The organism is Pseudarthrobacter sp. NPDC092202 (genome assembly GCF_044755505.1).
GTDB lineage: Bacteria > Actinomycetota > Actinomycetes > Actinomycetales > Micrococcaceae > Arthrobacter.
The window spans coordinates 1-112952 of the sequence record NZ_JBIVRG010000007.1 but is presented as its reverse complement, the minus strand read 5'-3'; the positions used below and the strand labels follow the sequence as shown (position 1 = coordinate 112952).

Genomic DNA, 112952 nt, shown 5'->3' with positions numbered 1-112952 from the left:
AGCTGGGCCGGGAAGGTGGCAGCGGCGCTGAGCCGGTAGTCGGCGGACGCCACCACGAAGCCGGCTTCCACCAGCTGCTCGATGGGGCTCAGGCCGAAGCCATCCACGGTGGGTCCGAGCGATGACCGCTCCCCCGTCCGCCATCCGCCGCCGTGGAAGTGGATGACAGCGGGGAATCGTGGGCCGCCTGCCTCCGAGTCCTGGTCAGCGCCAGCATATGAACCGGCGGGCAGGTACAGGTCCAGCAGCAACGGGGTTGCACCCCCCGGATGGGAAAACTCGATCCCCTTCAGGATCTGCCCTGCCGTCATCGTTGACTCCATTGTGTGCCGCGCCGTTTCTATCCCCGCCGGCCGCTGCTGCAGACCGCGTCTTCTCTCAACTGTGGGGCATGGCTGGCGGTGTCCGCGTGGGCGGTTTCACTGAATGAAACAGCATCACGCTGCCGTGGCGGCAGCCAGTTCCCTGGCCAGGAAGTCCAGGGCCGCCTGCCCTTCCGGCAGGCCGGCGGTGTGGTTGAGGTGGCCATGGACCGCGCCTTCGGCAAGGAAGAGGGACACCGGAACCGCGGCGCGCTCCAAAGCCGAGGCAAACAGCTCGGTGGAGCCGCGGGCGTCGTCGTACTCGCAGGCAAGCAGCGCGGTGGGTGGAAGCCCGGCGGGATCGGCGTAGCCGGGCATCGCGTAGGACGGTGCCATGCTGACCGGGCCGCCAACATAATTTTCCGCCGTCCGGATGCAGTCCTCCAGGGTGAACCGCAGGTGGCGCGGAAGCCCCGCCATGACCGCCTCGTCCAGTCCGCCGGCCGGCGGCGGGAGCTCGGCATCCAGGAAGGGGTAGGCCAGCAGCAGCTTGGCAGGTAGCGGCTTGCCGGCGTCGATCAGGTAGAGCGCTGCGCCCACGGCCAGGTTGCCGCCGGCACCGGCACCGCCCAGGCACAACAAACCAGGATTCAGCCCCAGGGATTCGGCGTTCTTCCGGGCCCAAAACCACCCGGCCAACGCGTCGTCGTGCGGGATCGGGAAGGACACCCCGTCGCGGGCCAGCCGGTAGTCCACCGACAGCACCGGCGTGCCCCGGTCCGCCAGTACCCGTGCCAGGTAATCGGATTCGGGAATGTCCACGCTGCCGCTGACAAATCCGCCGCCGTGCAACCACACGAGGGCGGGGCTGTCCGTGCCGGCCGGTTCGCCATAGATCCGGACGGCCACCGGACCGTGCCGCCCGTCGGCCGCTACGGTGCGGATGGGGACATCAGGCCCCGGGGTCCGGACGGCGTCCGGGTTGAGGAACTGCGGCCCCTCGGGGCTGGCAAGGTATTCGGCGAAACCGGCGGCGATCTGTCCGTGCGTCCCGGCCGGGGCAGAATCGGGGGAAGCAGGTGCTGGTTCTGTTCGTGGTGTCATGGTGTTCCCAGCTTCCGGGAGAAGTAGTCGACGGCGGCGGCCAGGATGGTGTCCATCTGGTCTTCGGCCCCGAAGAAGCAGTGGTCCCCGCCTTCGATGGTGACCACCTGGTGTTCCACGCCGGCGTCCGCGAGCGCGGCTGAGAGCAGGTCTGTTTGCGAGTGCGGGACCAGGCCGTCCCTGTCCCCGTGGATCAGCAGGAACGGCGGCGCACCGGGCGCCACGTAGCTGACCGGGCTGGCGGCCGCGAGCAGGTCCCGGTTGGCGGAGCCGCCCACCAGCATCTGTTCAGGCTGCAGGGACATCCCTGCCGGAACCGCTGCCGTCAAAGCTGGCGGAAAGAGTCCGTCCGGAGTGTCCATGGGCGGGATATCCACCAGTGAGGAGACGCCATAAAAATCGACGACGGCGCTGACGCCGCTTGGGTGCCCCTGCGCACCCAGGCCGCCGTCAAGGTCCTCCCGGTTCCCCGTCAGCCCAAGCATGGCCACGAGGTGCCCGCCGGCAGACTCACCCCAGGCTCCGAAGCGGGCAGGGTCCACGCCGAGGTCCGCCGAGAATTCCCGCAGGTAGCGGACGGCCGCCTTCAGATCGTGCAGCTGCGCCGGAAATGCAGCTTCCAGGGAATGCCGGTAGTCGACTGTGGCGCAGGCGATGCCGGCCTCATTGAGCAGCCGGAACACGGAGTCGGGGGCAAAGGTGGGCGGCAGCTCGCGACGGTCCCCCAGCTGGAAGGCGCCGCCGTGCACCCACACCACCAACGGAACGGGGCCGGTTGCCTGCCGGGGCAGCCAGATGTCCATCTTCAACGGCCGGAAACCCATGGCACGTGCGTAGGTGACTTCCCTGTGCACCGCGGAAACGTCCGAGGCGTTTTCGGGAACACCCGGTGCGTCGAAGACGGGGAACGGCGGAACGTCCACGCCGCCCGGGCGGGTGGTGTCAAGCGTCTCGGTGGCTGGATCCGCGGTCATACTGTGCTCCTCGCTGGGTGGAAGTGTGGACTCTTGCTGCCGACGGCGGCAACGAAGGAATAGGTCCCCGGGCCGACGACGGCTACAGGTTCACCGGGAAGCCGGACTTCGGCGGTGGTGCCGGAAGGTACCGTGGCGCCAAGTGCCAGCACGCCGTCGTCGATTTCCCATGTCACGTCAATGCGTCCCTGCGGACCCGTATGGGACGTCGCAGCGGAGGACAGGCCCGCACCGGGCCGCGGCTCGATGATGATCCGTTGGTACCCCGCGCTGCCGGGCGCCTGCCGGAGGCCGGCCGTGTAGCGGTGCAGGAAGGACACCACAGCGCCCTTGCTGTAGTGGTTCAGGGACTGGTGCGGGGCGCCGCCGGCGTCGAGGCCGTTCCACAGCTCCCACATGGTGGTGGCACCGCGGTCCACGATGACCAGCCATGAGGGCTCGGAATCCTGCATGAGGAGGTCGTAGGCGAGGTCCAGTTCACCGTTGTCCGCCAGGACGGGCAGCAGGTAGGGCGTGGCCAGGAAGCCTGTGCCCACGTGGGTGCCGGCGTCCCGGATGAGTGAAACCAGCTGGGCGGTAACGCTGGAACGGTGCTGCGGGCTGACCAGGTCAAAGGCGAGCGCCCGGACACAGTTCGCCTGGCTTGGCTGGGTTACCTGGCCGGCCGGGTCCAGGTATTCCTTTTCCCACGCCTGCCGGATGTTTTCCGAAAGGTCCGCCAGCGCCCGCGCTTCCTCCGGCCTGCCCAGGACCGCAGCCGCCTGGGCCATGACCGCAGTGGTGTTCCGGTAATAGGCGGTTGCCACGATGCTGTGGTCTGCGGAGCGGGCGGCGAACAGGTCCGGTTCCGGACCGTCCGGCTCCATCCATTCGCCGAAGTGGAAACCGGTGTCCCACAGGAACTTCTCGTGAGGTGCAGGAACCGGGCTGGCAGCTGCCCGGGACGGGTGCCGCTGCGACACGGCGGTCCTGCCGACGAAGCCGAGCCAGCGGTTCATCGCCTCCCAGTTTTCGGCCAGGATCCCCGCGTCCCCGGTAGCCAGGTACAGCTCCCACGGCACCATCGCGACCGCGTCGCCCCAGCCGCAGGACCCGTTGGTGAACGCCATGAACTCAGCCGAAGTGACCCCGGGCCCAGCCGACGGCGAGATGTTCGCGATGACGCCGCTTTCCCACTGGTCGGCGCGGACATCCCGGAGCCATTTCCGCGAGAAACCGGTGACGTCGTAGAGGTACGAGGCGGTGGGCACAAACAGCTGCCAGTCCCCGGTCCAGCCGGCCTTTTCGCGTTGCGGGCAGTCGGTGGGAACCTCGCAGGCGTTGTCCCGGAAGCTCCATTGGACGATGTCATGAAGCTTGTTGAGCCGCGGGTCGCTGCAGGTGAAGCTGCCTACGGGTTCCAGGTCCGTGTGGACCAAACAGGCGGTGATGTCTTCCGCCGCCAGGTCCGTGGTGAGGCCCTGGACGGACACGTACTGGAATCCGTGGGTGGTGTGCCGGGGTTCGAACACTTCCCCCGGAGCGCCCGAGGCGGTCACCACGTCAACCTGGCCGGCAGGCAGGAACTGGTCGGGGCGCCGGAAGTCGTGCGGGCGCAGGTGGTCCTGGGTAACGTCGCCTGTGGCATCAAGAGCTTCGCCGTACACGAGGGTTACCGCCTCGCTCAGCCCGCCCAGCCTGGAGAGCCGCACCCAGCCGTGGATGTTTTGGCCGAAGTCCGCCACCTGGCGGCCGCTGGCCAGCCTGGTGACGGAGACCGGCGGGAATTCTTCCACGATCCGCGTGGGCGGGGCCACCGGGCCGGTCAGTGTTCCGTAACTGCAGTTACGGGCGACGACGGCACCGGCCTCCGCCGCGGCACTTGCGCAAGGTGCGCCGTCGTCGGCCGTGCCCTCCAGCGCGCGGAAGTCCGTCCGCTGCCCTGCCATCAGGTCCGCGCCCAGGATCTCCGTCCGGGACACCCGCCATGACCCGTCGGTGCCGATGACGGTCCTGCTGTCCCCGGACTGTATCTCCAGCTGCGCAAGGAGGGCCGTGCTGCTGCCGTACATGTCGGCGTCGCGCGTATATCCGAAGGTTCCGCGGTACCAGCCGTCGGTGAGGACGGCCCGGATGGTGTTGGCGCCGGGGCGGAGCAGTCCCGTGATGTCGTAGGCCTGGAACTGGAGGGTGGTGTTGTAGCTGGTGGAGCCGGGGGTGAGCTGCTGGTCACCGACGCGCACGCCGTTCAGGAACAGCTCATAGATCCCGTGGGCGGTGGCGTACGCGCGGCCAGTTTCCGGAACCGTGTCCAGGGTGAAGGCCTTGTGGAGGGCGTACCCGGGGCGTTCACCGGGGGCCGGAACGTCCGGTTCTTCCGGGCCGATCCATTGCGCCGTCCAGTCAGAGGCGTGCAGGAGTCCCAGCTCCACCGGCATGGGATCGGACCATGCGCTCGCAGTTTCGGTGCCGTCGGCGTCGGTGTTCCAGGTGCGCACCCGCCATTCGAACCGGCTGCGGGACTGCAGCGCCGGGCCGGTGTAGGGGACCAGCAGGTGCCGGGCGGAGGTGACCTTTCCCGTGTCCCAGCCGTTGTCCGCTGTGATCCGGTAGGCGGTCTGCTGCACCGTGCCGGCCGGCGGGGCCCAGCTCATCCGCGGTGCACTTGCCGTGATTCCAAAGGCCTCTTTCAGGTGTTCAACGCGGAGCCGGGTGGGTGCCGGCCGTTCCCTGGGCTGGGTTCCGACGTCGGCGTCGAGGCTGGAGGAGGTCATTGCGGGCGGGCTCCTGAACGTGTGGCAGTAACTGTTCCAGCTTCCTGCGCGGGCACCTGCACCCCACAGCCGACTTTCATTGGTTGGAATAGTATTGTGGGGTAGCTCACGTATCAACGCAGCTCACGTACAAACACTGCAAGGAAGCAAGCCATGACCGTCCAGCCGGACACCGAAACCACCCCCGCCCGCGGAAAGCGGCCCAAGCAGGGCGAACCGGTGGTGGACCGCGCCCTCAGCCTGCTCGCAGTCTTCTCCGACCGCCGTCGCGCCCTGACGCTGTCCGAGATGGCCCGCTATGCGGGGATGCCCGCACCCACCGCGCTGCGGCTGATTGCCCGGCTGGTTGCGTGGGGCGCGCTGGAAAGGCTCGACGACGGCCGGTACGTTGTGGGGGTCCGGCTGTGGGAGGTCGCGTCGCTGTCGCCGCGCGGGCATGGCGTGCGGGAAATCGCGCTCCCTTACCTGGAGGACCTTTTCGAGGTGACCAGGCACCACGTCCTGCTGGCCGTCCGTGACAACGAACAGGCGGTGCTGATCGAACGGCTGTCCTCCAAGGACGCAACCGAGGTGGCGTACCGGGTGGGCGGCCGGGCTCCGCTGCGGTCCACCGCCGTCGGCCTGGTCCTGCTGGCAGGCGCTGATCAACAATTCCAGGAGGCCATCCTGCGGAAGCCTCCCGAAAACGAGCCTGGAGTTCCGGACATGCCCGAGGGCCAGGTGCGCCGCACGCTCTCCGATGTTCGGCGCACGGGGATCGCGATGATCCGCCGCAGCCTGCCTTCCCGGACCGTTTCAGTTGCCTCGCCCGTATTCGATGCCCAGGGCTCGGTGGTGGCGGCGCTGTCCATCGTGGTCCCGGACGGTTCCACTCCCCCGAACGTCCTCGCGCCGGCTGTCCGCGCCGCGGCGCGCGCAGTCTCAAGGAACCTCGGCCACCACGCTGAGGTCAGCGCTGACGTGCGGACGCACTCCCAGGGGTAGGACGCGGCGCCCCGGGTGGTCCCGGGCTGGTCAGTCTGCGCCGCGGTAGTCCAGTCGCCGTACCAGGACTTCGCCTTCGATGGCGAAAACACCGAAGGTCCTGCCCGTGAACGCCTTGGCGGTTTCAAAGGACCAGTGCCGGCCGTCGAGTTCGGCGAGCAGCACCTCCCCTGCGCCGGAGTGGGGCGCTGAGGAACGGACGAGGAGGCGGATTCGGTCGCCGCCTACGGCGCCCGCGCTGAAGTCCCGCGGTGGCGGGGCTGTCAGAATTGCCAACTCAAGGTCCCCATCAGGCACCTCGGCTTCCCAGGAGCGTTCGAAACTTGCCACGACCGCGCGGGCCGTGACCCTGATGGCTTTGCCTTCCCTTACAGCTTCGATGCCGAACCAGTTGTCCTCGGCGTTGCGCACGGCGAGGCCGCCAGTGCCGGAACTGACATCGAGCAGCACCCTGCATTCGATGCCGAGGTGGCGCTGCCGCTGGGCGAGGAAGCTGGGCCGGGGTGCGTCCAGCGTGTTCCCTTCGCCCCGGACAACCAGGCCGTGGGGTGTGGGGTGCGCGAATTCCGAGGGCATCCTGCGGACAGCAATCCAGGCAGGATCCTCCAGGCCTGCGCCGTTGGCGAAGTCGTACTCGATCTGTTCCGGGCCTGCGCCGGCCACGTGCGGGAGGCGGGCATGGGGCCAGCCGTCGATCCACTCCACCGTGGTCAGGAAGGTCTCCCGGCCCAGGGGTGAGAATGCCTGCGTGAGCCCTACCGGACGGACGCCCAGCAGGGTCATGCCTGTTCCGCCGTCGGGAAGTTCGAAAAGGTCCGCGTGTCCTGTGTTCTGCACCGGCGATCCTGTCCCCGCCGCGGTGAGGATCGGGTTGTTCGGTGCCGGTTCAAAGGGGCCGTCCGGCCGGCGGGAGCGGGCGACTGTGACGGCATGGCCGCGGTCGGTCCCGCCTTCAGCCGCGAGCAGGTACCACCACTCGCCCCGCCGGTGGAGGTGCGGGCCTTCGGGCGCATAGAGCCCGCTGCCGGGCCACAAGGGGCGTGGCGTTTCCAGCGCTTCACCGGTGGCGAGGTCCACCCGGACCTGCTGGATCGCATCAGGGTGCCGGGCGAACGTCACATACGCGGTTCCCTCATCGTCCCAGGCCAGATCGGGGTCGATGCCGTCGACGGACGCGATGACCGTGCCGTCGCTCCAGGGCCCGGCGGGGTCGGTGGACGTGAACAGGACGCACCCGCGGCCGCCGAGGAACACAGAGACGATCAGGTAGAACACACCATCGCGGTACCGCAGGGTTGGTGCCCAAACCCCTCCCGGCGTGGGCACGTTCGCGAGCTGGACCTGGTGCTCGCGCGTGGCCACGTGGCCGACAAGCCGCCAGCTTTCCAGGTCCATGCTGTGATAAATGGGCAGAGCCGGCAGGTACTCGAACGACGATGTGACAACGTAGTAGCCGTCCGGCGTTCTGACGATGCTCGGATCCGGGTTAAAGCCGGGAAGGATGGGGTTGGAGTACATAGGGTGGGCGTCTCCTGATCGGGAAAGCGGTGTGGCATGGGGCCTGCCTGCCGGGATCCGGACAAGCCTGGCTTCAGTACGGGGCCTTGATCACAGGATCTTTATGGTGGCCCCGTTGATGTGGACCTCGGTGAGCTGGACGCGTTCGTCAGGGGTGTTGTTCGGCCAGTGGAAGGCCAGGTAGTCTCGCCCGGTGGACGCGCGGAGAACCATGCCGTGACCTCCGTTGCTGGACCACAGGGGGTCCTCGTGCTGAATCCAGGGCCCCGTGATGGTTCCGCTCTGCGACTCGGCGATGCCCATCGCGTACCCTGCCTCACCATGGCTCGACCAAAGCATCAGCAGAGTCCCTTCGTTTGAGCGGAGCAGGAAGGGCCCGTCGGTGAACAGGGGATCTTTGGCAAGGTGCAGGCCCTTCGGAGGTTCCACCCCTTCTGGAAACCGCAGCGGCCGGGTCCAGCCCGCCGAGGAGGCGGCGAACAACAGGATCGGCTCACCAACGCCGGCGCGCAGGTCCTGTGACAGCCGGAGGGCGTACATTTCACCGTCGGCGATCCCCAGGCTGTCGGATGTCCCTTCCGTCCCGCGACTGTAGACAAGCCAGCGCGTGGAGTCATCATCGACGTAAAGGGTTCCGTCCAGGCACGATTCGTTTGCCGGTGTCACCGGCCCGTCACTCCATGGCTGGTAGGGGCCAGTGGCATGATCCGAGACAAGGACTGCGACTCCACGGGGGCGCGCACCGGTGGAGGTAGCGAAGGTGGCGAACATAAAGAACCGTCCTTCCAGAGCATGAACCTCCGGCGCCCAGAACTGGGTGTCCGCCCAAAAGCCCGGTGGTGGGCGGAACGCGGCGATGGGTTCATCCCAATGATCGAGGTCCTTACTGGTGTAGCAGTCGAAGCCAGTCGCTGGTCCGCCCCAGACGTTCTCGTCGCTGGTCCCGAACAGGACAAACTCACCTGGAACCGTCTCGAGTATGAACGGGTCGCGCATCCGGATCTCTCCGAGGCGCAGTTGTTGAACGGTCTCCGGCTGGCCGCTCCGGCCCATCAGCGGCTTCCCTGGTTGTCCAGGTTGGCGGCCACAATACGGTGATCGAAGCTGTGGGTGCCGCCCTGGAAGGTGCGGGGCTCACCGTCCGGAAGTACGACGTCGGCCTCCACCCCTTGAGGTACGGTCGCCTCGAGGTGGAACGCGCCGTCGTCGAGCCTCCATTCCACGCGGATGGTTCCGTGCGGGGTCTTCAGTGAGGTCTTGGCCCAGTCGATGCCCTGCCCAGGTACGGGTGCGATGAGAACCTTGCCATATCCGGGCGCCAAAGGCTTTATACCGCCGACCGTCTTGTGCATCCAGTCCGCCACCGCGCCCAGGGCGTAGTGGTTGAAACTGGTCATCTCGCCCGGGTTGATGGTGCCGTCCGGCAGCATCGAGTCCCAGCGTTCCCAGACGGTGGTGGCGCCCATGGTCACGGGGTAGAGCCAGGACGGGCAGCCCTCCTCCAGGAGCAGGCGGTAGGCCTCGTCCGCATGCCCGGTGTCGGTGAGGGCGTGGGTGATGAAGGGGGTGCCGGCGAAGCCGGTGGAGACGCGGTAGTCGTTTTTCCGGACCAGCTCGGCGAGGCGTTCTCCGGCAAAGTCGACGTGCTCCCGGCTGGGAAGGATCCCGAAGGCAATCGCCAGCGCATAGACCGTGGTGCAGTCGCTGTGGATTGTGCCGTCGCCGGACACGTAGTGCTCCAGGAAGGAGGCCTGGACACGCGCGGACAGCTGTTCGAAGTACTCCGCGTCCGACTGGCGGCCCAGCAGCCGCGCCGTCCGGGCGGTGATGGAGGCGGTACGGAACATGCACGTGGTGGCTACCACGCCGGTGTCCGCCTTCGCATCCCACGGCTTGTCCGGCTCGGCGTCGGGGTCCAGCCAGTCGCCGAACTGGAAACCCGTATCCCAGAGTCCCGTGTCTGAGAGCAGGCCCTCCACCCGGCGTGTGTGCGAGGCCATGGATTCGTACTGGTTCTCCAGGACCGTTCTGTCCCCGTAAGCCTCCCAGAGCGCCCACGGAACCCAAACCGACGCTTCGCTCCAGAGCGCGGAGGATTCCGGCGACGGAAACTCGGGCGGCTGCGGGCAGTACTTCAGGGCGTCCGGGACGGTGATGGGCACCAGGCCGTCGGCTGCTTTCTGCTCGGCGGCGAGGTCAAGGAGCCAGTCCTGCAGGAAGCCCTTGACGTCGTAGAGGAATGCCGCGGTTGGCGCGAAGACGGCGATATCCCCTGTCCAGCCGAGCCGTTCGTCCCGTTGGGGGCAGTCCGTGGGCAGGTCCAGGAAGTTGCCCCGCAGGCCCCAGACGATGTTGCGGTGCAGCTTGTTCACCAGTTCGTTGGAACACTCGAAGGTGCCGGTGCGCTCAAGGTCCGAGTGGACCACCACTGCCTCCAGCGAATCCTCAGTGAGCGTGCCAGGCCAGCCGGAGATTTCTGCATAGCGGAAGCCGTGAAACGTCTTGGTCGGTTCGAAGAAGTCCTCGCCGCCGGAGAGAATGAACGTGTCCGTGGTCTTGGCAGAGCGGAGCGGACGCACGCCCAGCTCGCCGTCCTCCAGCACCTCCGCATGGCGCACGGTGATGGCCTGCCCTGCCTCGCCCTGGACGGTGAACCGGAGCCAGCCCACCAGGTTCTGGCCGAAGTCAACCAGTGTTTTGCCGCTGGGCGAGATGAACACCTTCACAGGATTGACGACGCCGGTGCGCACGACCGGCGGGCTGACCGGCTCAGCCAGCCGGCCGGCGTCGAACTCCAGGGCGCGCACCCCGGCCCAGCTGCCTGGACCCGCGCCGGCGTCGAAGTCCGGCGCCGCCCAGCCTGGTTGGTTCCGGCGCGCGTCGATGGTCTGCCCGTCGTAGAAATCGTTGAAGGTGGTTGCTGAAGGGCCGGACTGCCAGGAGGAATCAGACGCCACGGTCTGGATGTGTCCGTCCTCGAACTCGATGTCCAACTGCCCGAAGAACCCCAGCTCGCTGCCGTAGAGGTTGGACATACCGTGCCAGGCGAGGCGTCCGCGGTACCAGCCGTTCCCCAGGGACACCCCGATCACCGTGGTGGGCCCCAGCAGGGACGTCACGTCGTAGCTGCGGTAGCGGAGCCGCCATTCATACGAGCTCCAGCCGGGGCTCAGTACGTCCTCACCCACGGGAACCCCGTTGATGAGCGCCTCATAGACGCCAAAAGCCGTGGCGCCCAGGGTGGCCCGGGCTACGCCGCCGTGCCCCTCCGCGAGCTGGAACTCCTTCCGCAGGAACGGGGCGCCGTCGAAATCCTCAGCGGGGGTGATCATGGCTGCTTGCCAGGGTGCCAGTGGCATGGGATGGTTTTCCGTTTCTGTACTCGTAAGCATTGACGTTCTCAGCGTTGGCGCAGGGAAGTCTGGGGACCTGCGCCGGGAATCAAGTGGCGTAGTGGCAGGCGACGGCGGATCCGCCCACCGTGCGGAGGGCGGGGCGTTCAGCCGCGCAGAGGTCCGTGGCCAGCGGGCAGCGGAGCCGGAAGGGGCAGCCGCCGGGCGCTGGCACGGCGGCTGCTCCCGTGCGGACACCGAGCGACTCCCGGGCTTCGCGGCGTGCAGCCTGTTCGGCAGGCCGCGGCACGGGTGACGCTGCGACGAGCGCCTGCGTGAAGGGGTGCTTGGGGTCTTCGGTGACGGCAGCGGCAGGTCCGCTTTCCATCACTTGCCCGCGGTAGAGGACGACGACGCGCTGGGCCAGGAACTGGACCACGGCGATGTCGTGGGCGATGAACAGATAGCCCAGGCCGCGTTCGTCGCGCAGGTCGGCCAGGAGGTTCAGCACCTGCGCCTGGGTGGAGAGGTCCAGCGCGCTCACGGCTTCATCGCAGACCACCAGCTTGGGATCGCAGATGAGGGCCCGCGCCACGGAGATGCGCTGGCGCTGGCCGCCGGAGAACTGGCTGGGGTACCGGTCCACGGCATCACGCGGAAGCCCCACGCGTTCCAGCATGTCCTCCGCGCGCTGCCGGGCGTCGGCAGCGCCCACGCCGCGGAGCCGTAGCGGTTCTGCCAGCGAAGAGCCCACGGTGTTCCGCGGATTCAGCGAGGAATTGGGGTCCTGGAAGACGGCCCGCAGTTCCCCGCCCAGGGCCCTGCGCTGGGCGGCGCCGGCGGACGTGATGTCCGTGCCCTCATAGGTGATGGTCCCGCCTGAGACTTTCTGCAGCCCCAGGATCGCCTTGCCGATGGTGGATTTGCCCGAGCCGGACTCCCCCACCAGGCCCACGGTTTCCCCGGGGGCGATGCTGAAGCTGACGCGGTCGACGGCGGCGGGCGCCGCGGCTGCCTTGCGTCCGCGGCCGTAGCGGACCACCAGGTCCTTTACATCCAGCAGGGGCTGGGCGGCGGCCGGCACTGGTGCTTCAGGGCGGACTGAGGTTGCGGTGCTCATGCGTGGTCCTTTTCGGCTGTCTTGGCTTCAACGAGGTTCAGGACGTGGTGGCTGGGCACGTCCGTGGCCAGCCAGTCCAGGCCCTCGACGGCGAGCTCGTCCGCCTTGACGCAGCGCACCAACCCGTCCCCGGTGCCGGACGGAAGCAGCGGGACGGGCACCGTGCACGCGGAGCCGGCGAACTGGCAGCGGGCGGCGAACCGGCAGGTGCTGGGCCAGTCCTTGGGCTGGGGAACCTGGCCGCTGATGGTTGCCAGTCGCTCGGGCATGTCCGAGGCGTGGTTGGCATGCGGGTCCGCCGCCAGCAGGGCCAGGGTGTAGGGGTGCCGCGGGTTGTCCAGGATGCTGTCCGTCCGGCCGTTCTCCACCACCTCGCCGGCGTACATCACGGCCACCTGGTCGCAGAGGTCGGCCACCACGCCGAGGTCGTGGGTCACCATCACCACGGACATTCCGGTGTCCTTCACCAGGCCGCGCAGCAGGGAAAGGATCTCGGCCTGGACAGTGACGTCCAGCGCTGTGGTGGGCTCGTCCGCAACAAGCAGCCGGGGCCGGCCGGACAGCGCCAGGGCAATGGCCACGCGCTGGGCCATGCCGCCGCTGATCTGGTGCGGGTAGGTCTTCAGGATGCGCGCGGCGTCCACGATGCCCACCTTCTCCAGCAGGGCAAGGGCTTCGGCTCTCGCCTCGGCCCTGCCCACTCCGCGGAGGCGCCGGATGGCGGCGGTCAGCTGGTAGCCAACGGTGAACATCGGGTCCAGGGCGCGCATGGGTTCCTGCGAGATCAGCGCGACCTCGCGTCCACGGACGCTTTCCATGTCCTTGTCCGTTGCAGCAGCCAGGTTCCTGCCGTTCCAGAGGATCTGGCCGCCGGTCACGGAAACTCCGGACGGCAGCAGCCCCAGCAGGGACAGCGCGGTCATGGTCTTTCCACAGCCTGATTCCCCAACAAGGCCCAGCACGGTTCCGGGTTCGACGTCGAAGGAGACGTCCGTGACCAGGCGGACCCCCTTGCCCGCACCGATGGAGTCAACGCCGACGGAGAGGTTGCGGACGCTGAGCGTGTCTTTTGGTGCATCTTTCGCAGCCGGAGCAGCCGCAGCATTCTCGGCAACCGCTTTGGCGCGCTGTCGCCGTGCCGCAGCCGAGGGCAAGTGTGAGGCGGTGGCGTTGGGTGCCTTGCCGAGGGCGTTGCCGATCGCATTGGCCGCGAGGACCGTCAGCGCCAGCACGGCACCGGTGGGAACCATGAGCCACGGGGCGTTGTAGACGTTCTGGGAGGCGCCCTGAATCATGCCGCCCCAGCTCGGTTCGGGAATGGGCGGTCCGAAGCCGATGAACGCAAGGCCGGCCTGGATGAGCATGCCGACGGCGAAGATCAGGGCGCTCTGCACCACGATGGTGTTCGTCAGTCCGGGCAGGACGTGCCGGAGGCTGATGCCCAGCGTGCTGGCGCCGTCCACCTTTGCTGCGTCCACGTAGAGCTGGGACTGGAGGGACTTGGCCTGGCCCAGCATGACCCGGTACATGCCCGCGGAGATCAGCACGCCGAGGATGGCCATGATCAGGGGGATGTTGGTTCCCACGGCACCGATAACGGCCAGGATGATGACCGTGCCGGGCAGGGACATCACGATTTCGGTGACGCGGCTGATGACGGTTTCCACACGGTCACCGGCGGCAGCCGCAAGCATGGCCAGGAGGGTTCCGAGGCCGACGGCGACTATCACCGTGATCATGGACGTCCCCAGCGTGCCGGAGGCGGACGCGAAAATGCGGCTGAGGAGGTCCCGGCCAAGTTCGTCTGTGCCGAGCCAGTGCGCGGCGGTGGGTCCGGACAGGATAGCGGTGAAGTCCTGGTCCTCGGTCTTGTAGGGCAGCCAGAGAGGTGCGGTCAGGGAGGCGGCCACCAGGGCGGCAAGCCAGAGGACCCCGGCGACGCTTGCCGGTGAGGCGAACAGCTTGCTGCCGGCGAATTTCTTCGCCGCGCTTTGGCGGGGGGCCCTGGGTGGGACGGCAGCCGCCGTCGGCTCCGCTGAATCTGCGGGTGCGGGGGCAACGTTGGGGATCATGAGGCACGCAACTTCGGGTCGAGGAACTTGGTGGCGAGTTCCAGCACCAGGTTCACGGCGACCACCACCACGGTGGCGATCACCACCACGCCCTGCACGGACGGGGCGTCATGGGTGCTGACGGAGTTCTGGACGGCCTGGCCCAGGCCGGGCATGGCGAACAGCTGCTCGGCGATGACGGAGCCGCCAAAAAGCTGGATGAACTGCAGCGCGATGCCGGCCACGATCGGAAGGCTGGCATAGCGCAGGGCGTGGACGTACAGGATCTTCCAGGTGGGGGTGGCCGTGGCCCGGAGGGTCCGGATGTGTTCCTGCTGCAGCGCCTCAAGCATGGATGCCCTGGTTTGTCGGGCGATGAACGCACCCCCGCCCACGGCCAAGGTGATTACGGGCAGTGCCAGTGACAGTGCCCAGTCTTGTGGCGAGGCCTCGAACGGAACATAGCCGGTGGCCGGAAAAACGGAGGACTGGACCGCCAGGAGGTAGACAAAGATGATGCCGATCCAGAAGGCCGGGAGGGCCACGGCGATGCCGCAGACGCCGCCGATGATGCGGTCCACCATGCCGCCGCGGACAGCCGCGGTGACGCCCAGTCCAATTCCAAGAACAGCACTGAGCAGCGTTGCTCCGGCAGCAAGCGATGCTGTGACAGGGAGCCTGCTCGCAAGGTCCGCACTGACCGACCGTCCGTCAATGAGGGAGATTCCGAAGTCGCCCTGGACGGCGGCGCCGAGCCACGTGAAGAACTGGGCCAGGAGCGGATCGTTCCAGCCGAGGCGCTGGTTGACTTCAGCGATCGCTTCCTGGCTGGCGCCGGCACCGAGGGATACGGCTCCCGGGCTGCCAGGCATTGCGTGCACCAGCAGGAATGCCAGCACCGCAACCACCAGCACGGTGGCCACCGCCATCAACAGGCGCTTGGTGATGAATAGTGCCATGGTGACCTCCATCGGTCAGGCCCCGCCGGGCGGACTCTTGTGCGAGCCCGCCCGGCCGGAGCGGGAATTAGCTGGCCGGTGTGTAGGACGAGAGGAGCGGGTAGGCGTTGGTGCCGGCGAACTCCACCGGGGCCACCTTTTTGGTGTTGTAGCCCTGGTTGGTCAGCGCCTCGTACAGCGGGATCATCCAGCCGGATTCCACCAGCCGGGTGTTCAGCTTGGTGGCCGCGGCCTTGGCGGCGGCGTCGTCCTTCGCGGCAGCGAGCTCGCCGGTGGCGGCGCTGAGCTGCTCGTCGGTGGCCTTCTGGACGTTGGTGAAGCCGTTGAGGATGGCGCCGTACATCACGCCGACGGGGTTGTCCCAGTTCAGCGGTGCGTAACCCAGGGGCGTGGTGGCCACGGCAGCAAAGGCTTCGTCAGTGCTGGCGGCCATCTTCACGTTCATGGTGATTCCGACGGCGGCGAGGTCCTTCTGGATTGCCTGCAGGTCCGTCTGGGTCTGGGCGCCGGCGATGATGGTGAACTCGAAGCCGTTCGGGTAGCCGGCCTCGGCCAGCAGGCTCTTGGCCTTTTCCGGGTTGTAGGCGAATGAGGTTTCGAGGTCCTTGGTGAAGCCGGCGGAGTCCTTGGGCAGGGCGTTCCAGGCGGGGATGTCACCCTTGTGCAGCGCTTCCACCAGGGCCTGGCGGTTGATGGCGTATTGGATCGCCTGGCGGACCTTCTCCTCCGCGAACGCCGGGGCGGTCTTGCCGATCTTGTCAAAGGAGATCATGGTGTTGACCGTGCCGCCGATCTGGGACACACCTACGCCCTTGGACTTGGCGAAGTCGACTGTTGAGGAGGTCAGCATTGCCACATCCGCCTGGCCGGACACCAGCGCGTTTGCCCGCGCCTGGGGGTCCTGGACCACGCTGAAGATGACCTTGTCGAAGGCGTACCTGGAGGCTTCCGGGCTGTCCGCCTTCTTCACCAGGACGTATTTGTTGCCCTTCACGGTGGAGGGATCCAGCGTGTAGGGGCCGGAGCCTGCCGGGGTCGCGGCGAGGCTGGCGGAGTCGGTGACGCCGTTCTTGCCCACGATCATGCCGGTGGTGGATGCCAGGTTCTTCTCGAATCCCGGCTGGGGCTTGGCGAAGGTCAGGGCCACCTGGGTGGGGCTGACCACGTCAACGGAGGTGATTTCCTGGGCGCCGCCCTTGGCCACCGCCGAGTACGCGCTCAATGCGGGGTCAGACCGGCGGTCCAGGTTCGCCTTGACCAGCTCGGCGTCGAGCTTTGAGCCGTCCGTGAAGGTCACATCGTCCTTGAGGGTGAGCGTCAGGACCGTGTTGTCTGCGTTGTAGCTGAACTCCTTGGCCAGGCCCGGACCTGCGGAGCCGTCCGGCTGCAAAGCCATCAGGCTTTCGTAGAGGCCCTCAAAGAACTGCCGCTGGGCAGCCGAGACGCGCAGCGGGTCGAAGCCGAACGAGGCCGAGTCGCTGTCGATGGCGAGGGTCAGGGTGCTGGTATCCACTTTGGCAGTGGCCTGGCTGGAGCCGCCGCCGCAGGCGGTCAATGATCCCAGCAGGAGCGCGCCGGCCAGAACGGCGGAGCTCGCACGGGCAGTGGAGTTCAGGAGTTTCATGTAGTGCGCCTTTGCATTCTGATGTGACATCGGAGAAGAACTGTGGGGGGGCTGGCTGCTCGCCGGCTCTTCACAAGCATCGGCCGGGCTTACTGGGCACTCACATGAGAATGTCATTGATTGAAAAAGTATTGTGGCCCCGGTCACCTCACGGGAAAGGATTGGAAGCCAGGGCAGAGAGGCCCGTGCGCTGTTCGTCGGCGCTGACCCGAAAGGAACCACATGACCACGGCATCACCATTCCCGCAGGACTTCCTCTGGGGCGTCGCCAGCGCCGGCCACCAGGTGGAGGGAAACAACGTCAACAGCGATACCTGGTTCCTGGAGCACCTCCCCGGCAGCATGTTCTCCGAACCGTCCGGAGATGCGGTGGACCACTACCACCGCTACCGCGAGGACATCGCACTGATCGCGAGCCTGGGGTTCACCAGCTACCGCTTCTCCGTCGAATGGGCACGCATCGAGCCGGAAGAAGGACTCTTCTCCACGGCCGAGCTGGACCACTACCGCCGCATGCTGAAGGCCTGCCATGAGCACGGCCTCGTCCCGGTGGTCACGTTCCACCACTTCACGTCCCCGCGCTGGCTGCTGGCCCTCGGCGGCTGGGAAGGCTCCCGGACGGCCGGGCTCTTTGCCAGGTATTGCGACCGGGTGATGGAGCACCTGGGTGACCTCATCGGCGTCGCCTGCACCCTGAACGAACCAAACCTGCCCTGGCTGCTCGAGTCGTTCGGCATTGGCGGCGTCGCCCCGGAAAACCGAGGCTCCGTGCCGGTGTGGGCCGCAGCCGCGGATCGCCTGGGCGTGGACGCCTCCACCATTGCCCCGTTCCAGTTCTCCTCGACGGAGGCCGGATTCGACGTGAAGGTGGCGGCGCACCGTGCCGCCACCGCTGCCATCAAGGCCCGCCGCCCCGATCTTCCCGTGGGCTGGACGCTCGCGAACTCCGACATCCAGTCCATCGAGGGGGGCCAGGAACTTGCTGACCAGGTGCGCCGCGACGTCAACGAGCGCTTCCTGGAGGCCTCCCGGGGCGACGACTTCGTGGGGATCCAGACCTACGGCCGCACGGTCTACGGCCCGAACGGCCACGTGCCGGCGCCGGAAGGCGCGGAAACGAACCAGATGGGCGAGGAAATCTACCCGCAGGCCCTCGAGGCAACCATCCGGGAGGCACACCGGATCGCCGGCATCCCCGTGATCGTCACCGAGAACGGCCTGGCCACCGAGGATGACACGCAGCGCGTGGCGTACCTGAAGGCAGCTGTCGACGGCGTTGCCTCCTGCATTGCGGACGGCATCGAGGTGCACGGCTACATCGCCTGGACCGCGTTCGATAACTACGAATGGGTGTTCGGCTACGGTCCGAAGTTCGGGCTCATCGCCGTGGACCGGGAAACCCAGGAACGCACCCCCAAAGAGAGTGCACGCTGGCTTGGCGGCCGGTCACGGGAACTTTCCGCCCAGTCAGTGCGGGAGCCGGCAGTCCAGCCGGCCTGACCAGCACCCCCAACCCACCCATCCAGCAGCCGTCGCCGCTCCGAAACCCTTGGGAGGAGAACTATCCCGAGGGGACGGACGGACGATGGACAGCGTGGACCAGCAGGCCCTGACCGGTGCGGTGATACTTGAGCATGGGCTGGACCCGGGCAGGCTCTGGCTGGACCATCTGGCCCTGGGCGGCGACGCCTCGGAGCAGGAAATCAGGGACTACTGTGCCGGACTGGCAGGGCTTCCCGCCAGGGACCGTGACGCGCTGGCCCAGGGGGTCACCGAACATTGCGCTGACGCGGGCGTGTCCGCCAGGGCACCGTTGAGCAGTTCCCCCCTGGTCCAGGCGCACAGTGATTCGCGGGGCCCATACCCACCCACGTAGCGGAATGCGGGCAGTTTCGCCCCTCAACCGCACGCCCGCCGGGAAAGACCTAAGGTGTCAACCATGACAGACGCCCACCCACGGACGGGAACAGTCCGCGGAACCACGGTGGCAGTGGAAGAAACAACCGTCCACCGTTTCCTGGGAATACCGTACGCCGGGCCGCCGACAGGATCCCGGCGCTTCCGCCCGCCGGTGCCCGCAGCTCCATGGCAGGGGGTGCGTGACTGCACGGCACCCGGTCCGGCCGCGCCGCAGAACCCCGAATCCCCCGCCCCGCCCGGCCAGGAACCGCGGACGTGGAGTGAGCAGGACTGCCTCAACCTGAACATCTGGACCCCCGGCACCGCGGGCACGGCCCGGCCTGTGATGGTGTGGGTTCATGGCGGCGCCTACCTTTCCGGCTCCAACAGTGACGTGATGTACGACGGCGGCGGCCTCGCCGCTGCGACGGGCACCGTGGTGGTCACGGTCAATTACCGGCTGGGCGCCCTGGGCTTCCTGCATCTGGCGGACGTGCTGGGCGCCGGTTATGAGGACTCCTCAAACCTTGGCCTCCTGGACCTGCTGGAAGCGCTGCGGTGGGTGCAGGGCAACATCGCGGCTTTCGGCGGCGACCCCGGCAACGTCACCGTGTTCGGGGAGTCGGCCGGGGCGGCGGCCGTCGGCACCCTCCTGGGCATGCCGTCGTCGGCCGGCTTTTTCAGGCGCGCCATCATGCAGAGCGGCACCGCGGAACGCTACCGGAGCCCGCAGGAGTCCGCCCGCGTGTGTGCGGAGTTTCTTGAATTGTGCGGCCTGGACCGGACCCGGGCCGGGGAGATCCTTGCCCTGCCCGTTGAACGGATCCTGGAAGCCCAGGAGCTACTGGTGCAGCGGACGGCGGCCGCGACATTCGCGGTTCCCCTACCATTCCAGCCCGCTGCCGGGACCCCTTCACTTCCGCGGCCTCCCCTGGACGCGGTGCGCGGCGGGCTCAACACAGGGGTGGACCTGCTGCTTGGGACGAACCTCAATGAAGGCTCCTTCGCCGTTGAAATGCGGCCGCCCGCACCTGGAGACCCCGGCTACCCGGACAGGGCCGCGGCCGTGCTGGCCAGTACCGGCGGCCTCCAGCCGGGGCACACCGCGGGCTACGCGGCCGCCCTCGAGCAGGTCCTGGACGCCGAACCGAGCGGCAGGCAGCTGCTGGAGGCCGCCATTGCCGATTCCGTGTACCGGCAGCCAAGCAATAGGCTCCTCGACGCGCGGAGCGGATCCGAGGGCCGGAACTTCTCCTACCTTTTCACCTGGCGCAGCCCGGCCATGGGCGGAAAGCTGGGGGCCTGCCACGCACTGGACATCCCGTTCGTCTTCCGGCATGTGGAGACTCCGCAGGCAGCCTTCCTCACCCGCGGCAAGGCGCCGGCCTCCCTGAGCGAGGCCATGAGCGGTGCGTGGGCGTCCTTCGCGGAGGCCGGAGTTCCCCGGCTGCCCGGACTGGAATGGCCGGAGTATGGACCGTTGCGGGCCACTGCGATCCTGGACCAGGAGCTCCGGGTAGAGGACGATCCCCGGCGGGAGCTCCGGGAGTTGTTCGCAGCCGCTGCCCGCTGAGCCGCCATCCCGAAGGGCCACCATCCCGAAGGGCCGCGGGTGCGGCCGCCCGGCGTTGGATTGGCGTGCGTTGGCTCAGGCAGCTGCCAGCGAGTTGAGCGTGTCCCGGATTCCGTTCAGTGCGGGGTCCCGCAAGGACATAAACGCAGGCTTGAGGAGTGGCTGGATGATCTTGGCCGGGCCGTTGATGCTGAACTCGGCCGTGTACTTCACCTCTGAACCGGTGCCGCTGGGGCTGACGTCGATCGAGTCGAAGGCCGTGACCGTTTTATTGTGGCCGCGGAGCTTGATGTGGTTCTCGGTGAGCTCGATAACCTCATATTCAAGCGACTGGCGCTTGCCCCGGAATTCGGACTCGGCGTGGTACCGGTGCCCCACGGCGACCGGACCGGGCGTCAGTTTATCCATGACCGGGGTGTTGGGGTCCCACTCGCTGGTGTTCTCGAACGCGCTCAGGAAGGCAAAGGCCTTTTCCGCGGACAGTTTGGTTTCCACACTTCCGGTGACTGTGATCATCACCCCAGTGTAGGAACAGGCCTCCCCGAATCACAGCCCTTGAGCATATGGACACGCCCACTCGTGGCTATGCCCGGCCTGTGGCACCTGCAGGAATTGGCCGCAGGGCCGCGGCCATCTTGTAGCACAGCCTTCCTTCCAGCTCCCGGGGCCGGATCCACACCTCGTAGCCCTCGGCAGCTGCGAAAAGCGCCCGGCCTGAGGAAGCATCCGCGGCGAGCCACAGGGCTGAAGAATCCTCCATGGCATCGTCCACCACGCCCGACCGGACGTGCTCAAAGTCCTTCCGGACCTCCACGGGAATGCCGATCAGGCGGTTCCAGTCCCTGAACCGGTAAGTCTCCATCGTGATCCTTCCTGCAGCTGGACAGGCCTTGGCAGAAGCACAGGGCCTAGCAGGCTTCGAAGTCCGTCAGGACCTTGACCTTTCCCGCGGATGCGGAGGCAGGGTCGAAGGTGTAGCCGATCCACTCCCGGACGAGCCGGCGCGCGAGTTCGATGCCCACCACGCGCTGGCCCATTGTCAGGACCTGGCAGTCGTTGGACAGGACAGAGCGTTCCACGGAGAAGGAGTCGTGCGCCGCGGTGGCCCTGATTCCCTCCACCTTGTTCGCCGCGATGGCCACACCGATGCCGGTGCCGCAAAAGAGGATCGCCCGGTCCGCGGCACCGTCCCTGATCATTTCTCCGGCCGCGATACCCACGTACGGATACGGCCTGGTGAAGTCATCCGGAGCATCGGAACGGTTGACCCCAATATCGATCACCTCGCTGACCCGGGGGTCCTGCCGGAGGTCCTCAAGGACCTTGTCCTTGTAATCGACTCCCGCCTCGTCTGCACCAACAACAAGCCTCAGTCCCATAGTTCTTCCTTCAGTGTTCATTGCCGCACTCCAACGGATTCCCGGGATGCGGCGGCGGTGAGGTGCGGGCCCATGACGGTGAAGATCATGGCCAGCGAGGTTGCGCCGGGGTCCGGTGTGCCCAGGCTCTTTTCGGCCAGCGGGCGGGCCCGGCCCTTGAGGGGCATGAGGCCGGCCGTGGCTTGGGCTGCTGCCGTGGCGTCGCGGGCGGCGTCCTCCCACGCCCGGCCCGGTTCCGCACCTGCTGCCACCAGGCCGGCAAAGGCGGACGCGAACGGCAACAATGCGTCCACCATGGTCTTGTCGCCTGCCTCGGCCTTCCCGAGCCCAACAATCCGGTCAGCGAAGGCCCTTACTGCAGCTGCCAGCTGTTCAGGTTCCGGCGCCGAACTGTTGCCCACAGCTTCGCCGAAGGCCCGCAGGCCGGCTCCCCACAGGACGCCGGAGGTCCCGCCTGCCTTATCCGCCCAGGCATCACCGGCGGCCGCCAGCACATCGCCGGCACCGGCCCCGTGCCCAAGGGCTGCGGAAGCAGCCGCCGCGGCAGCGTCAATCCCCCGCACCATGCCGCGTCCGTGGTCGCCGTCGCCGGCAACCGCGTCCATCCTGCCAAGCCGCTCCTCGGCGTCGTGCAGCAGGGACTGCGTGGCCTCCAGCGCGGCGAGGCATGCTGTGGCATAGTCCCGGGAGGCACCGGTAGCCACGAACGGGGCGGAAGTTGCGTCGGCGTCGGACGTTCCCTGCTCGGCCGCCGCTCCGGTTTCCCGGACTGTGTTGCCGCGGCGGTAGGCTGGCGTTTCCGCCGGGGCGAGCCACAACGGCTCCAGCTCCCCATCCAGCCAGGTGACGGTGAGCGAAACCCCGGCCATGTCCAGGCTGGTGACGAGTTCTCCGACTTCCGGCATCACCAGGGTGTATCCGGCCGCCCGGAGCAGCGGGGCCACGGTGCCCCAGAGAACGAAGAGCTCCTCGTGCTTTGTAGACCCCAGTCCGTTGAGGATGACGGCGATCCGACCGCCCGCGTTGGGCGGGGTCTCTGCCAGCAGGCGGGCCACAAGCTCTTCACCCAGTGCCTTTGCCGGCGGCAGGTCCGTATCGAAAAGTCCGGGTTCACCGTGGATTCCCAGGCCAAGCCCCATCTGCCCGTCGGGCAGGGAGAACAGCGGTGAATCCGCACCGGGGAACGTGCAACCGGCAAAGGCGCTGCCGATAGTGCGGGTGAGACGGTTGGCCTTGCGGCCCAGGCGAACGACGTCGGCCAGGCTGTCACCGCGCTCGGCGGCGGCCCCCATGACCTTGAAGACGGTGAAGTCGCCGGCGATGCCGCGGCGCTTTTCTGATTCCGACGCCGGCGCGCTGGCGATGTCGTCCGTCACCAGGACGTTCTCCACGGCTATGCCCTCTGCAGCCAGGCGTTCGCTGGCCATGGCGAAGTTCATCACGTCCCCGGCGTAGTTCCCGTAGGTGAAGACGACGCCGGCTCCGGACTCTGCTGCCTTGGCCACGGCGTACGCCTGCTGCGCCGAAGGGGAGGTGAAGATATTGCCCACCACGGCGCCGTCAGCCAAACCTGTTCCGATGAGGCCGGCGAAAGCCGGGTAATGCCCTGACCCGCCACCGGCAAGGACGGCAACCTTGGGCTGCGCAGGGCGGGAGCGCCGCACCGCGCCGCCCGGGACCTGGCGCACCAGGTCCGCGTGGACGTCGCAAAAGCCCGCCAGGGCCTCCTCGGCGAAATCTGAGGGGTCATTGAAAATTTTTGTCATGGTGGGCTCTCTGACGTGCGGTCGTCCGGGTGGAGGTGGGTTCCGGTGGGCTCCTAGTGCATGTGGCTTCCGCCATTGATGTCCACGGTGGTGCCCGTGAGGTAGGCAGAGTCCTCGGAGGACAGGAACGTGATCACGGCCGCGACTTCCTCCGTGGTGGCGTTGCGGCCCAGCGGGATGCCGGCGTTGATGGCGGCTTCCTGTTCCTCGGTGCTGCCTACGCGGATGTTAGTGTCCACGGCGCCCGGGGTAATGGCGTTGACGGTGACGCCGGTGGCGCCGAGCTCGCGGGCAAGCGCCTTGGTGAAGCCGAGGATGGCGGCCTTGGCTGCGGAGTAGGGAACCTTGCCGAACACGCCGCCGCCGCGCTGGGCGGAGACCGATGACATGTTCACGATGCGGCCCCAGCCGTTCCCGATCATGTCCGGCAGGAAGGCCTTGGTTACCAGGTAGGTGCCGGTGGCGTTGACGTCCATGACCTTGTGCCAGAGCTCAAGGGTGGTTTCCAGGAACGGAACGGGCGAGGTGATGCCGGCGATGTTGGCCAGGGCGCCCACCGGCGGCAGGTTGCCGGCGGTGACTTCGGCTGCGACGGCGGCTTGCGCGGCGGTCACGGACGCTTCGTTGGCGACGTCGATCTCGTGGCCGAAGGCGGGGACGTTGAATTCATTGCCGATGTCGGCGGCGACCTTGGCGGACTTCTCGCCGTCGAGGTCCAAGATGACAACGGCCCAGCCCTGGCTGGCGTAGCGGCGGGCGGTGGTGATGCCGATGCCCCGGTCCGAGGTGGCTCCGGTGAGGACGGCGGTGCGCTGGATGGTGCTCATGATGGTGCTCCTTAGGTTTTCTTTGGGTCGATGGTCAGATGAGGTCGGTAATGAAGCTGGCGGCCTTGGCGGCCGCGGCGGGGCGCTCGCCGTGGGTGACGTCCCGGGTTTCGAGTTCGAGCGAGAAGTGTCCGGTATAGCCGTCCGCGGCCAGCCGCTTGAGGCCGCCTGCGAAGTCGGCTGTGCCATTGCCGATGCTGAGGTTGATGTTTCCCGGGACGGCGTCGCGCAAATGGACGTGGCTGATGCGTCCCTGGTGCCGGTCGAGGTAGGCATGGACGTCCTCGCCGGCCGCCGTGATGTGGCTGAAGTCCATAACGATTCCGACGCCGGATCCCGCCAGCCGGTCAGCCAGGAGTCCTGCACGCTCGAGGTTCCAACAGAAACGCAGGAAATGCAGGGATTCGGTCCAGAGTTCAACGCCAAAGCCGGCAGCGCGTTCACTGGCGTTGACCAGCTGGCCAGTGATGGTGTCCAGGTCCTCGTCGAGGCCTCGGACCGGGGTGTGGTCCAGGGAGCCGCAGGGAAGGACCAGCGCCCGCGCGCCCGTGTCCGCGGCCAAGGTCAGCAGGGCGTCAAGGTGCTGTGTCCGCGCTGACCGGGCATCGGCGTCGAGCACTGCGTTGAGGTCCCCGATGTCGCCGTTCACTGAGCGCACGCGAAGGCCCGACGCCGAAACCTCAGCAGCGACGGCGGCCACCGCTTCAGGATCAAGGTTGTAGGGCACGTGGTCGCACACCCCGGGAAGGGCGCCGAGGTCGATTTCCTCGAAGCCAAGGTCCTTCATGGTGCGCAGGGCCAGAGCCAGTTCCTGGTGCCGGAAGCTGATGGATGAGCACCCAAGCCGCGAATGGAACATCATTGATCCTCTTGTTCGTGCCAAGCCCGGGCCATGCCCATGACTAGTGATGGGCACCACATTAGTTTAGTTAACTGTCAACAGTCAACTCTCGAAGTTGACTGTTGACAGTCGGCATGGCCTAGGTCACACTGGGAGCTATCATTTTGTTAACAGTCGACAGCGGGGATCCGATCCGGCCGCTTTTCGAAAGGGAACCACCATGAGCAATGAAGCTCTGAAAATGCGCGGGCATGTCCATGGCACCAAGGACGCCAAGCGCGTCGCCTATGGCTCAGGTGTCGGCGCTGTCATTGAGACATACGACTTCATCGGGTTCGGCACCGCCGCTGCGCTGTACTTCGGGACTGCCTTCTTCCCCACCGGTGATCCGGTCACCGGCACCCTGGCTGCCTTCGCCACCCTCGGCGTTGGCTTCGCTGCCCGCCCCATCGGCGGCATCATTGGCGGCCACCTGGGTGACAAGGTGGGCCGCAAGCCCGTCCTGGTGGCCTCCCTGATCCTGATGGGAGTGGCCACGTTCCTCATCGGCCTGCTCCCTACCTACGAACAGGTTGGCCTGCTGGCGCCGGCACTGCTGGTGTTTGTACGCATCGTCCAGGGCCTTGCCTTCGGTGCTGAATGGGGTGGCGCCATCCTGATGAGCTACGAGCACGCGCCGTGGAAGTCCAAGGGCAAGTACACGGGTATCGTGCAGGCCGGCTTCCCTGTGGGCCTGCTGCTGGCCAACCTCGTCTTCCTGGTCAGCGTGAACCTCGGCGGCGAGCTCGCCTGGCGCGTCCCGTTCCTCGCAAGCATCGTGCTCGTCGCCGTCGGCCTGATCATCCGGTCCAAGGTTCCTGAGTCACCCGTCTTCGATGAGGTCAAGGAAAGCGGCTCCATTGTGAAGTCGCCCATCATCGAGGTCATCAGGACCGACTGGCGCAGCATCGTCCGCGGCATTGGCCTCCGCATTGCCGAGACTGCCGGCTACGCCGTGTCAATCACGTACATGATTTCCTACCTGCACACGCAGCAGCTCGCAGACAAGACCGAAACGCTCGTAGCCCTCTGCATCGCATCCTTCATTGGCATCTTCGCCACCATGGCCTGGGCCCGCCTCACGGACCGCATCGGCCGCCGGCCGCTGTACGTCTGGTCCTGCGCTTTCGCCGCCCTGTTCGGCATCCCGATGTTCCTGCTGGTCAACACCGGCCTGTTCATCTTCGTCATCGCCACGATCGTCATCTCCTACGCCGTCTGCCAGAACTCCCTTGCCGGCGCCCAGGGCCCATGGTTCCCCGAACTGTTCCAGGCCAAGACCCGCTCCTCCGGAGCCTCCCTGGCCTACCAGATCTCAGCCATGGTCTCCGGCTTCACGCCCTTCGTCACCACCCTGCTGTTCGTCGCCCTGGGCTGGATGGGCCCGGCACTCCTCTTCAGTTTCTACGCCGCGATCGGCCTCTGGGCCGCCGTGGTCACCCGGGAAACCTGGGGAAAGCGCGAGCGCCAGCTGGCCGAGGAAGCCACCAAAAGCACCCCGAACACGGTGAGCGTCTAATGACCGCCACCCACGAAACAACCACGGAGCGAGACATGCCAACGGATACCATCCAGGAACACACCGTCCAGAACGGGGTGACGCAGGAACGGTTCGCAAAGATCAGCAGCGCCGCGTACCGGATCAGGCACCACGCCCTGAACATGGGCGAGGTCCAGGGCCAGGGCTACGTGGTCCAGGGCCAGGGCTACGTGGGCCAGGCCCTGGGCGCGGCGGACATGCTGGCCACGGTCTACGGTGACCAGCTCCGCTTCCGCGCCGAGGACCCGCACTGGGAGGCCCGGGACCGGTTCCTGCTTTCCACGGGCCACTATGCCATCGGCCACTACGCGGCCCTTGCCGAAGCCGGGATCGTCCCGGTGGAGGAGCTGGAGACCTACGGCTCAGACGACTCACGGCTGCCGATGTCCGGAATGTCCACCTACACGCCCGGCATGGAAATCTCCGGCGGCTCCCTGGGCCACGGCCTGACTATCGCCGTCGGCATGGCCCTTGGCCTGCGGTACCAGGGCTCAGAAGCAAGGGTGTTCAACTTCCTGTCCGACGGCGAGCTGGATGAAGGCTCCACGTGGGAAGCAGCCATGGGCGCCCACCACCACCAGCTGGGCAACCTCACCGCCATGGTGGACATCAACGCACTCCAGGCGGACGGCAAGACAGACACCGTGCTCCGCACCGAGCCGGTCACCGAAAAGTGGGAATCGTTCGGCTGGTACACGCAGCGGGTGGACGGGAACGACGTCGGCGCGTTGCTGGCGGCGTTCGACAACGCGGCCGCCCAGGCCGCCGCCGTCGGACGTCCCTCGGTGATCCTGTGCGACACCAAGGTGGGCCGCGGAGTTCCGCTGCTGGAAAACCGCGAAAAGGCGCACTTCATGCGCATCGACGAACACGAATGGCAGATCTGCCGCGAGCAGCTGACTGCTGGCTACAACGCCACCGAAGGAGACACCAAGTGAGCACCTCCACCGAGGCTCCCGACACCACGACAGCCGCCAAGCCGAAGCTCAAGACCTCGGCGATGATCGCGTCCTTCGCCGACCCTGGCCAGAAGACGGCATCCGCCCCCTTCGGGCACGCCCTGGTCAAAGCCGCTCAGCAAAACGACAAAATCGTGGGCCTCACCGCTGACCTGGGCAAGTACACGGATATGCACATCTTCGCCAAGGCGTTCCCGGAGCGGTTCTTCCAGATGGGCATGGCGGAGCAGCTGCTCTTCGGCGCAGCCGCCGGCCTGGCCGAAACCGGGCTGGTGCCGTTCGCGTCCACCTACTCCGTATTCGCCGCCCGCCGGGCCTACGACTTCCTGTGCCTGGACGCCGCCGAACCGAACCTGAACGTGAACATCGTGGGTGGCCTGCCGGGCCTGACCACCGGGTACGGGCCCAGCCACCAGGCCACAGAGGACATGGCGATCTTCCGCGGCATGCCCAACCTGACCATCGTGGACCCCTGCGACTCGATCGACATCGAGCAGGCCGTCCCGCAACTGGCTGCCAGCGACGGTCCCACGTACCTGCGCCTGCTGCGGGGAAATGTACCCACGGTCCTGGATGAGTACGGCTACACGTTTGAGCTGGGCAAGGCGAAGGTGCTGCGCGGCGGCAACGACGTCGTGTTCATCTCGTCCGGCCTGATGACCATGCGGGCGCTGCAGGCAGCCAAGGCGCTGGCGGCACACAACGTGGATGTCGCCGTCGTGCACGCCCCCACCATCAAGCCGTTCGACGCCGCCACCGTCCTGGCGGAAATCAACACCGACCGGCTGGCCGTGACACTGGAAAACCACTCGGTGGTGGGCGGCCTGTTCGAGACCGTTGCCTCCGCCGTCGTTACGGCCGGCCTGGGCAAGCGCGTGGTCCCCGTGGCACTGCCGGACCAGTTCCTGGACGCCGGCGCGCTGCCCACCCTCCACGACCGCTACGGCCTGGCGGTGGACCGGATCGTCGCCAAGGTGCTGGCCGAGCTCGGCTGACACCAGGGGCCCAAGGAAGCACGGCACCGGTTCCAGCCGGGGCCGTGCTTCTGCCGTACTATCGAAACTACGCCGACTGTAAACAGTCGACTTCCAACATTGAGGACAAAACGATGGCCGGAGTGACAGCACCGCTGCTGGGACTGCAAAAGCGGAGCCTGCGGGAGCAGGCCCTCGCGGCGCTGAGGACCGCGATCACCAGCGGGGAGCTGGAGCCCGGCAGGCATCTGGTGGAAACCGAACTCTCGGACATGCTCCAGATCAGCCGGGGCACACTCCGCGAGGCCCTCCGCCAGCTTGAACAGGAGGGCCTGCTCGCCGCCGGGCCGCGCGGGCGGCTGTCAGTCCGGCACCTGGACGAGAAGGAAATCCGGGACATCTACGCCGTGCGCGCGGCCCTCGAGTCACTCGCCGCCCGCACCCTGTGCGAACTGCCGGAGCGGCAGCAGGTCACCGAATCACTGCACAAAGCCATAGACGCGATGGCGGCAGCCGCCAACGGAACGCTGGAGGAACGCATCGAGTCCGATCTTGAATTCCACCGCACCCTGTGCAGGCTGACCGGGAACGAGACACTCCTCCACTCGTGGGAGTCGCTTGAAGGGTCCATCAGGATGTCCATCATGTTCGCGGGGCTGGAAAAAGGCGTCAGCAACATGAGTGTGGACCGCCACCGGGACATCGTGGCCGCCATCGACACGGGCGACGCCACCCTGGCCCGCAAGACCATTTTGGAGCACATGGACACGGCCGCCGCGAACCTTGTGTCTTAGTTTCTACTTGGTAGTTTCGTAATTCGCGCGAATAGTCCGGCCGCCCCCGGGTACGTTGGACTAAGAGCCGGGTGGCCAGGCATTACGCCTTGGGACCGCGGGACCAACTGTAGAAAGAGGACTCAATGCGGGAACCGAAGACCAGCGACGGAGTTTTTGAAGCGGAGACCGTTGCCGGCGAAAACGAGGAAGCAGCTGCTGAACCGTCAGTGGACCCGGACGTCAATTTCGATGAACATCTGTATCCGGCCCGCCCCAAGGCGCTGAGGCCCACTGCGCGGCGGCGCCAATATTTCGCCACCAGGCCGTCCTTCGAATTCGACGGGCGCAACGCCGCCTACGTTGAGTGGCTGCGGAACCAGGCCATGCTGGGAGACGCCAACACGCTGGCCCGGCAGCTCTCAGGGCAGGCCAGCATGTGGCAGAACTCTTACGCGCATCCCAATCCCCGGGCTGCGGTTGAGCGTGCACCCGTATGGTTCACCGCCTATCCCCTGTCCTTCATCACCAGGTCCAGCCAGTCCTTCCTCTCCGCCCTGGGCGATCCGGCCATGTGGGAAGCGTTCAGCGAGATTGGGATCAGGGCCATCCACACGGGCCCGGTCAAACTGGCCGGCGGCATCAGCGGCTGGTCGCAGACCCCCAGCGTGGACGGGCACTTTGACCGGATCAGCATGGCAATCGATCCCGTGTTTGGCACGGAGGACGAGTTCCGCTCCATGTGCCAGGTGGCCGCAGACCACGGCGGCACGATCATCGATGACATTGTTCCCGGGCACACCGGGAAGGGCGCCGACTTCCGCCTTGCCGAAATGAACTTCCGGGACTACCCGGGGATCTACCACATGATTGACATCCCGGAGGAGGACTGGCACCTGCTGCCGGACGTCCCCGAGGGGCAGGACTCGGTAAACCTGAGCCCCGACTCCGAGCAGGCCCTGCAGAAGGCCGGATACATCATCGGCCGGTTGCAGCGGGTCATCTTCTACGAGCCCGGCGTCAAGGAGACGAACTGGAGCGCAACCCGGGCGATCGTTGACACCGCAGGGAAAACCCGCCGCTGGGTCTACCTCCACTACTTCAAGGCAGGCCAGCCCTCCATCAACTGGCTGGATCCCACTTTTGCCGGGATGCGCCTGGTGGTCGGCGACGCACTGCACTCCCTGGTTGACCTTGGCACCGGTGCGCTCAGGCTCGACGCGAACGGCTTCCTTGGCGTGGAAAAGAGTGCGGAGGAGCAGCCCGGCTGGTCCGAGGGGCATCCCCTCTCCGAGGCAGCCAACCAGCTCATCGGATCCATGATCCGCAAGGTGGGCGGGTTCTCCTTCCAGGAGCTGAACCTGACCATCGACGACATCAAGGCGACCTCGGAAGCGGGCCCGGACCTTTCCTACGACTTCATCACCCGGCCGGCCTACCATTACGCGCTGGTCACCGCCGACACCGAGCTGCTGCGCCTGACGCTCCGCCTGTCCATGGAGATCGGAGTGGACCAGGCGTCACTGGTCCACGCGCTGCAAAACCACGACGAACTGACCTACGAGCTGATGCACTTCGCCGCCGGGCACCGGGACGAGATCTTTGAGCTCAACGGCCAGGAACTTACGGGGGCGCAGCTCGCGGAGCAGGTCCAGCAGACCATGCGGGAACGCCTCACCGGGGAGAACGCCCCCTACAACGCGGTGTTCACCACCAACGGGATCGCCTGCACAACGGTCAGCTTCATCATGGCCGCCCTGGGGGTCCAGGACCCTGACGCTGTCACTCCGGAGCAGGAGGCGCAGATCCTTGACGTGCACATCCTCCTCTCCATGTACAACGCCCTGCAGCCGGGCGTCTTCGCCCTGTCCGGCTGGGACCTTGCCGGCATCACCGCGCTGGACCGCAAGCGCGTCGAGGAACTCACGGCCCAGGGCGACACCCGCTGGATCAACCGCGGGGCCCACGACATCATGGGCACCAGCCCGGACGCTGAATCCTCCTCCTCGGGCATGCCGCGCGCCCGCAGCCTGTATGGCCCGCTCCCCGACCAGCTGCAGAACTTGGGTTCCTACGCCAGGCGGCTCCAGCGGATCCTGGCTGTCCGCGAAGAACACGGCATCGCCACCGGGGCCCTGCTGGACGTGCCGGACGTTTCACACCGCGGCCTGCTGGTGATGGTCATCCGGCTGGGGAGCGGGGCGCTGGAGGTGACAGTGCTGAATTTCTCCGACCAGGATATTTCCGGCAGCATCCAGTCCAGCCACCTGGTTCCCGGCGCCACCGTCCACGACCTGTTCAGCGGCGCAACAGTTGGCCAGGTTGACGACCTGCACAGTTTCTTCCTCGAACTGCCTGCCTATCAGGGGACCGCGCTGCTGCTGACGGAGGAGATTGCCGCCCCTGACCAGGAAGAAGGCGCGCAGCACGGGGAGGCCTTGCCGTAGCGGAAGGGCTGCCCGGCGCCGTTCGGGAATCCCTTTGAGTTGTGAACCGTTAACCCAGTGTGCGGCTGAAGCGCCGCTCCGGTTAACGAGGGATTGAATGAACGCGAAGTTTGTTTCAGTGGAGGACGACGCCGGGAAGGTCACCCGGTACGTCCGGCATGTTAACGGCGGCGGGCTCGTTGCCCCCGGAGCCTCGGTCCCGGAAACTACCCGCATCGGACCCATGACGTATGTGGAGCCGGGGGCAAAGGTGGGTTCCGGCTGCCGGATCGGCCACGGCAGCTGGATTGACCGCGATGCCACGATCGGCGATCGTGCCATTATTGGCGACGGCGTGCGCATCGGCCGGGGAACGGTGGTGGGAAACCGTGCGAACATCGGCAGCCACTCACGGATCGGCTCCGGGGTCCTGATCGAGCACGGGGCCCAGGTCCACGCAGACTCCGCAATTCCCGACGGCGGGGAGGTCCTCGCTGGGCCGCGCGCCCCGCGGCGGGCCCAGGGGAAGAGCAGGCAGCGCCGGCAGGCCAGGGGCCGGGTGGCCGCCTGAGGTGCTGAGCGCCTGGGCGTTCAGGGCCTGCGCATTCAGGGCCTGCGGCTGCCCGCCAGGCGCCCCGTCACTCCTGCCGCTCCCCACACCGCCAGCAGCAGCGCCACCAGCAGCAGGCCGGCGTCGCCCAGGTCTATTGATCCCAGCCACACCGTCAGGGGATCCTCCAGCGCGAAGGCGGCATTAGTGAACCCGCCCAGCGTTATTGCTGCGATGAACAGGGCGGACACCGCCGAGATGCCGGTGACCAGGGCATTGAAGCCCAGCCGCCGCTGCGGGTCATCGAGCGCGGAACGGTACATCCGCATCATGGCCACCCCGTTCACGGAATCGCAGAGGGTCATCGCCGCTGTGAACGCCAGCGGCAGGGCGAGCAGGCCGAACGGTGGCACTCCCGCCAGCGAGGCCGCCGTCGTCATCATCAGCAGCCCGATGGTGGTGGCGGTGTCGAAGCCCAGCCCGAACAGGAATCCGATCACGTAGATGTTCCGGGGCCGCCGCACCCTGGACAGCGGCCGGGCCAGCAGCCGCGCCACCAGTCCGTGCGGCTCAAGGTCGCTGGACCCTATCGCCGCCCCGGCACGGGCCCGGCGGAAGGCCCGCGCTGAACGGGCGAAGGCCGAGCCGTTGAAGAGGCCCATGGCCAGCAGGAACAGCCCCGAAACACCGCTTCCAATCAGGCCAAGCACCAGGTTGCCCGTGGTCCCGTCCTGCATGAACTGGCCCACCAGGCCGGCTCCTGCGATGACCAGGATCCCTGCCAGCGTCACCACCGAACTGTGCCCGAGGCTGAAGGCGAAGCCCACGCTCACCGGGTCCTGGCGCTGCGCCACAAACTTGCGGGTCGAGTTGTCGATCGCGGCGAGGTGGTCCCAGTCGTAGCTGTGCTTGACGCCGGCGAGGTAGGCCGTGAGCACCAACCCCCACATGAGCGGCTCCGCGCCGGAGCCTGCGGCGTTGCCGGCCAGCAGGATGACGACGGCGGCCGCGTGCAAGGCAGCCACGGCACCGAAGGTGAACATCAGGCGGGTCCGTAGCGGCAGCGATTCCCGCCGGCGGTACAGCGTGGCGAAATTCGTGAGGACTGTCATCAGTGCTTCCTCAGGTTCAGGGGTTCCTGCCCGTGCCATCGCTTCCGGAGGAGGTTGGCGCAGGCATTGAGCAGGCAGTTCAGTTCGCCGGTGCTGTTGGAGAGGGCACGCAGTACCAGCCCGGTGGTTCCCCAGACCGTGCCGGTCAGGGAAACGCCTGCACGGGCATCGCGGTCCAGGGTCAGTGCATGCAGGTCGTCGGCGAGCGCCTGGTCCACCCTGGGGTCCACCACCACCAGCGAGCCCACGTGGCTGAAGCCCTCCATGTACCCCATTCCCGTGACATCCCCGGCCGGCGGCCGGATCAGGAGATTGTCGAGGGCCAGGAGCCGGGTTCCGCCAGGGCCTTCAACACGGATATCGTTGCGCAGCCGTACTTCCTCGTACCGGAAAGCGGCGCCGTCCGGAGACCATCCCGGAGTCACCACTTCAGCCATGACCAGGGACGACGACGGCCGTAAGGTGATGTGCGTACGCTGCCGGTAGCTGGCCTCCCGGTAGGCGATGAGCTGGTCCGGCATCAGCTCCAGCCGGGCCCCCTCCCCCAGCCGAAGGGTCATCCGCTGCTCGGCAAAGGACCCGGGAGTCCGGTAAACCTTCGTAGCGGACTGGGTAGTCAACAGCAGGTCGGCCCCATCCTGGACCTCCACATCCAGCACAAAGAGATCCGCTCCAAGATATGCCCCGCCAGGATTCACCACGACATAACAAACCTGCCCCGAGTCATCGAGATAGTGAGGCCGCAAAACGCGAAGAGCCCCCTGATGGTACTGGTGCGCGGCTACTGAACGCTCCCCACGCACAGCGACCCGAAGCTCAAGCACCCCCATAGGTGCCACGCCGTGGACGGGCCCGGCGACCGCCGTCGTGGTCATGACGCGAGGTCGAGCATCAGGACGTCGCGCCTCACCCAGTCAATGACCTTGTCGAGGCCTTCGTCGGTCTTGAGGTTGGTGAAGCAGAACGGCTTGGCGCCCCTGAATTCCCGCGAGTCCCGTTCCATGACGTTGAGGTCAGCGCCGACGTGGGGTGCGAGGTCGGTTTTGTTGATGATGAAGAGGTCGGATTTGATCATGCCCTGGCCGGCCTTCCGCGGGATCTTCTCACCCTGGGCCACGTCGATAATGTAGATGGAGAAGTCCACGAGTTCGGGGCTGAAGGTGGCGGAGAGGTTGTCACCGCCGGATTCGACGAAGATGACCTGCAGGTCGGGGTGGCGGGCTTTGAGTTCCTCGATGGCGGCGGTGTTCATGGAGGTGTCCTCGCGGATGGCGGTGTGCGGGCAGCCGCCGGTTTCGACGCCGATGATGCGGTCCACGGGAAGGATGCCGTTGGTGGCCAGGATTTTGGCGTCCTCGATGGTGTAGATGTCGTTGGTGATGGCGGCCATGGAGATCTCGACGCTCATGTGCCGGGTGAGCCGCTCCACGAGCTGGGTCTTCCCTGCGCCCACGGGCCCGCCGATGCCGATCTTGATAGGTTCAGTCATATTGTCCTCCTGCTAGCTCATGAACATCCGGGCACGTTGGCGTTCGTGCCGCATTTGCGAAATTTCCAGTCCGGGGGTGACGGCCCCAAAGTCGTCCGGCGTCAGGTGGGAGACCCGTTCGACCGCGGCAGCGACGTCGTCGGCCGCCTGGCGAAGCAGCCGCTGCCCGGCGTTCTGGCCGAGCGGGATGGCGCGGACGGCGTTCTGCGTTAGGGACGTGACGGAGGCGAAAAGGTAGGCGGCGAGCGCCTCCTGCAGCGGCACCCCCAGCGAACGGGCGACGACGGCGAACGCCAGCGGCTGGTGCCCCGCGGACCGGCCGGTGGCCACCAGGTCCCGGTACAGTTCCAGCGCAGGCGAGGGAAAGACCTCCGCGCCAATTTCCAGCAGCCGCCCGCCCATCTTCACGGAAGCCTCCCGAACCTGCCGAGGCAACAGTGAGGCGGACAACAGTTCATCCAGCTCCCCAACATCCCACCCCTCATAGAAGAACCGGATAGCCAGCCCGTCGGAGTAAGTAAGCGACTGCGAGATAAAAGCAGAGAGCCACACCCTAAAAGATCCCTCATCAAAAACGAGCCCAGCGTCGACATAAGTCTCAAACCCAAGGGAGTGCGCAAAAGCCCCAGTAGGAAGCGCGGAGTCGGTGAGCTGCTGGAGCGCCAACTGGTAGCTAATGACTGTGCTCAGCATGGCGGAAAGGTACAGGCATGACGCGTTCCTGGCGGGAGTAGGGCACACCCACGTGGAGAAGGTAGTCCTCGACGGTGTGGTCGTAGGCGCACACCATGACTTCAGCTTGGTATTCCGACGATGCATCGAAGAACTGGGCCTGGAGGTGCCGGTTGCCGAGGGAGTGGGCCACGACGCCCATCTCGTGGATGGTCCGTGGCGCGATCACCAGGACGTCGGTGGGCAGCACGGACACCACAATCATGTTGGCGTCCTCGACGTGCAGGATGTCGCCGTCGCGCAGGTCGCCGGAGCCGGACGGGAGCCGGATGCCGATTTCCTTGCCGTGGTCCGTTGTGGCGCGCTGGATCCGCCTGACCAGCTGCGCGCTCGGCAACACCACTTTCTCCTGGTGCAGGCTCGCGTAGGTGGCCGGGTCCGGCAGCTCGTGCAGGTTGCCGAGAACTTTTTCGATGATCACTGGGTCTCCGAGGGCTTGGAAGAAATCAGAAGAGGAAGTAGCGCTGGGCCATGGGCAGCACATCGGACGGTTCACAGGTGACGTCTTCGCCGTCGACCGTCACCTGGTACGTTTCGGGGTCCACCTGGATGTCCGGCGTGGCGTCGTTGTATTTCAGGTCCGCCTTGGTGAGGAAGCGGATGCCGGAAACGGGCCGGATGACCTTCTCCAGCCCAAGCTCCGCGGGAACCCCGGCGTCGATCGCGGCTTTGGACAGGAAGGTGATGGAGGACTGCTGCACGGCTTTCCCGAACGCGGCGAACATGGGCCGCATGGTGCGCGGCTGCGGGGTGGGGATGGAGGCGTTGGCATCCCCCATCAGCGCGTAGGCGATCTGCCCGCCCTTGATCACCAGCTCCGGCTTGACGCCAAAGAAGGCAGGATCCCACAGGACCAGGTCCGCGAACTTGCCCACCTCCACGGACCCCACGGAGTCCGCGATGCCCTGGGCGATGGCCGGGTTGATGGTGTACTTGGCCACGTAGCGCTTGAGGCGGAAGTTGTCGCTGCCCGCACTGCCGTGGGAGCCGCCGTCGTCAGCTGCCAGGACCCCGCGCTGCTTCTTCATCTTGTCCGCAACCTGCCACGTACGGGTGACCACTTCCCCCACCCGGCCCATCGCCTGGGAGTCCGAGGACGTGATGGAGAAGATTCCCAGGTCCTGCAGGACGTCCTCGGCGGCAATGGTCTCGGCACGGATCCGGGAATCGGCGAAGGCCACATCCTCCGGGATGTCCGGGTTGAGGTGGTGGCACACCATGAGCATGTCCAGATGCTCTTCGATGGTGTTGCGCGTGTACGGCAGCGTGGGGTTGGTGGACGCGGGCAGGACGTTGGGCATTCCGGCGATTTTGATGATGTCCGGGGCGTGCCCGCCGCCGGCGCCTTCGGTGTGGAACGTGTGGATGACGCGGCCGTTGATGGCGCGGATGGTGTCCTCCACAAAGCCGCACTCGTTGAGGGTGTCCGTGTGGATGGCCACCTGGACGTCGTACTCGTCAGCCACGGTGAGGGAGGTGTCGATCGAGGAGGTGGTGGAGCCCCAGTCCTCGTGCACTTTCAGCCCGATGGCCCCGGCGCGGATCTGCTCAGCCAGGGGTTCGACGGCGGAGGCGTGCCCCTTGCCGAACAGGCCGATGTTCATGGGGAAGCCTTCGGCGGCCTGCAGCATGCGCTGGATGTGCCATTTTCCGGGCGTCACGGTGGTGGCTTTGGTGCCTTCGGCAGGGCCGGTTCCGCCACCAATCATGGTGGTGATGCCGCTGGTCAGCGCCGTGGGGATCTGGTCCGGGGAGATGAAGTGGATATGGCTGTCCACTCCCCCGGCAGTGAGGATCTTGCGTTCACCGGCAATGATCTCGGTGCTGGCGCCGATTATGATATCCACGCCGTCGGTGATCTGCGGGTTGCCGGCTTTGCCGATCCTGAAGACATGCCCGTCCCTGATGGCAACGTCCGCCTTGTAGATCCCGGTGTAGTCCAGGATCACCACGTTGGTGATCACGGTGTCCGGGACGTCCTCATCCCGCACCACCTGGCCGTTCTGGCCCATGCCGTCACGGATCACCTTGCCGCCGCCGAAGACAACCTCCTCGCCGTAGACGGTGAGGTCGTTCTCGATCTCCAGGAACAGGTCGGTGTCCGCCAGGCGGATGGCGTCGCCCGTCGTCGGGCCGTAAAGGTCGGCGTATTGCCGGCGGGGGATCTCGAAGCTCATTTGCCGTCCCCTTCCGTGACGGACCCGCCCAGGCGGGTGGCGCCGTCGAGCTTTCCGTTGATTGCATTGCTGAGCCCGTACACCTCGCGGGCGCCGGCCAGTTCTATCAGCCGGACGCTGCGCGAGTCCCCCGGTTCAAACCGTGCCGCGGTCCCGGCGGGGATGTCCAGACGCCGCCCGTACGTGGCTTCCCGGTCGAAGGCCAGCGCGGCGTTGGCCTCGGCAAAGTGGAAGTGCGAGCCCACCTGCACGGGGCGGTCTCCGGTGTTGGTGACTGCAACCTCGATGGCCTCACGCCCGGCGTTGGCCGTCACCGGCCCGGACCGGAAGACGTACTCTCCTGGAATCATGGCGTGCCCTCTCAGCGGATCGGATCGTGGACAGTGACGAGCTTGGTGCCGTCGGGAAAGGTTGCCTCGATCTGCACGTCGTGGATCATCTCGGGCACGCCTTCCATGACGTCCTCCCGCCCCAGAAGGGTGGTGCCGTAGCTCATGAGGTCAGCTACGCTGCGTCCGTCGCGGGCTCCCTCGATCAGTTCGTAGCTGATGATGGCCACAGCCTCGGGGTAGTTGAGCTTGAGGCCGCGGGCCTGGCGGCGGCGCGCGAGGTCGGCGGCCACCACGATCAAAAGCTTTTCCTGCTCGCGCGGCATCAGGTGCATGTTGGTCCCTTCAACGGGCCGCTTGCGGCGGCGTGGGACCCACAGTAGGTTGCGGACGTTTCCGCCACGTTTCAGGTTTGTTATGCCCGGCTCTCCATTCACCGGGCACGGGTGCGCGTCGCTGAATTTCCCCAAGTTTCACGCTCTGGAAGGCGAGGACGACGGCGCGTGGCCGGGACACGCCGTCGTGCCCTCCAAAAGGTGGGGAGGCTCAGCGGCTAAGACCGGCAGCGGGCGTCACCGCCGGAGGCAGCCGGGGTGTTACGGCTGACCGAGACGTGCCAGGATTTCGTCACTGGACTGGACCGGCTGGCGGTAGCTCGTGGAGAGGATGCGCAGCATGTCCGCTGCGTCCTGGCTGTCCTCCGAGGCCATCGCATCCTTGGCGTACGTGACACGGATGTTGTGGGCGAACGCGTCCGCGCCCGTCTGGGCGATGCAGTTGTGCGTGGAAACCCCGGCGAGCACGATCTCCTCAGCGCCCCAGTTGCGCAGCCTGGCCAGCAGGTTGGTTCCCACAAACGCGCTGTCCCGCGTTTTGGTCAGCTGCGGCAGGCCCCCGGTGGCCAAGCCGGACACCGCCTGCGCCTGGCTGCTGCCGCGGAAAATGAAGCCTTGGTCATCGTCCAGCATGTTCAGTGACCAGGTGGATTTATCCCGCTCGTGTTCCGTCCCCACCAGCAGGACCTTGTGCCCGCTCGCTTCGAAGCCCTCCATCAGCTTGTTGCAGGACGCCACCAGACGCTCCTGCTGCGCGGCAAGTTCCGGCGCCTCGAAAAACGCGTTCTGCATGTCAATGACAAGAAGGGCAATCATGGGGCCACCTTTCCTCGTTGGTCTGCCGGAGAAGTACCCCGAGGTTGGGCGGGCGAAACCTGGTTCAGGGCACGTGGGGCGCCGACTCTCGGACTTCCAGCTGGAATCCGGCTTCGATGTGCGCTGCCTGGCCCTCCGCCTCCCGCCCCTCGATCCGGTCGATCAGCAGGCTGATGGACCGTTCGGCGATCTCCTCCATGCCCGGCGAGACGGTGGTCAGGGAAGGCGAGGCGAACCGGGCCTCGTCGATGTCATCGAAGCCTGCCACCGCCACGTCCCGGGGCACCTGCAGGCCGCGGATCAGCAGCTCGTGCATGGCACCCAGGGCCAGGACGTCGTTCAGGCCGAAGACGGCGTCGAACTCCACGCCCCTGTCCAGCAAACCGGCGACGGCGGCGGCGCCGTTGTCCCGGCGCCAGTCGCACGGGGCGATCAGCGCCGGGTCGAAGGGAACGCCGGCCTCATCCAGGGCCTTGCGGTAGCCGTTGAGGCGCAGGCCCACGCTGCCGGCGGACTGGTCCGGGTGGGCGCCTATGACGGCGATCCGGCGGCATCCGCCGGCCAGCAGGTGGGCGGTCAGGGCGGCAGCGGCTTCCCCGTTTTTCATGGTGACCAGGTCGAACCGGGGATCCAGGATGTGTTCGCCCAGCAAAACCAGGGGTTTCTTTCCCAGCCGGGCGGCAATGGTGTCCGCGTCGATAACCAATGGGGTGAACAGCAGGCCGTCGGTGAGCTGCCGGAACGGGCCCTGCAGGGCGTTCAGTTCCACCTCTCCCGCTGCGTCCGACTGTTCCACCAGGACCCGGTAGCCGCGGCGGGAGGCGGCCTTCATCAGCCTGGAGGCAAGTTCCGCGTAGTACGGCGCCGAGAGGTCGGACAGGACCAGGCCCAGCATCCTGGTTTTCCCGGAACGCAGGCTCCGGGCCGTCAGGTTTGCCTCGTAGCCCAACTCCGCGATGGCGTCCTGGACCCGTTTCTTGGTGGCAGGGCGAATGAACTCGTAGTCGTTGAGCACGTTGGAGACCGTCTTGAGCGACACCCCCGCCGCCCTCGCAACGTCATTCATGGTGACCGCCATCATGGCTCCTTTAGGTGGTTCCGCCAGTTCCTGCCATACATCGTTGCAGAATTTCGCGGCCACGCTGCACCCGCCGGCCACGCATGGTCACTGCGGCGCGGCGTATGCGGCGCGGCGTATGAAGTGCGGTCAGGCCTTCGCCGCTTTCGCGGCTGCCTTTGCGGCCTGCTTGCTGGCCCGCACCTTGGCGAGGGATTCCGGATCCACGATGTCTGCCACGGAGAGGTAGGAGCCTTCCTCTCCGTAGTGCCCGGCCGCTTCACGCCACCCGGGAGCCTGCAGTCCGCACTGCTTGCCGAGCAGCGCAAGGAAGATCCTGGCTTTCTGATCACCGAAGCCGGGCAGGGCCTTGAGCCGGCGCAGCACCTCGGCTCCGTCCGGGTTGCCCCTGGTCCAGATGGCGGTGGCGTCGCCGTCCCAATCGTTGTGCACGGTCTCAGCGAGCGCCTGCACGCGGGCCGCCATCGAGCCGGGAAAGCGGTGGACGGCCGGACGTTCCTTGAACATCTCCACGAACTCGCCCGGATCCTGCGAGGCGATGGCCCCGGGCTCCACGGATCCGATCCGTGCCCTGATTTTCTCCGGACCGGCGAAGGCCGATTCCATGGTCACCTGCTGGTCCAGCAGCATCCCTGTCAGCAACGCGAAGGCGTCCTCACTCAACAACTTGTCCGCGGCGGGATCACCCGTGATGTGCAGTTCCATGCCGTCCATCCTCCCAGAGGCGTGGCGCCGCCGTCATGCCGTCCCTCCCCGTGGAGTTTTTGTCCAGATATGCAGGGTTGTGGGCGGTTTATCTCCGCATACCTGGACAAAAACTCCTGGACAGGGTTACTGGTTGACGGCCAGCCGGATCATGGACCAGGACACGGCCGGCAGCTCCGCAGTGAGCCTGCCGCCGTCCGTTTTGACCGTGACGTTTTCCGTAGGCAGGACCGACGTCGAATCATCAGCGGTTGCCTGCCAGTACGGGTCCTTGTTGGCGTAGGTCACCGCTTCAAGCACGCGCACGCTGCCCAGGCCGGACACCACGGCATCCAGGCCCAGCGCATCCGTGGCGGAGCGGTTGACGGCGAAGACCACGGCTTCACCCTTGGCGGCGTCATACGTTGCGACGGCGGACACGGCGGCGAAGCCGGCGGTTTTCCCGCCGCTGGCCAGCGGGGATTCGACGGCGAGCTGAAGCACCGTTCCGGAGGCGTGGCGGGAGGTGAGGGCGAACGGGTGGAAGGTGGTCTGCTTCCAGGCGCGGCCTCCGGGCTCGGTCATGATGGGAGCGATGACGTTCACCAGCTGGGCCAGGCTGGCTGAGTGGACGCGGTCCGTGTTCTTGAGCAGGGTGATCAGCAGGTCACCGACGACGACGGCGTCCGCCACGGTGTAGGTGTCCTCGAGGAGGACCGGGGCCACCGGCCAGTCCTTGCCGGTGGGCGCGCGCGACTCGTCGCGGCTCATGTGCCACACGTTCCACTCGTCGAAGGAAATGTTGACCTGTTTGGTGGACTTCTTCACCGACTTCACGTGGTCGATGTGGCTGACGATGTCCTGGATGAAGGTTTCCATCCGGTGCCCGGCGGAGAGGTGTTCCTGCAGGTCGCCAAAGTCCTCGAAGTACTGGTGGGCGGAGATCAGGTCCACCAGCTCGTAGGTTTCGGAGAGGACAACCCGCTCCCACTCACCGAAAGTGTCCATGGTGGGCCCCGAACTGCCGCACGCCACGAGTTCCAGGTCAGGTTCGATCATCCGCATGCCGCGGGCGGTGTCTGCCGCCAGCCGCCCGTATTCAAGGGCGTTCTTGTGGCCGATCTGCCACGGGCCGTCCATTTCGTTGCCCAGGCACCACATCTTGATGCCGTAGCCCTCCTCTGCGCCGTTGGCCCGGCGCTGGTCCGAGAAGGCCGTGCCGCCGTCGATGTTGCAGTACTCCAGCAGATCAAGCGCTTCCTGCGTGCCCCGGGTGCCCAGGTTCACGGCCATCATGGGCTCGACGCCTGCCTTGGCGGACCACTTGGCGAACTCGTCCACGCCCACCAGGTTGGGGTCGGTGGAGTGCCAGGCGAGGTCCAGCCGGACCGGGCGCTTGTCCACGGGACCCACGCCGTCCTCCCAGCGGTAGCCGGACACGAAGTTGCCGCCGGGATAGCGGACGGTGGAGACTCCGAGTTCCCGGGTCAGTTCCAGCACGTCGCTGCGGAAACCGTCCTGGTCCGCCTTCGGGTGTTCGGGCTCGAAGATCCCGGTATAGACACAACGGCCAAGGTGCTCCACGAAGGCACCGAAAGTGCGCCGCCGGACCGGCCCCACAGCGAAGGCGGGGTCCATGGTGATCCTGGCGGTGGCTGGTTCTGCAGTGGTCACGAAAACTTCCTCGTTTCTCATTTGTACAACGTTATAGAAAACATTCTTGGCGCTGCCGTGGCAGGAGTCAAGCAGCTGCAGGGAAGGTGGCAAGTGGAGGCAGGCCGGGATTCGGGCAGCCCTATTCCCGGCCACCCGCGGCAAAGGCGAAACGAATGCGGCGCCGGCCGAAATCCAAGTAGTACCTAATCTGAAAAACGGGTATCCCTTACGCATTCACCGGCGCGGATGGCCCAACTAAGTTCTTCTCAGAGGCAAGACGACTTCTGACTCGTAGTACTTGTCTCACGAGGGGGTGTGAGACTGCAATGCACGCACAAAACATAAGTTCGGCTTTCCCGGCCCGCAGGGCACGGGTACTAAACGGGGCCGGCGACGAGGAGGCCTTTGAGACCAAGGCCTCTCCCCCAGCCGTCGCCGGCCCTCTTCATGCGCAGAAGGGCAAAGGCCGCCGGCCTGCACAGCACGCTCCGGCGGCGCTGGCCGCGGCGGGCGAGGCCGGTCCGGCGGACAGCGGCGCCCAAGATGACCTCCTCCTCGACCTGGTCAGCGGCACCCACAACCTAGGTGAATCCCTTGACGTGCTTGCCGCCGCAGCCGTCCGGACAATTGTCCGGGCCGCGGGCCTGAGGATTGAATGCGGCGTTGTGGTGCACCAGCCGAAGAGGAATTCCGCCGTTACCGGCACCTCCGGGGGCGTTGTGGAGCTCCTGGAGTGGGAGCAGCAGGCTGGCGAGGGCCCTTTGCACGAGGTGCTGGCCGGCCACCATCCGGTGGCCGTGCTCCAGCGCAACGGTGATTTCCGCTGGCCGCGGTATTCCACCCAGCTGCAGATGGCGGGTTTCGGCAGTGCCATGGGGATCAGGCTTCGGATCGCAACCGATGCCGACGGCGACGGTACCGGCCCGGCTGACGCACCTGCCGCCCTGGCACTGTTTGCCCAGGACGCCAAGGCGTTCCCGCTTCAGGTCATCTCCGAAGCCCGCAGCTTCGCAGGCCTTGCGGCCAAGAGCCTGGAAGTTGCCGTCAGCCTGCATTCAGCCAGGTCCACCGCCACGGACCTGCGCTCAGCCCTGGACAGCCGGACCTCCATCAACGTGGCGTGCGGAGTGATCATGGCCCAGAACAGGTGCTCCTACCACGAGGCTTTCGCCATCCTGGCCAAGGCGTCGAGCCACCGCAACATCAAGGTGCGCAGGGTGGCCGAGGACATCCTGGACAAGCTCCCCGAAGGACCGCCCCGCGCACACTTCGGCAGCTAGATCCCGCCTGCCAGCTTGTAGTAGGCAGCATTCCAGTTCAGGTCCTTCTTGAACTGCCGAATGGTGGTTCCCTCGTCGATCGTGAGCAGCTCTGTTTTGGCGATTTCGGCGAAGTCCTCGAACACGTCCATGCCCACCTGCGTGGACAGAACGGTGTGGTGCGCAGCTCCCGCCGTGAGCCAGGCCGCGGCGGAGGTGGCGAAGTCCGGCTTAGGCTGCCAGAGGGCGCGGGCCACCGGAAGGTTGGGCAGCGGCTGGTCCAGGGGAACCACATCGACGGCGTTCGCCACCAGGCGGAAGCGGTCCCGCATGTCCGAAAGGGCCACCACGACTCCCGCGGAGGCATCGGCGTCGAACACCAGGCGGACAGGGTCCTCCTTGCCGCCGATGCCCAGCGGGTGGATCTCCAGCCGCGGCTTCGCGGCAGTGAGCGAGGGGCAGACCTCCAGCATGTGCGCGCCCAGGATCTTCTCCGCACCGGGGGCCAAGTGGTAGGTGTAGTCCTCCATCAGGGACGCGCCGCCGGGCAGGCCCGCACCCATGACCTTCGCGGCGCGGACCAGGATGGCGGTCTTCCAGTCGCCCTCGGCACCGAAGCCGTAGCCGGCCGCCATCAGGCGCTGGACGGCCAGGCCGGGGAGCTGGCGGAGCGCGCCCAGGTCCTCGAAGGAGGTGGTGAACGCGGCAGAGCCGTTGGCCTCCAGGAAGCTGCGCAGCCCCAGCTCGATCCGGGCGCCGTAGCGGAGCGACTCGTGCCGTGCCGCGCCTGCGCGGAGCTCCGGAACCACGTCGTAAAGGTCCTCATACTCGGCAACCAGCGTGTCGACGTCGGACTCCGCAGCACCGTGCACGGCGTCGGCAAGCTCGTTGACGGACCAGGTGTTGACCGCCACGCCGAAGCGCAGCTCGGCCTCCGTCTTGTCCCCTTCGGTGACGGCGACGTTGCGCATGTTGTCCCCGAAGCGGGTCAGTTTCAGGGTGCGGACGGCGGCCCAGCCCGCGGCGGCGCGCTGCCAGGAACCCACCTGGCGGGCCACCTCCGGGTTGGAGACGTGCCCGACGACGGTCTTGCGGGCGATGCCCAGGCGGGACTGGATGTACCCGAACTCGCGGTCGCCGTGCGCGGCCTGGTTGAGGTTCATGAAGTCGAAGTCGATGTCCGCCCAGGGCAGTTCCAGGTTGGCCTGGGTGTGCAGGTGCAACAGCGGCTTGCGGAGCAGGTCCAGGCCGGAGATCCACATCTTGGCCGGGCTGAACGTGTGCATCCAGGCGGTCACGCCGATGACGGAATCGTCCGAGTTCGCCTCCAGCGCTGTGCGCCGGATGGCGTCGGAGTCGGTCAGGACCGGTTTCCAGACGATCTGCACCGGGACGGCAGAACTGGCATTCAGCTGGTTGGCGATCTCCTGCGACTGGGCGGCCACCTGCTTGAGGACGTCCTCGCCGTAGAGGTGCTGGCTGCCGGTCAGGAACCAGACCTCGTAGCCGTCAAGGGAAGTGTTTGCTGCGGTGCTCATGAATTCTCCTGCGAAAGTTTTTAGGACGTTGCGGCCGCGGGTCCGGCCGGAATGTTACTGGCCGTAGACGTTCTGGTAGCGGGCGTAAAGGGAGTCGATGTGGCCCTGGTCAATCGGCACCGGCTCGCCCAGCTGCCGGGCAATGTGGACGGTGCGGGCCACTTCCTCGCACATCACGGCTGCCTTGACTGCCGATTTCGCGTCCTTGCCGATGGTGAACGGCCCATGGTTCTGCATGAGCACCGCCGGTGAATTGGAATTCTTCAGCGTCTCAACGATCCCGTGGCCGATCGAGTCGTCGCCGATGAGGGCGAACGGCCCCACTGGGATGCTGCCGCCGAACTCGTCGCTCATCATGGTGAGCACGCACGGGATGGCTTCGCCGCGGGCTGCCCAGGCGGTGGCGTAGGTGGAGTGCGTGTGCACTACCCCGCCGACGTCGGGCATGTGCCGGTAGACGTAGGCGTGCGCCGCCGTGTCCGACGACGGCGAGAGCGGCGGGTTCCCCCACTCACCTGCCGCGTCTCCCGCGACAGGCTCGCCGTACAGGTCCGTGACCACCATCTGTTCCGGCGTAAGGTCCTGGTAGGAGACACCCGAGGGCTTGATGACCATGAGGTCCTGGCCGGGAACCCGGGCAGAGACGTTGCCCGCTGTCCACACCACGAGTTGATACCGGGTCAGTTCGGCGTGCAGGGTGCACACTTCTTCCCGGACGCGGGCAATGGTTTCCAGGATTCCGGCGCTCATGCGGACACCCCTGCCGTGGCGCGGGCCGGCGATGCTGCCGCGGGGCCGGGAAGCACTGCACCGGCAGCCCGGCGCTGGATGGCCTTGAGCCGGTGCATCACATCGTTGCTGCCGCGCCCGAAGTAGTCGTGCAGCGTCTTGTACTCCTGGAAGAGTTCCTCGTAGGCCGCAACGTTTTCCGGGATGGGGGTATACACCTCGCCGGGTTCGGAGCCCATGGCGGCGGCCGCCTCCCGGATGTCGGCGTACTTCCCGGCGGCCACGGCGGCGTGGATGGCCGAACCGAGTGCCGGCCCCTGGGCCGACCCGATGGTGGAGAGCTGCAGCCCGGTGGCATCGGCGTAGATCTGCATGAGGAGCGGATTCTTGAGCAGGCCGCCGGCAACGATGAACTCCTTCACGGGAACGCCGGAGTTCCGGAAGGCGTCCACGATGGTGCGGGTGCCGAAGGCTGTGGCTTCCAGCAGTGCGCGGTAGGTGTCCTCGGGCCGGGTTGCCAGCGTTTGTCCAACGACGATCCCGGACAGCTCATGGTCCACCAGAACCGAGCGGTTGCCCGAGTGCCAGTCGAGGGCGATGAGCCCGTGTTCGCCGATCGCCTGCCGTGACGCCAGTTCCGTGAGGTACTCGTGGATGCCAAGCCCGGCAGCTTCGGCTGCCTGGTGGTATTCGGGCGGCACTCCGTACTTGGTGAACCAGCCGAAGATGTCTCCCACGCCGGACTGGCCGGCCTCATAACCCCACAGTCCGTCCACGATGCCGCCGTCCACCACCCCGCACATGCCGGGCACTTCACGGAGTTCGGTGCCGTTCATGACGTGGCAGGTGGAGGTTCCCATGATGGCCACCAGCTGGCCGGGGTCCACGGCCTTCGCCGCCGGCGCCGTGACGTGGGCGTCCACGTTCCCCACGGCCACGGCAATGCCTTCCGGCAGCCCGGTCCAGGCCGCGGCTTCGGCGGTGAGGTGCCCTGCGGCGTCCCCCAGCCGGCCGATGGCGTGCTCCAGCTTGGCGCTGACGAAGTCCTTGAACTGCGGGTTCAGGGCGGCCAGGAAGTCCTCCGACGGGTAGCGGCCGTCCTGGTAGATCCCCTTGTACCCGGCCGTGCAGGCGTTGCGGACGTAGCGGCCGCACAGCTGCCAGACAATCCAGTCCGCAGCCTCAACCCAGTGGTCCATTTCGGCGTACGCCTCGGGGTCTTCCTCCAGCAGCTGCAACCCCTTGGCGAACTCCCATTCGGAGGAGATGAGCCCGCCGTAGCGGGGCAGCCAGTCTTCGCCGCGTTCCGCTGCGAGCCGGTTGATCCGGTCGGCCTGCGGCTGCGCCGCATGGTGGCGCCAGAGCTTCACGTAGGCGTGGGGGCGGTTCTCAAAACCGGGCAATTCGTTCAGCGGGGTACCGTCCGCCTTTACCGGCACCATGGTGCAGGCGGTGAAGTCGGTGGCAATGCCGACGACGGCGGCCGGGTCGATCCCAGCCTCAGCCAGTGCTGCGGGAACCGCATGGCGCAGGACGTCACGGTAGTCGTCCGGCACCTGAAGGGCCCATTCCCCGGGAAGGCGCACGGGTTGTCCGTCAGCACTGCGGCCTGCCGTGTCCTCCGGCAGGGCGCCAGTCACCACGGCATGCGGGTAGTCGTATACGCCGCTGCCAAGCTCCTTGCCGTCGCGCACCCGTACCACCACGGCGCGGCCAGAAAGCGTTCCATAGTCCACGCCAATAACAAACGAGTCCGGAGCGTCCACTGCGTCCATAAGAAAAGTTCCTCCATAGCTGCCGCCACTTCGCGGCCTGTGTTAATTGTGAGCGCTAACAAGCGGGAAGTCAACAGCCACGCGGCGGCTGCCAGAGGTGGAAAGAAATGGCCGGGGAGCAGGGGCAGCGGCCCCGCCTGAGACTGGCCCCCTGGAGACAGGGCGTGCCGGAAGTGACTGAGGAGCGGCCAAGCGGGGTACGGGCAGGAAGACTGGAAGCGGCAGGGAAACAGGAGGGGGAACCATGGAAGGCGTGCGCGCCGTTGGGCACACGGATACGCCTGCACCTGCAGCAGGGAGCCACTCCCCCGCGTGGGCCGCCGGGCCGGTGTCAACCGCCTTGGGACTGGCCGCCCACCTGGCCGCCGGAGGACAGGCGCCCGGGGTGCCCATCGTTGTCGCTTTGGCCGCCCTGCTGGGCATGGTCGCCGCAATGGCCGGGCGGCACCGCCTGCCCGGGTGGGCAGTCCTCGTCGCAGCCGGAGTGGCACAGCAGCTGCTGCACCTGGCCTTCGCCGCATTCTCCACGGCCAGCGGATTCACACTGCCGGGCCACCACGGCGCGACGTCCATCCCGGAAGGGCCGGGTGTGCCCACTTCCGGCGGCCCCGCCCCGGACGCAACCGGCGCCACGCACTCCCTGCACCTGATGCTGCACCTTCACGCAGCCGCGGCCCTGACAGCCGCAGCCGTACTTACGCAGTGGACCAGGCTGGTTCCCATGGTGCGGCGGCGGGGCAGGTCAGGTGGCGAGCGTGCCCCTGGCAATGCTGACGCTTGAGTGGGCGGGGTTGCCGTCAACAGGCTCGTCGGAGACGTCCACAATCGGGTACTCCGAGATCTCCAGGCCGGCCGGCAACTGGAAAGTTCCGGAGTCGGAGTTCATGACGCCCAGGCTGACCAGGCGCGAGAGGTCGGGCGCGATCAGCCAAACCTCTTGGTAGCCCTGAGCCTCGTCCTTGCTGAGCCGGACCTCCAACGCCCGGGACCCGTCTGCGGTTTCCACAACCCTTGCTGACCCGGCGGCGGAATATTTGGGCAGCGGCGCCAGGTCGGCCTCCGCCAGCGGCCGGGGCGCCTGGTTGAGGGACCACACCGCTCCGGCGGTTACCAGGACCGCAGCCGCGGCAGCGGCCATCCATGGTCCCGGACGCTGCCACCATGCCGGGGACCGGCGCGAGGCAGCACGGGAGGCGGCCCTCTCCTGCAGTGACACCGGCTCGGCCGGCACTTCACGTTCCGCGGCGGATTCATCCGCCTGCCGGACATCCTGGCCCGTATCCCGGCCGGCGTCCTGGCCGCCGCCCCTGGAATCCCTTGCGACTTCACCCGCAGTGGTTTCCGCCGGCGCCCATCCCGGCCGGACAGTTCCGTAATGTTCCCTGACGCCGGCCAGGGGGTCGTCCTGCACGGATTCAGAAAGCCCCAGCTCCCGGTGGATCCCGGCCCACACGCCGGGGCCGGGCACTTCAAGGCGGCTGGTTTCGGGCGGTGTTTTGACGGCCTCCACGGTGCGCCGCAGTGCCGCGAAATCCGCCGCGCATTCGGGGCAAACCCGTAGGTGGTCACGGGTATTGCTGTCGTCCCAGTCGTCGTACAGCGCAAGGAGGCATAACTCTTCCGGATCAGGATGCGGCATGGTTTACCTCCAATCTGTTTCTTAGGTGGGACAGGCTGCGGCGGATATGGCTCTTGACCGTACCAAGAGGCAGGCCAAGTTTCCTCGAAATCTGTTCGTGCGTCAGGTCATCGTAGAAGGCAAGCTTCATGATGGAACCCTGGGGCTCGCCGAGCCGGTCCAGCTCCCCGTCCAAAAGGAGCCTGTCAGCCAGGAGCTCGGCATCTTCATGGCCGGTGCCCGCGTCCTCCGCCATGCCGGCTCCGGCCGCTGCCACGGCTTTCCGCACCTCACGGGCGGAAGCGGACAAGGTATCCGAGATGACGTTCCGGGTGATGCCCACAATCCACGCCGGCAGCCTGGCCACCTGGGGATTGAAGGTGCTCCGCGAGCGCCACACGCGGATGAAGACCTCCTGCGTGACGTCGTCGGCCGCTGAACGGTCCGGCAGGGAACGCAGCGCCAGGGTGTGGACCAGCGGGGCAAACTCCCGGTAGGCGGCTGCCAGGGCACGTTCATCTCCTGCAAGGAAGGACGGCGTCAGGCCGTCTTCCCACCCCGGCGGAGCCTGGTCGGGAGGTACCAAACGGGGCTCCTTCGCAGCGTCGGTAGCGACAATCATGGCAGGATCACCGCTCACTCCAGGACCGCGGTGACAATCACATTGTCGCTGTAGTCCATTCGTTCGTCCAGCCACTTGCCGCCGCATGTGATGACTTTGAGTTCGTGGGGCCCGGACCGCCGGAACACCGAGCTTCCGTCGAACCGGTCCTTGGCCATCAGCTCAACGCCCACCACCCGGTAATTCAAGGTGGGAGCGCCCTCACGGCCCACCTGCACCAGGGTTCCGGCAGCCACGGACTTCAAGGCGGAAAACGGCGCGTTGTCAGACTTTGTATCGATGTGCCCGGCGATCACGGCCGTGCCCGCGGCGGCACCCGGTGCGGGCCCGAAGCGGTACCAGCCGGCCAGGTCGAACGCGTCAGGAATCTCCATGGCGCCGCCGCCGGATACGCCCACCGGCACCACCGGCATGTTGATGGGGGTGCCGGCAACGGTAAGGGAGACCGGGGCTGGCGCCGCGCTCACGGCCGCCGGGGCCGCCGGGCGCACGGGAATGTTCGGGATTGCCGCCGGGCTGCCGGCAGCCGCTGGGGCCGGGGCAGGGCTTTCGGGCTGGGCCGGGGCGGGCTGGGCCGGGCCTTCGGATGGGGCCGGGGCGGAGTTTAGGGGCTGCGCAGGGTTTACGGGCTGCCCCGCCGCTGCCTGGTTGGCAGGCGGGGGTGTAACCGGCTGGGACGGGGCGGCCGCGCAGGAGGAAAGCACCAGGGCCCCGGCGAGCAGGACTCCTGCACCCGGGAAAACGGGGGACCGACGGCGGGACTCCCCTGCCGTCGTCGTACCTGTTTCCTTGTGTCCGGCTTCCATCGTGCCCGGCCTTTCTCTCGGCAGGCCCGGAAGGAACCTGCATCAGTGATGGAAAAGCGGCAGCCGCCCGGCACGTGCCGGGCGGCTGCCGGTTGAACTACTCTGCCCGGCGGGCGGCGACGGTGCGGGCCACGCCCACGCCGCCAAGGAGCAGTGCCAGGGCTGCGGCGCCGAATCCGGCCATGAGGGCGGTGGAGTCTGCCGGAGCGGCAACGGTGGAGCCGTCGAGGGCACCCGGTACTGAACCCGGAGCGGAGTGCAGGCCCTCAATGGTCTGCACGGCCAGCTGCAGGTTCGCATCAGCCAGGCTTCCCCAGGCGTACACAATGGTGTGCGTGCCTTCGGCGATGGTGACGTCGGCCGGGCCGATGACCGGGGCAGTGGTTCCGGTGGCGGCAACTGCTGCCGGAACGGTTCCGGGGTCCAGCGTCAGCGTCTGCTCGTTCGGGTTGGCCAGGTTGGTGATGACCGGCGATCCGCCGGCGAGGACGTCCACCGCAGGGGCGGCTGCTGTGTGCCGGACGGTCAGCTTGCCTTTGCCGGCCTCAATCTGGGAAACGTCATTGGTGAAGAGGTTGGCGGTGGGGTTGCCGGCGGCGTCCAGGTTGGCGACCGCGGTGTAGTTGCCGTTGGCGGCCAGGGTGACACTGACGGGGCCGATGACCGCTGCGGAAGCGTCGGCGGCGTCCGAGGCAGTGATGGCGAGTTCGTAGGCGCCTGCGGGCAGGGCCAGCGGGCCGGCCAGGCTGCCGGGGGTGAAGTCATCGAGGGTCCGGTCACCGTTGACCCAGACGTCCACGGTCAGGCCCGGGACGCCGTGGAGGACGGACAGCTGGGCGTCCCCCTCCGCTGCCTGGGCCGGGCCGGCGAGAGCGATGGCTGCTGCGATTGCCGCTGCACCGGCGCCTGCTGTGAAAATGCTGTTGCGCATGTCTATCTCCATTGATCGGCCCGCCTCGCGGGCATTTTTTGCTTACACCTCTACTACCGGCGCAGCATCGGAGTTGGATGCACATGCATGGAAAATTCTTAAAAGTTTTTTTGGGACTGCCATCCGGGCGGGCCCGCTGCGGCGACGCCGGGGCTACGGCGCGGCGTCCACCGGCGAGGCTTTGCCTACCGGCGGTGCTTGGCCTTCCGGCGGGGCGGTGCTGGCGCGGAGGACCAGTTCCGGCGTAACCACGATGGAGCTGACGGCAGCGCCTGCTTCGATCTCCTTGAGCATGATGTCCATGCAGCGGCGGCCCAGTTCCTCGAAGTCCTGCCGCACGGTGGTGAGCGGCGGGGTGAAGTACCCGGATTCCGGCTGGTCGTCGAAGCCCACCACGGAGACGTCGTCGGGCACCCTGACCCCTGCCTCGGCGAACGCGCGCAGCATGCCCAGCGCCATTTGGTCGTTCCCCACGAAAATCGCCGTGGCACTGCGATCAGCTGCGAGCTTCCGTCCGGCGGCATATCCGCTGCCGGCGCTCCAGTCGCCCTGCAGCAGGAGATCATCCGTAAGTCCGGCACCCAGAAGGGCCTCGCGCCAGCCCTCGGCGCGTTCTGTACCGTCGATCCAGTCCTGCGGCCCTGCCAGGTGTCCGATCCTGCGGTGCCCCTCCCCAATAAGGTGTTCGACGGCGAGCTGGGCGCCGCGGCGCTGGTCCACCATGGCCCCGCTTACGTTGTTGTTGCCAAGGGACCCCACGGCCACAACAGGCACCGGCAGCCGCATTTCATCCAGGGCAAGAAGGGTGTCCGAGTGCGGCACCAGCACCGCGATCCCGTCCACCGCCTGGTCCATGAAGTGGCTGGCGGCGTCGGCAATGGCATCCCGGCTGACCTCGCGCAGCGCGGCGATGCTGACGAAGTAGCCGGCATTCCGGGCTGCCTGCTCCACGCCCAGGAGGGTGTTGGCGGGGCCGTACTGTGACAGTTCGCTGGCCAGGACGCCGATGGTCTGCGAGCGACGGGTCACCAGGCTCCGGGCTGCGGTGTTGCGCCGGTAGCCCAGTTCGGCGATGGCCGCCTCAACCTTGGTGCGGGTGGCTTCGCTGACGTTGGGGTGGTTGTTGATTACCCGGGAGACGGTCTGGTGGGAGACTCCGGCCCGGTCGGCCACATCTTCCAGGCGCGGCATGCGCCCCTTGCTGCTTTTTGCCATGTGCCCATTCTGCCCGCTGCCTGCCGGATCGCCGGATCAGCCGATCCGCCGGGGATCCTGGGCTTGTTCGCGGATCCGCGCCTTCAAAGTCCGGTCTCGCCAACAAGCTTAGGACGGACGGGCCGGCACCTAGCACAGCCCGGGAAAAGGAAACGTCCCCGGCGCCCTGTTGCCAGGGTGCCGGGGACGTGCCACTCTTCGCTAAAAGAGTGGGCCCTGTGGGGCTCGAACCCACGACCCACGGATTAAAAGTCCGATGCTCTACCAACTGAGCTAAAGGCCCCTGCCGGATGGATTCGCAGCGTATGTGCGGGCCATCCGGCCCAATCCATTTCTGGACGTTAATACTCTAACCCATGGTTCCGGCCGCTTCGCACGAAGCTCCCGGGTCCGGCGTGGGCCGCGGAAGCCCGGGCCGGGCAAGGGAATAGATGCTCGATTTCCGCCTCGGCACAGGAGTAGCGTGGGGGCATGAGTGAGCAAGCAGCATCCAGCCCGTACGGCGGCGCGAACCGGCACCATAAGCCAAAGCCCTTCGCTCCCATTGACTTCGAGCCCTTTGCCGGGGGTGCGGACCCCGCGCGCATCTCGGAGGCTGCCCACCTTGCTGCCCAGGCACTGGTGCGCCACGGCCGTGACAGCGATGATCCCGTGGTCACCGAGCGCCTGGTGAAGCTCGCCGACGAGCAGGGGCTGGAGGCCATCGCTGAGATGTGGGCGGAGAGTCCCGCGCGTTCACTGCCCGGCGCCCTGTGGCGGCTGTACGCCCTGCGCGCTGCCACGGTCCAGGACCCGGAGCGCATCTCGGTCTACTTCCGGGCCGGCAAGGACACCGCCCAGGTGTCCAACGTAGTGGCAGGGGCGGCCGAGCCGCCGGGTGCCGACGAAATGCGGACCATGGCGGATGCCATCCTTTCCGGAGCGTTCGACGGCGAGTTCGACGTTGCGCTGGAACGTTCCGCAGCGTTTTGCCGGGTGGTGGCGCTCGGCCAGGCCACCATCGCCGACGGTGCCGAGCATGGCAACGAGGCGCATGCCAGCAAGCTCACCCGGAACTCGCACCAGCTGGTCAAGACCGCGGAGGACCTTGAGCACGCGGCGAATGCGTGGCGGCTGGGAGAACTCGACTGACTCAGTCCGGCTGCCCCGCCCTTGCCCCATCTGTCAAGATTGACTTGCGCCAGCCAAAGTAGAAAACTGAAACCGGTGCCGAGCCGCGAAACCCCCGGGCTTCAACAATTAGCCGCCTAGAGCGGCCTACCGCCGAGAGGCGTATCCGGTTCGGCACCATTTTCATGCCCGCTTTTCAGGTGCCCAGCCAAGGGCCGGTAGAGTGGGGCTCAGTTGCCCGCCGGGGTCAAGTCACACGGCAGCAACCCCCCGCCCTTACTTTTCCCGGAGACCGGTAAACACGTGAAGCTGCGCCTTTTTCCCCAGGAGCCCGCCGGGCTGGACCTCCTTTCGCAGCTGGCCCAGCAGATCGTGCTGGCCAGCGCCACCCTGGCCGAAATACTGGGCGTCCCCGCCGCTGAGCACGGCAAGCTCGTGGAGGACATGCACAACCACGAGGCAAAGTCCGCTGAACTGCACTTCGCCCTGCTGACGCACATGCGCACCAGTTTCGTGAACCCGCTCCCCCGCGAGGACATGTACGCGCTCTCCCGCTACCTCAACGAGGCCATGGAAAAGATGGACGCAGCTGCGGAGCTGGTGGCCCTGTACAAGCTGGAGCGGCTGCCCAAACGCGCGGCCGACCAGCTGGAGATCATCAGCCGGCAGGCCGAACTGACAGTGGACGCCATGCGCCGGCTTAACAACCTGGACGACCTCGAGGACTACTGGATCGAAATCCTCCGCCTTGCCCAGCGTGCCGAGAGGACGCACCGGGTGTGGGTGGCGGACATGATCGCGGACATGAAGTGGGCCCAGTACTCCCGCAACCGGGACATCGCCAACCAGCTGGTGGAAGTCACCAAGGACATGCGGCGGATCGCCACCCAGGTGGGCAGCATCATCGTCAAGGAATCCTGAGGTGACGCCGGTCATCTTCGGATTCGTGGTCCTGCTGGCCGCGGCGTTTACGTTCCTCAACGGCTTCCGGGATGCCTCAACCTCCGTGGCCCTTGCTGTGCGCACCCGGGCACTCACCCCCAGCGTGGCGGTTCTGCTGGCTGCATTCTTCAACTTTGTGGGTGCCCTGCTGAGCGCCGGCCTGGCCGTGGCTGTCAGCCAGGCCTGGATCAGCCTTCCGCCCGGCAATGGGGGCCTGAGCATCCTTGTGGCCGGCCTGGCAAGCGCCTGCGCCTGGGGAATCCTGCTGTGGTGGCGGGGCATCCCGGCTTCCTCCACGCACGCCCTGGTGGGCGGACTGGCCGGTGCCGGACTGGCCAGCCTGGCGCTAGGCGGCCCCGGCGTCGGCGGCGTGGACCAGTCCCTACTGTTCCAGGTAGTGCTGCCGCTGGTGCTGTCCCCGCTTGTTGCCTACAGCGGCGCCTTCATGCTGGTGTATCCGGCCACGTGGGCGGCACGCTACACGCAGCCCAACGTGGTCAACCACCGCTTCCGCCGGAGCCAGGCCATCGCCGCCGGGGCCGTGGCTTTTGGTCACGGCCTGCAGGATGGGCAGCGTGTGAGCGCCGTTCTGCTGCTGGCACTGCTGGCAGCAGGATATGCCGATCCCGGCACCATACCCCTGTGGGTGGTGCTGCTGTCCGCCGTGATGATGGCCGCCGGGACAATGTTTGGCGGATGGCGGATCTCGCACACCATCGCGTACAAGATCACCCGGATCGATCCGCTGCGGGGTTCAGTGGCGCAGATCTTCAGCGCGGTGATGCTCTTTGTGGGCGCCATTGGGCTGCACTGGCCGTTGTCCACCACGCACACGGTGACCTCAGCGGTCCTGGGCGCAGGCGAGAACCAGAATTTTTCCGTGACGAACCGGAAGCTGGTGATCCGGATCGTGGGGCTTTGGCTCCTGACTCCGCTCGCCACGGCGGCGCTTGCTTTCGTGCTGGCCTTGGCCATGACCCCGCTCGCCGGCTAGCTTCCGGCACGGACCGGACCTGGCCGGGGCTCGGGGCTTGGAGGCTCGGAGATTAGAGCTCGGAGTTCGGAGGCAGGCTTGCCAGGAGCATGGAGAAGGCGGCCCAGGGTACGGTTACGGGTTCGCTACGTTGCCTGCAGTTCCCTATACAGCCGCAGTTCCGTCACGTAGATTCGAAAGTGGGCCCCAGGAAATTCGACGCTGCACAGTAGTAAAAGGCACCCAGCAGTAAAGTCATGCAGCAGCAGAAGCCACACAGACAGGGCCTTACATCCGCCGCCGGGTGCACGGCCGCGGACGAGCCGCTGCAGCATACCGGCGGCCAGGATGCACATTGTGGAAAAGAGCAGGCATCATGTCTACTTCGAATCCCCGGCACTCCCCGCCCCAGCCACGCCAGCTGCGCTGCGAAACCTGCGGTACGGAGCACCAGCTGACCATCCATGCCATCAGGGCGATGGGCGCAGCCAATGGGGACCTGGTCACTGTCTCCTACACCTGCAACGACTGCGGGTTGTTCAACGAGCATCTCGCCTACGCGGGGGATGTTGCCGCGGCGCTGCACCAGGTCCGCTGGATGGCCAAGGTCATCATGTTCGGTGATGACTACATCCATTGCGGCTTCCCCATGGAAGAGGCCGGGCTCGAGATTGAACGGCTGTGCTACCGGAGCAGCAACAACGGTGGCAGCCTCAACGCTGTCTGCCTGCCTACCCGGGTCCTGCGCTGCCGGTGTGGTTTCCAGCTGGAAATCCCGGAGTAGCAGGAGTAGCAGCAGGCTGCCGCAACCGGACGCGCGATTCCGGCCGATGCCTAGATCGCTGCGGGAAATGCAGGCGTGGTGTCCACCATGGCAGCTGCCAGCTCGTTGGGCGTCATGTTCGCAGCCTGGAGCAGCACAGCCTGGTCCACCCCGTTAGCCGCCGCCTCCCTGATGGCCTGCACCAGCGACTCGTGGGCAACATCCAGCTCCCACTGCACGGTTTCCAGGTACGAACTGGTGCGCCACACCGCGGAAACGTAGTCCTCCCCGGCCGGAGCGTCCGTCCCTGCAAGGCCCGCTGCCACCGGCGCGGCAGCCGCCCCGGCTGCGGCGAAGGAAAAGGGGGCAGCGGCGGCCGGCCCGGCGATGTACGCATTGTCGAGGGCCTCGTTCTGCTGGGCAGCCTTGGCCGCCCCCGGCTTGGAAACTCTAAGCGGGTGGCCTCTGCGGCCAGTTGCCATCTGCGTCACGGCAAAACTCCTAAGCATGCTATTTACTAGTTTCCAAAGTATCTAGTTCAGCGTACTAAATACATTCGCTTATAGCTAGCAGCGGCATGGACCTGGCCGAGTCTTGGGACGCTAGCCGGCGCAGGGCCCGGATGCGGTCCAGGGCCGGGCCGGGGGTCAGGCCCAGCGGCGCGGGTCAGGGCCCAGCGGCGCGGGTCAGGGCCCAGCGGCGCGGGTCAGGGCCCCGGCCCGGGTCAGGGTAAGGCCGCTAAGGCCGGTCTCTATCCGAAACGGCCGGAGACGTAGTCCTCGGTGGCCTTCTGGACGGGGTTGCTGAAGATGGTCTGGGTGTCCCCCACCTCGATCAGCTTGCCCGGCTTTCCGGTGCCTGCGATGTTGAAGAACGCGGTGCGGTCCGATACCCGGGCGGCCTGCTGCATGTTGTGGGTAACGATCACCACGGTGTACTGGTCCTTGAGCTCGTTGATGAGGTCTTCTATGGCCAGCGTGGAGATGGGGTCCAGCGCGGAACACGGCTCGTCCATGAGGATCACCTGCGGCTCCACGGCGATGGCCCGTGCAATGCAGAGCCGCTGCTGCTGCCCGCCGGAGAGGCCGGAGCCCGGCTTTTCCAGGCGGTCCTTGACCTCGTTCCACAGGTTGGCGCCCTTCAGGGAGCGTTCCACGAGGACGTCAGCCTCACCCTTGGAAATCTTCTTGTTGTTCAGCTTCACGCCCGCCAGCACGTTGTCGCGGATGGACATGGTGGGGAACGGATTGGGCCGCTGGAACACCATGCCGATCTGCGAGCGCACGGTCACGGGGTCCACGCCGGGGCCGTAAAGGTTGTCCCCGTCCAGCAGGACTTCGCCTTCAACGCGGGCGCCGGGGAGGACCTCGTGCATACGGTTCAGCGTCCGCAGGAAAGTGGACTTGCCGCAGCCCGAGGGGCCGATGAATGCCGTAACGGATTTGGCCTCGATGTTGATGGTGACGTCCTCCACGGCAAGGAAATCGCCGTAGTAGACATTCAGGTCCTTGACGTCGATGCGCTTAGACATGGTGTTCCTTCACTAACTGGGTATGAATTGAAGTCTGGCATCCGGCCCGCCGGACCGGAAGGGGTGATGGCCGGTTAGCGGCCTGTCTTGGGGGCGAAGATCCTGGCAATCAGCCGTGCGGCGAGGTTCAGGACCATCACCAGGATGATCAGCACCAGGGCGGCACCCCAGGCGCGCTGCGACGACGGGTCGGGGTTCGCCGGCGAGGTGGGGTTCAGGATCTGGGTGTAGATGAAGGTGGGCAGCGAAGCCATCCAGCCGCCGAACACGTTCGAGTTGATGCTGGTGGCGAACCCTGCGGTGACCAGGATCGGCGCTGTTTCGCCGATGACCCGGGCGATGGCCAGGGTGACGCCGGACGCGATGCCGGAGATCGCCGTCGGAATAACCACCTTGATGATGGTGCGCCACTTGCGCACGCCCAGCGCGTACGCCGCTTCACGCAGTTCGTTGGGGACGATCTTCAGCATTTCCTCGCTGGAACGCACCACCACCGGAATCATCAGCACGGAAAGCGCGACGGCGGCCACGGCACCAGTCTTGGTACCCGGGCCCACCACTGCAAAGAAGAACGCTGCTGCGAAGAGGCCGGCCACGATGGAGGGGATGCCGGTCATAACGTCCACGAAGAACGTGATGGCGCGGGCCAGCCGGCCGTCGTTGCCGTACTCCACCAGGTAGATCGACGTCAGCAGGCCCACCGGCACGGAGATGATGGTGGCCAGCAGGGTGATCTGGATGGTTCCCAGGAGCGCGTGGTAGATGCCGCCGATGACCGGCGCGCCGTCCTCCACTGCACGGTTGTCGAAGACGCCGGTGACGCCGTTCATGGAGGTGGTCATGAATCCGGGGGCCAGGAGGCCGGGGATTCCGTTGACCAGGACAGTCCAGATCACCGAAATCAACGGGAGCAGTGCAATGAGGAAGGAGCCCACCACCAGGCAGGTGGCCAGCTTGTCCTTGGCTTTGCGGGAGCCTTCGACGGCGGCGCTCCAGGACACCAGGCCCACAGCGAAGAGGATCGCCGAGACAATTCCCCAGCCGAAGGCGTTGAAGCCCACCAGGGCGAGGACGGCGGCGCCGGCGATCAGCGCTGCGGCCAGAACCACGTAGGGAGCGTACTTGGGCAGCTGGCCCTTGGTGAGTGCCGAGCGCTTGCTGCGAACGGGGGTAAGCGTGGAGGTCATTTAGTTGGCTCCCGAAAATTCTTTGTGCCGGGTGATGATCCAGCGGGCGATCATGTTCACGGCCAGGGTGATGACGAACAGGACCAGGCCGGCAGCGATCAGGGTGCTGACCTTGAGGCCACTGGCCTCCGGGAAGTTCAGGGCGATTTCCGCGGCAATGGTCTGGTTGCCGGACTGGATCAGGCTGGCGGTGAGGGCGCCGGAGGAGAGCACCAGTGCCACGGCCATGGTTTCCCCCAGGGCACGGCCCAGGCCCAGCATGACGGCGCTGATGATGCCTGGGCGCGCGAAGGGCAGGACGGACATCTTGATCATTTCCCAGCGGGTGGCACCCAGGGCAAGGGCTGCTTCCTCGTGCAGTTTAGGGGTCTGCAGGAAGATTTCCCGGGACAGCGAGGTGATGATGGGGAGCACCATCACGGAGAGCACGATGCCCGCGGTGAGGATGGTCTTGCCCGTGGCCGAGGCAGGGCCCTGGAAGATGGGCAGCCAGCCCATGTTCGCTGCGAGCCAGTTGTAGGCCGGCGAAATTTCCTTCGCAAGGAAAGCCGCACCCCAGGCGCCGTAGACCACGGACGGGATGGCGGCGAGCAGGTCAACCACGTAGCCGAGTCCGGCGGCCAGCCCGCGGGGGGCAAAGTGCGAAATGAACAGGGCCACGCCGATGGCGATGGGGGTGGCAATCACCAGTGCGATGACTGCGGCGATGAGTGTGCCGATCACGATGGGCCAGATGTAGGCGAAGAAGCCTTCTCCGCCCTGGATTTCCTCGGCCGGGGCGGTGAGCGCGGGGATGGCCTGGACCACCAGGAAGAGCGCGACGCCGAAGAGGACGGCGAGGATGAGGCAGCCGGCGGCGAGTGCGGCGCCGGAAAAGATTTTGTCCCCGGCGCGGCCGGCGCCCTGGGTGCTGGTCAGGGTGGTGGCGGTCATTCGACGGCCCTTCGATCGTGGTGGTACTGGGGCTGGAAGGGGAGGCATCCAATGCCAAGTTCCCCGCACTGCCTTTCGGCAGGCGGGGAACCCGGAATCGGAGCGGTTATTAGGACTTGACCTTGATGGACTCGATCGCTGCGGTGGCCTTCTCCGTCAGGGCGGAGGACAGCGGCGCAGACTTAGCGGAGTCCGCGGCGGCCTGCTGGCCCTCCTCGGAAACTACGTAGTTCTCGAAGGCCTTGACCAGGTCAGCGGTCTCCTGGCTGTCGTAGGCGCTGCAGACCACGTGGTAGGAAACCAGCACGATCGGGTAGGCGCCGGAAGCGGTCGTCTTGCGGTCCAGCTTGATGGCAATGTCGTTCTCGGCGCGGCCCTCAACCGGGGAGCCGGCCTCCACTGCGCTGGCGGCGGCTTCTGCGGAGATTTCGACGAACTCCTCGCCCACCTTGATGGCTGCGGTGCCGAGGGAGCCGCCCACGGCTGAGTCATCCGCGTAGGTCACGGCGCCGGGGGTGTCGGTGACGGTCTTGACCACACCGGAGGTGCCCTTGGCGTTCTCGCCCTGCAGGCTTGCAGGCCAGACTCCGGAGGCCTTGTCCGTCCAAACCTCGGGGGCAGCGGCCGCGAGGTAGTCGGTGAAGTTGGTGGTGGTGCCCGAGTCGTCCGAGCGGTTCACCGGGGTGACCTTGAGGTCGGGGAGCTCGACGCCTTCATTCAGGGCAGCGATGGCGGGATCGTTCCAGTTGCTGATCTCGCCACGGAAGATCTTGGCAACGGTGGCCGCATCCAGCTTCAGCTCGGTGATGCCCGGCAGGTTGAATGCCACTGCGATCGGAGAGATGTAGACCGGGATGTTGATGGCGCCGTCAGGGCCGCACACAGCTTTGGAGGCCTCGAGTTCTTCGTCCTTCAGGTAGGCGTCGGAACCGGCGAACTGGGCCGAGCCGTCGATGATCGCCTTGCGCCCTGCGCCGGAGCCGTCCGGGGAGTACTGCACGGTGGCACCCTGGTTGGCGGAGGCGAAGCCGGCCTTCCAGGCATCCATGGCTGCACCGGTGGAAGATGCGCCGATGCCGGTCAGGGTGCCGGTGACCTTGGGGCCTGAAGCAGCCTGGGTGCCTGCGGGGGCGGTACCCGTGGCGTTGTCTGAACCGCAGGAGGTAAGCGCCAGAGCGCCGGCTGCGATAACAGCGATAGCCGCGTGGCGGCCGAAGCGGAGTGCCTTCACTAGATGTACCCCTTCCAGGGTTTTTCAGTTGCGGACAGGGACGGAGAACCCTGCTGCGCGATGCGTAGGTTTTGTACCTTCAACGAAGTTAGGCCCCGCAGGTAACGGGATGGGCGGACCAAAGTGAACGGAGGATTAACGACGGCGGGATATTCGCTGACAAATGCCCGGTCACCATTGCGCAGATCACATGTCCGGCCGTAGTGCACCGGCGCCAAAGAGTCGCCAAAGGAAATGTGCGGGCCGGCAATAGACTGGACCGCATGGCCCCCGCAGCAGGACTCTCAGCAGGCAGGCGCTTCCTGCGCGGCCGCTTCCGCACCGGCATGATCCGGAGCCGCAATTCCCTCATCCCGGCCATCCAGATGACGGTCTGTGCCGTGGGTGCCTACGCTTTCGCTGAATACGTGCTGGGCCACTCCGGTCCGCTTTTCGCGGCTACCTCATCGCTGATCGCACTTGGCTTCTCCCGTGAACCGCGGCTGCGGCGGGTGCTGGAGGTGGGCCTGGGCTGCACCATCGGTATTGCGGTGGGCGACCTCCTCCTGCACTGGCTGGGCGCCGGAATCTGGCAGGCCGCCGTCGTCCTTTTGTTTTCCATCCTGCTCGCAAGGTTCCTGGACAGCGGGAACATCTTCACCACCCAACTGGCCCTGCAGTCGCTGCTGGTGGTGCTGCTGCCCGCGCCGTCGGGCGGTCCGTTCACCAGGAGCATCGATGCCGTGGTAGGCGGACTGTTCGCCCTGCTGGTGACCATCCTGGCGCCCAAGGACCCCCGCCGCGAACCCCGCAAGGACGTGCAGAAGCTGCTGCACGAGCTAGCCGAGGTATTGCGTGAGTGCGCCGGAGCGCTGGTCAACAGCGATTCCACCCAGGCGTGGCACGCCCTCATCCGGGGCAGGAACTGCCAGCCGCTGGTGGACGGGATGCGCCAGTCCCTGCGCGCTTCCGGCGAGGTGGCCACCCTCGCGCCGGCCTACCGCCGGCACCGGGACGAGCTGGACCGGCTCAAACAGTCGCTCGACTTCATCGACCTGGCGCTGCGGAACAGCCGCGTTTTTGCACGCAGGCTGACCAGCGCCATCAACCACGCGGCGCTGTCCGACGAGGCCACCGAAAACATCGCTGAGGTGCTGCAGGAGACCGCTGCCGCCATTGATGAGCTTTCGCTGGGCCTGGCGGAAACGCACGACGGCGCCCGGCGCGCCCACCTGCGCACCGCCCGCCAGGACCTGAGCGAGATTGCCCTGCGCCTGCACCCCAAACTGCTGGAGGTGCAGCGGCTTGAGGGCGAGACGGTGGTGATGCTGTACCGGCCGCTGATGGTGGACCTGCTGGAGGCCACCGGGATGGACGCCCGCGAAGCCCGTGACGTGCTGCCGGCGCTCTAAGTGGTAACCGCCCGCGCGTCGTTCGCGTAGTGCAGCCCCAACTGCTCCCGGGCCTGGTCCAGCAGCCCCATCATCTGCACGGTTTCCGCCCAGGGCATCAGTGGGCTCTCCTGGAGGCCAGCCCGGATGCAGCGGGCCGTTTCGCGCAGTTCGTGGATGAAGCCCTCAGCTTCCTCGTGGAATTCTTCCACCCGGATGGTTCCGTCCTGGCCGCAGATTTCCAGCTTTCGCGGGTTGTACAGCGGTGAACCGGTCCGTATCCATCCTGCTGTTCCGCTGATGGTTGCCGTCCCGGGACCGGCGGACTGGAGAGAGGACGTGAGCTGGGCTGCCGCCCCTTCCGGGTACTCAAGCGCAAGGGTGTTCTGGACGTCCACGCCGTCCTGGTTCAGGTGGCCTTGTGCCGTGAGCCCTGCAGGGAAGCCCAGTGCCGTCGCCGCCCACGTCAACGGATACACGGCGAGGTCCAGGAGGGCTCCTCCCCCGGCCGCAGGGTCCCACAGCCTGTCCGCCGGATCATACGCAGCCGGAAAACCAAGATCGGCCTGGACCCAGCGCACCGTTCCAATCCCGCCGCCCCTGATGATCTCAAGGGCCCGGCGGGTTGCCGGCAGGAACCGTGTCCAGACGGCCTCCATCAGGAACAGGCTGCGCTCCCCTGCCAGCTGCACCAGCTCCCGGGCTTCGCTGGCGTTGATCGTGAAGGGCTTCTCGCACAGGACGTGCTTTCCGGCTTCAAGGGCCGCACGGACAACCTCAAAATGCTGGGCGTGCGGCGTGGCAACGTACACCACATCCACCCGGGGATCATCAAAAAGCTGTTGGTATCCGGAGCCGGAGGGATTGTCATGGTACCTGGCAGCAAAACCGTGCTCGTCAGCGAAGGCCCGCGCTGAGCCTTCGCGGCGCGAACTTACGGCATAAAGCTCAGCTCCTTCAAGGCGGGCCAGGTCGCGGGTGACCCGGTGCGCGATCCGTCCTGTGGCCACAACGCCCCACCGGAGGGTTTGCCCGTGTGCTGCGCGGCCGCCGGAGCCGGGGCCCGCCGTCATGCGGACTCCCGGATCACCAGTGAGGTAGGAATCTGCGTGACGCGTGCGGTGTCCTTCCCCTCGATGAGGTCCACCAGGATTTCGGCCATCTTCTTGCCCATCTCAATGATCGGGTGGTGCACTGTGGTCAGCTGGGGGTTGACCGAGGTGGCGAACGAATCGTCGTCGAAGCCCACCACGGCCACATCCTGCGGTATGCGGAGCCCCCGTTCCTGCAGCACGGTGTAGGCACCGGCGGCCATCTGGTCATTGGCCACGAACAGGCCGTCGATCGGCTTCCCGCTGCCGAGCAGGCGGCGCATCGCCTTCGCCCCCGACGCCAGGGTGAAGTCCCCGTACTCAACCAGGGAGTCATCCAGGCCTGCCTCGGCCATGGCCAGCCGCCAGCCGCTGATGCGGTCAATGCCGGGCGGCATGTCCTGGGGCCCGGCAATGGTGGCGATGTTGGTCCGTCCGTTGTTGATGAGCAGCCTTGTGGCCCCTGCAGCAGCAGCTTCGTTATCCACGTCCACGTAGTAGCTGGCGCTTTCTCCCAGCGGCCTGCCGGCAAACACCATAGGGATGTAATCGCTCAGGTGGGTCCAGGACCGGTCCCCTGCGTGGTGGGACACCACCAGCGCCCCCGCCACATTCCCGCCGAGCAAGAAGGCCCGGGTCTTCTCCGGCTTCGCCTCGGAAGCAATGACCATGTTCAGCGTGTAGTCCGTGTCCGCAAGGTACAGCGCCACGCCCTGGACCACGGACGCGAAGAACGGGTCCGCGAAGACCTTGGACGTGGACTCCGGCACGATGAGCGTCACCGAGTTGGGGCGCCTGCTGGCCAGGGACCGGGCAGCCCGGTTGGGCGTGTAGTTGACGGCCAGGATGGCCTGCCGCACTTTGGCTGCAATATCCTCGTCAACGCTTGGCACGTCATTAACCACGCGCGACACTGTGGCGCGGGAGACGCCGGCCAGCGCCGCCACCATTTCCAGGGTGGGCGTGGGCCGGTTTCCGCTGGTGTCTTGCTTCACTTTTCTTCGCTCCGTGGTCTGGCTGGCACAGGTGCCGGGAAGTTCAGTTTAGGCGGGCAGGAACGCAGGCGGTTGGGACGTGCCCTGCCGTGCCGCGGCGATCAGCCCGGCGTAGGCCTTGCCGCTGTCCTTGACGGTGCGTTCCAGCGTGCCGTAGTCCACCCGGACAATGCCGAAGCGCTTTCCGTAGCCCCAGGACCACTCGAAGTTGTCCAGGAGGGACCAGACAAAATACCCGCGCACGTCGGCGCCCTGGTCTATTGCTTCGCTGACGGCAGCCACGTGCTCCAGGATGAACCCGGTCCGCTCTTCATCGTGGACGGCGCCGTCGGGGCTGACAATGTCCTCATACGCTGCTCCATTTTCGGTGATGTACAGCGGTGGCAGCGAGGGGTACTCCTCCCCCAGCCGCACCAGGAGTTTCCGGAGCCCGTCAGGGTTCACTTCCCAGCCCATCGCCGTCCGCGGCAGCCCACGGCTGGGAAATGCGATGTCCTCCGAACCGATCCATGGTGAGGCGGAGTCACGTTCCGCGCCGCCGGAGTGGCCGTCGCTTCCGGCATCGTCTGCATGGCCGCTGATGAGGTCATCGTGGTAATGGTTCACACCGAGGAACTCCAGCGGCGCGCTGATGACCTCCAGGTCGCCCGGGAGAATCAGGTCCTGGAGGCCGAAGGGGGCGAGGTCCCGGAGGGAGTCTTCCGGATAAGCTCCACGCAGGATGGGATCGAGGAAGATCCGGTTCTGCAATGAGTCGAAGCGGCGTGCGGCCTCCAGGTCCACAGGGTCCTGGCTGTCCCGCGGAATGGAATTGCTCAGGTTCAAGGTGATGCCCAGGTGCCGGGCACCGCGCCCACGCAGGGCATGTACTGCCAGCCCGTGGGCCAGGTGCTGGTGGTGCACCGCGGCGATGGCTGCCGCAGGCTCCTGCCGGCCGGGGGCATGCACTCCGGAGCCGTACCCCAAGAGGGATGAGCAGAAGGGCTCGTTGAAGGTGGTCCAGTGCTGGACCCTGTCCCCCAGCGCCGAGTAGACGTCGTTGGCGTACTCCACGAACCTGTACGCGGTGTCCCGGTTGGCCCAGCCGCCCTTTTCTTCGAGGGCCTGCGGCAGGTCCCAGTGGTAGAGGGTGAGCCACGGCAGGATCCCTGCTTCAAGAAGCTCATCCACCAGCCGGGAGTAGAAGTCCAGCCCTTCGCGGTTCACCTCCCTGTCCCCAGGGCGCACCCGCGCCCAGCTGGTGGAAAAGCGGTAGGAGTCCAGCCCCAGCTCTTTCATCAGCCGGACGTCCTGGGGCATCCGGTGGTAGTGGTCCACTGCCTGCTCAAGGTTCTCGCCGCGGGCAATCGCTCCGGGGATCCTCGCGAAGTGGTCCCAAATGGAATCTTCCTTGCCTCCTTCGTGGCCGGCGCCTTCTATCTGTGCGGCCGCCGTCGCCGACCCCCAAATAAAGCCCTCGGGCCATTGCCGCCTGTAGGTAGGGTGCTGCATTAGCCCTTCACTGCTCCTTGCATGATTCCTGAGATGAGTTGTTTGCCGGCCAGTGCGAAGAGCACCAGGAGCGGCAGGGTGGCCAGCACCGCTCCGGCGAGGACCACGGAGTAGTCCACGTAGCGGGCTGACTGCAGCTGGCTGAGCGCCGTCTGCAAAGTGGGATTGCCGGCGTCGAGCACCAGCAGCGGCCAGAGGAAATCGGTCCAGGCCGTCATAAAGGTGAACAGTCCCAGGATGGCCATGGCGGGACGGGCGGCGGGCATGGCAACGTGCCAGAACGTGGAGATCATGCTGGCCCCGTCCATCCTGGCGGACTCGATAAGTTCATCCGGAATGACGTCCACCAGGTACTGGCGCATAAAGAAGACGCCGAATGCGGTCACCAGCGTGGGCACCACCACGGCACCGATTTCGCCGGTCCAGCCAAGGGTGCGCATCACCATAAAGAGCGGGATGATGCCCAGCTGGGTGGGGATGGCCATAGTGGCCACCACCATGAGCATGAGCCCGTTCCGGCCCCTGAAGCGCAGTTTGGCGAATGCGTAACCGGCCAGGGTGGAGAAGCCCACTACGGAGACGGTGATGATGCAGGAAATCAGGACACTGTTTCCGAGGGCGAGCCAGAACGGAATGGTGTCGAAGACCTCGCCCACGTTGGTCCAAAAGTTTCCGCCCGGCAGGAGTGGCGGCCAGGTTTCGCCGAGTGCCTCGTTGGAGCGGCTGCCGATGACGGCGGACCACCACAGCGGGTAGGCCGAGGACACCAGGAAGGCGAGGAGCAGGCCGTAGGTGAGGAACCCGGGCTTTTCGCTGGAGCCCGTAAAGCGCTTTCGGAAAGTGGCCGGGCGGCCGGCAGGCGTCTTCCTGCCCGGCAGCGTGCCGGCCGGCGCGGGAGGCGCCCCCTCGATGATGCTCATCGCGTAGTCCTTTCAGCACGTTCCCGGGCCCTCCGGATTGACCGGGAGGGCTTAGCGGCATCGGCAGTGGCGATGCGCCGGGAGATGAGGTAGTTGATGACACCGAACAGCACGATGATCAGGAACAGCAGCCAGGCGATGGTGGACGCCTTGCCGAAGTTCTGGCGCTGGAAGGCCATTTCCCACAGGTAGAGGACAGTGGTCTGGAACTGCCGCTGGGAGCCGCCGGCGCTGGCGGGATCAAAGAGGCGGGGTTCGGTGAAGATCTGCAGGCCGCCGATGGTGGAGGTGATCACCACGAACACCATGGTGGGACGGATGCTCGGCAGGGTGATGCTGAAGAACCTGCGCAGGGCTCCGGCACCGTCCAGGGCCGCCGACTCGTACAGGTCGCGGGGAACGGCCTGCATTGCCGCCAGCAGGATGAGGGCGTTGTAGCCGGTCCAGCGCCAGTTCACCATGGTGGCGATGGCTATGTGGCTGGGCAATGTCTCGTTCTTCCACATCACTGGATCGAGGCCGAAATTCCCCAACACATTGTTAATGAGGCCGTACTGCTCGCCGAACATGTTGGTGAAGATCATGGCCACCGCCACCGGAGTGACGATGTAAGGCAGGAGGACGCTCATCCGCCAGAAGGTCTTGGCCCGGAGGTTCTGGTCCAGCACGGCGGCAAGGAAGAGCGCCACGGCCAACTGCGGTATCGCGGAGAGCAGGAAGATGCTCATGGTGTTGAACAGGGAGTTCCAGAAGAAGCGGTCCTGCAGGACTTCCGCGAAGTTCTGCAGGCCTACGAAGTCGCCCTGGCCCTTGAGCAGGTGCCAGTCGAAGAGGCTCACCACGAAGGTGTAGACCAGCGGGAACAGTCCCACCAGCGCGAAGAGGATGAAGAACGGGGCGATGTACAGGTAGGGCGAGGCCTTGACGTCGAAGACGTTCAGCCTCTGTTTGAAGGTGGGTTTGGGCTTGATGGCCGCTGGTTGTTTAGCGGGGCGGTTCAGGGTGGTTGTCATTGGGCTCTTGCCCTCCATCGGGGGGCCTCCCGGACGGGAGGCCCCACAGCGGGTGGTGCTAGTTGTTTACGACCAGGTCGTTGAGGAGGGTCAGCGCTTCGGACCAGGCCTTGTCTGCGTCAGCGGTGCCGGCGTCAAGCATCTTCAGCGCCGGGCCGAAGACGTTTTCCTGGATCACCGAATCGTCCGGTCCCTTGAACTGCGCCACTACGCCCTTGGCCCGGTTGGCGAGGATGACGCCGGTGGGGGCGTTGTTGAAGACAACGTTGGGGGCGGCATCTGCCACCAGCTTCTCCTGAGCCTTCAGCGTGCTGGGGAAGTTGTTGGCGGCAGCTGACTGCTTGACCTGCTGTTCGGGTGCCGTGAGCCAGGCTGCGAGCTTTGCGGCCTCGGCCTGGTGCTTTGAGGTCTTGGGCACGGAGAGGAAAGCTCCGCCCCAGTTGGAGGCTCCGCCGGGGAAGACGTCGGCGAAGTCCCAGCCGCTTTCCGTGCCGCCGCCCGCTGATTCCAGCTGGCCCTTGATGGTGCCGAGCATCCAGCCCGGGCAGACGAAGGTGGCGAAGGAGCCGTCAACAAAGGCCTTGCCGTTGCCCCAGTCCCACTGGGTCTGGTTCGCTGAGAGACCGGCAGCCGTGCCGGCGGCAAGCATCTCGAACTTGGACTTCATCTCCGAGTTTCCGTCGACGTTCAGCTCCCCGTCCTTGGTGTAGTAGCCCTCTTCCATCTGGTTCACCATGGAGTTCCAGACGAATCCGGACTGGTCGTACCAGGCTTTGCCGGTGGCTGCCTTGTACTGTTCACCGAGTTTGAAGTAGGTTTCCCAGGTCGCGTCCTCGCCGCCGAAGAGCTTCGCCACTGATTCCCGGTCGCTGGGCAATCCGGCGGCCTCGAAAAGCTTGCCGTTATAGCAGAGGCCCTGGGGGCCGATGTCCGTTCCGTAGCCAATAACGCGGCCGTCCGGGTCGGTGCCCTGCTGGAACTTCCAGTCCACCCAGTTGTCCTTGAGATCCGCTGCACCGTGCTCGTTCAGGTCCACGAACTGGTCCGAAACCTCCATGATGGAGCCCAGCCAGCCTTCCTCGATGGCCACGACGTCGCTCAGGCCGGAACCGGCGGCGAGCTTGGTGAAGGCGTCGGTGCGGGCATTGGACCCGCGGTCAATATTGGTGGCCTTGACCTTGACGCCGGGATTGGCCTCCTCGTATTCGGCGTAGAGATCGTCATAGCCGAAGGTCCCGAAGGTGGTGACCGTGAGCTCAACGGGATTGTCAGCGCTTGCTGCTTGTTCCGAACTGCTGCTGCAGCCGGTGGCCATCATGGCGATGGCTGCCACGCCCGCGATGGCGGTCGCTGTGTGTCGGCGTACGAATTTCAACGTCACTCCTTTGTGGGAACTTCCGGCGCTGAGAGAGCGCTCTCTGGCAAGTTCCTCAACTGTAGGCGTGGCGCGGATCACTGTCAAGAGAGCGCTCTCTCGAGCGCGCAGTTAGCCCGCGATGACCACCGGGCGGTGATTGTCAGTGCCCGCCGCTAGGGTGGAACCCATGGCAACAAAGACTTCCCGGGCCTCCAAAGCGCCCGCCTACAAATGTGCTGAATGCGGCTGGACCACGGTCAAGTGGGTGGGCCGGTGCGGCGAGTGCCAGGCGTGGGGAACGGTTGAGGAGACCGGCGCTGCCGTTGCGCGTACGACGGCGGCCACTACAGTTCTGGAGCCAGCCCGCCGTATTGCCGAGGTGGACGCCACCACGGCAGCGTTCCTGCCTACGGGCGTCGATGAACTGGACCGGGTGCTGGGCGGCGGACTGGTACCGGGTGCCGTCATCCTGCTGGCCGGTGAACCCGGCGTGGGCAAGTCAACCCTGCTGCTGGACGTCGCGGCCAAGTTCGCGCGGACCGCTCAGGACGTGCTCTACGTGACGGGTGAGGAATCCGCGGCCCAGGTGAAGCTCCGCGCCGAGCGGATCGACGCCGTGGCGGAATCGCTGTACCTCTCCGCCGAAACGGACCTGGGCCAGGCCTTGGGGCAGGTGGAGAAGATTGAGCCGCGGCTGCTGATCGTGGACTCGGTGCAGACCCTCAGCAGCGCCGACGTTGACGGCAGCGCCGGGGGCGTCTCGCAGGTCCGCGAAGTGGCAGCATCCATCATCGCGGCCGCAAAGCGGCGGAACATGACCACCCTGCTGGTGGGCCACGTGACCAAGGACGGCTCCATTGCCGGGCCGCGGCTGCTGGAACACCTGGTGGACGTGGTGTGCCAGTTCGAGGGCGAGCGGCATTCGCGGCTCCGGCTGCTCCGTGCGGTCAAGAACCGCTACGGACCCACGGACGATGTCGGCTGCTTCGACCTGAACGAGGACGGCATCCAGGGCCTGGCCGATCCCAGCGGGCTCTTTGTCAGCCGCACCAAGGAACCTGTCTCCGGCACCTGCATCACGGTCACCATGGAAGGCCGGCGTCCGCTGCTGGCCGAGGTCCAATCCCTGCTGGCGGAGAGCCCCAACTCCCAGCCGCGGCGGGCCACCAGCGGACTGGATTCTTCGCGCGTTTCCATGCTGCTGGCCGTCCTGCAGCAGCGCGCGGGAACGCTGCTGCACAAGGATGATTCCTATGTAGCCACTGTGGGCGGCGTGAAGCTCAGCGAACCGGCCACGGACCTGGCGGTTGCCCTTGCCGTGGCATCGGCGAAGGCGCGCAAGCCGCTTCCCATCCGGCTGATCGCTTTCGGCGAGGTGGGCCTGGCCGGTGAGGTGAGGCCGGTGCCGGGCATCAACCAGCGCATCCAGGAGGCCCACCGGCTCGGGTTCACGCACGCTGTGGTACCCGCCAGCCACGCCGGGCCGGGGCCCATACCGGCCGGGTTTTCCGTGCGGGAAGTGGAGCACCTTACCGAGGCTTTGAGCCTGCTGATTGGCTAGCGGCTTTCTGATTGGCCGGCAACGCCTGTTTGTCTCATGCCTGTTTATTCGCGGGTGACACTGGCGGCGACTGGTGGCCGCTATGCGCCCCTGATGTCCGTGCCTGTGCTGCGTTTGTCAGCCGTTGTGGCGCGGCAAGGAATCGGGATCGTCGCGGCGGGAGCCCTGAAGCCAACCTGACACATCACTGCGCAGCACCAGGAGCGGCCCTCCGGTTGCGTTCACGTTGCCCGTGGGCACGTAGTAGCCGCGGCCGGAACCCGGACCGCCGGCCGCCCGGTCCAGGGCGTCAACCAGGTGCCGCGGCAAGTGGCCCTGCGGACCAAGGCTGTGCAGCTCATCAAGTTCTTCCGGCGTCAGATGTCCCAACACCTCGGCAATACTGGCCATGACGGGTCCCTTCGAGCAGAGTGCCTGAAGGAATAACCTAAAGCAGCGCCGTGAACTGCGGGTTAACGTTGGACGGCAGCTTCAGTTCGTGCGTGAAAATTCCAGCTACAGGAGGACAAGTGCCCGTTCGCAGTGCAGGGATCCTGCTCTACAGGCTGGCCGCACCCAACGGCGTCGAGGGGGCATCCCGGGACCGCATGCCGGAGAGCCTGGACGGGCTCGAGGTGTGGATCGCCCACATGGGAGGGCCGTTCTGGGCCCGCAAGGACGCCCACGCCTGGTCCATCCCCAAGGGCGAATACACGGAGGGCGAGGATCCGCTGGCCGCGGCACTGCGCGAGTTCGCCGAGGAGATGGGCACCCCAGCACCAACCGCCGACTACCTCCACCTTGGCGAATTCCGCCAGCCCTCCGGCAAGGTCATCACCGTCTTCACCGCCGAGCAGGACTTCCAACCGGAAACCATTTCCAGCAACACGTTCCCGCTGGAGTGGCCCAGGGGATCAGGCCAGATCCGGCACTACCCGGAAATTGACGACGCCCGCTGGTTCCCCGAATCCGAAGCCGGGCTCAAGCTCGTGAAGGGCCAGCTGCCGGTCCTGGATGCCCTTGTCCGCCATGTCCGCGCTGACCCCTAGTAGGGTGGCACCCGCTACTGGTCCTTGCACCCGTGAGCGCCCGGGTGTGTTGTCCACATGCGGGTGCAAATGTACTCGCTGTGAGATTCAAAGCGCATTACCACTGTTCCTGGCCGGCATGCGGGTGGCGCCGGCACGCCGGAACGCAGCCGGGACGCCGTAGCGTCCCAGCGTCGGGGCACTGTTCCGGCGTCCGGGGCGCACAACATCCGGGGGCGCAGGAGCTAAGAGCGGGTGATGACCAGGGCAACGCTGTGCCCGCCGAAACCGAAGGCGTTCACCAGCCCGGCCGGGCTGTAACCCGGCTGGAGGCGGTGGGCATCCTCGGTAACAACGTTGAGGTCCACCTCGGGGTCCACTTCCTGGACGTTGAGGGTGCCGGGAAGCACGCCTGTCCGCAGGGCTTCAACAACCACGACGGCGGCCAGCGCGCCCGCGCCGCCCAGGAGGTGGCCGGTGTGACCCTTTGTGGACGTCACCGGAACCTCAGGGCCGAAAATTGCGTTGATGGCCTGGCCTTCAAGCTTGTCCCCCACCGGGGTGGACGTGGCGTGGGCGTGGACAAAGCCGATGTCCCCGGCAGCCAGGCCGGCGGATTCGAGGGCCTTCTGCATGACCCGCCGCTGCATGGCGGGATCGGCTGCCACGATGTCGTTGGCGTCGGAGGTTACCGCTCCGCCGGCAACGGCCCCCAGCACCCCGGCGCCGCGCGCACGGGCGTGCTCTTCGCTCTCAAGTACCACCACGGCGGCGCCCTCGGCGAGGACAAAGCCGTCGCGGCCGCCGTCGAACGGGCGCGATGCACGCTGCGGGTCATCGTTGCGGGTGGACAGTGCGCGGATCTGGGAGAAGCCCGTGATCACCAGGTCGTTGACGGAGGCGTCAACACCGCCGGCAATAACGACGTCGGCGGCACCGGAGCGGATCATCTCGGCTGCCTGGACAATTGCTTCAGCCCCGGAGGCACACGCGCTGACCGGCGTCCGGGCGCCACCGCGGGCACCGAGGTCGATCGACACCCAGGCGGCCGGCCCGTTGACCATCAGGCGGGTCAGTGTATGCGGCGAAACCTTGCGCGGGCCTGAAGCTGCCAGCGTCCGGTCCTGCTCCAGCGTGGAACCCAGCCCGCCGTACGCGGAGCCGATCACCACGGCAAAACGCTCCGGATCCACCTCCGGGGCGCCGGCCTGGGCCCAGGCCTCACGTGCTGCGATCAGCGCGAGCTGCCCGCAACGGTCCATGCGCTTCATCTCGCGGGTGCTCAGGTGCTCCGAGAGGTCTGCGGTAACCTGGCCGGCAATCTTTACCGGCAGCTGGCCGGTCCAGTCGTCCTCAAGCGCTGCGATGCCGGATTTGCCCGCCACCAGGCCGGCCCAGGTCTCGGACACGGTGGAACCTACCGGATTGATGGTTCCGGCGCCTGTGATGATGGCGCGGGGCTGAACTGCGCTGTTTGGGCCTGCGTTCACGGTTCCTACTTTGCGGGGTTGTGGGTGCCGATGGGCACGAGGGTGAGGTCCGGGTGGTTCTTCTCAATGCGGCGCAGGGCCCAGACGTCGTTGAACAGGGCGAGGTACTCGCCGTCGGACCGCAAAAGCACCTCGGCGCCGATGACGTTGGCGAGCGCCGGCATGGCCTCCGCTGTCGAGATCCTTGCCAGGGAGTAGGGCAGGCGTTCCAGCCGCATGGGGGCGCTGAAGTCGTGCGCCATGCGGTCCTCCACCACCTCGAACTGCATGGGGCCGACGGCGGCAAGCACCGGAGCCTGGTCGCCGCGGACGTCCGAGCGGAGCACCTGGATGACGCCCTCGTGTTCGAGCTGCTCGATACCGCGGCGGAACTGCTTGAACTTGCTGGGGTCCTTGGAACGGGCCACCTGGAAGTGCTCGGGAGCGAACAGCGGGATGGCGGGATACTCCACCGGCCCCTCGAGGAAGAGGCTGTCTCCCACACGCAGGGAGGACGCGTTGACCAGCCCCACGACGTCGCCGGGGTAGGCCTCGTCAATGACTTCGCGTTCCCGGCCGAACACCTGCTGGGCGTACTTGGTGGCAAAGGACTTGCCCGTCCGGGTCTGCGTGACCACCATGCCGCGCTCAAAGACGCCGGAGCAGACGCGGATGAAGGCCACATGGTCGCGGTGGGCCTTGTTCATGCCGGCCTGCACCTTGAAGACGAAGCCGGAGAACGGGGATTCCACCGGGCGGGGGTTGCCGTCAACGTCCGGACGGGGGGCTGCCGGCGGAGCAAAATCCACCAGCGCGTCCAGCAGTTCCTTGACGCCGAAGTTGAGCGCGGCGGAGCTGAACAGGATGGGGGTGGCCTTGCCGGCGTGGAAGGCCTCGACGTCGAACTCCAGGTTGGATTCGATCACCAGTCCTGCCTCGTCCACGGCGTCCGTCCAGTTGCTGCCCTGGCTCTCCGCAGCTTCCTCGGGGGTGAAGTATTCGGTGAGGGCGATCTGCGCACCGGCGTTGTTGCGCTGGAACCGGGCGAAGCGGTCGTTGCGGAGGTCCCAGACGCCGCGGAAGTCACCGGAGATGCCCACGGCCCAGGTCAGCGGCATGGGCTGCAGGCCGGTGCGTTCGGTGATTTCGTCCATCAGGGCCAGTGCGTCCAGGCCGGGCCGGTCCCACTTGTTGATGACGGTGATGATGGGCAGGTTGCGCTGCTTGCAGACCTCGAACAGCTTCATGGTCTGCGTTTCCAGGCCCTTGGCGGCGTCCACGAGCATCACGGCGCAGTCGACGGCGGCCAGCACCCGGTAGGTGTCCTCGGAGAAATCGGCGTGGCCGGGTGTGTCCAGCAGGTTGATGACGGTGTCCCGGTAGGAGAACTGGAGCGCCGCCGAGCTGATGGAAATGCCGCGGTCCTTTTCCATCTGCATCCAGTCGGACACGGTTTCCTTGCGGTTGGCCTTGCCGCTGGAGGCGCCTGCCGTGCCGATCACCTTAGCGTGCAAAGCGAGAGCTTCGGTCAGGGTGGACTTGCCTGCGTCAGGGTGGGAGATGACAGCAAAGGTCCTGCGGCGGCCGGCCTCTTTGTGAATACCGGAGATCCGGGCGGGGGTCAGGACATCTTGGGACACGGTGCTACTTTCGCTGCGGTTGGGACTACCCGGGCGCTGCCTGATGAGGCACTGCGGCGTTGGGGCCGGGGGAAACGGGCTGGCAAACAGCCAAGTTCCAGTTTATCGCAGGGCAGCAAACCGGCTGCGGGCGCCGCTTAACACCCGCGAAACCGGACGTTCAAGGCCGTGAAACGACATCCCGCTAGCGTGGCCGCATGATGACCAAAGACAACGCGGCGCGGGACGGTTCCCCCTGCCGCGCGGAAAGGACCTGAACGGTGCAGGGCGTCTCCTTTTCCGGCAACCTCTTCTTCGACCCCCTGGCCTCGGGACTGGCCGCGGCCGGAGCCCCTGATCCGGCCCGCCCGGCAGCCGAGCACCGCCGGCGGGGAATCCAGACTGCGGCCGAGCAAAAAGCGCTCAGGGCGGCGTCGCTCACGAAAGTCAGCAAAGACCTGGAGCGGATGCTGCGGCAACGAATGCGCTGACGCGGTTCCCGCAGCCGGTGCGCAGTCGGCGCGCAGTCCGGGCGCAGCCTTAGGGCTGGCCGGAGCGTGCCGGCCGGAGGGCCGGCCGGACTGACTTGGCCGGACTGAGCTGGCTGGCTGGCTGGGCGGCATGATGGGTGGATGCAGAGCATTGAACTGACCTTCGCGGATTCCCTTGATTCCGCAATCAGGGCTGACTGGGCAAGGCTCGCGGAAGCCGGAATCCCAAGCCTGGCAGGACATACCTCGCCCAGCAACAGTCCACACATCACCCTTGCAGCCGGCGCGGACATGAATGTGCCGGACGCCCTGGAGGATCCCTGGGAGGGGCTGCCGCTGGACATCAGCTTTTCCGGCGTCCATATCTTCCCCGCGCGGACCGGAACGTATGTCCTTGCCCGCTCCGTGGTGGTGACCCGCCAGCTCCTTGAACTGCACCGCGTCCTGCATGAAGGCATTTCCGGGGCCCTGCCGCTGACCCGGCCGGATGCCTGGACACCCCATGTGACCCTTGCCCGCCGCGTCCCCGCGCACCAGCTCGGGAGTGCGATGGACCTGCTTGACCTGCGCCTGGCTGGCCGCTGCACGGAAGCCCGCCTCTGGGACAGCAACACCAGGACGCTGACTCCACTTTGGAACCCGGCCTAGGGCAGCCGGATCAATCCGCCTGCCCAACCCCTCCCGCAGTGGCACCAAAAATGCCCGCCCAGCCATCCGTCGTCGGACGCGTTCCGGAGCCCTGTTCCCGCACTCCCTAATGAGGCACTTTAGGGCTTGCCCGTACGGAAGACGCGGTTCCTTGCCCCTATCATTGAGCTTGCGGGAAACAGAGCATTTTCTGGTCCTGCCGGCAACCTGCTGAAGCCGGCAATCCTGCGGGCCGCGGTCCGCACCTTTGAAGGGAACACTATGGCGCGGAGCCCCGAAGAATCGCTCAGGGCAACACTGGGCAGGGTGGCTCCCGGAACTCCCCTTCGTGACGGCCTTGAGCGGATCCTGAGGGGCCGCACCGGCGCGCTGATCGTCCTTGGCTCGGACCGGACCATTGACTCCATCTGCTCCGGCGGCTTCGACATCGGCATCGACTTCTCCCCCACCCGGCTCCGCGAACTCGCCAAAATGGACGGCGCCATTATTTGCGACAAGGACGCCGGCAACATCCTCCGCGCCGCCGTCCAGCTTGTCCCCGACTCGAGCATTGAAACCCAGGAGTCGGGCACCCGGCACCGCACAGCCGAGCGCGTTGCCATCCAGACCGGCGTGCCGGTCATTTCAGTGAGCCAGTCCATGCAGATCATCGCCCTGTACGTCAACGGCCTGCGGCACGTCCTGGAGGGCTCGGAGAAAGTCCTTGCCCGCGCCAACCAGGCCCTCGCAACGCTGGAGCGCTACCGCTCACGCCTGGACCAGGTCACCAGCTCACTCTCGGCCCTGGAAATCGAAGCCATGGTGACCGTACGGGATGTCGCCGTGACGCTGCAGCGGCAGGAAATGGTCCGCCGGATTTCCGAGGAAATTGCCCAGTACGTCCTGGAACTGGGCGAAGACGGCCGCCTCCTCTCCCTGCAGCTCGATGAGCTCACCGTTGGCCGGGGCCCCGGCAGCGACGTCATCATCCGCGATTACGGGGCTCCGGACGCCACCCCGGAGGACATCGAGAACGCCGTCAGCGCGCTGGTCAGCCTTGGCCCCACGGAGCTGATCGACCTAGGGAAGATTTCCGGAATTGTCGGGTTCGCGGGCGGCGAGGCCAACCTCGACGCCGTCGTGCAGCCGCGCGGCTACCGCCTGCTGTCCGGGTTGAAGGCAGTTCCAAAGGCTGTCGCTGACCGCCTGGTGGACCACTTCGGCGGGCTGCAGTTCCTGATGGCCGCCACGATCGATGACCTGATGACCGTCGACGGCATTGGCGACCAGCGCGCCCGCACCGTCCGGGAGGGCCTGAGCCGGATGGCGGAAGCAAGCCTCCTGGACCGCTTCCTCTAGCCCCATCGATTGCTCCGTAACCGTCGTTATGGAGGCTGAAAACGGCATTTATGGAGCAGCGGATGCTAGTTCAGCTGGAAGACAGCCTTGGGGCTTGCTTTGGACCCGAGCTTCGCCGTGAAAATGTAGTACGCCCCGCCGCCGCCCGGCTTGGCCTCAATGGGCTGGCAGCCCTCCACGCTCCGGTTGCGGGACCAGGGGAAGTTAGCCGTCTCGCTGGCTCCCGGCGCAATGACCTTCACCAGGTCCTCGCTCTTTGCCTGGCAGTCCCGGGAGGAGAAGATCCGGTCCGCGCCGCTGGTCACCAGGAACTCCATCTGCGATGTTCCGATGTTGACTTCGCAGGGCATGGTGCCGCCGTTGGTCACCTTGAGCGTCAGCATGGGATTTTCGCCGGGGCCGTAGGCCGCCTTATCAGTGGACGCGGAAACAGTCACCAGGTTCTGGTTGCAGCCGGGCGTGGCGGACGGGGTGGGCGTCGCCGCAGGTTCGGACGCCGACGGCGAAGGTGAAGCCCCGGCCGCAGGTTCTGCAGATGCCGTCGCCCCCGTGGACGAAGCCTGTTCCGACTTGCCGCCGAAGGCGCCGGCCACGGCGAAGCTGCTGACCAGCGCAATGATCAACAGGAGTGCACCGCCCAGGAACAGCCGACGGCGGCGGTAAACTGCCGCGCTCGGCTTGCGGAGGGCACTGGAACCGGATCCCGGTACCCTGCCATGTGGTGATGATTCGCCTTGCCTGCCCATCCTCCTAGGCTAGAGAACAGGCCCGTTTCTGTTCACCCACCACGCCGCCGCGCCGCAGACGCTCTGGTCACATCCCGTTTCGGCCCGCCCGGACACATCCATTACAGTGTTGGCATCGACACCGAATCCTCTACCGCCGTTTCTCCGCGCCCTGCCGATCCTCTGGGTCCTGCATGCACTGCCGGCACCGTGGCCGGCCTTGATCTGCTGCACGAACGTATCAACGGCTGGTTCAGCGAAACTGCCCGCGACCTGCCCTGGCGTGAGCCCGCGTGTTCGCCCTGGGGCATCCTTGTCAGCGAGATCATGCTCCAGCAGACGCCCGTTGTCCGGGTGCTGCCGGTGTGGCACGAATGGCTGAAACGCTGGCCCACCCCGGCGGCCCTGGCTGGCGAACCCGCAGGGGAAGCGGTGCGCTCGTGGGGGCGGCTGGGATATCCGCGGCGGGCGCTCCGGCTGCACGCTGCAGCCGCGGCGATTACCAGGGACCATAACGGCAAGGTCCCGGACACGTACCCGGAACTGCTGGCGCTTCCCGGGGTGGGCAGCTACACGGCCGCCGCCGTGGCTGCCTTTGCATATGGCCGGCGCGAGACCGTGGTGGACACCAATATCAGGCGGGTCCATGCACGCCTGGTTTCCGGTACCGCGCTTCCGGCTCCGGCGTTGACCACGGCGGAGATGCGCCTGGCCGCGTCGCTCCTTCCGGCCGACGATGGTTCTTCCGTGCGGTGGAACGCTGCGGTGATGGAACTGGGGGCGCTCGTATGCACCGCCCGGGCACCAAAGTGCGCCGCCTGCCCGGTCAGCGACCTCTGTGCCTGGCGCGCGGCAGGCGAGCCGCCGCCGTCGTATGTTCCCAAGGGGCAGGCCTGGCACGGCACGGACAGGCAGGTCCGCGGTGCCGTGGTTGCCATACTGCGGCTGGCAGAAACGCCGGTGCCGCCGGACGTGTTCTTCCGGGAACCGGCCGACCTGGGCTTTGCTCCGGAGGGAATGGCCGTGCCACTGGCCGCCCTGCACCGACTCAATTCCGCACCGGAACAGCTGGAACGGGCGCTGGCCGGCCTGCTTGCCGACGGCCTGGCGGAGATGTACGACGGCGGCTACCGGCTTCCTGCCTGAGCACCGGGCACGGGCGGGGGCAGGGAAAATATGCGCTGGGTGGCATACTTTCAGGTGACGGGAACAAGGGGGAACCATGAAGATGATCCTGTACATCGTATGGGTGCTGTTCGTCATCGCCGCGGCGTTCGCGGTGGTCCGTGCTGTGCGCACCACGAAAAGCGAAGAGCAGCAGGCCGCGTCATGGCCCAAAGTGCAGGCCACCGTCACGGGCAGCGTGGCGGGGTGGACCAACGGAGGCGGCGGGTCCAGCCGCAGCCGGCGCTACTTTCCGATGTACCAGTTCACGGATCCGCACGGAACGTTGTTTGCCGGCGAGTCAGAGGTCCCCTTCGCAAGCCAGCCGGTGCCGGGTGCGCCCCTTGAGGTGGCCTACAACCCCGCCAATCCCAACGAGTCCCGGCAGGTTTCCTCCAAGCCCCGGTCCACGCTGGGGTGCGTTGTCCCCTTCTTCGCCGTTTTCGCCCTTGCCTCACTGTGGTTCATCAGTATCTTCCCTGTGGACTGACGCGGCCCCTGATTGCGCCAGTTACCGTTTGGCAGTCACTGCTGCGCCGGCCATAACGATGCGGGCATCAGTTGGGTTGGGCCCGGGACGCCCCGGCCACGGCGCCCTACCCTGAAGTATGCGCAGGCAAGGGCTGCTTTTGGCTTTGATCACGACGGCGGGACTCGCCACGGCCTGCGGTCCGGGTCCCGGCGCGGTTCCCTGCCCGGCGATCGCCCAGGCCACCGCAGTCTCGGTAATGATCCCGGCCAGCTACGCGGAGCAGGTCGCTGGCCTGCACCTGAAAGCCTGCCAGGAAGGCACCTGCAGGGAGGACGATGTGGAGCTCCGCCCGGGCAGCTCATCCATCGACCAGGGCTGCACCGACGGCGTTTGTTCCGCCACGGCCTCTCCGAACGGCAGCAAAGACGGGGTGCTGATGCTGCAGGCCCTCACCGAATCCCCCATGGCAGTAACAGCATCGGGAACCGCACCGGACGGGACGGCACTGCCCGTGCGCAGCGTCGAGTTCCGTCCGCGCGGAGACTATCCGTTCGGCGAGCAGTGCGGCCGCTTCATCACCGCAGCTGTAATACTCGATGCCGAAGGCCTGCGCCAGCAGGACTGACCCTTGGAGGCCAGGCTGGTTCAGGCGACGCGTGGCGCAGTGCCGGGTTGGGTCAGAACAGCGCCGGCTGCCCGAAGGCGTCGTCCCCTGCGGGGGCGGATCCGGCATCCTGCGCCGGAGTGCTGTGCCGCCATTCGAACCCAAGATCAGCCAGCAGTTCCTCGACGGACGTCTGCCCTTCCAGTACTTCAATTTCCGCGGGGCTGTCTTCGAGCTGGGGCCGTTCCATGGCATCGAGCTTATTCGCAGGAAGGGCCGCTACCCCGGGAACACACCGCCGGTTACCCAAACGAGGCCTACGGCTCGCCAAATCCTGCCTGCACCAGTCCGCCCACGTAGTTCACGGCCCGTTCCGCGTCGGCGCCCCAGGCTTCCACATGCAGCACGGACCCCTTGCCGGCACCGAGGGTCATCAGGCCCGTCATGGACGCCCCGTCCACCCCGTTGACCGTCACCTCCGCATCCAGCGCGGACAGTCCGCCCGCAATCTTCGCGGCGGGGCGGGCGTGCATCCCGGCCTGGTTTACCAGCTCAAAGTCGCCGGTGAAGTCCGGACCCTTTCCGGTGGCGGAGCCTTCACCGACCATCTTCAGCGGGGCGTCCTCCGGATGGCGGGCGGGACCGCCCACGGATTCCGCCGCCCGTTTGACCGCGTGCATGTCCGCACCGCCCTGCGCTGCTACCGCGGCTGCCACCAGCCCTTCCACCAGCGGGGCATCCGCCAGCACCATGGTTTCCGGGTTCTCGGCGAACTCGAGCGCGGATTCGGCCGTCATCACGGCCGACCCCAGGTCAGTGAGGATCACTGTGCCGCCGCTGTCCGCCTTGTCCAGCGCGGCCAGGACTTTCTCCAGGCTGGTGCCGATCCTTCCGTCGGTGGTGCCCCCGGCGGTGAGGACCAGGACGTCGGGCGCCATTTGCGCGGCAAGCTCCGCGGCGCCGTCGGCAATTTTCTCACTGTGGGAAACCACCACGATGCTCACGGTCACGCAGCGGCCCCCACGGCTGCGCGGAGAATCAGGGCGGACGAGGCCGCACCGGGGTCCCGGTGCCCCGCGCTGCGCTCCCCCAGGTAGCTTGCGCGGCCCTTCCGCGCCACCATGGGATCAGTGGCAACGGCGCCAGCTTCGGCAGCCTCGGCCGCCGCCACCAGGACGGTGAGGACATCGCCGTTGCCGTCCGTCGCGGCCTTCCGGGCGGCTTCCACGGCCGGCGTCCACGCATCCACCATCGTCTTGTCTCCGGACTCTGCCTTCCCGCGTGCCACGATGCCGTCCCGGGCTGCGGCAAGGGCGCCTGCCCAGGCTGCGGGATCGATGTCCGGCGCGTCCCCGAGGGATGTTGCGGCCCGGAGGAAGGCGGTGCCATAGAGCGGCCCGGCGGCCCCGCCGACCTTTGACATCAGGGTCATGGCTGTCAGCTTCAGGGCGGCCCCGGGGGTCTGCGGCGGGGCCTCAGCCAGCTTGTCCAGGACAGCCTGGAAGCCCCGGTCCATGTTTTCCCCGTGGTCCGAATCCCCGATTGCCCTGTCGAGTTCGATCAGCTCCACCCGGTGCTCGGCCATGGCCTGGGCGGAGAGGGTCAGCCACTTAACGGCCCAGGTAACATCAAGCCCCACCGCTACACGCCCCAGCGAAGGGCTGCCGTGTGCACCGGCGCGTCCCACAGTTCCGTGAGCTCATCATCCAGCCTCAGGACCGAGATGGAGCACCCCTGCATTTCCAGCGCGGTGATGTAGTTGCCCACCAGTGAACGTTCCACCGTTGCGCCGTGGTCCGCCAGGACCTGCGCCGCCCGCCGGAAGACGATGTACAGCTCACTCAGCGGCGTGCCGCCCATGCCGTTGACGAACAGGAGAACCCTGTCCCCGGATGTGACTCCCAGGTCGGCCAGGACAGGTTCCAGCAGGCGGTCGGTGATGCCGTCCGCGTTCTCCATGGGGATCCGGTGCCGGCCAGGCTCGCCGTGGATGCCGATGCCGATCTCGATCTCGTCCTCGGCAAGGTCGAAGCTTGGCGTGCCTGCGTGCGGGACGGTGCATGCGGACAGCGCCACACCCATGGTGCGGACATTTGCATTGACGCGTTCACCCACCGCAGCCACCGCCTCGAGGCCATCGCCCCTCTCCGCGGCCGCGCCGGCAATTTTCTCCACCAGCACAGTTCCGCCCACGCCGCGGCGGCCGGCCGTATACAGCGAGTCCTCAACGGCGACGTCGTCGTTGACCAGGACCGTGCGGACGCTGACGCCCTCAGCCTCCGCGAGTTCGGCTGCCGTTTCGAAGTTCAGGACGTCGCCAGTGTAGTTCTTCACGATGTGGACGACGCCGGCCCCTGAGTTGGCCGCGAGGGTCGCCGGAAGGATCTGGTCCGGCGTCGGTGAGGTGAACACCGCCCCCGGCACGGCGGCGTCGAGCATTCCCACCCCCACATAGCCTGCGTGCAGCGGTTCATGCCCGCTGCCTCCTCCGGAGACCAGCCCCACCTTGCCGCCCACCGGCGCGTCCTTGCGGGTGATGAAGGTGGGGTCTGTGCTGACGGTAACCAGATTGGGGTAGGCCATGCCGAAGCCCTGTACGGATTCTTCGACGACGGCCCGGGGGTCATTGATGAGTTTTTTCATGGCGGTGCTCCTGGCTCTGCTTCCTGGAGAATGTCACCTTGACCCTACTACCGGCAGGCCCGGCAGCGGTAGGTTCCTTGAAGCCGCCCGGCGGTCCGGACCTGGACGCAGAAAAGGGACAGCCCCCAATGACTGTCCCTTTCCTGTGGGCCCCCCAACCCGGCCACACAAAGTTTATCCATCAATTCGAATAAAACAAGTATGCGCAGGTCAGGGGGCTGCAGCTGGTTTTTGGGTTCGATCCTAGAGCGCCCGGATCATCCGGGTGTTGCCAAGGGTGTTGGGTTTGACCCTGGCGAGGTCTAGGAACTCAGCCACGCCCTCGTCATGGGAGCGCAGGAGCTCGGAGTACACCACGGGATCCACTGCGGACTGGTCAGCCATCACCTCGAAGCCGTGGCGCTTGAAAAACTCCACCTCGAAAGTCAGGCAGAAGACGCGCGCCACCCCCACGGCACGCGCTTCCTCGAGCAGGCTTTCCACCAGCACGTGCCCCACCCCTTTGCCGCGCCAGTCCTCGGACGTGGCCAGGGTGCGGACTTCAGCGAGGTCCTCCCACATCACATGCAGCGCTCCGCAGCCGATCACCTCGCCGTCGCTGGACTCTGCGATGCGGAACTCCTGCAAGCTTTCGTAGTAGGCCACCGTTTCCTTGGCCATCAGAATCCGCTGGTCTGCCAGCGGCGCCACCAGTTTCTTGATGGCGGAGACATCGCTGGTGCGGGCAGGGCGGATATGGAAGGACTCAGTCACAGAGCCATCCTACGAGGCGTGACGGCTGCGCTCGGGGAACAGTGCCGGCCCTGGTACGGCGCCAACCAATCTAGAGCCCGAGTTCAGGCGGCAGGGGCAGCTCCTGGTCCAGGACATTTTTTGCCAGGAACGATTCCACCACCTGGTACCAGACTTTGGCATGCTGCGGCTGGAGCACCCAGTGGTTCTCGTCGGGGAAGTACAGGAAGCGGTGCGGGGTCCGCCCGTCCTGGTCCGCGGCCAGTTTTGATTTGGACAACAGTTCGTACCAGAGGCGCAGCCCCTCGCCGATTGGCACCCGGTAGTCTTTGTCCCCGTGGATCACCAACATGGGCGTGCTGATGTTTTCCACGTGGAGGTGCGGCGAGTTCTCCAGCGCCATCTCTTCGGTCATTTCCTTCAGCCAGTACTGCGAGGCGTCGGTGGTGGGACCGAACTGGTCAAGGGCCCACAGGCTGGCGTGGGTCACGATGGCTTTGAACCGGTCCGTCTGTCCTGCCACCCAGTTGGCCATGTAGCCGCCAAAGGAGCCGCCCATCGCAGCGGTGCGGCCGGCGTCGATGTCAGGGCGTTCGACGGCGGCGTCGGTCACCGCCATGAGGTCGGTGAACGGGGCCTTGCCCCATGTCCCCCAGCCGCGCTGGATGTGGGCCTGGCCGTAGCCGGTGGACAGTGCCGGGTCGGGCAGCAGCACCGCGTAGCCCTTGGCCGTCAGCAGCCAGGGGTTCCAGCGCCAGGTCCAGGCGTTCCATGACCCGAGCGGCCCGCCGTGGATCCACAGCAGCATCGGCGCCGGGGACTCCGCCGCTGCGCCTTCCGGCAGCGCCAGGTAGGCCGGGACGCGGGACCCGTCAGCCGCCGTCGCCGCAATGCGTTCCAGCCTGCCGGGGCGGACCGGCCGCTCAGCGGGGGCGGGCAGCCGCGTGGTCTCGCCGGTCTGCAGGTCGATGCGGACAGGTTCGGGCGGGAACTCATACGAGCTCCGGAGCGCGTAGGCGCTGCGACCGTCCGGGGAAACCACGACGTCGGTATAGGCCGCGGCGTCCTCCGTCACCCGGGTGACGCCAACGTGAGCCGACGCGGCGGGGACGCTGATCCGGAAAACCGGCGACGCGCCGTCGTCGTCCGCGGTGGCCAGGATAGCGGAGCCGTCAGGAAGCCAGGCCGCAGGCTTCGGCCACCTGTCCCAGTCGTGGGCGAGCGGCGTAAGGCCGCCGGGAGCGCCGTCCGCCCCGGACACATCCAGCAGGTGGAGCTTGACCTGCGGCGCTTGGTGCGGCGTGGTGTCGCTTTCGCTGACCACTGCCAGGGTGCTGCCGTCCGGGCTGACGGGCCCAGGGAAGTAGCTCATGCCTTCCTCGTCCAGAAGCACCTTGGTGCTCCCGGAAGCCACATCCACGGCAACCAGGATGCTGCGGCTGTCAGCCTTGGCCAGCGGCCTGGTGTAGCTCGCGTAGATGGTCCTGCCGTCGGGGCTCACCGCCGTCTCGGCTTCCCGGAGCCTGGGCCCGGCATCGGGCGTGAGGTTCCGGAGCGCCAGTGGCGCCGAGGCGTCCACGGTGGCCGGCTTGCCGGGTGCCCTGTCGGTTCCCTGCTCGACGGCGAAAATGCGGGGCTGGCCCGGACCCAGGTCCGCGTCCCAGTAGCGGACCGGGTACTCGCTGTGCAGGATGGCGGAAACTTTGTTGTCCTTGCGGGACTTGCGCCGCTCGGCGTCGTCGTCCTCATCCGCCGACCCCGCCAGGACCTCCGCGACAACGAACGTGGCGTCCGCCGCCTTGGCGGTCATCACAGCACCCACGCCACCCGGCCGGTTCAGCACCACCCGGGCCTCGCCGCCGTCCGCAGGGAGCAGCCACAGCGCGTTCACGGGGTCGCCTTCCGGACTGTCCGGGTCCGGGCGCGCCGACGTGAAGTAGACATCGCCGCTGGCCGCGAAGGCCGCTCCGGCCTCGCCTTTGGCACTGCGGGTGATCCGTCGCGCCTGCTTCTGGCCCGCGGGATCCAACTCCCACAGGGCGGTGGCGAATTCGGTGCCCTTGCCGTTCAGCGTGGCCACGGTAGTGACCAGGCGCCGGCCGTCCGGGCTCAAAGCCAGTCCACTCACCCGCGGGATGGACAGGTAGTGGTCCAAATCATGAAAAGGGGTCAAAGGTTGCTCATCCGGGATCGCCGGTTCCAAGTTAGCCATGCCCCCGATTCAACCCGACCGTGTCCCACATCACAAACAGGCATGGCGACGCACATCGCGTCTCCCAGCGGCGGTGGCTGCGTCACCTTGGTGCCCGCGCGAGCGGTATGTGGCTGGGACGCGCCGCCACCGGCGCCATTTGCCGCTTGCTGCTCCTTCGTCGCTTTGACGCAAGCTACACAAATGACCCCGGCGCCTGCGCTGAGTGCCGCCGCGCACGAGGTGCCGGGCATCAGGGATTTATGTAGGCGCCGTCAAAGCGAGGAACGAGCAGGCGCCGGGAAATCTCTGATGGCCGGCACCGGACAGAACCGCGGCAGAGACCTGACCCACGGGTGACCGCCGGATGCCAACGCTTTGACGGGACGGAGGGCAAAGCGAAAGCCCCGCCGCTCCTTGTGGAGTGACGGGGCATTGGCTGTGGAAACTAGACGCTCGGAGCGATTTCCGGGATGCGTGGCTTGGCGTTGCCGGCGAACGTGAACTTCGCGTCGTCACCTTCGCCTTCCACGTCCACTACGACGATGTCGCCGGCGTGGATCTCGCCGAAGAGGATCTTCTCGGAGAGCTGGTCCTCGATCTCGCGCTGGATGGTGCGGCGCAGCGGCCGGGCACCCATGGCGGGGTCGTAACCGCGGGTTGCGAGGAGCACCTTGGCGGCGGGCGTGAGCTCGATGCCCATGTCCTTGTCCTTGAGGCGCTTCTCCAGCCGGGTGACGAAGAGGTCCACGATCTCGATGATCTCGTCCTGGGTGAGCTGCGGGAACACCACAACGTCATCCACACGGTTCAGGAACTCGGGGCGGAAGTGCTGCTTGAGTTCCTCCGTCACACGGGCACGCATGCGGTTGTAGCCGGTCTGCGTGTCGGTGCCGGACTGGAAGCCGGTGGCAACGCTCTTGGAGATGTCCCGGGTGCCGAGGTTGGTGGTCATGATGATCACGGTGTTCTTGAAGTCCACTACGCGGCCCTGGGAGTCGGTCAGGCGGCCGTCTTCCAGGATCTGGAGCAGCGAGTTGAAGAGGTCGGCGTGGGCCTTTTCCACTTCGTCGAACAGGACCACGGAGAACGGACGGCGCCGGACCTTCTCGGTCAGCTGGCCGCCTTCCTCGTAGCCAACGTAGCCCGGAGGGGCACCGAAGAGCCGGGAGACGGTGTGCTTCTCGGAGTACTCGGACATGTCCAGCGTGATGAGGGCGTCCTCTTCACCGAACAGGAACTCCGCGAGTGCCTTGGCGAGTTCGGTCTTGCCGACGCCGGTGGGGCCGGCGAAGATGAACGAGCCACCGGGACGCTTGGGGTCCTTGAGCCCTGCACGGGTGCGGCGGATGGCCTGGGACAGGGCCTTGATGGCCTCGTTCTGGCCGACGACGCGCTTGTGCAGTTCGTCTTCCATCTTCAGCAGGCGCGAGGATTCTTCCTCGGTCAGCTTGAACACGGGGATGCCGGTGGAGTTGGCCAGCACCTCGGCGATGAGGTCCTCATCCACCTCGGAGATGTCGTCCATGCCGCCGGACTTCCAGTGGCGTTCCTTCTCGGCACGTTCGGTGATCATCTTCTGCTCTTTGTCGCGGAGCGCGGCTGCACCTTCGAAGTCCTGCGCGTCAATCGCGGACTCCTTTTCCATCTTCAGCTTGGCGATGCGCTCGTCCATGGCCTTGAGCTCCGGCGGAGCGGTCATGCGGCGGATGCGCAGCCGGGCGCCGGCTTCGTCGATCAGGTCGATCGCCTTGTCCGGCAGGAAGCGGTCAGAGATGTAGCGCTCGGCGAGGCTGGCAGCAGAGGCAAGGGCGCCGTCGGTAATGGTGACGCGGTGGTGCGCCTCGTAGCGGTCACGCAGGCCCTTGAGGATCTCGATGGCATGCGCCACGGAGGGTTCCTTGACCTGGATCGGCTGGAAGCGGCGCTCCAGGGCAGCATCCTTCTCGATGTGCTTGCGGTACTCATCCAGCGTGGTGGCGCCGATGGTCTGCAGCTCACCGCGGGCCAGCATGGGCTTCAGGATGGAGGCAGCATCGATTGCGCCTTCGGCGGCACCGGCACCCACCAGGGTGTGGATCTCGTCGATGAAGAGGATGATGTCCCCGCGGGTGCGGATTTCCTTGAGGACCTTCTTCAGGCGCTCTTCGAAGTCACCGCGGTAGCGCGAGCCTGCCACCAGCGAACCGAGGTCCAGGGTGTAGAGCTGCTTGTCCTTGATGGTCTCGGGGACGTCGCCGCGGACAATCGCCTGGGCAAGGCCCTCGACGACGGCCGTCTTGCCGACGCCCGGCTCACCGATCAGGACCGGGTTGTTCTTGGTACGGCGGGAGAGGACCTGCATGACGCGTTCCATCTCCTGCTCGCGCCCGATGACCGGGTCCAGCTTGTTTTCGCGCGCAGCCTGGGTCAGGTTGCGGCCAAACTGGTCCAGGACGACGGATCCTGCAGGTGCACCCTCAGGCTGGCCGGAGCCGACGCCTGCGCCGGTGGTCTCCTTGCCCTGGTAGCCCGAAAGGAGCTGGATGACCTGCTGGCGGACCCTGTTCAGGTCGGCGCCGAGCTTGACCAGCACCTGGGCGGCAACGCCCTCACCCTCGCGGATGAGGCCCAGCAGGATGTGCTCCGTGCCGATGTAGTTATGGCCCAGCTGGAGGGCTTCGCGCAGCGAGAGCTCCAGCACCTTCTTGGCACGGGGGGTGAAGGGGATGTGGCCGGACGGCGCCTGCTGGCCCTGCCCGATGATCTCCTGCACCTGCTCGCGAACGCCGTCGAGCGAAATGCTCAAGGACTCAAGAGCTTTGGCGGCAACACCCTCACCCTCATGGATCAGACCCAAGAGGATGTGTTCGGTACCGATGTAATTGTGGTTCAGCATGCGTGCCTCTTCTTGGGCAAGCACAACTACGCGACGGGCACGGTCCGTAAATCGCTCAAACATTTCGCCACACTCCTAGCTACGACGTACTTTGATGCTACGTGGCTGGCCACTGGTTGTGGAGCGTGTTCGCCACAGGGGAAACCGTGGTGGTTTCGGGAATACGGTGGCGGGCCGTCCGCGGGTGCCCCCGCCGGCTTCCGGACAGCCCCGCCGGCTACTCCTGCCGGGCAGGGCACGGACACCCGCCACCACCGGAAGCCTTTGAAACATGGAGGCCGTTAAAACCGAATTGCCGGTCCGCGCCGCAAAGCAGCCTTAAGTCCGGGAACGGAAAAAGCCCCGCTTCCCCGTTGTTGGGAAGCAGGGCTTACCGGAGCCTTGGGCGGAACTAGGAATTTGCCTTTTGGTAGGCTTCCTGGATTTCGGCCTGAATTCGGCCGCGGCTGTTAACCGTGTAGCCGTTTTCACGCGCCCACTGCCTTATTTGGGCAGAATCGTGGCTGCGGCCGCTGGCTGCCGCTTTGCTTCGGACGGCCCGGCCCCCGCCGGACGATTTCCGTGCGGCTCCAACAAACCGCTCAAGCGAAGAGCGGAGCTCGGCGGCGTTTGACGCCGAAAGGTCAATCTCGTAGTTGACCCCGTCAAGGCCAAACTTCACATTCTCGTCTGCGGATCCCCCATCCAGATCATCAACGAGGATGATGTTTACTTTCTGTGCCATTTAAAAGACTTCCTTTTGGAATGGGTTCGGTTTTCAGAAAAGCAGGATGTTTCCTAAAAAGTATGACTCTTTTTAGGGCAACGCGTCAAAGTACCGAATGGTTCCAGTGGATATTGGCAAGAAAGTCCGGGGGTTTATCTATTCGATTCCGGGTCAGGCCGGTCAACGGGTGCCGCAGTCCGGGTTTCAGCTTCTGCCTGGGCCTGGGCCTCGGCCTGGCGCTCGGCCTTGTCCGCATTGAAGATCGATTTCATGGCGAACCAGAAAAGCAGGCCCACCACAATGGACGGGAGGAGGACGGCCACGTATTCCATGGTCAGTGTCCTTCCGGCTTGAGGAGCGGGAAGAGGATGGTTTCGCGGATTCCGGCGCCGGTGAACAGCATGACCAGCCGGTCGATGCCCAGGCCGATTCCGCCCATGGGCGGAGCGCCGTACTCCAGCGCCCGCAGGAAGTCCTCGTCCAGCTGCATTGCCTCGTCATCACCGGCGGCGGCGTGGCGTGACTGCTCGGTGAGCCTTTCGCGCTGGATGACGGGGTCGATCAGCTCGGAGAAGGCCGTGCCGCGTTCCATGCCGCCGATGATGAGGTCCCAGGCCTCGATCAGCCGGCCGTCCTCCCGGTGCGGGCGGGCCAGCGGCTGGGCCGACGGCGGGTAGTCGTACACGAACGTGGGGTTCAGCAGCGTTGGTTCCACGATTTCGCCGAACAGTTCAACGGCCAGCTTCTCGGCGTCCCACTTCGGGTCCACCTTGACCTCGTGCTTGTCGGCGATGTCGCGAAGCACCCCGAGCGGCGTCTCCGGCGTCACTTCCTGGCCGACGGCGTCGGAAAGGCCCGGGTAGACGGCAAGCCATGCCCAATCGCCGTCGAGGTTAATCTCCCCCGCCTCGGTCTGGAGGACGCGTCCGGCACCCACGGCGTCGGCGGCGTCGAGGATGATCTCCTTGATGCGTTCGGCCATGACGAACTGGTCCGCCCACGCCTCGTAGCACTCAAGGGTGGTGAACTCGGGGCTGTGGGTGGAGTCCACGCCCTCGTTGCGGAACACGCGGCCCATGTCGTAGACGCGGTCGATTCCGCCCACCACGGCGCGCTTAAGGTACAGCTCGGTGGCGATGCGCAGGGTCATCTTCTGGTCGAAGGCGTTCATATGGGTCTCGAACGGGCGCGCCAGGGCACCGCCATGGACCAGGTTCAGGATGGGGGTTTCCACCTCCACGTAGCGGTGGCGGAAAAGCGTTTCACGGATGGAGCGGGTGATGGCTGCGCGGGTGTAGACCATTTCGCGGGCTTCATCGCGGACCATCAGGTCCACGTAGCGCTGGCGGACGCGGGTCTCCTCGTTCAGCTCGGCGTGCAGCACCGGCAGCGGGCGGAGGGCCTTGGAGGCCATGGACCAGGATTCCGCCATGACCGATAGCTCGCCGCGGCGGGAGGAGATGACCTCGCCCTTGATGAACACGTGGTCCCCGAGGTCTACCAGCGCTTTCCAGTCGGCGAGCGCCTCCTCACCCACGTTGGCCAGGCTGAGCATAGCCTGCAGCCGGGTGCCCTTGCCGTCGGTTCCGCCCTCCTGGAGGGTGGCGAAGCACAGCTTTCCGGTGTTGCGGACAAAGACGACGCGTCCGGTGACGCCCACGATGTCTCCGGTGGTGTCGTCCGCCTCAAGGTGGGCGTACTTTTCGCGGACCTCGGCGAGGGAATGCGTCCGTTCCACACCTACCGGGTACGCCTCGGCGCCGCGCTCAAGAAGTTTGGCCCGCTTCTCCATGCGGATCCGCATCTGCTCGCTGGCGTCGAGGGGCTCTGGGGCGTTCTTGGGCGCGGGGGTGTTTTGGGAAGTCACAATCCCCAAGTTTACCGGGATTTCGGGTAGGCCGGGTCCGGGCGCAACCCGCCCGGTCCCCGGCGCGCCCGGGACGGCAGTGCAGTCCCGCCTAGGATGGGGTGGTGAAAGAACAGGTACTTCCAACGCACGACGGCGGCCGGCTGGCTTTGTACAGCTACGGCACCGAGGATGCGCCGGGAGAGCGCCGCGTGCTGGTGATCGGGGGCGCCTTCCTGACTGCCCTGATCTACCGGCCGTTTTCCGAGGCGCTGGCAAACGGCCTGGGCGAAGGATGGGCCGTGGACGTGTACGACCGCCGGGGCCGCGGCAGCTCCTCCGGGCAGCCCGCCGACTACTCCATGGCCACCGAGATCGCGGACGTCCGCACCGTCCTGGATGCCACCGGAGCCCGGAACATCCTGGGCCACAGCCTGGGCGGTTCGGTGGCGTTGAACGCCGTCCAGGAGTTCACCGGAACCGCCTATGTGCCGGACAAGCTGGCGGTGTACGATCCCGCCGTCAATATCGACGGCAGCATCGACACCGGCTGGCTGGACGGGTTCGAGGACGCCGTGAACAACGGCAGGGTGGGGCATGCCCTGGCCCACATGAAGAAGGCCACGAGCGCCGGCTCGGCGATGTCCAAGATCCCCGAGCCTGTCCTTGCCGGGCTGATGGCCGTGCTGTCCAGGACCAAGGTCAACAAGATGTTCCGCGAGGTCATGCCCAGCGGCGTGGGCGAGCTGCGGGCTGCCTACAAGGAGGCGGACCATGCCAGGGACTTCAGCGTGCTTCCCGCCAACACCCACTTCATGGCGGGCGGCAAGAGCCCCAGCTACTACAAGGCAACAGCCGAGCGCCTGCACGCCGCCGTCCCCGGCAGCACGTACGAGCTCTCGCCCAAAGGCTTCCACGGTTCCATCCCGGCCGCCGTTGATGAACTGGTGACAGACATCTCGGAGTATTTCAAGGGCTAGGCACGGCCCCCGGGCCGAGTTTTCGTCCAGATATGCAGGGTTAAAGTGCCTTGAAGCCTGCATATCTGGACAAAAACTCCTGTGGCGGGGTCAGGTGCGCTCTCCCCTGCTGAAGCCGGCCAGGGCCGCGTCCCCCAGGTCCTGCCAGATGCTCCTGGACTGGCCTCCCCCGGTGCGGTCCGCCAGCCAGTCGCCGTAGCGGGTGATGTCCTCCCCGCCGGCAGCAGCCACGGCGTCGCAGGCAAATCCCACAGCCTTTGACCCGTCTGCCAGCTCAATGGATCCGAGCAGCATGGGTTCGGGCAGGGCAGCCAGGAATGCGCCCAGCCCTGCCGGGGACAGCAGCCACCGCTCACCCACCAGTTCTGCGCCGTCGTCCGAGCGGTACACTCCCGGCTTGGGCGGCACGGTGTCCAGGGACACCATGCGGTAGCGGGCCGCGGTCAGCACCGGGCCGTCCCAGGCGGCGCCCAGTTCTTCCAGCTGCGGCGCCAGCGGCTGGCCCTTGCGGTGCGCGCCCACCACAACGAGCGGCACGGCCTTGGCACCTGCGGCCAGCGGCCACGGAACGGACGACGACGGATTGGCAGCTTCGTGCGCCGGCGCCGCTCCCCCGGCAAAAAGCGCCGGAAAATCCGGGGTTGACTCCAGCCGGCGCGCAATATCGGCGGCAACGGCGTCGTCGAAAGTCCGGCCCACCACGGTCAGGCCGAACTGAGCGCCGTCCACGTCACCGGCCGGCACCGCTACCGCGCACAGGTCGAACAGGTTGCAGAAGTTCGTGTAGGTCCCCATCAGCGAGTTCACGCCCACCGGATCCGCGGCCACCTCGGCAAGGGTGGGGTGCAACGGGGCGGTGGGGATCAGCAGCGCATCACACCCTTCCAGCTGGGCCATCGCCCTGTCCTTCAGCGCTTCCAGCCTGGCCGTATCAGCCACGTACCGGTGGGCAGACACTTTGCCCGCGGCCCGGATGATGCCCTCCACGGTGGGGTCGATGCCCGCCGGAGTGCCAGCGCCGCCGTCGCGCTTTTCAAGGAATCCGCCGTCAAGGAATGCGCCGACGGCGGCGTAGCGCTCAGCCACAAGCCCGCCGTCGTACAGCAGCCGGGCAGCGTCGAGGAAGGCATCGAATTCGATGGCTTCAGCTTCCACGCCCAGCTCCCGCAGCCGGTGGATGTTCCGGTGGAACTCCGCGGCCCAGGATGCGGGCAGCGCCGGAAGGCTTGCCGGGTACGCAACACGTGGCCGCTCCGGCGCAGCCAGCCGGATACTCGCCGGCCACGGCCGCGCACCTCCAGCCATGACCCCCATGGCGAGTTCTGCCGTAGACAGATGGCGGGCAAAGATGGTGACGGCATCCCAGGACCGGCAGGCCGGCACCACCCCGGCCGTGGACACCACGTGCAGCGTCGGCTTGATGCCCACGATTCCCTGCAGCCCGGCGGGCACCCGGCCCGAGCCGGCGGTGTCCGTCCCGATCGCTATGTCCACCAGGCCCAGTGCCACGGCAACCGCGGAGCCGGAGCTGGAACCGCCGGAAATGAAGTCCGGGCGGCGGGAATCGCGGACCGCACCGTGCGGGCTCCGTGTGCCGACGAGCCCGGTGGCGAACTGGTCCAGGTTGGTGGCGCCCAGGACCAGGGCGCCGGCAGCACGCAGCCGGGCCACTGCTTCCGCGTCCTGTTCCGGCGTGTACGCAAAGCCGGGGCAGGCCGCCGTGGTGGGGATGCCCGCCACGTCAACATTGTTCTTGACGGCGAGCAGGAGCCCGGCGAGCGGCAGGTCCGCACCGCCTGCAGCGGCGGTGTCGATCGCAGCGGCTTCGGCGAGGAGCTCGTCCGCCCCGCGGAGGGTGATCCAGATTTCCGGCCGGTCCACCGCGTCCACGGCGGCGAGGGCGGCCCGGACCCGCGTGGCGGCCTTGCCGGTGGTTGTGCTGGTCATACTGCTGCCTCTTCCAGTTCCTGTGCTTCGATGACGGCCCCGGTTTCCGCGTCCACCGTGCCGAGGACCACCACGGCCTCACCCGCAACAACCTGCGAGCCCGCGGCCGGCAGGACCCGCACCACCACGCCGTCGCATGGCGCTTCGAGCACGGTTTCCATCTTCATCGCCTCAAGGGACACCAGCGGCTGGCCCTGCACCACCCGGTCCCCTTCCTTGACATCGACCTTCCAGACGCTCGCCGCGAAGGGCGCGGCCACGAGTGACCCGCCGTCCGGAACCGCCACTTCATCCACAACCGGTGACACAACAGCGGCAAGAGCGTCAGCGCGGTCAAACTCGCCGGCATCGGCCCACGCCTGCCGTTCCACGGCGAACGCCGCGCCCTGTGTCTCACGGAACGCCGTGATGGATTCGCGGTTTTCCTCGAGGAACACCTCATGCTCGGCCAGCGAGAAGGTGCCGTCCGCGATCTCGACGCCGCGGCCCCTTCCAGCGGCCATGTCCGCGCGCAGGTCCAGGAGCTCCTCGGGGCTGACCGGGTACCAGGAGATGCGGTCGAAGAAGCGCAGGAGCCACGGCGAACCGGGTTCGAACGGGGCGGAGTCCGCGTAGCGCGACCACACCTGGGTGGTGCGGCCAACAAACTGGTAGCCGCCGGGGCCTTCCATGCCGTAGATGCACATGTACGCGCCACCAATGCCCACCGCGTTCTCGGGTGTCCAGGTGCGGGCCGGGTTGTACTTGGTGGTGACCAGCCGGTGGCGGGGATCCAGCGGCGTTGCAACGGGGGCGCCCAGGTAGACGTCGCCCAGGCCGAGGACCAGGTATTCGGCGTTGAAGACGGTGTCGAACACGTCGTTGACCGAATCCAGGCCGTTGATCCGCCGGATGAACTCGATGTTCCAGGGGCACCAGGGGGCATCGTCCCGGACACCGGCCATGTAGCGTTCAATAGCTTCCCGGGTGGCGGGGTCGTCCCAGGACAGCGGTAGGTGCACGGTGCGGCTGGGAACCACCAGCTCCGAGCTCGCCGGCAGGGCTGCCTCGATTTCCTGGACGAGTCCCAGCAGCTTCTTCGTGGACAGGACCGACGGGTTAACCTTGATCTGGAGGGAGCGGATTCCCGGGGTCAGGTCCACGATCCCGGGCAGTCGGAGCTGCTCAAGGTGCTGGTGCAGGGCGTGCACCCTGGCACGGAGGCCAAGGTCCAGGACCATCTCCCCGTATTCCACCAGCAGGTTGTCATCACCGGAGCGCCGGTAGGTGACCGCAGGCCTTCCGGGACCTTCCGGCACCCGGCCCAGGACGCCGTCGTCGCCGTCACCCCGCGCCGTACGTTCGGGACGGCCGGCGGCGGGCGCAGGTGCGGCCGCTGGAAGGCTTGTTGAGAAGTTGCCTGACCACCCGTCGTCGCCCGGCAGGACCAGCTGGCGGCCCGGGCCAAGATCCGTGGCCGACGGCGCCTGGCTGACGCGGACGGGAACGAACCGTACCTTGTCGCCTGGCCGGAGCTGCCCGAGCTTCCAGCGGTCGGCGGTCACCACGGTCACCGGGCAGACGAACCCGCCCAGGCTGGGTCCGTCCGGACCGAGCAGGATGGGGGTGTCACCCGTGAAATCCAGCGCACCAACTGAATAGGCGGTGTCGTGGATGTTGGACGGATGCAGGCCGGCCTCGCCGCCGTCGGTACGTGCCCAGCGCGGCTTGGGGCCGATGAGCCGCACGCCGGTGCGGGCGGAGTTGAAGTGGACCTCGTACTCGGACGCATAGAGCTCGTCGATGTCCTCGCGGCGGAAGAACTCGGGGGCACCGTGCGGCCCTTCCGTCACGGCAAGTTCCCAGGTTGAGGCCAGGGCGGGCCGGCTGTCCAGGGGAACTGCCGCCGTCGCCATTTTTTCGCTAACGCCGCCAGCGGCCGGTGCTGCTGCGCGGAGGACGTCTCCGGCGCGCAGCACGCGCCCGGCATGGCCGCCGAACTGGCCCAGGGTGAACGTGGAGGCGCTGCCCAGGTACTGCGGGATGTCCAGGCCGCCCTGGAACAGGATGTAGCCGCGGAGCCCGGCGCCGGAGGCCGTGCCGGCGTCGAGCGTTCCGCCCGCCGGGACGGTCACGGGCGTCCACGCGGGCACCTCTTTCCCGTCGACGGTGACCGTTACTTCGGCGCCGGTGACGCAGACAGTGGTGGCGTGCGTGAAGGTCAGGGAGGGCCCGGTCATGGTGAACTCCAGGCCCGGGGCGCCTTCGGGGTTGCCCAGGGCGGTGTTGCCGAGCCGGAAGGACAAGTCATCCATGGGCCCGCTCGGCGGCACGCCGATCTGCCACAGGCCGGTCCGGCCGGGCCAGTCCTGGACGCTGGTCTGGAGGCCGGGGCGGCCCACGGTGATGCGGGGTTCGGGGTCCCCCACGTTGTCCAGCGTGCTGGTGGAGTGCTGCACGGTGCGGACCACGTCCAGTCCCGTGGCCGCGCGGAGCATCCCCAGGTTGGTCTCGATCCCGTCGATCCGGGTGCCGGCGAGCGCGGCTGCCAGCCGGTCGAAGGCCTCAGTGCGGGATTGGCCGGAGGTGATGATCTTGCCTAGGAGGGGATCGTAGTTGGTTGACACTTCGGTGCCTGTTTCCGCCCAGGCGTCCACGCGCACATCGGCGGAGGCGGGGTAGACGGCGTTGGTCACTGTGCCTGCGCTGGGCTGGAAGCCGCGGGCCGGGTCCTCGGCATAGACGCGCGCCTCAACGGCGTGGCCCGAAACGGGCAGGCTGTCCGGCCGGTCCGCCAGGACCGACGCCGCTTCGGGGCCGCCCTGGGCCAGGCGGAGCATCCACTCCACCAGGTCCACGCCGGTGACTGCCTCGGTGACGGGGTGCTCCACCTGCAGCCGGGCGTTGACCTCCAGGAAGGATGCCTCCTGGCGGGCGGTGTCGTAGACGAACTCCACGGTCCCGGCGGAGCGGTAGTTAAGGGACGCGCACAGGGCACGGGAGCTGCGGTGCAGTTCCTCGCGCAGCCCGTCCGGCAGGTCCGGGGCGGGCGCCTCCTCGAGGACCTTCTGGTGGCGGCGCTGGAGGGAGCAGTCCCTGTCGCCCAGGCTGACCACCCGGCCTTCGCCGTCGCCGAACACCTGGACCTCGATGTGGCGGGCGTTCTCCACGTACCGTTCGGCGAAGACGCCGGCGGTGCCGAAACTGGCACCGGCCAGGCGGGCCACGCGGGGAAAGCTCTCCGCGAGTTCGGCCTCGTCGCGGCAGACCGTCATGCCGATGCCCCCGCCGCCGCCGGTGGCCTTGAGCATCAGCGGAAAGCCAATAGTGGCGGCCGCAGCAACGGCGTCGTCAACGTCCGCCAGCAGGCCGGATCCGGCGATCATCGGCACTCCGGCGGCTTTGGCGGCATCGCGTGCCGTGTGCTTGGTGCCGAAGATGCGCAGCTGTTCGGCGGTGGGCCCCACGAACACCAGTCCGGCTGCCTCAACGGCTTCGGCAAACGCGGCATCCTCGGAAAGGAATCCATAGCCGGGGTGGATGGCACCGGCCCCGGCGGACCTGGCCGCGGCCAGCAGGGCGTCCACGCGAAGGTAGGACTCCTTGGCCGGGGCCGGCCCCAGGAGCACGGCTTCGTCGGCCAGCCGGACGTGTTTGGCGCCCCGGTCCGCTTCGGAGAATACGGCAACGGTCCGCAGTCCCAGCTTCCTGGCGGACTCGATGATGCGGCAGGCGATCTCGCCGCGGTTGGCAACTAAAAGGGTGTCGAAAGTATTCACAGTGCAGCCTCCGGCCGGGTGACAATCATGCGGACAGGGGTGGGGTTGAAGCCGTTGCACGGGTTGTTGATCTGCGGGCAGTTGGACACCAGGACCAGGGTGTCCACCTCCGCCTTGAGCGCCACGCGCTTTCCGGGAGCGGACAGGCCGTCCACAATGCCCAGGGCGCCGTCCGGGTCCACGGGCACGTTCATGAACCAGTTGATGTTGGAGACCAGGTCCCGCTTCCCGAGGCCCCAGCGGGAGCCCTCGATCAGGAAGTTCTCCACGCAGGCGTGCTGTTCGCGGGTGTGCTGCCCGTAGCGCAGGGTGTTGGATTCCTGCGAGCAGGCGCCGCCGATGGTGTCGTGCACGCCCACCTCGTCAGCCACCACAGTCATCAGCGGTGCGCCTGATTCTGCCCGCAGGACCGACCCCGTGGTGAGGACGATCGACTGCTGCCGGGCGATGGTGGCGGCTGCCGAGTAGCGCACGGTGGTGTCCCCGGCTGCATAGAGCAGGCAGTCCACGGCCTGGTTGCCTTCCAGGTCCACAATGGTCAGCACGTCCCCGGCGGCCACGACGGCGGACCAGGGACCGCGTGCCTCGACGTATTCGTCAAGGACCACGTCTCCGGGGGCGAGGGCTGTCCGGCGGGCATCAGCGGCAGGAGCGGCGGAGGTGGCGGTTTTCATCGGGCGTTCCTTGCGGTGAGATCGTGTTCGGTGTTCTGCAGTGCCTGCAGGTGTTCAGGGGGCAGGGCTCCGGTGAGGGTGCCCGCTGCGAGGGCCGCGAGGTCCTGCGGCGCGTGCCAGGCAACAATGTCCACTGCGGCCCCGGTGAAGTCCGGGCGGGGGTCCAGCGGGTGTGCGGTGTTGGCCAGCACCAGGACTGCGTCCATCTGGAGCAGGAGTTCGACGGCGGCTCCCGGGCCTGCGCTTCCGGTGAAGGCAATGCTGCCGGCAGGGTCCACGGTGATGCCTTTGAAGAAGGACAACGACGGCGCCACATCGGCGGGCCCCAGTCCGCTCTTGAGTGCGCCAAGGGTGAGCAGCTCGCGGGCCGCGGGAGATGCGCTGTGGGCGGTTCCGGCACCGTACCGGGCCGCGTTGCCTTCCAGGGTGGTGGCACCGGTCAGGGCGTCGTGCCGGGAGGAGGTGTCCGCCACGATGGTGGCCATCAGGCGCCCGGCATCGGACAGGAGCGGGTGGCCCATGCCCGGGTAGGCCTGCCAGGGGGCCTTGACGGTGTCCGCCACGTTGAGCCGCTCGTGGAGGGCTCCGGCGCGGTAGAGGAGGGTGTGCACGCAGGCGTCACCGGAGGTGTCGGTGAGCCTGATCCGGGTGCCCCGGGCCAGGGACATCGTGGTGTAGCGTCCAAAGGCGAGGGATTCAGCCCAAGTAGGGGACGCGCCGTCGGGCAGTCCTTCCGTCAGGCGCGCCGGGGCCGTGGAAGCGGGCACGAAACGCATGGTCTCCACGGTCCTGCCGTGCTGCTCCCGGGCGTGGGCGCGGGCGCCTGCGGTGGTGGCGGTGCCGGTGGCCGGGCTTTCGGTTACTTGTGTCATGTCGATCCTGTGCTGGTTCTGGAGAAGGGCTGTTGAACTGTTCGGGACTGGCTCAGGCGCTGGCCGCGAGGTTCCGGCGCCGCACCCAGATGCCCAGGAGCAGGACCACGGTGACCATCAGCGGTGCCGAGTAGAGCAGGATCCCGTTTTCACCGGAGGGGTCGTAGACCTCGGGCCGCGGCCAGGCGAGGTTGACCACCATCACGGCACCGTAGAGGACGGCGAGGAGGTTCACGGGGAGGCCCCAGCGGCCCAGGGAGAAGAGGCCGGCCGGCAGGGTCTGCCCCACCCGGTTCCAGTCGCCGCGGAGGCGGTTAATGAGCTGCGGCACGGTGACCAGGAGATAGGCGAGGTAGACCATCACGATGCAGACGCTGCAAAGGGTGGTGAAGAGTGCCGCGTTCCCCACATTGATGGCGAGGACGCCCACGGCCAGGGCCCCGATGACGATGGACGGCCACATGGGGGTGCCGCGGGTGGGGTGGACGGAGGAGAGCAGCGCGGATGCGGGGAGCTTGCCGTCCCGTGCCATGGAGAACACCAGGCGGGAACCGGCGGTCTGGATGGCAAGAGTGCAGACGAAGATGGCGATGGCGACGTCCACCAGCAGCACCTTGCCCCAGAAGGTGCCCAGGACGGCGGTGAGGACGTAGGGCAGGCCTTCGGTGGCGAGGCGGCCGTCGTCGAGGCTGGGTGCTGCCATCAGGGCCGTGATGATCATGAGCGCCCCGCCGATGCCCGAAATGAGAAGCGCCGAAAGAATGGTCCGCGGGGCCGTGCGGCGGGGGTCCTTGGTTTCTTCCGAGAGTTCGCCGGCGGAGTTGAAGCCCACCATCACGTAGGCGGCCATCAGGCCCGAGACCAGGAAGGCCCCCACTGCGCCGAGGTCCGATGTGTGGAGGACCGTGGTGTCCGCAACCACTCCCGGTCCGCGCTGGGCGGCGCTGATGAGGGCAAGGATTACGGCCACGACGCCGACGATTTCGCAGGTGACGCCGACCGAGTTTACGTAGGCCATGAGCTTGACGCCGAGCGAGTTGATGATGGTGGTGGCCACCAGGAGGACTGCTCCAAGGATCACGGCGTTGGCGGCGCCGGTAACGGTGTTCAGTGCGGGATCACCGCCCACCACCTGGAAGCCGTCCCACAGCTGGGGCAGCACCACCTGCAGGGCGATGGCAGCGGCCGCGGCGGTCACCACCTGGGCAATGGCCATGAACCATCCTGCGAACCAGCCCACCCCTTCCCCGCCCACCCGGCGGGCCCACTGGTACACGGCCCCGGACAGCGGGTAGCGGGCAGCGAGCTCCGCGAAGTTCAGGGCCACCAGCAGCTGGCCAATGAGGACCACCGGCCAGGTCCAGAAGAACGCGGGACCGGCAAACGAGTAGCCGAACGCGAAGAGCTGGAAAATAGTGGTCAGGATGGACACAAAGGAAAAGCCGGCCGCGAAGGAGGCGTAGCGGCCGAGTTTGCGGTGGAGGGTGGGCTGGTAGCCCAGGGACGTCAGGTCCGCATCGTCCGCATGGACGGTGGGAAGAACGGTTGAAGTCATCAGATTCTCCGGGGGGCTGGAATGCGTGGCGGGGGCCGCCGGTACTGCAGCACTCGGCCGAAAGCTGCGGAATACCGGTCACTTGATAGTTTTCCAGCGGGATGTCCCCGGGGAGTTTCACCCCTGTAAAAGGCGGATAGACATCTTGTTTCGGCAGTATTTCCAATCCCTCACCACGGATCCAGGCGCCGCATCCGTGGTGAGGCAATGCAAGAATGATGCGGTGACTTCAGCCGGACCGGGACGCCCTCGCAGCCAACAGCCCTCCAGGCCAGGGGCCACAGCCCGGGACGAAATCCTTGACGCAGCCGCTGAGCTGTTCACCACGCAGGGGTTCGCCACCACGTCCACGCGGTCCATAGCGGATGCCGTGGGAATCAGGCAGTCCTCGCTCTACCACCACTTCAAGACCAAGGACGACATCCTTGAGGACCTGCTGGAGGGCACCGTCCTGGCAGGGCTGGAGTTTGCCCGGGCGGTGGCCGCCCTGCCGCCAGCCAAAGGAGAGGCAGCAAGCCGCCTTCACGCCGTCGCCCTCTACGACGGAACGCAACTGTGCAGCACCCGCTGGAACCTCGGAATCCTCTACCACCTGCCCGAAGCGCGCAGCGGCCGCTTTACCCGGTTCCTGGCCGACCGGCAGGAACTGCGCAACCTGTACCGGGAGCTGGGCGCAGCCCTGCCCCCCGCCGTCACAGCGCCCAACTGGCAGTCCAGCCCGGGAGACCTGGCGTTCCGCCTGGTGGAATCGCTGATCAATCTCCGGGCGGACGGGATGGCAACCCCGGAATCGCCGCTGCAGGCTGCGGACGCGGGACTGATCCTGTGCGGGCTGGACGCAGACCTGCCTGCCATCCGGGAACAGGGCGCGGCGCTCATCGCACGCCTCGGCTGACCGCGGCCGGCTGCAGCCACTGTTCTCCCGGAGCGCAGCGTGGTGCCTGCAATCAGGTTGCTCAGCTAGGCTCGGAACATGACGCGTGAGAACATCAGGACCCCCGACGGCGGCACGCTGGAGCTCTTCTCCACGGGTGCCGAACTCGCTTCCGCCGGTTCGGGCGTTGTTATTGTCCCGCCTTCCATGGTGACTGCTGCGGATTACACCAGGTTCGCGCAGAAGCTCAGCGCCGCGCTGGGCCGGCCGGTGCACACGTTCAACAGGCGCGGCCGCGGTTCGTCGTCGCCCCAGCCGGAGGATTACACGCTGGACGTGGACATCCGCGATCTGCAGACGGTCATGAAACATACGTCCAGCACGGATGTGTTCGGCCACAGCTTCGGCGGCGCCGTTGCGCTGCACGCAGCCCGGACGCTGCCCGTTGAGCGGCTGGCCGTGTACGATCCCGCCGTCTCCGTGAACCACAGCGTCAAGGCGGACTGGACGGCGGAGTACGAGCGTGCCGCCGCTGCCGGCGACGACGACCGCGCACTGGCCGTGCTGCAGCGCGGGCTTGAAGCCGGCGGCGCGTTTTCGTCCCGCATGCCGCTCTCCATGCTGACCCTGGCCAACAAGCTCACGGCCGGCACCTCGGAGGGCAAGCAGCAGCGGGAGATGATGCGCACCGGCGTCCGCGAGATCAAAGCGATCATTGCCGCGGACATGCCGGCCGAGCCGTTCCTGGCGCTGCCGCTGGAGACACTGATTGTGGTGGGCGAGAAGAGCCCGGCGTACTTCGGGATTGCCTGCGGCCAGATCCACGACGTGCTCTCCGGCTCCAGCTACACCATCCTCCCCGGCCACGGCCACGACGGCGTCATCAAGGCCCCGGACAAGCTGATCAAGGAACTCGCCGACTTCTACGCCGGCTGACCCCATCCAAGTAGCAGCAGATGTCCGTTTGACGGCTCATTCCGGCATCTGCTGCTACCCAGTTTGGTCAGTGGGCCGCGTGGGCCGGGACGGCACCTTCGGTCTTGCGCATCATGGCGGAGAGTACGACGGCGGCAAGGGAGATCACGGTTGCCGTCATGAAGGCTGCGCTCATCCCCGCGACGAGTCCCGATGACGCGGACACCACAGCGAAAATGGACACCAGCAGCGCGGTGCCGGCGGCGCCGGCCACCTGCTGGGTGGTGCTCATGATGGCCGAGCCGTGGGAGTAAAGGTGCGGCGGCAGCGGGTTCAGGCCGGTGGTGAACGCCGGGGTGAACAGCAGCGCCAGGCCGAAACTCAGCCCCACGTGCAGGGTGACGATCCATGCCACGGACGTGCCGGCGTCGAGCATTGAAAACTGCCAGAGGGACAGCACCATCAGGACGGACCCGGTGGTGGTGAGCGGCAGCGGCCCCACCTTGTCGAACAGGCGGCCGATGACCGGCCCCAGCAGGCCCATGGCCAGGCCGCCGGGGAGCAGCGCCAGGCCCGTTTCGAGGGCGCCAAGGCCGCGCACTTCCTGCAGGTAGAGCGGGAGCAGGATGACGCCGCCAAACAGGGCCATCATGGCCACCACCATCAGCAGCACGGAGACCGTGAACATCCGGAAGTTGAACGCGCGAAGGTCCAGCAGCGGGGCTTCGGCCTTCTGAAGCCGCACCTGCCGCAGGACGAAGACCGCGAGGCTGGCCACACCGATCACCAGGGCGGCAACAGCTGTGGTTCCGGGGCCGGCCTGGCCGCCGTGGCCGCCGCCAATCTGGCTGAGGCCATAGACCAGCCCGCCGAAGGCAGGGACGGTGAGGACCACGGACAGCGCGTCGAGCCTGGTTCGTTCCGTTTCGCCGATGTTGGTCAGGTACTTTGCGCCGATCGCCAGGGCCGCAAGGGCAACGGGAAGGACGAACACGAACATGAAGCGCCATGTGAAGTGCTCCAGGATCAGCCCGGAGACGGTGGGACCCATGGCCGGAGCGACGGAGATGGCGATGCTGACATTGCCCATCACGGCCCCGCGTTTGGCCAGCGGGACAAGGGTGAGGATGGTGGTCATCAGCAGCGGCAGCATGATTGCGGTGCCGCCTGCCTGGATGATGCGGGCCAGCAGCAGCAGCTCGAACCCGGGGGCCACGGCGGCGAGGGCAGTACCACTGGCGAAGAGGCCCATGGCCAGCATGAAGACGGCCCGGGTGGACAGGGTTTGCAGGATAAAACCGGTGGTGGGGATGACCACGGCCATGGTGAGCATGAAGCCGGTGGAGAGCCACTGGACGGTGGGCGCATCCACCTGCAGGTCCACCATGAGCCGCTGCAGGGCAACGTTCATGATGGTCTCGTTGAGGATTACCACGAACGTGGCCACCAACAGCGTGCTGATGATGGTCACCGATTCGCGGGACATCTTCTCCGGCGCGGCGGCGGGCCTGGATCCTTCGGTGTTGACGGACTGGCCGCTTGCGTTCGGCGAGACTTCGGTAGACATGGGTGTTCCCTCAGGGAGTGTTTTGAGTGGTGCGCGGGGATGGCCGCTGCAGATGCCAACACTCTACCGGTTGGACTAATTCCCGGCACCGGAACATTTCTAAAACCCTGAGGGAACACCTGGGGGCTGCGCTGCCGGCAGCCCCCGCAGTTTTAGGCCGTCTGGCCGGCGTGCCGGCCTTCCGAGATTTCCTCCACCAGCTTGCTGTTGAAAGCGGGGAGATCGTCAGGGTTGCGGCTGGTCACCAGACCCTGGTCCACCACCACTTCCTCATCGGACCAGTTGGCGCCCGCGTTCTTCAGGTCGGTCGCCAGGGTGTGGTAGGACGTGACGTTCCTTCCCGTCAGGACACCGGCTTCGATGAGGAGCCAGGGGCCGTGGCAGATGGAAGCCACCGGCTTGTGCTGCTCGAAGAAGCTCCGGGTGAAGCTCTGGGCGTCCTTGTCCACGCGCAGATGGTCGGCGTTGACGACGCCGCCGGGAAGGACCAGGGCGTCGTAGTCGGAGGCATTTGCCTCCGCGACGGTGAGGTCGACGCTGAACGTGTCACCTTTTTCAGTGCCGTTGTACCCCTGCAGCTTTCCGCTCTTGGGTGCCACCAGGGTGGGCTGGCCGCCGGCGTCCTTCACTGCCTGCCAGGGACTGGTGAGCTCAACCTGCTCCACGCCGTCCGTCAGCAGGAATGCGACCTTCTTGCCTGCGATGCTGTGTTCTGACATTTTCTCCTCCTGGCCTGGGCCGGGCCGGCACCTGTTAACTGGCGCCGGCCGCGGCCCGAGAGTTTTGCTTGCCGGACAACTTCCAGCCTAAGAAGAAGAAAAGTCATAAGCAAGCTGACTATTCCGGGCTGCCCTCCCCTATTTGACGGACCCGGCCGTGAGTCCACCCACAATGAACTTCTGCAGGTAAAGGAACAGGAGGAGCACCGGCAGCGCGATCATCACCGATCCGGCGGCGAAGACGCCGAGGTTGTTGCTGCGGTCGCCTGCGATGATGCCGAACATGCCAACTGCCAGTGTCTTGACGCCGTTGTCCGTCAGGAAGATGCTCGCCAGGATGTACTCGCCAATGACGGCCACGAACGCCAGCAGTCCGGTCACGGCCAGCACCGGTGTGATCAGCGGGAGGATCACACTGGTGAACGTCCGGAAGTGTCCCGCCCCGTCGATCCGTGCCGCCTCGTCGAGCTCATGCGGAATGGAATCGAAGAAGCCCTTGATGAGCCAGACCTGCCCCAGCGCCCCGCCCATGAGCACCAGTGCATAGCCGGCCAGGGTGTTCAGCCCGATGGCCGGCACCACCTCGCCGAACTTCGCGATCATGAGGAACAGGGCCACGATGGCCAGGAACTGCGGGAACATCTGGACCAGGAGCAGCGCCAGCAGGCCGCCGCGGCGCCCGTAGAAGCGGAAGCGGGAGAACGCGTAGGCTGCAAGCGTGCTCAGCAGGACCTGCGCCACGGAAACCACAGTGCAAAGGACCAGCGTGTTCAGGTACCAGGTTCCATACGGCCCCTTGGAGCCGCCCAGCAGGGTCTCGAAGTTGACCAGGCTGAACGTGGTAGGAACCAGTTCCGTGGTGGCCACGCTGCCCAGCGGGTTGAACGCCGCGGAAATGATGTAGAGCACGGGGAACCCGGCAAAGGCGACGCCCGCCAGGCCCACCATGTGCCGCCAGCCCACTTCCCGCCACCACCGCCTGCCGCGGGGCAGCTCAAGCCCGTCCTTGCGGACCAGCATGTTGGTCCGGCGCGGCGGTGCACCTTTTTCTGCCGGTGCTTCCGTGAGCAGGTTGGTCATCGCACATCCTCCAAGGCTTTGGTGTAGCGGAACTGGATGCCTGCGAGCACTGCCGTGACAATGAACAGGACTACGGAGATTGCCGAGGCGAAACCGAACTCGGCGCCGGCACCGCCGAACGCGATGCGATAGGCGCCGCTGATCAGAATGTCGGTGGCGCCGATCTGACCGCCGCCGGCAGGGAAGGGACCGCCTCCGGTGACCAGCTGGATGACGTTGAAGTTGTTGAAGTTGAATGCGAACGAGGACACCAGCAGCGGCGCAACGGCCACCAGCAGCAGCGGGAACTGGACCCTGGTGAAGGTGGTCCAGGAGCCGGCGCCGTCGATTTTTGCCGCCTCTGCGATGTCCTGCGGCAGCGCCTGCAGCGCACCTGTGGCAATCAGGAACATGTAGGGGAAGCCCACCCAAAGATTCGTCAGCAGCACGGCCACCTTGGCCAGGAAAGGATCGCCCAGCCAGTCGATCTTGGCTCCGCCGAGCATTGAATTGATGAGCCCGAAGTCCTTGTTGTAGAAGCTCTGCCACACGATGAAGGAGATGAACACCGGGATGGCGTAGGGAACAATGATGACGGCCCGGTAGAGCTTGAGTCCGCGGATGCGGGGGTCATTGAGGGCGCTGGCCAGGAGGAGTCCGACGACGAAGGTGGTGGCCACCGAGCCGACGGCGAAGACGAGCGTCCACACGAAGGAGCCCAGGAGGGCGTCACGGACCTGGGGGTCGGTAAAGAGCCGGACGTAGTTGGCAAAGCCGACGTTCTTTTCCCAGCTCTGGTCGAATCCCTTGCTACCGCTGGCATCGGCAAAGTATTCCCGGTCTCCGAACTGCTGGACGGTGAAGACCTTCCCGGAAACCGCATCGGCGATGCTGTCCGTTCCGGCGTCGTAGGTCAAGGTCTGGACCCCCTCAAAGGCACGGTTGATGCCCTGTGCGCGGATGGCGCCCTTGTCCGTGGGAACGGTCAGTCCGCTGATCTTCGCCCCGGCGGCGTTGACTTCCTTGCCGGTGAGGATCTGGTACCCGTCCACAGCGCGGACGTAGCCGCCGTCGACCGTCACGTCCTCCGCGGCAAGCGGGCGCAGTCCCTGCCCGTCACCGGCAAAAACATCGTTCGACGGTGTCTCCACCAGGAAGAACGTGAAGGGGCCATCGGCGGCGGACCCTTCGGTGCCCACCGTGAGGTTGAAGGTCCTGGATTCGGGCAGCTGGGTCACGGAGTTCCGGACGATGGTGGATACCGCGTCCTCCTTGGACCCCCGGGTCCCGTCGCCTGAGTTGGTGAAGGAAAGCTGCACGGTGGAAAGAATCGGCAGGAGGACGAAGACCGTGAGGAGCAGGGTGCCCGGCAGCAGGTACTTCAGCGGCACCAGGCGTTTCGTGGAATAGACGGCCAGAAGCCCGGCCGCGCCGGCCCACAGTCCGATGAGCATGCCCCACTCGCCGCCGGCAATCAGCAGCGGCGTCAGGGACACAGCGGTCCCAAGCACGGCGCCAAGCCCAAGGATCTTGGCCAGCAGTGCGGGGACCGACGCGGTGGAGCCCAGCGAAAGTCCGGACCCCACCGCCTTCCCCGAGGTGTTCTTGGTTCGGGTGGTCATCGCCGGTGTTACTTCAGCGCACCGGCGATTGTCTGGCCGGCCTGCTCCATGGTGGCCGCGGGGTCTGCGCCACCGGCGATGGCGGCCTCCGCCTGGCCCAGCGGTGCCCACACGGCAGCCATCTGGGGCAGCGAAGGCATGGGGATGCCTGCGGCCGCGGCATCGGCGGCGATCTTGGTGTCCGGGTCGGTCTTCGCCACTTCCTCCACCAGGGATGCGATCGCCGGCGGGATGCGGACTGCCTCATACAGGGCGCGCTGGGTTTCCTTCTGCGATGCGGCCGTCTGGACAAAGGTTTCGGCGAAGGACTTGTTCTTGCCCTTGGACGCGACGTAGAACGACTGCACGCCGGTGAAGGGCTGGGCGGGCTGCATGCCGGCGAAGCCCGGAACGGCGCTCAGGCCGTAGTCAATCCCGGCTTTCTTCACGTCGCCAAGAGCCCAGGGGCCGTTCACCATGAAGGCTGTCTTGCCCTGGTTGAACAGCGCAATGGAGTTGTCGGCGCTGACGGAGCTGCTGAGGATTTTGGAGCCCTTTTCGCCCAGCTCAGCGATCTTTTGGGCAGCTGCGATGGAGCCCTCCTTGCCAACCCCGAGGTCAGCGGTGTCAAAGCTGCCATCGGCCTTTTTGCCGAAGAGGTAGCCGCCGGCGGAGGAGTAGAGCGGCTGCATGAAGTAGGCGTCGCCCTTGGGGCCCACCTGCAGGTTCAGCGCCCGTTCGGCCGCCCCGGCGGCAACAGCGGCATTGCCGGCGGTGAGCAGCTCCTCGAAGGAAGCCGGCGCCTCGGGGGCAAGTGCCTTGTTGCGGATGAGCACCAGGGATTCCACGGAAGCGGGCATGCCGTAGGTCTGGCCGTTGTAAGTGACGGCGTCCGTGGCGACAGGCAGGAGGTCCGCTTTCTGCTCAGCCGTGATCTGGACGGGATCGATGGCGCCGTTCTGGACCAGGTTGCCGATCCAGTCGTGGGCTCCCATCACAATGTCCGGGCCGTTGCCTGATGCGTTGGCCGTGACGAAGTTGGTCTGCAGTTCGGTGGCCACGGTCTGGACTTCCACCGTGATGCCGTTCTCCTCGCCGAACTTGTCCGCGATGGGCTGCAGCGCCTGGACCACGGGGCCGTTGGCCCAGATGACGAGGTCGGCTTCCCCGCGTGCGGGTGCCTCGCCGGAGGCGGATTCTCCCGCCCGCGGGGCAGCTGCCGCACTTTCGGAGGCAGCGCCTGATGCGTCTCCTGCCGGGGCCTGTCCGCCGGAGCAGCCTGAGGCGAGAAGCATCAGGGAGACGGCGGCCGCCGTCGTGAGTGAAAGCCTGGCCTTGCGGACCAAGGGCTTGGTAAGAGCTGTGCGCACCGATGCGCCTCCTTCATGAATTGGGCAACTGCCCGGTGTAAGAAAATGCCCGCCCTGCGGAGATACCGGCTGTAAGGCGCCTATCCCGGCGGTGAGACAAGTCACAACTGTAAGCGATTCCAATTAGAACGTCCACACGCTCTGCGAATTAAAGAATTCCCTCCAAATGTTGAGTGGAAGCCGTTCCATTTTTCGTGGAAGGACGGCTAACATAACCGGATGACCAACACACTCATGCTCGACGAGTCCGACGTCTCCGCCCTCCAACTGGTGCCGGTCCACCCCGCCGACCACGGCACGGAATGGTGGCGGTCCTCGGTGATTTACCAGATCTACCCCCGCTCGTTCCGGGACCTCAACGGCGACGGCGAAGGCGACCTGCCCGGCATCACGGCCGAGCTGCACCAGCTGGCAGCGCTGGACGTCGACGCCGTGTGGCTCTCACCCTTCTACGTTTCGCCGCAACGGGACGGCGGGTATGACGTCGCTGATTACTGCGATGTCGATCCCGTCTTCGGCACCCTGGACGACTTCGATGCGCTGGTGGCCCGGGCAGATTCGCTGGGCATCCGGGTGATCATCGACCTCGTGCCGAACCATTGCTCTTCCGACCATGCCCTGTTCCAGGCCGCGCTCCAGGCAGGGCCGGGCAGCCCTGAACGGGAGATGTTCATTTTCCGGGACGGCCGCGGGGAGTTTGGGGAGCTGCCGCCCAACAACTGGCAGTCGCACTTCGGCGGCCCGGCCTGGACCCGCATCACCGAGCCCTCCGGTGAACCCGGGCAGTGGTACGTGCACCTTTTCGATTACTCCCAGCCGGACTTCAACTGGGACAACCCTGCCGTGCACGCCGAGTTCGAACGCGTCCTACGCTTCTGGCTCCAGCGCGGCGTTGCCGGCTTCCGGGTGGACGTGGCGCACGCCCTGGTCAAGGCCGATGGCCTGCCGGACTGGCACGGCAGGCCCGACGGCGTCAGTACCGACGACTTCCCGGGCCACCTTGCGCCGATGTTCGGGCAGCCGGAGATCCATGACATCTACCGCAGGTGGCGCGAGGTCCTGGCCGAGTTCGACGGCGACCGCATCCTTTGCGCCGAAGCCAGCATCGATCCCCTGTCCCGGCTGACTAACTGGGTCCTGCCGGACCAGATGCACCAGGCGTTCAACTTCGCCTACCTTGGCACCCCGTGGGACCCGGCCCGGCTGCGTGCCGTGATCGAGAGCTCCCTGCGGATGTTCGATTCGGTCGGGGCGCCCACCACCTGGGTCCTTTCAAACCACGACGTCGTCCGGCACGCAACGCGCTTCGGCATGGTGGAGCCCGCAGCCCGCCCCGGCGACGGCCTGGGCGCCGAAGATGTCCAGCCTGACGCGGAACTGGGCCTGCGGCGCGCCGCCGCGGCTTCGATGCTCATGCTCGCCCTGCCCGGTGGCGTGTACCTGTACCAGGGTGAAGAGCTGGGCCTGCCCGATCACACCACCATGGACCACGCGTTCCGACAGGACCCCTCGTTCCGGCGCACCGCGGGAGAACGCATCGGCCGGGACGGCTGCCGGGTGCCCCTGCCCTGGGAGGCGGACGCGCCGGCATTCGGCTTCAACAGCACAGGCGAGTCCTGGCTGCCGCAGCCGGAAGAATGGGCCGCGCTGTCCCGGGACGTGCAGGACCGGGACGGGACCTCCGTCCTGTCGCTGTACCGCCGGGCCCTGGGGCTCCGCCGCGACCTGAAGCTCGGCGCCGGTTCCCTGGACTGGCTTGAAGGGTCCTCGGCCTCGGACTGCGTGACGTTCGTGAACAACGGAGTGCTGGTGATGATGAACATGGGCGAGGCGCCGGTTGACCTGCCCGGCCTGGAGATCCTGCTCAGCACGGATGGGGACGCTGCCGCCCAGCGTAAACTGGGTCCTGCGCAGTGCATCTGGCTGCGCATGGGGCCAAGCGGAGCATCAGAGGGTCAGTGGCAGGAATCAGGGATGTAGCACGTTTGGCGGGTGTTTCGCAGGCGACGGCGTCGCGGGCTTTGAGCGGGAAGGGCAGTGTGTCCGCCCGGGCAAGGGAGGCCGTGACCGCCGCCGCCAGCGAACTCGGCTTTGTCATGTCCTACCACGCCTCCAGCCTGGCGAGCGGGCGCAGCCACAACATTGGAGTGGTCCTCCCCTTCGTCAACAGGTGGTACTTTGCCACGCTGCTCGAGGGCGCCAATTCAGCCCTGATGGACGCCGGCTACGACCTCACCCTCTACGACTTCCAGGGCGACCGCTACCGGGAGTCCGTGCTGGGGGACTTCCTCCTGCGCAAGAGGCTCGACGGCGTCCTGGCCGTCTCTCTCCAGCTCAACGCCCACGAGACCGAACAGATCCTGGCCGCCGGGATTCCGGTGGTGGGCGTGGGCGGTCCGCTGCCTGAAATCCCCACTCTCCGGATCGATGACGTGGAGGTGGGCCGCCGCGCCACCAACCACCTGATCAGCCTGGGGCACTCACGGGTGGCGCACCTCGGCGGCGAGCACGAGTATGGCAGGAACTTCGAGATCTCCAGCGGCCGCCGCGCCGGCTACGAGGAAGCGATGGCGGAGGCGGGCCTGCCCCTGCGCGAGGCGTGGTCCCTCATTTCCGACTACTCGGCGAACGATGCGTACAAGGAGACGAAGCAGCTGCTGGCGGATGCGGAGGAACGGCCCACCGCCATCTTCTGCGCCTCCGACGAGATGGCGTTCGGCGCAATGCTGGCGGCACGTGACCTCGGGTTGCGGATTCCCGAGGAGCTGTCCGTCATCGGGGTGGACGGCCACGAAATGGGCTCTTCGGAATCAAGGGTGTAGCGAGGGTCTGAAACCTCCGGCCTCGAGCAGGCTCCTGGCTGTGTAGTTCGCGAGGTTGCGGAAGCCGAGC

Annotated in this window: 102 protein-coding genes, 1 tRNA gene and 1 pseudogene (1 of these 104 running past the window's edge); 31 read left to right on the top strand and 73 right to left on the bottom strand. The window is 66.7% G+C overall.

Annotated features, from left to right (window positions below; genetic code table 11):
• The 4 genes from ACIQF4_RS12685 to ACIQF4_RS12670 form a co-directional block, all read right to left on the bottom strand.
• On the bottom strand, positions 1-311 hold the beginning of the coding sequence (locus tag ACIQF4_RS12685; protein WP_400515875.1) for an alpha/beta hydrolase fold domain-containing protein. The gene continues 583 nt to the left of window position 1, outside the view; only the first 311 of its 894 coding nucleotides appear in the window; the start codon lies at positions 309-311; the stop codon falls past the left edge of the window.
• Positions 312-437: 126 nt separating this feature from the next.
• Positions 438-1406, bottom strand: a complete 969-nt coding sequence (locus tag ACIQF4_RS12680) for an alpha/beta hydrolase (RefSeq protein ID WP_400515874.1) — start codon at positions 1404-1406, stop codon at positions 438-440.
• Positions 1403-2380: an alpha/beta hydrolase fold domain-containing protein gene (locus ACIQF4_RS12675; RefSeq protein ID WP_400515873.1), complete on the bottom strand. Its 978-nt coding sequence runs from the start codon at positions 2378-2380 to the stop codon at positions 1403-1405. Before ACIQF4_RS12675 ends, ACIQF4_RS12680 begins: the two co-directional genes overlap by 4 nt.
• Positions 2377-5133, bottom strand: a complete 2757-nt coding sequence (locus ACIQF4_RS12670; protein ID WP_400515872.1) for a family 78 glycoside hydrolase catalytic domain — start codon at positions 5131-5133, stop codon at positions 2377-2379. Before ACIQF4_RS12670 ends, ACIQF4_RS12675 begins: the two co-directional genes overlap by 4 nt.
• A gap of 153 nt (positions 5134-5286) precedes the next feature.
• Here ACIQF4_RS12670 and ACIQF4_RS12665 point away from each other — a divergent pair, with 153 nt between their 5' ends.
• Positions 5287-6117, top strand: a complete 831-nt coding sequence (locus ACIQF4_RS12665) for an IclR family transcriptional regulator (protein WP_400515871.1) — start codon at positions 5287-5289, stop codon at positions 6115-6117.
• A gap of 30 nt (positions 6118-6147) precedes the next feature.
• Here the strand turns inward: ACIQF4_RS12665 and ACIQF4_RS12660 are convergent, their stop codons facing one another.
• The 7 genes from ACIQF4_RS12660 to ACIQF4_RS12630 all read right to left on the bottom strand — a co-directional run bounded on the left by ACIQF4_RS12660 (position 6148) and on the right by ACIQF4_RS12630 (position 16721).
• Positions 6148-7635 carry a family 43 glycosylhydrolase gene (locus ACIQF4_RS12660; RefSeq protein WP_400515870.1) on the bottom strand — a complete coding sequence of 496 codons (1488 nt, stop codon included), beginning with the start codon at positions 7633-7635 and terminating at the stop codon, positions 6148-6150.
• A 90-nt stretch (positions 7636-7725) separates the two neighbouring features.
• Positions 7726-8688 (bottom strand): glycoside hydrolase family 43 protein, encoded by a 963-nt coding sequence (locus ACIQF4_RS12655; protein WP_400515869.1) that lies wholly within the window; start codon positions 8686-8688, stop codon positions 7726-7728.
• On the bottom strand, positions 8688-10994 hold the full coding sequence (locus ACIQF4_RS12650; protein WP_400515868.1) for a family 78 glycoside hydrolase catalytic domain: 2307 nt from the start codon (positions 10992-10994) through the stop codon (positions 8688-8690). The genes ACIQF4_RS12655 and ACIQF4_RS12650 overlap by 1 nt, the downstream gene beginning before the upstream one ends.
• 82 nt (positions 10995-11076) lie before the next feature.
• Positions 11077-12087, bottom strand: a complete 1011-nt coding sequence (locus ACIQF4_RS12645; RefSeq protein ID WP_400515867.1) for an oligopeptide/dipeptide ABC transporter ATP-binding protein — start codon at positions 12085-12087, stop codon at positions 11077-11079.
• Positions 12084-14159, bottom strand: coding sequence for a dipeptide/oligopeptide/nickel ABC transporter permease/ATP-binding protein (locus tag ACIQF4_RS12640; protein ID WP_400515866.1), 2076 nt, complete (start codon positions 14157-14159; stop codon positions 12084-12086). The genes ACIQF4_RS12645 and ACIQF4_RS12640 overlap by 4 nt, the downstream gene beginning before the upstream one ends.
• Positions 14156-15109, bottom strand: a complete 954-nt coding sequence (locus ACIQF4_RS12635) for an ABC transporter permease (protein WP_350001154.1) — start codon at positions 15107-15109, stop codon at positions 14156-14158. Before ACIQF4_RS12635 ends, ACIQF4_RS12640 begins: the two co-directional genes overlap by 4 nt.
• A 55-nt stretch (positions 15110-15164) precedes the next feature.
• Entirely contained in the window at positions 15165-16721 is a 1557-nt protein-coding gene (locus ACIQF4_RS12630) for an ABC transporter substrate-binding protein (protein WP_400515865.1), read from the bottom strand.
• 222 nt (positions 16722-16943) lie between these two features.
• Here ACIQF4_RS12630 and ACIQF4_RS12625 point away from each other — a divergent pair, with 222 nt between their 5' ends.
• The 3 genes from ACIQF4_RS12625 (at position 16944) to ACIQF4_RS12615 (ending at position 20193) form a co-directional block, all read left to right on the top strand.
• Positions 16944-18221, top strand: a complete 1278-nt coding sequence (locus ACIQF4_RS12625) for a glycoside hydrolase family 1 protein (RefSeq protein WP_400515864.1) — start codon at positions 16944-16946, stop codon at positions 18219-18221.
• Positions 18222-18306: 85 nt separating this feature from the next.
• Positions 18307-18597: a hypothetical protein gene (locus ACIQF4_RS12620; protein ID WP_400515863.1), complete on the top strand. Its 291-nt coding sequence runs from the start codon at positions 18307-18309 to the stop codon at positions 18595-18597.
• A gap of 63 nt (positions 18598-18660) precedes the next feature.
• The gene (locus ACIQF4_RS12615; RefSeq protein ID WP_400515862.1) at positions 18661-20193 is read left to right on the top strand and encodes a carboxylesterase/lipase family protein; all 1533 of its coding nucleotides are present in this window, start codon (positions 18661-18663) and stop codon (positions 20191-20193) included.
• A gap of 75 nt (positions 20194-20268) precedes the next feature.
• Here ACIQF4_RS12615 and ACIQF4_RS12610 read toward each other — a convergent pair whose 3' ends face one another.
• From ACIQF4_RS12610 to ACIQF4_RS12585, 6 genes are all read right to left on the bottom strand, one after another.
• A complete protein-coding gene (locus tag ACIQF4_RS12610) occupies positions 20269-20709 on the bottom strand; it encodes an SRPBCC family protein (RefSeq protein ID WP_231456143.1) in 441 nt (146 codons plus the stop codon).
• Between the two features lie 67 nt (positions 20710-20776).
• Positions 20777-21055, bottom strand: coding sequence for a hypothetical protein (locus ACIQF4_RS12605; RefSeq protein ID WP_400515861.1), 279 nt, complete (start codon positions 21053-21055; stop codon positions 20777-20779).
• Positions 21056-21101: 46 nt separating this feature from the next.
• On the bottom strand, positions 21102-21593 hold the full coding sequence (locus ACIQF4_RS12600; RefSeq protein WP_286187294.1) for a ribose-5-phosphate isomerase: 492 nt from the start codon (positions 21591-21593) through the stop codon (positions 21102-21104).
• On the bottom strand, positions 21590-23338 hold the full coding sequence (locus ACIQF4_RS12595) for a dihydroxyacetone kinase family protein (RefSeq protein WP_400515860.1): 1749 nt from the start codon (positions 23336-23338) through the stop codon (positions 21590-21592). The genes ACIQF4_RS12600 and ACIQF4_RS12595 overlap by 4 nt, the downstream gene beginning before the upstream one ends.
• 53 nt (positions 23339-23391) lie before the next feature.
• Complete coding sequence (locus tag ACIQF4_RS12590) at positions 23392-24165, bottom strand: SDR family NAD(P)-dependent oxidoreductase (RefSeq protein WP_350001170.1); 774 nt, start codon at positions 24163-24165, stop codon at positions 23392-23394.
• A gap of 34 nt (positions 24166-24199) precedes the next feature.
• Entirely contained in the window at positions 24200-25024 is an 825-nt protein-coding gene (locus ACIQF4_RS12585; protein WP_400515937.1) for a sugar phosphate isomerase/epimerase family protein, read from the bottom strand.
• A 202-nt stretch (positions 25025-25226) separates the two neighbouring features.
• Here ACIQF4_RS12585 and ACIQF4_RS12580 point away from each other — a divergent pair, with 202 nt between their 5' ends.
• The 6 genes from ACIQF4_RS12580 (at position 25227) to ACIQF4_RS12555 (ending at position 32288) form a co-directional block, all read left to right on the top strand.
• Complete coding sequence (locus tag ACIQF4_RS12580) at positions 25227-26564, top strand: MFS transporter (RefSeq protein WP_400515859.1); 1338 nt, start codon at positions 25227-25229, stop codon at positions 26562-26564.
• A gap of 35 nt (positions 26565-26599) precedes the next feature.
• Entirely contained in the window at positions 26600-27523 is a 924-nt protein-coding gene (locus ACIQF4_RS12575) for a transketolase (RefSeq protein WP_400515858.1), read from the top strand.
• The gene (locus tag ACIQF4_RS12570) at positions 27520-28539 is read left to right on the top strand and encodes a transketolase family protein (RefSeq protein ID WP_400515857.1); all 1020 of its coding nucleotides are present in this window, start codon (positions 27520-27522) and stop codon (positions 28537-28539) included. The genes ACIQF4_RS12575 and ACIQF4_RS12570 overlap by 4 nt, the downstream gene beginning before the upstream one ends.
• A gap of 113 nt (positions 28540-28652) precedes the next feature.
• Positions 28653-29312 carry a GntR family transcriptional regulator gene (locus ACIQF4_RS12565; protein WP_350001178.1) on the top strand — a complete coding sequence of 220 codons (660 nt, stop codon included), beginning with the start codon at positions 28653-28655 and terminating at the stop codon, positions 29310-29312.
• A 125-nt stretch (positions 29313-29437) separates the two neighbouring features.
• Positions 29438-31738 carry a maltose alpha-D-glucosyltransferase gene (treS, locus tag ACIQF4_RS12560; RefSeq protein WP_400515856.1) on the top strand — a complete coding sequence of 767 codons (2301 nt, stop codon included), beginning with the start codon at positions 29438-29440 and terminating at the stop codon, positions 31736-31738.
• A 97-nt stretch (positions 31739-31835) separates the two neighbouring features.
• Positions 31836-32288 (top strand): transferase, encoded by a 453-nt coding sequence (locus ACIQF4_RS12555; protein ID WP_350001182.1) that lies wholly within the window; start codon positions 31836-31838, stop codon positions 32286-32288.
• Between the two features lie 35 nt (positions 32289-32323).
• Here the strand turns inward: ACIQF4_RS12555 and ACIQF4_RS12550 are convergent, their stop codons facing one another.
• The 12 genes from ACIQF4_RS12550 to ACIQF4_RS12495 form a co-directional block, all read right to left on the bottom strand.
• Positions 32324-33379: a nickel transporter gene (locus ACIQF4_RS12550; RefSeq protein ID WP_350001188.1), complete on the bottom strand. Its 1056-nt coding sequence runs from the start codon at positions 33377-33379 to the stop codon at positions 32324-32326.
• Positions 33379-34209 (bottom strand): urease accessory protein UreD, encoded by an 831-nt coding sequence (locus tag ACIQF4_RS12545; protein ID WP_374152986.1) that lies wholly within the window; start codon positions 34207-34209, stop codon positions 33379-33381. Before ACIQF4_RS12545 ends, ACIQF4_RS12550 begins: the two co-directional genes overlap by 1 nt.
• Before the next feature lie 41 nt (positions 34210-34250).
• Positions 34251-34868 (bottom strand): urease accessory protein UreG, encoded by a 618-nt coding sequence (gene ureG / locus ACIQF4_RS12540; RefSeq protein ID WP_400515855.1) that lies wholly within the window; start codon positions 34866-34868, stop codon positions 34251-34253.
• 12 nt (positions 34869-34880) lie between these two features.
• Positions 34881-35561: an urease accessory protein UreF gene (locus ACIQF4_RS12535; protein ID WP_400515854.1), complete on the bottom strand. Its 681-nt coding sequence runs from the start codon at positions 35559-35561 to the stop codon at positions 34881-34883.
• Positions 35542-36021: an urease accessory protein UreE gene (ureE, locus tag ACIQF4_RS12530; protein WP_400515853.1), complete on the bottom strand. Its 480-nt coding sequence runs from the start codon at positions 36019-36021 to the stop codon at positions 35542-35544. Before ureE ends, ACIQF4_RS12535 begins: the two co-directional genes overlap by 20 nt.
• Before the next feature lie 25 nt (positions 36022-36046).
• Positions 36047-37777: an urease subunit alpha gene (ureC, locus tag ACIQF4_RS12525; protein WP_400515852.1), complete on the bottom strand. Its 1731-nt coding sequence runs from the start codon at positions 37775-37777 to the stop codon at positions 36047-36049.
• On the bottom strand, positions 37774-38127 hold the full coding sequence (locus ACIQF4_RS12520; RefSeq protein ID WP_400515851.1) for an urease subunit beta: 354 nt from the start codon (positions 38125-38127) through the stop codon (positions 37774-37776). Before ACIQF4_RS12520 ends, ureC begins: the two co-directional genes overlap by 4 nt.
• An 11-nt stretch (positions 38128-38138) precedes the next feature.
• A complete protein-coding gene (locus ACIQF4_RS12515) occupies positions 38139-38441 on the bottom strand; it encodes an urease subunit gamma (protein ID WP_066273243.1) in 303 nt (100 codons plus the stop codon).
• Between the two features lie 261 nt (positions 38442-38702).
• Entirely contained in the window at positions 38703-39257 is a 555-nt protein-coding gene (locus ACIQF4_RS12510; protein ID WP_350001202.1) for an isochorismatase family cysteine hydrolase, read from the bottom strand.
• 64 nt (positions 39258-39321) lie between these two features.
• Positions 39322-40335, bottom strand: a complete 1014-nt coding sequence (locus ACIQF4_RS12505; RefSeq protein WP_400515936.1) for a LacI family DNA-binding transcriptional regulator — start codon at positions 40333-40335, stop codon at positions 39322-39324.
• Positions 40336-40464: 129 nt separating this feature from the next.
• Positions 40465-41049, bottom strand: coding sequence for an HhH-GPD-type base excision DNA repair protein (locus tag ACIQF4_RS12500; protein ID WP_400515850.1), 585 nt, complete (start codon positions 41047-41049; stop codon positions 40465-40467).
• Between the two features lie 117 nt (positions 41050-41166).
• Positions 41167-42714, bottom strand: coding sequence for an alpha-N-arabinofuranosidase (locus tag ACIQF4_RS12495; RefSeq protein ID WP_400515849.1), 1548 nt, complete (start codon positions 42712-42714; stop codon positions 41167-41169).
• A 287-nt stretch (positions 42715-43001) separates the two neighbouring features.
• Between ACIQF4_RS12495 and ACIQF4_RS12490 the strand changes: the two genes are divergently transcribed.
• Complete coding sequence (locus ACIQF4_RS12490) at positions 43002-43955, top strand: ANTAR domain-containing protein (protein WP_400515848.1); 954 nt, start codon at positions 43002-43004, stop codon at positions 43953-43955.
• Here ACIQF4_RS12490 and araA read toward each other — a convergent pair.
• The 3 genes from araA to araB are packed head-to-tail and all read right to left on the bottom strand — an operon-like array spanning position 43952 to position 47976.
• On the bottom strand, positions 43952-45472 hold the full coding sequence (gene araA / locus ACIQF4_RS12485; protein ID WP_400515847.1) for an L-arabinose isomerase: 1521 nt from the start codon (positions 45470-45472) through the stop codon (positions 43952-43954). The genes ACIQF4_RS12490 and araA overlap by 4 nt on opposite strands.
• Positions 45473-45526: 54 nt before the next feature.
• Positions 45527-46222 (bottom strand): L-ribulose-5-phosphate 4-epimerase, encoded by a 696-nt coding sequence (locus ACIQF4_RS12480; protein WP_400515846.1) that lies wholly within the window; start codon positions 46220-46222, stop codon positions 45527-45529.
• On the bottom strand, positions 46219-47976 hold the full coding sequence (gene araB / locus ACIQF4_RS12475; RefSeq protein ID WP_400515845.1) for a ribulokinase: 1758 nt from the start codon (positions 47974-47976) through the stop codon (positions 46219-46221). Before araB ends, ACIQF4_RS12480 begins: the two co-directional genes overlap by 4 nt.
• 244 nt (positions 47977-48220) lie before the next feature.
• Between araB and ACIQF4_RS12470 the strand changes: the two genes are divergently transcribed.
• Positions 48221-48757, top strand: coding sequence for a hypothetical protein (locus ACIQF4_RS12470; protein ID WP_400515844.1), 537 nt, complete (start codon positions 48221-48223; stop codon positions 48755-48757).
• On the opposite strand, the gene ACIQF4_RS12465 is transcribed toward ACIQF4_RS12470, so the two are convergent.
• The 6 genes from ACIQF4_RS12465 to ACIQF4_RS12440 all read right to left on the bottom strand — a co-directional run bounded on the left by ACIQF4_RS12465 (position 48719) and on the right by ACIQF4_RS12440 (position 53451).
• Positions 48719-49615 carry an anti-sigma factor gene (locus tag ACIQF4_RS12465; RefSeq protein WP_400515843.1) on the bottom strand — a complete coding sequence of 299 codons (897 nt, stop codon included), beginning with the start codon at positions 49613-49615 and terminating at the stop codon, positions 48719-48721. The genes ACIQF4_RS12470 and ACIQF4_RS12465 overlap by 39 nt on opposite strands.
• The gene (locus tag ACIQF4_RS12460) at positions 49602-50180 is read right to left on the bottom strand and encodes an RNA polymerase sigma factor (RefSeq protein ID WP_400515842.1); all 579 of its coding nucleotides are present in this window, start codon (positions 50178-50180) and stop codon (positions 49602-49604) included. Before ACIQF4_RS12460 ends, ACIQF4_RS12465 begins: the two co-directional genes overlap by 14 nt.
• A gap of 50 nt (positions 50181-50230) precedes the next feature.
• Positions 50231-51022: a class F sortase gene (locus tag ACIQF4_RS12455; protein ID WP_400515841.1), complete on the bottom strand. Its 792-nt coding sequence runs from the start codon at positions 51020-51022 to the stop codon at positions 50231-50233.
• 97 nt (positions 51023-51119) lie between these two features.
• Positions 51120-51953: a DUF4397 domain-containing protein gene (locus tag ACIQF4_RS12450; RefSeq protein ID WP_400515840.1), complete on the bottom strand. Its 834-nt coding sequence runs from the start codon at positions 51951-51953 to the stop codon at positions 51120-51122.
• Between the two features lie 153 nt (positions 51954-52106).
• Positions 52107-53168, bottom strand: a complete 1062-nt coding sequence (locus tag ACIQF4_RS12445) for a LacI family DNA-binding transcriptional regulator (RefSeq protein WP_400515839.1) — start codon at positions 53166-53168, stop codon at positions 52107-52109.
• Positions 53169-53378: 210 nt separating this feature from the next.
• A tRNA-Lys gene (locus tag ACIQF4_RS12440) sits at positions 53379-53451 on the bottom strand.
• A gap of 188 nt (positions 53452-53639) precedes the next feature.
• On the opposite strand from ACIQF4_RS12440, the gene ACIQF4_RS12435 reads away from it, so the two are divergent.
• From ACIQF4_RS12435 to ACIQF4_RS12420, 4 genes are all read left to right on the top strand, one after another.
• Positions 53640-54299 (top strand): hypothetical protein, encoded by a 660-nt coding sequence (locus tag ACIQF4_RS12435; protein ID WP_400515838.1) that lies wholly within the window; start codon positions 53640-53642, stop codon positions 54297-54299.
• Positions 54300-54581: 282 nt separating this feature from the next.
• The gene (locus tag ACIQF4_RS12430; protein WP_231455803.1) at positions 54582-55199 is read left to right on the top strand and encodes a DUF47 domain-containing protein; all 618 of its coding nucleotides are present in this window, start codon (positions 54582-54584) and stop codon (positions 55197-55199) included.
• Position 55200: 1 nt separating this feature from the next.
• Complete coding sequence (locus tag ACIQF4_RS12425) at positions 55201-56214, top strand: inorganic phosphate transporter (protein ID WP_350001226.1); 1014 nt, start codon at positions 55201-55203, stop codon at positions 56212-56214.
• A gap of 355 nt (positions 56215-56569) precedes the next feature.
• Positions 56570-56977: a hypothetical protein gene (locus ACIQF4_RS12420; protein ID WP_400515837.1), complete on the top strand. Its 408-nt coding sequence runs from the start codon at positions 56570-56572 to the stop codon at positions 56975-56977.
• A 50-nt stretch (positions 56978-57027) separates the two neighbouring features.
• Here the strand turns inward: ACIQF4_RS12420 and ACIQF4_RS12415 are convergent, their stop codons facing one another.
• From ACIQF4_RS12415 to pstS, 5 genes are all read right to left on the bottom strand, one after another.
• The gene (locus ACIQF4_RS12415) at positions 57028-57447 is read right to left on the bottom strand and encodes a hypothetical protein (RefSeq protein WP_350001229.1); all 420 of its coding nucleotides are present in this window, start codon (positions 57445-57447) and stop codon (positions 57028-57030) included.
• A gap of 260 nt (positions 57448-57707) precedes the next feature.
• Positions 57708-58487: a phosphate ABC transporter ATP-binding protein PstB gene (gene pstB / locus ACIQF4_RS12410; protein ID WP_066273199.1), complete on the bottom strand. Its 780-nt coding sequence runs from the start codon at positions 58485-58487 to the stop codon at positions 57708-57710.
• 74 nt (positions 58488-58561) lie between these two features.
• Complete coding sequence (gene pstA, locus ACIQF4_RS12405) at positions 58562-59674, bottom strand: phosphate ABC transporter permease PstA (RefSeq protein ID WP_350001230.1); 1113 nt, start codon at positions 59672-59674, stop codon at positions 58562-58564.
• Positions 59675-60607 (bottom strand): phosphate ABC transporter permease subunit PstC, encoded by a 933-nt coding sequence (gene pstC, locus ACIQF4_RS12400; RefSeq protein ID WP_400515836.1) that lies wholly within the window; start codon positions 60605-60607, stop codon positions 59675-59677. It lies immediately after the preceding gene.
• 109 nt (positions 60608-60716) lie between these two features.
• A complete protein-coding gene (gene pstS / locus ACIQF4_RS12395; RefSeq protein WP_350001233.1) occupies positions 60717-61838 on the bottom strand; it encodes a phosphate ABC transporter substrate-binding protein PstS in 1122 nt (373 codons plus the stop codon).
• Positions 61839-62101: 263 nt separating this feature from the next.
• On the opposite strand from pstS, the gene ACIQF4_RS12390 reads away from it, so the two are divergent.
• Positions 62102-63229, top strand: a complete 1128-nt coding sequence (locus ACIQF4_RS12390; RefSeq protein ID WP_350001235.1) for an FUSC family protein — start codon at positions 62102-62104, stop codon at positions 63227-63229.
• Here ACIQF4_RS12390 and ACIQF4_RS12385 read toward each other — a convergent pair.
• Genes ACIQF4_RS12385 through ACIQF4_RS12360 form a run of 6 tightly spaced genes read right to left on the bottom strand, consistent with a single transcriptional unit; the run spans position 63226 to position 70036 of the window.
• Positions 63226-64281, bottom strand: a complete 1056-nt coding sequence (locus ACIQF4_RS12385; protein ID WP_400515835.1) for a Gfo/Idh/MocA family protein — start codon at positions 64279-64281, stop codon at positions 63226-63228. The genes ACIQF4_RS12390 and ACIQF4_RS12385 overlap by 4 nt on opposite strands.
• Positions 64278-65294: a LacI family DNA-binding transcriptional regulator gene (locus ACIQF4_RS12380; RefSeq protein ID WP_231455788.1), complete on the bottom strand. Its 1017-nt coding sequence runs from the start codon at positions 65292-65294 to the stop codon at positions 64278-64280. Before ACIQF4_RS12380 ends, ACIQF4_RS12385 begins: the two co-directional genes overlap by 4 nt.
• 48 nt (positions 65295-65342) lie before the next feature.
• Positions 65343-66785: a GH1 family beta-glucosidase gene (locus tag ACIQF4_RS12375; protein WP_400515834.1), complete on the bottom strand. Its 1443-nt coding sequence runs from the start codon at positions 66783-66785 to the stop codon at positions 65343-65345.
• On the bottom strand, positions 66785-67705 hold the full coding sequence (locus ACIQF4_RS12370) for a carbohydrate ABC transporter permease (RefSeq protein ID WP_350001241.1): 921 nt from the start codon (positions 67703-67705) through the stop codon (positions 66785-66787). The genes ACIQF4_RS12375 and ACIQF4_RS12370 overlap by 1 nt, the downstream gene beginning before the upstream one ends.
• On the bottom strand, positions 67702-68718 hold the full coding sequence (locus tag ACIQF4_RS12365) for a carbohydrate ABC transporter permease (protein WP_231455783.1): 1017 nt from the start codon (positions 68716-68718) through the stop codon (positions 67702-67704). The genes ACIQF4_RS12370 and ACIQF4_RS12365 overlap by 4 nt, the downstream gene beginning before the upstream one ends.
• Before the next feature lie 58 nt (positions 68719-68776).
• Positions 68777-70036: an ABC transporter substrate-binding protein gene (locus ACIQF4_RS12360; RefSeq protein ID WP_400515935.1), complete on the bottom strand. Its 1260-nt coding sequence runs from the start codon at positions 70034-70036 to the stop codon at positions 68777-68779.
• Between the two features lie 226 nt (positions 70037-70262).
• Here ACIQF4_RS12360 and radA point away from each other — a divergent pair, with 226 nt between their 5' ends.
• Positions 70263-71636: a DNA repair protein RadA gene (gene radA / locus ACIQF4_RS12355; protein WP_104185665.1), complete on the top strand. Its 1374-nt coding sequence runs from the start codon at positions 70263-70265 to the stop codon at positions 71634-71636.
• Between the two features lie 117 nt (positions 71637-71753).
• Here radA and ACIQF4_RS12350 read toward each other — a convergent pair whose 3' ends face one another.
• Positions 71754-72026, bottom strand: coding sequence for a hypothetical protein (locus tag ACIQF4_RS12350; RefSeq protein WP_231455781.1), 273 nt, complete (start codon positions 72024-72026; stop codon positions 71754-71756).
• Between the two features lie 119 nt (positions 72027-72145).
• Between ACIQF4_RS12350 and ACIQF4_RS12345 the strand changes: the two genes are divergently transcribed.
• Positions 72146-72664 carry an NUDIX domain-containing protein gene (locus ACIQF4_RS12345; protein ID WP_400515833.1) on the top strand — a complete coding sequence of 173 codons (519 nt, stop codon included), beginning with the start codon at positions 72146-72148 and terminating at the stop codon, positions 72662-72664.
• A gap of 224 nt (positions 72665-72888) precedes the next feature.
• Here ACIQF4_RS12345 and ACIQF4_RS12340 read toward each other — a convergent pair whose 3' ends face one another.
• Positions 72889-74133, bottom strand: coding sequence for a beta-ketoacyl-[acyl-carrier-protein] synthase family protein (locus ACIQF4_RS12340; RefSeq protein ID WP_400515832.1), 1245 nt, complete (start codon positions 74131-74133; stop codon positions 72889-72891).
• 5 nt (positions 74134-74138) lie between these two features.
• Positions 74139-75752 (bottom strand): peptide chain release factor 3, encoded by a 1614-nt coding sequence (locus tag ACIQF4_RS12335; protein WP_231455777.1) that lies wholly within the window; start codon positions 75750-75752, stop codon positions 74139-74141.
• A 260-nt stretch (positions 75753-76012) separates the two neighbouring features.
• Here ACIQF4_RS12335 and ACIQF4_RS12330 point away from each other — a divergent pair, with 260 nt between their 5' ends.
• The 3 genes from ACIQF4_RS12330 to disA all read left to right on the top strand — a co-directional run bounded on the left by ACIQF4_RS12330 (position 76013) and on the right by disA (position 78208).
• Entirely contained in the window at positions 76013-76222 is a 210-nt protein-coding gene (locus ACIQF4_RS12330) for a hypothetical protein (protein ID WP_400515831.1), read from the top strand.
• A gap of 141 nt (positions 76223-76363) precedes the next feature.
• Positions 76364-76870, top strand: a complete 507-nt coding sequence (locus tag ACIQF4_RS12325) for a 2'-5' RNA ligase family protein (protein ID WP_400515830.1) — start codon at positions 76364-76366, stop codon at positions 76868-76870.
• A gap of 261 nt (positions 76871-77131) precedes the next feature.
• Positions 77132-78208, top strand: a complete 1077-nt coding sequence (disA, locus tag ACIQF4_RS12320) for a DNA integrity scanning diadenylate cyclase DisA (protein ID WP_066280172.1) — start codon at positions 77132-77134, stop codon at positions 78206-78208.
• Positions 78209-78273: 65 nt separating this feature from the next.
• On the opposite strand, the gene ACIQF4_RS12315 is transcribed toward disA, so the two are convergent.
• Entirely contained in the window at positions 78274-78954 is a 681-nt protein-coding gene (locus ACIQF4_RS12315; protein ID WP_400515829.1) for a hypothetical protein, read from the bottom strand.
• Between the two features lie 189 nt (positions 78955-79143).
• On the opposite strand from ACIQF4_RS12315, the gene ACIQF4_RS12310 reads away from it, so the two are divergent.
• From ACIQF4_RS12310 to ACIQF4_RS12300, 3 genes are all read left to right on the top strand, one after another.
• Positions 79144-80079, top strand: coding sequence for an A/G-specific adenine glycosylase (locus tag ACIQF4_RS12310; protein WP_400515828.1), 936 nt, complete (start codon positions 79144-79146; stop codon positions 80077-80079).
• Positions 80080-80155: 76 nt separating this feature from the next.
• The gene (locus tag ACIQF4_RS12305) at positions 80156-80587 is read left to right on the top strand and encodes a DUF3592 domain-containing protein (RefSeq protein WP_400515827.1); all 432 of its coding nucleotides are present in this window, start codon (positions 80156-80158) and stop codon (positions 80585-80587) included.
• A gap of 118 nt (positions 80588-80705) precedes the next feature.
• On the top strand, positions 80706-81194 hold the full coding sequence (locus tag ACIQF4_RS12300) for a hypothetical protein (protein ID WP_400515826.1): 489 nt from the start codon (positions 80706-80708) through the stop codon (positions 81192-81194).
• Positions 81195-81246: 52 nt separating this feature from the next.
• Here ACIQF4_RS12300 and ACIQF4_RS12295 read toward each other — a convergent pair whose 3' ends face one another.
• The 10 genes from ACIQF4_RS12295 to lysS all read right to left on the bottom strand — a co-directional run bounded on the left by ACIQF4_RS12295 (position 81247) and on the right by lysS (position 92190).
• Complete coding sequence (locus ACIQF4_RS12295; protein ID WP_400515825.1) at positions 81247-81423, bottom strand: hypothetical protein; 177 nt, start codon at positions 81421-81423, stop codon at positions 81247-81249.
• Between the two features lie 67 nt (positions 81424-81490).
• Positions 81491-82183 carry a dihydroxyacetone kinase phosphoryl donor subunit DhaM gene (gene dhaM / locus ACIQF4_RS12290; protein WP_400515824.1) on the bottom strand — a complete coding sequence of 231 codons (693 nt, stop codon included), beginning with the start codon at positions 82181-82183 and terminating at the stop codon, positions 81491-81493.
• On the bottom strand, positions 82180-82812 hold the full coding sequence (gene dhaL / locus ACIQF4_RS12285) for a dihydroxyacetone kinase subunit DhaL (protein ID WP_400515823.1): 633 nt from the start codon (positions 82810-82812) through the stop codon (positions 82180-82182). Before dhaL ends, dhaM begins: the two co-directional genes overlap by 4 nt.
• Before the next feature lie 2 nt (positions 82813-82814).
• Positions 82815-83816, bottom strand: a complete 1002-nt coding sequence (dhaK, locus tag ACIQF4_RS12280) for a dihydroxyacetone kinase subunit DhaK (protein WP_400515822.1) — start codon at positions 83814-83816, stop codon at positions 82815-82817.
• Positions 83817-84059: 243 nt separating this feature from the next.
• Positions 84060-84569 (bottom strand): amino-acid N-acetyltransferase, encoded by a 510-nt coding sequence (locus ACIQF4_RS12275; protein ID WP_400515821.1) that lies wholly within the window; start codon positions 84567-84569, stop codon positions 84060-84062.
• A gap of 70 nt (positions 84570-84639) precedes the next feature.
• On the bottom strand, positions 84640-86760 hold the full coding sequence (locus ACIQF4_RS12270; RefSeq protein WP_400515820.1) for an alpha/beta fold hydrolase: 2121 nt from the start codon (positions 86758-86760) through the stop codon (positions 84640-84642).
• Between the two features lie 427 nt (positions 86761-87187).
• Positions 87188-89680, bottom strand: coding sequence for an ATP-dependent Clp protease ATP-binding subunit (locus tag ACIQF4_RS12265; protein ID WP_104185679.1), 2493 nt, complete (start codon positions 89678-89680; stop codon positions 87188-87190).
• A 328-nt stretch (positions 89681-90008) separates the two neighbouring features.
• Positions 90009-90341 carry an Lsr2 family protein gene (locus ACIQF4_RS12260; RefSeq protein ID WP_350001266.1) on the bottom strand — a complete coding sequence of 111 codons (333 nt, stop codon included), beginning with the start codon at positions 90339-90341 and terminating at the stop codon, positions 90009-90011.
• Positions 90342-90475: 134 nt separating this feature from the next.
• Positions 90476-90655 carry a hypothetical protein gene (locus ACIQF4_RS12255; RefSeq protein ID WP_066273147.1) on the bottom strand — a complete coding sequence of 60 codons (180 nt, stop codon included), beginning with the start codon at positions 90653-90655 and terminating at the stop codon, positions 90476-90478.
• Positions 90656-90657: 2 nt separating this feature from the next.
• Entirely contained in the window at positions 90658-92190 is a 1533-nt protein-coding gene (gene lysS, locus ACIQF4_RS12250; protein WP_400515819.1) for a lysine--tRNA ligase, read from the bottom strand.
• Between the two features lie 104 nt (positions 92191-92294).
• Here lysS and ACIQF4_RS12245 point away from each other — a divergent pair, with 104 nt between their 5' ends.
• On the top strand, positions 92295-93149 hold the full coding sequence (locus ACIQF4_RS12245) for an alpha/beta hydrolase (RefSeq protein ID WP_350001270.1): 855 nt from the start codon (positions 92295-92297) through the stop codon (positions 93147-93149).
• Positions 93150-93239: 90 nt separating this feature from the next.
• Here the strand turns inward: ACIQF4_RS12245 and atzF are convergent, their stop codons facing one another.
• From atzF to ACIQF4_RS12220, 5 genes are read right to left on the bottom strand one after another with little or no spacing between them, the layout of a single operon-like run.
• The gene (atzF, locus tag ACIQF4_RS12240; protein WP_400515818.1) at positions 93240-95096 is read right to left on the bottom strand and encodes an allophanate hydrolase; all 1857 of its coding nucleotides are present in this window, start codon (positions 95094-95096) and stop codon (positions 93240-93242) included.
• The gene (gene uca / locus ACIQF4_RS12235) at positions 95093-98854 is read right to left on the bottom strand and encodes an urea carboxylase (RefSeq protein ID WP_400515817.1); all 3762 of its coding nucleotides are present in this window, start codon (positions 98852-98854) and stop codon (positions 95093-95095) included. The genes atzF and uca overlap by 4 nt, the downstream gene beginning before the upstream one ends.
• A complete protein-coding gene (locus tag ACIQF4_RS12230) occupies positions 98851-99528 on the bottom strand; it encodes an urea amidolyase associated protein UAAP2 (protein WP_350001276.1) in 678 nt (225 codons plus the stop codon). Before ACIQF4_RS12230 ends, uca begins: the two co-directional genes overlap by 4 nt.
• Entirely contained in the window at positions 99525-100400 is an 876-nt protein-coding gene (locus ACIQF4_RS12225; RefSeq protein WP_400515816.1) for an urea amidolyase associated protein UAAP1, read from the bottom strand. The genes ACIQF4_RS12230 and ACIQF4_RS12225 overlap by 4 nt, the downstream gene beginning before the upstream one ends.
• A 52-nt stretch (positions 100401-100452) precedes the next feature.
• Positions 100453-101955: an amino acid permease gene (locus ACIQF4_RS12220; protein ID WP_400515815.1), complete on the bottom strand. Its 1503-nt coding sequence runs from the start codon at positions 101953-101955 to the stop codon at positions 100453-100455.
• 223 nt (positions 101956-102178) lie between these two features.
• On the opposite strand from ACIQF4_RS12220, the gene ACIQF4_RS12215 reads away from it, so the two are divergent.
• Complete coding sequence (locus ACIQF4_RS12215) at positions 102179-102850, top strand: TetR/AcrR family transcriptional regulator (protein WP_400515814.1); 672 nt, start codon at positions 102179-102181, stop codon at positions 102848-102850.
• Positions 102851-102928: 78 nt separating this feature from the next.
• Positions 102929-103765 (top strand): alpha/beta fold hydrolase, encoded by an 837-nt coding sequence (locus ACIQF4_RS12210; protein WP_400515813.1) that lies wholly within the window; start codon positions 102929-102931, stop codon positions 103763-103765.
• A 67-nt stretch (positions 103766-103832) separates the two neighbouring features.
• Here ACIQF4_RS12210 and ACIQF4_RS12205 read toward each other — a convergent pair whose 3' ends face one another.
• The 5 genes from ACIQF4_RS12205 to ACIQF4_RS12185 all read right to left on the bottom strand — a co-directional run bounded on the left by ACIQF4_RS12205 (position 103833) and on the right by ACIQF4_RS12185 (position 110060).
• Entirely contained in the window at positions 103833-105311 is a 1479-nt protein-coding gene (locus ACIQF4_RS12205) for a DHA2 family efflux MFS transporter permease subunit (RefSeq protein WP_400515812.1), read from the bottom strand.
• 152 nt (positions 105312-105463) lie between these two features.
• A complete protein-coding gene (locus tag ACIQF4_RS12200) occupies positions 105464-106030 on the bottom strand; it encodes a type 1 glutamine amidotransferase domain-containing protein (RefSeq protein ID WP_350001284.1) in 567 nt (188 codons plus the stop codon).
• A gap of 138 nt (positions 106031-106168) precedes the next feature.
• A complete protein-coding gene (locus ACIQF4_RS12195; protein WP_400515811.1) occupies positions 106169-107110 on the bottom strand; it encodes a sugar ABC transporter permease in 942 nt (313 codons plus the stop codon).
• Complete coding sequence (locus ACIQF4_RS12190; protein WP_400515810.1) at positions 107107-108711, bottom strand: ABC transporter permease subunit; 1605 nt, start codon at positions 108709-108711, stop codon at positions 107107-107109. Before ACIQF4_RS12190 ends, ACIQF4_RS12195 begins: the two co-directional genes overlap by 4 nt.
• 8 nt (positions 108712-108719) lie before the next feature.
• Entirely contained in the window at positions 108720-110060 is a 1341-nt protein-coding gene (locus tag ACIQF4_RS12185) for an extracellular solute-binding protein (protein WP_400515809.1), read from the bottom strand.
• Positions 110061-110279: 219 nt separating this feature from the next.
• On the opposite strand from ACIQF4_RS12185, the gene ACIQF4_RS12180 reads away from it, so the two are divergent.
• The 3 genes and pseudogenes from ACIQF4_RS12180 to ACIQF4_RS12170 all read left to right on the top strand — a co-directional run bounded on the left by ACIQF4_RS12180 (position 110280) and on the right by ACIQF4_RS12170 (position 112882).
• Positions 110280-112040: an alpha-amylase family glycosyl hydrolase gene (locus ACIQF4_RS12180; RefSeq protein WP_400515808.1), complete on the top strand. Its 1761-nt coding sequence runs from the start codon at positions 110280-110282 to the stop codon at positions 112038-112040.
• Positions 112019-112096, top strand: a pseudogene (locus tag ACIQF4_RS12175) (LacI family DNA-binding transcriptional regulator); the annotation flags it as partial. The gene ACIQF4_RS12180 and the pseudogene ACIQF4_RS12175, both read left to right, overlap by 22 nt.
• Positions 112097-112123: 27 nt before the next feature.
• Positions 112124-112882, top strand: coding sequence for a LacI family DNA-binding transcriptional regulator (locus ACIQF4_RS12170; RefSeq protein ID WP_400579980.1), 759 nt, complete (start codon positions 112124-112126; stop codon positions 112880-112882).
• Positions 112883-112952: the final 70 nt, after the last annotated feature.

Bases quoted from the DNA above. Each gene is read 5' to 3' on its own strand.
- ACIQF4_RS12510 (WP_350001202.1), bottom strand. From the start codon at position 39,257: ATGATTGCCCTTCTTGTCATTGACATGCAGAACGCGTTTTTCGAGGCG.
- atzF (WP_400515818.1), bottom strand. From the start codon at position 95,096: ATGACCAGCACAACCACCGGCAAGGCCGCCACGCGGGTCCGGGCCGCC.
- ACIQF4_RS12580 (WP_400515859.1), top strand. From the start codon at position 25,227: ATGAGCAATGAAGCTCTGAAAATGCGCGGGCATGTCCATGGCACCAAG.
- ACIQF4_RS12680 (WP_400515874.1), bottom strand. From the start codon at position 1,406: ATGACACCACGAACAGAACCAGCACCTGCTTCCCCCGATTCTGCCCCG.
- araA (WP_400515847.1), bottom strand. From the start codon at position 45,472: ATGAGCACCGCAGCAAACACTTCCCTTGACGGCTACGAGGTCTGGTTC.
- ACIQF4_RS12670 (WP_400515872.1), bottom strand. From the start codon at position 5,133: ATGACCTCCTCCAGCCTCGACGCCGACGTCGGAACCCAGCCCAGGGAA.
- ACIQF4_RS12600 (WP_286187294.1), bottom strand. From the start codon at position 21,593: ATGAACACTGAAGGAAGAACTATGGGACTGAGGCTTGTTGTTGGTGCA.
- ACIQF4_RS12210 (WP_400515813.1), top strand. From the start codon at position 102,929: ATGACGCGTGAGAACATCAGGACCCCCGACGGCGGCACGCTGGAGCTC.
- ACIQF4_RS12260 (WP_350001266.1), bottom strand. From the start codon at position 90,341: ATGGCACAGAAAGTAAACATCATCCTCGTTGATGATCTGGATGGGGGA.
- ACIQF4_RS12470 (WP_400515844.1), top strand. From the start codon at position 48,221: ATGGAAGGCGTGCGCGCCGTTGGGCACACGGATACGCCTGCACCTGCA.
- ACIQF4_RS12300 (WP_400515826.1), top strand. From the start codon at position 80,706: ATGCGCAGGCAAGGGCTGCTTTTGGCTTTGATCACGACGGCGGGACTC.
- ACIQF4_RS12360 (WP_400515935.1), bottom strand. From the start codon at position 70,036: ATGATGGCCACCGGCTGCAGCAGCAGTTCGGAACAAGCAGCAAGCGCT.
- ACIQF4_RS12620 (WP_400515863.1), top strand. From the start codon at position 18,307: ATGGACAGCGTGGACCAGCAGGCCCTGACCGGTGCGGTGATACTTGAG.
- ACIQF4_RS12575 (WP_400515858.1), top strand. From the start codon at position 26,600: ATGCCAACGGATACCATCCAGGAACACACCGTCCAGAACGGGGTGACG.
- ACIQF4_RS12545 (WP_374152986.1), bottom strand. From the start codon at position 34,209: ATGGGGGTGCTTGAGCTTCGGGTCGCTGTGCGTGGGGAGCGTTCAGTA.
- ACIQF4_RS12630 (WP_400515865.1), bottom strand. From the start codon at position 16,721: ATGAAACTCCTGAACTCCACTGCCCGTGCGAGCTCCGCCGTTCTGGCC.
- ACIQF4_RS12660 (WP_400515870.1), bottom strand. From the start codon at position 7,635: ATGTACTCCAACCCCATCCTTCCCGGCTTTAACCCGGATCCGAGCATC.
- ACIQF4_RS12505 (WP_400515936.1), bottom strand. From the start codon at position 40,335: ATGGCGGTCACCATGAATGACGTTGCGAGGGCGGCGGGGGTGTCGCTC.
- ACIQF4_RS12325 (WP_400515830.1), top strand. From the start codon at position 76,364: ATGCAGAGCATTGAACTGACCTTCGCGGATTCCCTTGATTCCGCAATC.
- ACIQF4_RS12295 (WP_400515825.1), bottom strand. From the start codon at position 81,423: ATGGAACGGCCCCAGCTCGAAGACAGCCCCGCGGAAATTGAAGTACTG.
- ACIQF4_RS12180 (WP_400515808.1), top strand. From the start codon at position 110,280: ATGACCAACACACTCATGCTCGACGAGTCCGACGTCTCCGCCCTCCAA.
- pstA (WP_350001230.1), bottom strand. From the start codon at position 59,674: ATGACCTCCACGCTTACCCCCGTTCGCAGCAAGCGCTCGGCACTCACC.
- ACIQF4_RS12445 (WP_400515839.1), bottom strand. From the start codon at position 53,168: ATGGCAAAAAGCAGCAAGGGGCGCATGCCGCGCCTGGAAGATGTGGCC.
- ACIQF4_RS12495 (WP_400515849.1), bottom strand. From the start codon at position 42,714: ATGAGAAACGAGGAAGTTTTCGTGACCACTGCAGAACCAGCCACCGCC.
- ACIQF4_RS12650 (WP_400515868.1), bottom strand. From the start codon at position 10,994: ATGCCACTGGCACCCTGGCAAGCAGCCATGATCACCCCCGCTGAGGAT.
- ACIQF4_RS12515 (WP_066273243.1), bottom strand. From the start codon at position 38,441: ATGCACCTGATGCCGCGCGAGCAGGAAAAGCTTTTGATCGTGGTGGCC.
- ACIQF4_RS12555 (WP_350001182.1), top strand. From the start codon at position 31,836: ATGAACGCGAAGTTTGTTTCAGTGGAGGACGACGCCGGGAAGGTCACC.
- ACIQF4_RS12640 (WP_400515866.1), bottom strand. From the start codon at position 14,159: ATGATCCCCAACGTTGCCCCCGCACCCGCAGATTCAGCGGAGCCGACG.
- ACIQF4_RS12590 (WP_350001170.1), bottom strand. From the start codon at position 24,165: ATGAGCACCATCCAGCGCACCGCCGTCCTCACCGGAGCCACCTCGGAC.
- ACIQF4_RS12200 (WP_350001284.1), bottom strand. From the start codon at position 106,030: ATGTCAGAACACAGCATCGCAGGCAAGAAGGTCGCATTCCTGCTGACG.
- ACIQF4_RS12190 (WP_400515810.1), bottom strand. From the start codon at position 108,711: ATGACCACCCGAACCAAGAACACCTCGGGGAAGGCGGTGGGGTCCGGA.
- ACIQF4_RS12535 (WP_400515854.1), bottom strand. From the start codon at position 35,561: ATGCTGAGCACAGTCATTAGCTACCAGTTGGCGCTCCAGCAGCTCACC.
- ACIQF4_RS12305 (WP_400515827.1), top strand. From the start codon at position 80,156: ATGAAGATGATCCTGTACATCGTATGGGTGCTGTTCGTCATCGCCGCG.
- ACIQF4_RS12665 (WP_400515871.1), top strand. From the start codon at position 5,287: ATGACCGTCCAGCCGGACACCGAAACCACCCCCGCCCGCGGAAAGCGG.
- ureG (WP_400515855.1), bottom strand. From the start codon at position 34,868: ATGACTGAACCTATCAAGATCGGCATCGGCGGGCCCGTGGGCGCAGGG.
- ACIQF4_RS12375 (WP_400515834.1), bottom strand. From the start codon at position 66,785: ATGCAGCACCCTACCTACAGGCGGCAATGGCCCGAGGGCTTTATTTGG.
- pstB (WP_066273199.1), bottom strand. From the start codon at position 58,487: ATGTCTAAGCGCATCGACGTCAAGGACCTGAATGTCTACTACGGCGAT.
- ACIQF4_RS12225 (WP_400515816.1), bottom strand. From the start codon at position 100,400: ATGACACAAGTAACCGAAAGCCCGGCCACCGGCACCGCCACCACCGCA.
- ACIQF4_RS12480 (WP_400515846.1), bottom strand. From the start codon at position 46,222: ATGAGCGCCGGAATCCTGGAAACCATTGCCCGCGTCCGGGAAGAAGTG.
- ACIQF4_RS12370 (WP_350001241.1), bottom strand. From the start codon at position 67,705: ATGAGCATCATCGAGGGGGCGCCTCCCGCGCCGGCCGGCACGCTGCCG.
- ACIQF4_RS12550 (WP_350001188.1), bottom strand. From the start codon at position 33,379: ATGACAGTCCTCACGAATTTCGCCACGCTGTACCGCCGGCGGGAATCG.
- ACIQF4_RS12595 (WP_400515860.1), bottom strand. From the start codon at position 23,338: ATGACAAAAATTTTCAATGACCCCTCAGATTTCGCCGAGGAGGCCCTG.
- ACIQF4_RS12615 (WP_400515862.1), top strand. From the start codon at position 18,661: ATGACAGACGCCCACCCACGGACGGGAACAGTCCGCGGAACCACGGTG.
- ACIQF4_RS12455 (WP_400515841.1), bottom strand. From the start codon at position 51,022: ATGGAAGCCGGACACAAGGAAACAGGTACGACGACGGCAGGGGAGTCC.
- ACIQF4_RS12270 (WP_400515820.1), bottom strand. From the start codon at position 86,760: ATGGCTAACTTGGAACCGGCGATCCCGGATGAGCAACCTTTGACCCCT.
- ACIQF4_RS12315 (WP_400515829.1), bottom strand. From the start codon at position 78,954: ATGGGCAGGCAAGGCGAATCATCACCACATGGCAGGGTACCGGGATCC.
- ACIQF4_RS12220 (WP_400515815.1), bottom strand. From the start codon at position 101,955: ATGACTTCAACCGTTCTTCCCACCGTCCATGCGGACGATGCGGACCTG.
- ACIQF4_RS12420 (WP_400515837.1), top strand. From the start codon at position 56,570: ATGTCTACTTCGAATCCCCGGCACTCCCCGCCCCAGCCACGCCAGCTG.
- ureC (WP_400515852.1), bottom strand. From the start codon at position 37,777: ATGAGCTTCGAGATCCCCCGCCGGCAATACGCCGACCTTTACGGCCCG.
- ACIQF4_RS12635 (WP_350001154.1), bottom strand. From the start codon at position 15,109: ATGGAGGTCACCATGGCACTATTCATCACCAAGCGCCTGTTGATGGCG.
- ACIQF4_RS12565 (WP_350001178.1), top strand. From the start codon at position 28,653: ATGGCCGGAGTGACAGCACCGCTGCTGGGACTGCAAAAGCGGAGCCTG.
- ACIQF4_RS12655 (WP_400515869.1), bottom strand. From the start codon at position 8,688: ATGGGCCGGAGCGGCCAGCCGGAGACCGTTCAACAACTGCGCCTCGGA.
- ACIQF4_RS12500 (WP_400515850.1), bottom strand. From the start codon at position 41,049: ATGGACGGCATGGAACTGCACATCACGGGTGATCCCGCCGCGGACAAG.
- ACIQF4_RS12265 (WP_104185679.1), bottom strand. From the start codon at position 89,680: ATGTTTGAGCGATTTACGGACCGTGCCCGTCGCGTAGTTGTGCTTGCC.
- dhaK (WP_400515822.1), bottom strand. From the start codon at position 83,816: ATGAAAAAACTCATCAATGACCCCCGGGCCGTCGTCGAAGAATCCGTA.
- ACIQF4_RS12435 (WP_400515838.1), top strand. From the start codon at position 53,640: ATGAGTGAGCAAGCAGCATCCAGCCCGTACGGCGGCGCGAACCGGCAC.
- araB (WP_400515845.1), bottom strand. From the start codon at position 47,976: ATGGACGCAGTGGACGCTCCGGACTCGTTTGTTATTGGCGTGGACTAT.
- ACIQF4_RS12520 (WP_400515851.1), bottom strand. From the start codon at position 38,127: ATGATTCCAGGAGAGTACGTCTTCCGGTCCGGGCCGGTGACGGCCAAC.
- ACIQF4_RS12385 (WP_400515835.1), bottom strand. From the start codon at position 64,281: ATGACGGCGGGCCCCGGCTCCGGCGGCCGCGCAGCACACGGGCAAACC.
- ACIQF4_RS12365 (WP_231455783.1), bottom strand. From the start codon at position 68,718: ATGACAACCACCCTGAACCGCCCCGCTAAACAACCAGCGGCCATCAAG.
- ACIQF4_RS12605 (WP_400515861.1), bottom strand. From the start codon at position 21,055: ATGGAGACTTACCGGTTCAGGGACTGGAACCGCCTGATCGGCATTCCC.
- ACIQF4_RS12645 (WP_400515867.1), bottom strand. From the start codon at position 12,087: ATGAGCACCGCAACCTCAGTCCGCCCTGAAGCACCAGTGCCGGCCGCC.
- treS (WP_400515856.1), top strand. From the start codon at position 29,438: ATGCGGGAACCGAAGACCAGCGACGGAGTTTTTGAAGCGGAGACCGTT.
- ACIQF4_RS12390 (WP_350001235.1), top strand. From the start codon at position 62,102: ATGGCCCCCGCAGCAGGACTCTCAGCAGGCAGGCGCTTCCTGCGCGGC.
- ACIQF4_RS12490 (WP_400515848.1), top strand. From the start codon at position 43,002: ATGCACGCACAAAACATAAGTTCGGCTTTCCCGGCCCGCAGGGCACGG.
- ACIQF4_RS12205 (WP_400515812.1), bottom strand. From the start codon at position 105,311: ATGTCTACCGAAGTCTCGCCGAACGCAAGCGGCCAGTCCGTCAACACC.
- disA (WP_066280172.1), top strand. From the start codon at position 77,132: ATGGCGCGGAGCCCCGAAGAATCGCTCAGGGCAACACTGGGCAGGGTG.
- ACIQF4_RS12465 (WP_400515843.1), bottom strand. From the start codon at position 49,615: ATGCCGCATCCTGATCCGGAAGAGTTATGCCTCCTTGCGCTGTACGAC.
- ACIQF4_RS12450 (WP_400515840.1), bottom strand. From the start codon at position 51,953: ATGCGCAACAGCATTTTCACAGCAGGCGCCGGTGCAGCGGCAATCGCA.
- ACIQF4_RS12350 (WP_231455781.1), bottom strand. From the start codon at position 72,026: ATGGCCAGTATTGCCGAGGTGTTGGGACATCTGACGCCGGAAGAACTT.
- ACIQF4_RS12230 (WP_350001276.1), bottom strand. From the start codon at position 99,528: ATGAAAACCGCCACCTCCGCCGCTCCTGCCGCTGATGCCCGCCGGACA.
- ACIQF4_RS12255 (WP_066273147.1), bottom strand. From the start codon at position 90,655: ATGGAATACGTGGCCGTCCTCCTCCCGTCCATTGTGGTGGGCCTGCTT.
- ACIQF4_RS12195 (WP_400515811.1), bottom strand. From the start codon at position 107,110: ATGACCAACCTGCTCACGGAAGCACCGGCAGAAAAAGGTGCACCGCCG.
- ACIQF4_RS12675 (WP_400515873.1), bottom strand. From the start codon at position 2,380: ATGACCGCGGATCCAGCCACCGAGACGCTTGACACCACCCGCCCGGGC.
- ACIQF4_RS12625 (WP_400515864.1), top strand. From the start codon at position 16,944: ATGACCACGGCATCACCATTCCCGCAGGACTTCCTCTGGGGCGTCGCC.
- ACIQF4_RS12610 (WP_231456143.1), bottom strand. From the start codon at position 20,709: ATGATCACAGTCACCGGAAGTGTGGAAACCAAACTGTCCGCGGAAAAG.
- radA (WP_104185665.1), top strand. From the start codon at position 70,263: ATGGCAACAAAGACTTCCCGGGCCTCCAAAGCGCCCGCCTACAAATGT.
- pstC (WP_400515836.1), bottom strand. From the start codon at position 60,607: ATGACCGCCACCACCCTGACCAGCACCCAGGGCGCCGGCCGCGCCGGG.
- ACIQF4_RS12585 (WP_400515937.1), bottom strand. From the start codon at position 25,024: ATGTTCCATTCGCGGCTTGGGTGCTCATCCATCAGCTTCCGGCACCAG.